Genomic DNA, 111,711 nt, shown 5'->3' on the forward strand with positions numbered 1-111,711 from the left:
GTTGGGTTATCAGTAGCCCGTCGTGCTGGGCGGGGCCGCCCCCGGGACCCCCCCGCCCCACCGGGGGGGTGTTGTAATCCCGCCCGCCCCGGGCCCCCCCCCCCCCCGCCGGCGTTTTGCGTCCACCCGGCCCAGCCGGCACGCCCCGGCTCGGCCGGCACGATCCAGCCCCTCCGGCGTTTGAGGAGCGGGGTCCGGGGCGGAGCCCCCAGCAGCGCGCCCGCACGGGCTAGCGGCGCCGCATGTCCGCGACCCGCGCCCGCTCCCCCGGCTGCACGTCCGGCAGGACACCCGCGCTGCGGAGCTGCGCCGTCGGCCCGCCCCGCCGCTGAACGGGCAGGGGGGACTCCCGGCGCGGCCGGCGGCCCGCCATGCCGTCGCCGGAGGCGGCACCGGACGGCACACCACCACCGGCCACGGTGATCTGCACGCCCTGGTCCGCCAGCGCCTGCAACTCCGCACCGGCCCGGTCGTCGTGCGGCGGCGGCTCGTCCGTCACCAGGCGGGTCATCACGTCCGTCGGCACCGTCTGGAACATGGTGTCCGTACCGAGCTTCGTGTGGTCCGCGAGGACGACGACCTCCGCCGCCGCCTGGACCAGCGCCCGGTCCACGCTCGCGCTCAGCATGTTGGACGTCGACAGGCCGCGCTCGGCCGTCAGGCCGCTGCCCGAGAGGAAGGCCCGGGAGACCCGGAGCCCCTGGAGGGACTGCTCGGCACCGCTGCCGACCAGCGCGTAGTTGGAGCCGCGCAGGGTGCCGCCGGTCATGACGACCTCCACCCGGTTGGCGTGCGCCAGCGCCTGGGCGACGAGCAGCGAGTTGGTCACGACGGTCAGGCCGGGCACCCGCGCGAGCCGGCGGGCCAGCTCCTGGGTCGTGGTGCCCGCTCCGACGACGACGGCTTCGCCCTCTTCCACGAGGGAGGCCGCGACATCGGCGATGGCGGTCTTCTCCGCCGTCGCGAGATGGGACTTTTGCGGGAAGCCGGATTCACGGGTGAAACCGCCCGGCAGCACCGCACCGCCGTGCCGGCGGTCGAGGAGTCCTTCTGCCTCCAGTGCCCGCACGTCCCGCCGTACGGTCACTTCGGAGGTCTGGACGACACGGGCGAGCTCCCGGAGCGAAACCGCTCCGTTGGCCCGCACCATTTCGAGGATCAATTGGCGACGTTCTGCAGCGAACACGAAACTGACAGTAACCCCAACGACCGTCTGCTTTCAGCTCCTTGCGCCGGAATACCGAAGTTGTCCATATGGCGGGGCGACTAGTGGTATACGCAGCCCGAGACTTGGGTGAACGTCCGGCCACACCAGTGCGCCCCGCCCTCAACTCCCTTGCGTTATGCGGCGATTGAAGGCGAATCAGGCTTCTCCGGCGGCCTTCCGCGTGTGCAGCTGGCGGGCCACCTCGGCGATCGATCCCGACAGCGAGGGGTACACCGTGAACGCGTTTGCGATCTGCTCGACCGTCAGGTTGTTGTCGACCGCGATCGAGATCGGGTGGATCAGCTCGCTGGCGCGCGGGGAGACGACGACGCCGCCCACCACGATCCCGGTGCCCGGACGGCAGAACAGCTTCACGAAGCCGTCCCGGATGCCCTGCATCTTGGCGCGCGGGTTGCGCAGCAGCGGGAGCTTCACCACGCGGGCGTCGATCTTGCCGGCGTCCACGTCCGCCTGCGTGTAGCCGACGGTGGCGATCTCGGGGTCGGTGAAGACGTTCGAGGAGACCGTCTTCAGGTTCAGCGGGGCCACCGCGTCGCCGAGGAAGTGGTACATCGCGATGCGGCCCTGCATCGCCGCCACCGACGCGAGCGCGAAGACGCCGGTCACGTCACCGGCCGCGTACACGCCCGGCGAGGAGGTGCGGGAGACCTTGTCGGTCCAGATGTGCCCGGACTCCTTGAGTCGGACCCCGGACTCCTCCAGGTTCATGTCCTTGGTGTTCGGGATCGCGCCGACGGCCATCAGGCAGTGCGTACCGGTCAGCACGCGGCCGTCCGAGAGCGTGACCTCCACGCGGTCGCCCACCCGCTTGGCGGACTCGGCGCGGGAACGCCCGACGACGTTCATGCCGCGGCGACGGAAGACGTCCTCCAGCACGGCGGCCGCGTCGGGGTCCTCGCCCGGCAGCACGCGGTCGCGGGAGGACACCAGGGTCACGCGGGAGCCGAGGGCCTGGTACGCGCCGGCGAACTCGGCGCCGGTGACGCCGGAGCCGACCACGATGAGCTCCTCGGGGAGCTCCTCCAGGTCGTAGACCTGGGTCCAGTTCAGGATGCGCTCCCCGTCGGGCATCGCGTCGGGGATCTCGCGCGGGGTGCCGCCGGTCGCGATCAGCACGGCGTCGGCGGTCAGGATCGTCTCGGTGCCGTCGGCGGCGGTGACGATGACGTCACGCGTGCCGTCGATGCCCTGCGGACCGCCGAGCTTGGCGCGGCCGCGCACCACGCGGGCGCCGGCCCGGGTGACGGAGGCGGTGATGTCGTGGGACTGGGCCAGCGCGAGGCGCTTGACGCGCCGGTTCACCTTGCCGAGGTCCACGCCGACGACCCGCGCGGCCTGCTCGATGGGCGGCGTGTCGTCCGCGACGACGATGCCGAGCTCTTCGTACGACGAGTCGAAGGTCGTCATGACCTCGGCGGTCGCGATGAGCGTCTTGGAGGGCACGCAGTCGGTCAGGACCGACGCCCCGCCCAGACCGTCGCAGTCGACGACGGTCACCTCCGCACCGAGCTGGGCCCCCACCAGGGCTGCCTCATACCCGCCGGGTCCGCCGCCGATGATCACGATCCGGGTCACGAAAAGTCCGCCTCACGTCTACCCGGCCGGCTGCCGCCCCGGCCGGTGTTCCGGGGGGTCTCCCCGGGGGATGCATTCCGTGCCCCATTGTCCCGCACGCATCAAGGTGCTTCGCGCCCGGTCCCTTCCCGGGCCGCCATCCGGGGTACCCCCGCCGGGACGGCGGCCGGAACGCGTCCACCGGTGCCCCTCCCGTACCCTCGGACTCATGTCGCTCTACGCCGCGTACGCCGGCAACCTCGACCCGCGGCTGATGACGCGCCGCGCCCCGCATTCGCCGCTGCGCGGCACGGGCTGGATCAACGACTGGCGGCTGACCTTCGGCGGCGAGCAGATGGGTTGGGAGGGCGCGCTCGCCACGATCGTGGAAGCGCCGCGCCATCAGGTCTTCGTCGCCCTGTACGACATCGCGCCGCTGGACGAGGACTCGATGGACCGGTGGGAGGGCGTCGGCCTCGACATCTACCGCCGCATGCGCATCCGCGTCCACACGCTGGACGGCGAGGAAGCGGCCTGGTGCTACGTCCTCAACGGCTACGAGGGCGGACTGCCCTCCGCCCGCTACCTGGGCGAGATCGCCGACGCGGCCGAGTCCGCGGGCGCCCCGCACGACTACGTGATGGAACTCCGCAAGCGCCCCTGCTGACGCCCCCGCCCACCCCTCCCCCCGCCTGACCAGGCCCTCGAGCCGGCCCGGGGACGATTCGGCGGAAACGACAAGGCAACGATCCGAACACCGTGAGCTGTGCCATCTACGCGCGTAGGCCGGAAGCGGCTACGCTCGTCAGCGTGAACGCATCTGTTACCGACCCCTTCGCCGACGCCTCCGCCGCCGCCGCCCGCCTGAGCGAGCTCACCGGCGTCGAATCCCACGATGTCGCCCTCGTCATGGGCTCCGGCTGGGCCCCCGCCGCCGAGGCCCTGGGCGCTCCCGAGGCCGAATTCCCGGTCACCGAGCTGCCCGGCTTCCCGCCCCCCGCCGTCGAGGGCCACGGCGGCAAGATCCGCTCGTACAAGATCGGCGACAAGCGTGCGCTGCTCTTCCTCGGCCGGACCCACTACTACGAGGGCCGCGGCGTCGCCGCCGTCGCCCACGGCGTCCGCACGGCCGTCGCGGCCGGCTGCAAGACCGTCGTCCTGACCAACGGCTGCGGCGGTCTGCGCGAGGGCATGAAGCCCGGCCAGCCGGTCCTGATCAGCGACCACCTGAACCTCACGGCCACCTCGCCGATCGTCGGCGCGAACTTCGTGGATCTCACCGACCTCTACTCGCCCCGCCTGCGCGCGATGTGCAAGGAGATCGACGAGACCCTCGAAGAGGGCGTCTACGTCCAGTTCCCCGGCCCGCACTACGAGACCCCGGCCGAGATCAACATGATCCGCGTGATGGGCGCCGACCTCGTCGGCATGTCCACCGTGCTGGAGGCCATCGCCGCCCGTGAGGCCGGCGCCGAGGTGCTCGGCATCTCCCTGGTCACCAACCTGGCGGCGGGCCTGTCCGGCGAGCCCCTGAACCACGAAGAGGTGCTCCAGGCCGGCCGCGACTCGGCCGCCCGCATGGGCACGCTCCTGACGCAGGTCCTCGCCCGCATCTGATCGACTGATCGACGTACGAGGCCGCGCAAGGTCACGAGAGGTAAGGCGGAAGCAGTGCAGGAACAGGACGACCTGATCACCCGGGCCCAGGCCTGGCTGGCGGAGGACCCCGACCCGGAGACCGCGGCCGAGCTCGCCGCGCTCATCGAGGCGGGCGACACGGCCGAGCTGGCGGACCGGTTCTCCGGCACCCTGCAGTTCGGCACGGCCGGGCTGCGCGGTGAGATCGGCGCGGGTCCGATGCGGATGAACCGATCGGTGGTCATCCGGGCGGCGGCGGGCCTCGCGGCCTACCTGAAGGCCCAGGGCCACGACGGCGGCCTCGTCGTCGTCGGCTACGACGCCCGCTACAAGTCCGAGGACTTCGCCCGCGACACCGCGGCCGTGATGACCGGCGCCGGGCTGCGTGCGGCCATCCTGCCCCGCCCGCTGCCGACGCCCGTCCTCGCGTACGCCATAAGGCACCTGGGCGCCGTCGCCGGCGTCGAAGTCACCGCGAGCCACAACCCGCCCCGGGACAACGGCTACAAGGTCTACCTCGGCGACGGCTCGCAGATCGTCTCCCCCGCGGACGCCGAGATCGCGGGCCACATCGCCCGCGTGACGACGCTCGACTCGGTCGACCGCCCCAAGGACGGCTGGCTGCAGCTCGACGAAGAGGTCCTGGAGGCCTACCTGGCCCGTACGGACGCCGTCCTGACCCCCGGCTCCCCCCGGGGCGTGCGGACCGTCTACACGGCCATGCACGGCGTCGGCAAGGAGGTCGTCCTCGCGGCCTTCGCCCGCGCCGGCTTCCCGGACCCGGTCCTCGTGGCCGAGCAGGCCGAGCCCGACCCGGCCTTCCCCACCGTCGCCTTCCCCAACCCGGAGGAGCCGGGCGCGATGGACCTGGCCTTCGCGAAGGCCGCCGAGGTCGACCCCGACATCGTCATCGCCAACGACCCGGACGCCGACCGCTGCGCGGTCGCCGTACCCGACAACGGCGGCTGGCGGATGCTGCGCGGCGACGAGGTCGGCGCGCTGCTGGCGGCGCACCTGGTCCACAAGGGCGCGCAGGGCACGTTCGCGGAATCGATCGTCTCCTCCTCCCTCCTCGGCCGGATCGCGGAGGCCGCGGGCCTGCCGTACGAGGAGACCCTCACCGGCTTCAAGTGGATCTCCCGCGTCGAGGGCCTGCGCTACGGCTACGAGGAGGCGCTCGGCTACTGCGTGGACCCCGAGGGCGTACGCGACAAGGACGGCATCACCGCCGCGCTGCTCGTCGCCGAACTGGCCTCGGAGCTCAAGGAGCAGGGCCGCACCCTGACCGACCTGCTGGACGACCTGGCGATGGCCCACGGCCTGCACGCCACCGACCAGCTCTCGGTCCGCGTCTCGGACCTGTCCGTCATCGCCTCGGCGATGGCGGCGCTGCGCGCCGAGCCCCCGACGTCCCTGGCGGGCCTGCGGGTCGTCTCGGCGGAGGACCTCGCCGTCGGCTCGGCGGCCCTCCCGCCGACGGACGGCCTGCGCTACTACCTCGACGGCGACTACAAGGCCCGCGTGATCGTCCGCCCGTCGGGCACCGAGCCGAAGCTCAAGTGCTACCTGGAGGTCGTCGTCCCGGTCGCCGAGGCCTCCGACCTCGCCCCGTCCCGCACGCGCGGCCAGGAAGTCCTGGACGCCATCAAGAAGGACCTGGCAGCAGCAGCGGGCATCTGACCCACCGCCCTGCCACACGTCGACGGCCCCCCGAGCCCTTGGTCTCGGGGGGCCGTCGACGTGAGCGGCGGGGGTACGCCCTGACGTCAGCCCGTACCGACCCCTGGCCCGGGGCCAGTACCCCAGCGCCAGTACCCCGGGGCCGGCACCCCGGGCCCCGCCCCCTCACTTCGCCGTGGCCACCGGTGAGGCCGACGGGCGGGCGATTTCGCCCAGGGTCGGGACCGACTCCGGGCGGGAGCGGACGGCGTCGGTGCATTCCCAGGTGCGTGGCGGGTCCGTGTCCGGGCCGCCCAGGGTGACCGGTCGGCCCGGGCCCGCCGAGATGGTCTCGTTGCCCGCCAGCGTGCACACCAGCTGGGACAGCGCCACCGGCGGGAGGTCCTCCGGCTTGCGGCTCAGCCGTACCGTGCCCGCCGGGTCTCCGGCCCTCGGGGCCTCGGCCATCAGCTGGTCCGGGACACCGGTCGTGAAGCCGGCGTCCCGTTCCTGCGCGGACAGCGGCTTCTCCAGCGCCTCCAGCAGCGCCTGCGCGACGAGTGCCACGGGGTCCTTCAGCCCCGCGCGCTTCTCGGGCACCGGGATGACCCGTTCCACGCCCACGAGCTGCGATCCGCAGACCAGTTCCACCGTGGCGCGGAAGCCCTGCACCCCGTTCTGACCGCTCGGCTGCGCCGGGGTGTCGCAGGACACCCGCGACGGCGCCGGGCCGACGTCCACCGGCACGGTCGTCGCCCGGATCCCGCACCCGGACAGCGCCGTGGCCGCGAGCAGGGTCGAAGCCACCACCGGCAGCGCCCGCACCCTACGCATCCTGCTCACCCGCCAGTACCTTCCCCACGTCCACGGGCAGCCGCAGCGTGAACAGCGCCCCTCCCCCGGCCACGTTGGCGGCGGTGATGTCGCCGCCGTGGATGTGCGCGTTCTCCATGGCGATGGACAGGCCGAGACCGCTGCCGTCCGACTTCGGACGGGACGCGCTCGCCTTGTAGAAGCGGTCGAAGACGTGCGGCAGGACCTCCTCCGGGATGCCCGGGCCGTTGTCCTGGACCGCGATGACCAGCCATTCCTCCTCGACCGACACCGACACCCGCACCGGCGAGCCGCCGTGCTTGAGCGCGTTGCCGATGAGGTTGGCCAGGATCACGTCGAGGCGGCGCGGGTCGAGGCGCGCCACGATGTCGCGTCCGGCGTCGAGTTCGACCGCGTCGAGCCAGGCGCGTGCGTCGATGCAGGCCGTGACCTGGTCGGCGACGTTGACGTCGTCCAGGACCAGCCGGGCCGTTCCCGCGTCGAAGCGGGTGACCTCCATCAGGTTCTCCACGAGGTCGTTGAGGCGGCGCGTCTCGCTGACGACCAGCGCCACCGCCGGCGCGATCATCGGGTCGAGGTCGTCGACCTCCTCCTCCAGCACCTCGGCGACGGCGGTCAACGCGGTCAGCGGCGTGCGCAGTTCGTGGGACATGTCCGCGACGAAGCGCCTGCTCGCCTCCTCCCGCGCGCTCATGTCGGCGACCTTCTTCTCCAGCGCCTCAGCCGTCTTGTTGAAGGTGCGGGAGAGGTCGGCGAGTTCGTCCGTGCCGCGCACGTCGAGGCGGTGGTCGAGTTCGCCCTCGCCGAGCCGCCTGGCCGCGTCGCCGAGCCGCTGTACGGGCTTGAGCACGGTCCGGGCCGCGGCCTGGGCGAGCAGCGCCGAGCCGAGCAGGGCGAGGCCGGTCGCGATGGTCAGCGACCAGCCGAGCGCGTTGAGGTCGTCCCGTTCCTGCGCGAGCGACTTGTACATGTAGCCGGTCGGCCCGCCGCCCACGATCCGCGTCCCGCCCACCAGGTACGGGTTGCCGTTCGGCTTCGTGCGCTGCCAGTACATGTGGTACTCGGAGTCGTTGGCCGAGGTGGTCTTCTGACGGTCGTTCACCGCGTGCTGGAGGGACTTCGGTACGTCGGCAAGCCCGAAGGAGTCGGAGCCGCCGGTGCCGATCACCTGACGGTGGTCCTTGGTCTCGTCGACCAGCAGCACGCTGTAGCCGGGGCTCTTGCCCGCCATGAGCTCGGCGGTGCGCTGGAGTTCCTCCGCCGTGGGGTCGGCGGGCAGGGCCGCGGCCCGGTCCTGCATCTCCCGCCGGAAGTCGCCGAGGGCGGCGTCCTGGGTACGGGTGAGGACCGCCTCGCGGTTGAGCCAGTACGCGATGCCGGAGGCGGAGACCGCGGCGGTCAGTGCTACGAGCGCGAAGACGATGAGGAGCCGCAGCCGCAGGCTGGTCCAGCGCCGGCCCGCGAGCAGCGCGCGGATCACTGCGGGGAGTCCAGGCGGTATCCGACGCCCCGGACCGTGCGGATCAGGGTGGGCGAGGACGGTACGTCCTCGACCTTGGCGCGCAGCCTCTGCACGCAGGCGTCGACGAGCCGCGAGTCGCCCAGGTAGTCGTGTTCCCAGACGAGGCGCAGCAGTTGCTGGCGCGACAGTGCCTGGCCGGGCCTGCGGCTCAGTTCGAGCAGCAGCCTCAGCTCGGTCGGGGTGAGTTGGAGGTCCTCGCCGTTCTTGGTGACCGTCATGGCGGCACGGTCGATGACGAGGGATCCGAAGCTCGCCGAGTCGCTGGACTCGCGCTCGCCGCGGCGCAGCACGGCCCGGATGCGGGCGTCGAGGACCCGCCCCTGGACGGGCTTGACCACGTAGTCGTCGGCACCGGACTCCAGCCCGACGACCACGTCGATGTCGTCGCTGCGCGCGGTGAGCAGGATGATCGGCAGCTGGTCGGTGCGGCGGATCCGCCGGCACACCTCGAAGCCGTCGATCCCGGGCAGCATGACGTCCAGCACGATCAGGTCCGGCCGCTGCTCGCGCAGCAGTTTCAGGCCGTCCTCGCCCGTCGCCGCGGTGGCCACACGGTGGCCCTGGCGTGACAGGGAGAGTTCGAGGGCCGTGCGGATGGCGTCGTCGTCCTCGATCAGCAACAGGAAAGGCACGGGCTCATTCTGTCCCATCGGTCGTCGGGAGTTCGACCGTCGGGGGGACACGATCCGCGCGGGGCCGCTGTGACAGTGCTGTGACAGTCGACGGACACCCCGGTTAAGTCGGCCGGGCAGGCTTCTGTCAACGCACCAAGCACAACGGTCCGAAGCAGACACACTCCACGACGGGGGGCGCGAGATGAACACGCTGCACAGCACCACGACCAGCGCGGTTGTCACGCGGCTGCACGATGTGAACCGCCGGGCGGGTGTCCGTTCGGTGGCGGTCGCCCGTCCTCGACCGGCGCACGTCGTAGCCATTGACGCTCAGAAGTACGAAGCGGTTCCCGCACAGCGCACCGCGTCGTCGACGTCCTCGACGTCGGAGGCCGAGTTCACGGCGTACGTGCAGGAGCGGCGTGCCGCCCTGTACGCGACGGCCTTCCACCTCACCGGTGACCGGCACGAGGCCGAGGACCTGCTGCAGAGCGCGCTGTTCTCGACGTACCGCGCCTGGGACCGGATCAGTGACAAGGCGGCGGTCGGCGGCTACCTGCGGCGGACCATGACGAACCTGCACATCAGTGCCTGGCGCCGGCGCAAGCTGAACGAGTACCCGACGGAGGAGCTGCCGGAGACGGCCTCGGACACGGACGCGATGCGCGGGACGGAGCTGCGCGCGGTGCTGTGGCAGGCGCTGACCCGGATCCCGGAGCCGCAGCGCACGATGCTGGTGCTGCGCTACTACGAGGGCCGTACGGACCCGGAGATCGCGGAGATCCTCGGGATCAGCGTCGGCACGGTGAAGTCCAGCATCTGGCGCTCGCTGCGGCGCCTGCGCGAGGACGAGGCGCTGAGCTTCGGTGCGGACGAGGCGGAGTCCTTCGGGGAGCTCGTCGCCTGAGAGACCAACGGCCGGGGGGCCGTCCTGCGGGGGTGGGGCGGCGGCCATGGGGGGAAAGCGCGGGATCGGTCGGACGGGGGTCCGACCGGTTCCGCGCTTTCATGTGTACGGGCCTAGGCGGCGATGGTGCTCGGTGAGCGGTGGCGGCCGGCGGCGGCGGCCGCGAGGCGGCCGAGTGCCTCGTCGGGGCCGCAGGCGTGGGCGCCGAGGGCGGTGTGCCGGGCCACGATGCCGCGCTCGGCGCGCATCAGTCGCCAGCCCCTGCGCAGCAGGAACGGCAGGGACTTGCGGCCCTCGCGCATGTCTCGGGCGAGACGGCGGCGGAAGGTGGTGGAGGGGCGGCCGCGCAGGCAGATCGCGTCGGCGAGGAGGCCGAGTTCCTGGCAGCGGGCGGCGATGTCGGCGGCGAAGATGCCCTCCGCTATGAACAGCGGGGTGCGGGAGATGTCGAGGGTCTCGGCGCCGGTGCGGGAGCTCGTCGCGATGTCGTAGACCGGGACATCGGTACGACCGGTGCGGCACAGCTCGGCCACGGCGGCGACGGCGACGTCCGCGTCCCACGACTGCGGGGAGTCCCAGTCGATGTCGGAGCTGCCCTCGACCAGCGGCAGGCTCGGGTCGTCGCCTTCCTTGTAGAAGTCGTCCAGGCGCAGCACGGGCAGACCCGACCGGGCGGCCAGCGAGGACTTGCCGGAGCCCGAGGGCCCGGTCAACAGGACGACGCGCGTAGGCAGGGGAGAAGAACAGCTCACGGGACACCAGTCTGAACCATTCCCCCGCGTAGGGGATCCCTCCGGTGGCCGGTTGGTAGCCAGGATCACACCTCCACTACGCTGCGTGCGCACGCGACTACGACCTTCAGGCGGGAATCCATGGCACGTCACGCAGCCCCTTCCGTACCGAACCGGCTCCGCAGCGCGGGCCTGACGGTCTCGATGGCCGGTGCGGCCCTGGCGATGGCCGCCGGCGGGGCGCAGGCCGGTGAGCTCGACATCCCGGCGGCGCTGGCCGGGGTCGCGAACCCCGTCTCGAACCTCAAGGTGAACCCGCTGGCCAATACCGGCGTGGACCCGCTCGACAACGGGGCCGCCACCCAGGTCGCGGACTTCCCCGAGGTCGGCACGAAGATGGTCACCGGCAGCCTGACGCGCGGGTCCTCGGTCGGCGAGCTGCCGACGGCCGCCGTGTCCTCCCTGCTCGGGCCCGTGCTGCCCAAGGCGTAGGGGGCACGGGAAGGCCCCGGCAGGCGGGGGAACGCTGCCGGGGCCGGTCTTCGAACCGGAACTCCTGGGAGGACGGTCCCAGGAGTTCCGGTGGTCCTAGTAGGACGAGCCGCCCGAACCCAGCGAACCCGTGGGGTGCCAGACGGTCTTGGTCTCCAGGAAGGCCGTCATGCGCGCCGTGCCCGGGTCCGCGTTCCAGTCGTCCACAGGCTGTGGACGCAGGACGCGCTTGAGGTTGTCCGCGGCGGCGATCTCCAGCTCCTTGGCCAGGGCCGTGTCGGCGCCCGCCAGGTCGATCGCGTTGACGTCCTGGTGGGAGGCCAGGTGCGGGCCCATCTCGGCGGCCTTGCCGGACAGGATGTTGACCACGCCGCCCGGCAGGTCGGAGGTGGCCAGGACCTCGCCCAGGGAGAGCGCGGGGAGCGGGGACTTCTCGCTCGCGATGACGACGGCCGTGTTGCCGGTGGCGATCACCGGGGCGATCACCGAGACCAGGCCCAGGAAGGACGAGGCCTGCGGGGCGACGACGGTGACGACGCCGGTCGGCTCGGGGGTGGAGAGGTTGAAGAACGGGCCCGCGACCGGGTTGGCCCCGCCCACGATCTGGCCGATCTTGTCGGTCCAGCCCGCGTACCAGACCCAGCGGTCGATGGCCGCGTCCACGACGGCGCCGGCCTTCGACTTGGACAGGCCCTCGGCCTCGCCGACCTCGCGGACGAACTGGTCGCGGCGGCCCTCCAGCATCTCGGCGATGCGGTAGAGGATCTGGCCGCGGTTGTACGCGGTCGCGCCCGACCAGCCGCCGAAGGCCTTGCGGGCGGCGACGACCGCGTCACGGGCGTCCTTGCGGGAGGACAGCGGGGCGTTGGCCAGCCAGTTGCCCTTGGAGTCCGTCACTTCGTACACCCGGCCGCTCTCGGAGCGGGGGAACTTGCCCCCGACGTACAGCTTGTAGGTCTTGAAGACGTTCAGACGGGTCGCAGAAGACTCAGACATCGAGGTAGCCCTCCAGGCCGTGGCGACCGCCCTCGCGGCCGAAGCCCGACTCCTTGTAACCGCCGAACGGCGAGGTCGGGTCGAACTTGTTGAACGTGTTGGCCCAGACGACGCCCGCGCGGAGCTTGCCGGCGACCGCGAGGATGCGGCTGCCCTTCTCCGTCCAGATGCCGGCGGACAGGCCGTACTGGCTGTTGTTGGCCTTGGCGACGGCTTCGTCGGGCGTGCGGAAGGTCAGTACGGACAGCACCGGGCCGAAGATCTCGTCGCGGGCGACGGTGTGCGCCTGGGTGACGTTCGTGAAGAGCGTCGGGGCGAACCAGTAGCCGGCGGACGGCAGCTCGCACGCCGGGGACCAGCGCTCGGCGCCCTCGGCCTCGCCGGTGTCCGCGAGCGCGGTGATCCGGGCGAGCTGCTCGGCGGAGTTGATCGCGCCGATGTCGGTGTTCTTGTCGAGCGGGTCGCCCAGGCGCAGGGTGCTCAGGCGGCGCTTGAGGGAGTCCAGCAGCTCGTCGTGGATCGACTCCTGGACGAGGAGGCGGGATCCGGCGCAGCAGACCTGGCCCTGGTTGAAGAAGATGCCGTTGACGATGCCTTCGACGGCCTGGTCGATGGGGGCGTCGTCGAAGACGATGTTGGCGCCCTTGCCGCCCAGTTCGAGGGTGACCTTCTTGTCGGTGCCGGCGACGTGGCGGGCGATCTTCTTGCCCACGGCCGTGGAGCCGGTGAAGGCGACCTTGTTGACGTCCGGGTGCTCGACGAGGGCCGCGCCCGCGTCGCCGTATCCGGTGAGGATGTTGACGACGCCCTTGGGCAGGCCGGCCTGGCGGCAGATGTCCGCGAAGAACAGGGCGGAGAGCGGGGTCGTCTCGGCCGGCTTCAGCACGACCGTGTTGCCGGTGGCGAGGGCCGGGGCGATCTTCCACGCGAGCATGAGGAGCGGGAAGTTCCACGGGATGACCTGCCCGGCCACGCCGAGCGGGCGCGGGTTCGGGCCGTAGCCGGCGTGGTCGAGCTTGTCCGCCCAGCCCGCGTAGTAGAAGAAGTGCGCGGCGACGAGCGGGAGGTCCGCGTCGCGGGTCTCCTTGATCGGCTTGCCGTTGTCGAGGGTCTCCAGGACGGCGAGCTCGCGGCTGCGCTCCTGGATGATCCGGGCGATGCGGAAGAGGTACTTGGCGCGCTCGGAGCCGGGCAGCGCGGACCACTTCTCGAAGGCCTTGCGGGCGGCCTTGACGGCGCGGTCGACGTCGGCGGCGCCGGCCTGGGCGACCTCGGAGAGGACTTCCTCGCTGCTCGGCGAGACCGTCTTGAAGACCTTGCCGTCGGCGGCGTCGGTGAACTCGCCGTCGATGAAGAGCCCGTAGGAGGGGGCGATGTCGACGACCGAGCGGGACTCGGGTGCCGGTGCGTAGTCGAAAACAGATGCCATGGTGATCAGTCCACCGTCACGTAGTCGGGACCGGAGTAACGGCCGGTGCTCAGCTTCTGGCGCTGCATCAGCAGGTCGTTGAGCAGGCTGGAGGCGCCGAAGCGGAACCAGTGGTTGGTCAGCCAGTCCTCGCCCGCGGTCTCGTTGACCAGGACGAGGAACTTGATCGCGTCCTTGGTGGTGCGGATGCCGCCGGCCGGCTTCACGCCGATCTGGATTCCGGTCTGCGCGCGGAAGTCGCGTACGGCTTCGAGCATGAGCAGGGTGTTGGCCGGGGTGGCGTTGACCCCCACCTTGCCGGTCGACGTCTTGATGAAGTCGGCGCCGGCGAGCATGCCGATCCAGGAGGCGCGGCGGATGTTGTCGTAGGTCGACAGCTCGCCGGTCTCGAAGATGACCTTCAGGCGTGCGGCGCTGCCGTCCTCGCGGACGCAGGCCTCCTTGACCGCCTTGATCAGCTCGTACGTCTCCAGGTAGCGACCGGCGAGGAAGGCGCCACGGTCGATGACCATGTCGATCTCGTCGGCGCCGGCGGCAACGGCGTCGCGGGTGTCCGCGAGCTTGACGGGCAGCGCGGCGCGGCCGGCCGGGAACGCGGTGGCGACGGAGGCGACCTTGACGTCGGCGCCGTTCAGGGCGGCCTTCGCGGTGGCCACCATGTCGGGATAGACGCAGACGGCGGCCGTCATCGGGGTCGTCCGGTCGGTCGGGTCGGGGTTGACGGCCTTGGCGGAGAGCGCCCGGACCTTGCCCGGGGTGTCCGCGCCTTCCAGCGTCGTCAGGTCGATCATCGAGATGGCCAGGTCGATGGCGTACGCCTTGGCCGTCGTCTTGATCGAACGGGTCCCGAGCGAGGCCGCGCGGGCCTCCAGGCCGACAGGGTCTACGCCGGGCAGCCCGTGCAGGAAGCGGCGCAGCGCACTGTCGGACGTCGTCACGTCGGCGAATGCGGAGAGGGTGGTGGGCATGGTCACCACATGAGCATATCTACGCGCGTAGCGACCTGTCACCCCCCGCCGCTGCACATCCGTTCGACCCCGGTCGCATCCGGGCGCGGCGACGATCTCGGTCGGGCCCCGCCTGCGGACCGCTGACCTCCGCTTTTCCTGTTACACAGCACGGACAGGAACCCCATCGTCCGGTCAAACAAGATCCGTAAATTTCTCTTCAGCAGCCCGCCACACCTGACCCGGTGAACTCGACCGAACAGACTCAACGCGGCATGCGACTCTCCTCCACTTCCTCAGCCACGCTTCAGGAGTCGTTATGCGTTCCGCCCTCGCCCTCCGCACCTCGATCGTCACCGCCGTCGCCGCCGGCATGCTCCTCGCGCCCGCCGCCGGCGCGGCGTTCGCCGCCACGAGCCAGGCGCCGAACTCGACGGTCGCCGCCGCCGGTGACAACAGCCGGTACGAGGGACAGCCGGTGTACATCGGCGAGGGCCTGGTCGCGGTGCTGCGCAACAAGGCCGAGGGCCCCGAGGCCTGGATCCGCGCCGTGGGCACGGACTGGAAGCCGGGCGACGAGTACATGACCCGCGTCCTGTCCCTGCTGAACCGCAAGCAGACCACCGCCACGGTCAACGGCCACCGGCTGGAGCTGCTGAGCGCCACGACGGCCAACCCCGTCCTGAAGGTCACCCACGGCGCCACCTCGAAGTCCTACCCGCTGCCCAAGGGTGAGGCCGTCCCCACCACCTCGTGCGTCTCGGACGTCAAGAAGGTCCAGGTGGGCGCCGGCATGACCGCCGACCTGACCATGTCCCCGAAGGGCCCGAAGGCCGTCATGCACGACGCCGACCCGGCCTCCGACTGGTCGAAGACGCTGGACCGCGCGCACCCCGAGGGCTCGGACGACTACTACCTGCGCATCGTGAACCCGAGCGGCGCCAAGCCGGTCTTCGAGTGGAAGACCCAGGGCGGCGTGGGCGTCCCGGTCGGCAAGACCTCCTTCCCCGCGCTCCCCAAGGGCTGCAAGCTGGACTACAAGGTCGTCGAGGAGGGGTCCCAGGCGCCCGCGCCGAAGCCGTCCACCACGGCCACGACCCCGGCCGCCACCCCGGCCGCCCCGAAGGCGCAGACCGCGGGTCAGACCAAGGTCGTCCCGCAGGGCCCGGTGGCCGCCGGCGCCGAGCTCCCCGTCGAGACCGTCGGGGACTCCGACGACACGGCCACGATGGCCGCCGGCGCCGGACTGCTCGCGATCTTCGCCGCGCTGGGTGCGACCCTGCTGCGCCGCCGCCGCAACCACGGCTGACCGAACCGCTTCCCTCTGCCCATACGGCGGGCCGCCCTACCGGCGGCCCGCCGTATCCGTTTCAGGAGTTCCCCATGGCCCGTCCCGCCCTCCGTGCCGTCCGCGGCCCGGTCCTCGCCGTCGCCGTCACCCTCGCCGCCCTGGCCGGCGCCACCGGCTGCGGAGCCCCGGAGCCCGCGAAGCCCGCTACCCCGGCGCCGTACGTCTCCCCGGCGTCCTCCCCCGCGGCGACGCCGGCGCCCGCCGCGACCGCATCCCCCCTGCCCGCCTCGGAGCCCGTCCGGGTGCGGATCCCCTCGGCCGGGGTGGACGCCTCCCCCGTGCTGAAGCTGGGGCTGGCCGGCGACGGCACGGTCGAGGTGCCCTCCGTGGCCGACGGGGACAAGATCGGCTGGTACACGAAGGGCGTCACGCCCGGGGAAACCGGTCCCGCCGTGCTGATCGGGCACTTCGACACCGCGCGCGGCCCCGCCGTGCTCAAGGACGTGTCCAAGGTCCACACCGGTGACGACATCACCGTCTCGCGCGCGGACGGCAGCACCGCCGTATTCCGGGTCCGCGCATTGGAGCAGGTCGACAAGAAGAACTTCCCCACCGCCAAGGTCTACGGCGACACCACCCGCCCCGAACTGCGCGTGATCACCTGCGGTGGCGAAATCACCGACGGCCACCGACCGGACAACATCATCTTGTACGCCGACCTCGTCGCATGAAGCGATGAGTGAATTCCCGCCTCCGGATCCGGTTTACACGGCCATGACAGGAATTGGATCGTCCGACCGTACGAGATCCGCAAATTCTTTCTCAGCAGCCCGCCTGAGCCTCACCCGGACGAAAACCCGACAGAGACGACGCGGCATGCGGCTCTCCTCCACTTACCCCATTCTGTTTCCAGGAGTCGTCATGCGTACCGCCGTTCGTTCCGCCATCGCCACCGCCGTCATCGCCGGTGCCCTCATCGCCCCCGCCGCGGGCGCCGCGTTCGCTGCCGCGTCCTCGGCCGCGCCGGCCACGGCCACGGCCACGACCGACTTCACCGACGGCCTCGAAGGCGCGGTCCAGGTGGACATCGCCCCGCGCGTGGCTGCCGTCCTGGGGTACTCGGCCGAGGGCCCGGAGGCCCGGATCCTGTCCATCGGGTCCGGGAAGCCGGACGAGTTCCCGACGCGCTGGATCACGACGCTGAACGTCGACAACCGCACCGATCAGGTCAACGACGTCCACTTGGCGCTGGTCGACGACGCGAAGGGCGGGGGCCACACCCTCACGGTGACCCTGAACGGCCAGACCAAGCGTTTCGCGGTCCCGAAGCGCACCTCCGCCCCCTGCGTCTCGGAGGTCAAGGAGGTCCAGGTGGGCGCGGGCGCGATCGCCGACCTGACGACGTCCTCGCAGGGCCCGAAGGCGGTCGTGCACGGCTCCGCCCCGGGCGACACCTGGTCGGAGACCCTGGACCGTACGCACCCGAAGGGCGGGGACGCCTTCTACCTGCGCATCGCGAACCCGAGCGGCGCCAAGCCGGTCTTCGAGTGGAAGACCCAGGGCGGCGAGGGCGTCCCGGTCGGCAAGACCTCCTTCCCCGCGCTCCCCAAGGGCTGCAAGCTCGACTACGAGGTCGTCGAGGAGGGGTCCGCGAACCCCACGCCGAAGCCGTCCGCCACCCCGGCCGCCCCGAAGGCGCAGACCACGGGTCAGACCAAGGTCGTCCCGCAGGGCCCGGTGGCCGCCGGCGCCGAGCTCCCCGTCGAGACCGTCGCGGACTCCGACGACACCGCCGCCGTGGCGGCCGGCGCGGGGCCGGCCGCGGTCCTCGCCGCCATCGGCGCGACCGTCCTGCGCCGTCGCCGCAACCACGGCTGACCTGGTACGACCTTTCAACACCCACCCTTCGGCGGGCCGTCCTCGTGGCGGCCCGCCGTTCCCGTTCCGGGAGCTCGCGCCGGCGCCGATCTCGTGGGCTGAGACGGCGTGGTGCAGAATCGACCGCATGAGCAGCCAGCAGCCCCCTGATGAACCGGTGTACGCGGACCGTGTCTACCGCTCCTCCATGTCCGTGGTCACCGGCGTGCTGCTGCTGGCGCTGGCCGTCTGGCTGTGCGTGGACGCGGTGGTCCGCGGCACGGGGAACACCCCTTGGATCGCGCTCGCCATCGGGCTGTTCGTCGTACCGCTGATCGTGGCGTTCACGGTCCGACCTGCCGTCTTCGCCAATGACGACCGGCTGCGCGTGCGGAACCCCTTCCGGGTCATCGAGCTGCCCTGGGCGTCCGTGGACGCGGTGCGCGCCGGGTATTCGGCGGAGGTGCTGGCCGAGGGGGCGAAGTTCCAGCTCTGGTCGGTGCCCGTGTCGCTGCGGGAGCGCAAGCGGGCGAACCGGCGTTCGTCCCGTGCCTCCGAGGACAAGACCGCCGACGCGGCCGGCGCCCCGCAGCGGGCGCGGGCCGACCGGGTCGTGGACGAGCTGCGGGAACTCGCGGAGCGCGGGGCCTCGCGGCCCGGCGCCCAGGGCTCCGTACGGGTGCAGTGGTCGTACGAGATCATCGCGCCGGCCGTGGCCGGGGCGGTGCTGCTGATCGTGCTGATCGCCCTCCGCTGAGCCCTCGCGGCGTGCCGCGGCACGAGCCGCGTTCGTGCCGGGCGTTCGTCCGCTCGGATTCTCATACGTTTTCTCATGCGTTCCTCAGCGAGCACGCCCCACCGGCGGAACCGCCCCCGCCGCATGGCGCGTCCTCGCAGGTGTGCAGCGCAATGAGGCCGGCGAAAGCACCGGCACCGCCCCCGCCGTCTCCCTTCGGCTCCGGCTCCTGGCCGCGGCCCTGCTGGCCGCGCACCTCCTGGTCGTCGGCTGGCTGACCCTCCGCCCCCTCGACGTGCCGTGGGCCGCGGCCGCCAATCTGAGCCCGTTGGAGGGGATCAGGGCGGCCTTCACGGCCGGGCCCCTCGAAGGTGCCCGGCGGCTCGGGGAGGGGCTTGCCCTGCTGGCCCCGCTCGGGGTGCTGTTGCCGCTGGTCAGCGGGCGGCTCGCGCCGTCGGCGCTGTCGGCGTGGTCCTCGCTGGTGCGTACCACCGCGGCGGGTGCGCTGGTCTCGGCGAGCATCGTGATGTTCCAGACCGCGGTCCCCGGGCAGGTCGTCGACGTGGACTCGGTGCTGCTGAACACGGTGGGCGTGGTGCTGGCGCACCTGGCCGTCGTACCGGCGCTGCGGGCGCGGGCGCGGGTGCGCCGCTCACGCGCCGCTTATCAGGGGGCGACCCCGAAAATTACCAGGGTCGGGCTCGGCCCCTGGACCGACGTCCTGTCGGCGGTTCCCCGGGAGTATTGAGACATCGCAATCGAGCGATCCCGACGAAGGAGAACCCATGAGCGCCATTGTCCGCCCCCGTGACGGCCGAATGATCGGTGGAGTGTGCGCGGGGCTGGCGCGCCGCTTCGGAATCAAGGCGAACACGATGCGCGTCATATTCGTCGTCTCGTGTCTGCTGCCCGGTCCGCAGTTCCTGATCTACCTGGCGCTCTGGCTGCTGCTGCCGAACGAGAAGCCCGCGTCCACCGCCTGGTAGCGGACGCGGGTGGACCCCGGAGGGGTCAGGCGGCGTGCTTGATCTTCTCCAGTTGCCCGTCCGCCACTTCCTGCGGCACCCGCACCTGCTTCTGGCCGGAGGCCACGTCGAGCGCCATCAGTCGCACGACGGTGTCGCCCTCGCGCACGACGACGAGGTGGACCTGGGCGGAGACGCCCTGGCCGGCGGCGGTCGTGGTCCAGCTGACGGTCTCGTCACCTGCGGTGCGGTAGTCGGCGGCGCGTACGTCGCGGTAGCCGGCCGTCTGCTTCTCGACGGTGGCGGAGAAGCCCGTGCCGCACGCGGCCACGGCGGCCTTGAGCCGGGCGATCAGCGCCTTGGCGTCGCTCTCGGTGTAGGAGCTGACGGAGGCGGAGACGGCGAGTCCGAGTTGTTTCTGGGATCCGATGCCGCGGTTGACGGTCTGGCGCGCGGCCGGGTCCGGCTTGTCGCCCATGATGTCGGCGAGCGGCTGGCAGGCCTTCTTGTCGGCCTGGGGCTGGCCGTCCGGGGCGTTCGGGTTCTTGCCCTGGGCGGAGATCTGGTAGCCGGGCAGGTCGCCCTGTTCCAGCGCGGACCGCTCCAGTTTGCTCCCGCCGGTCTTGGCGGGGGCGGAGCCCGCGGGGGCCGGGGCGGAGGCGGCGGGCGCGGCCGGGGACCCCTTCGGGTCCGGGGCCTTGCCGCCCGCGGGGGTGTTCGTACTGCTGCATCCCACGGCCGCGAACAGCAGGGCGGGGAGCAGCGCGACGGTCGTCGCTCGTGCCTTCATGCGCATGATCGGAACCTCATACCCCGTACCTGGGTGGGCAGTTGGCGATGATCGTGGCATACGACGCGACGTGGCGCCCACCCGCTCGAAGGGGTGTGCGCCACGGGTACGCGCGTACGAGGATCAGGCGCCGAGACCGCTGGTCGGCAGGCCGCCGAGCAGGCCGGTCACCGGGCCGAGCGCGGCCGCCGGGTCGCTGGACTGCTGACCTTCCTCGGCGCCCATGTGCTGCTGGCTGGTGAGGCCCTGGACGGCGGTGGTGGCGGTGCCCAGCGTGTCGGTGAGGCCGACGGCCGGCACGGCGGCCGACGCGGTGCCCGCGGCGACGGCGGCGAAGGCGGCGCCGAGGGCGGCGACACCGAGGGTCTTGGCAGCTGACTGCTTCATGAAGGATCGTCCTTGCGACGGGGAATTTGGGCGGCTCCGCAAACTAGTCACTTCAAACCCCGGCCCGCAAACATCCTTAAATACGAGAAAGCGCCCGGGAATTGCTCCTCCCGGGCGCTTTCGGTACGTCAAGTCGTGGCCTACGCCAGGACGGAACCGCTGGTGGAGGCGGTCTGCTGGAAGAGCCACTCGGACTTCAGCTCCGCATAGCCCGGCTTGATCACTTCGTTGATCATGGCCAGTCGTTCATCGAAAGGAATGAACGCGGACTTCATGGCATTGACGGTGAACCACTGGATGTCGTCCAGGGAGTACCCGAAGGCGTCGACCAGGTGCTCGAACTCGCGGCTCATGCTGGTGCCGCTCATCAGGCGGTTGTCGGTGTTGACCGTGAGCCTGAAGTGCAGCTTCCGCAGCAGACCGATCGGGTGCTCGCCGTACGAGGCGGCCGCGGCCGTCTGCAGGTTCGAGGTCGGGCACATCTCCAGGGGGATGCGCTTGTCCCGGACGTACGAGGCCAGCCGGCCCAGCGTCACGGAGCCGTCGTCGGCGACCTCGATGTCGTCGATGATCCGCACGCCGTGACCGAGGCGGTCGGCGCCGCACCACTGCAGGGCCTGCCAGATCGACGGCAGACCGAAGGCCTCGCCCGCGTGGATGGTGAAGTGGTTGTTCTCGCGCTTGAGGTACTCGAAGGCGTCGAGGTGGCGGGTGGGAGGGAACCCGGCCTCGGCACCCGCGATGTCGAAGCCGACGACGCCGTGGTCGCGGTAGCGGTTGGCCAGCTCCGCGATCTCCAGCGCGCGGGCGGCGTGGCGCATCGCGGTGAGCAGGGCGCCGACGCGGATGCGGTGGCCGTTGGCCTTGGCGCGGCGCTCGCCCTCGCGGAAGCCCTCGTTCACGGCCTCGACGACCTCTTCGAGGGTCAGCCCCTTCTCCAGGTGCTGCTCGGGGGCGTAGCGGATCTCGGCGTACACGACGCCGTCCTCGGCCAGGTCCTCGGCGCATTCCGCGGCGACCCGGTAGAGGGCCTCCTTGGTCTGCATGACCGCGCAGGTGTGCGCGAAGGTCTCCAGGTAGCGGGGCAGGGAGCCGGAGTCGGCGGCTTCGCGGAACCAGATGCCGAGCTTGTCGGCGTCGGTCTCCGGCAGGTTCTCGTAGCCGACCTCGCGGGCCAGCTCGATGATGGTCCCGGGGCGCAGGCCTCCGTCGAGGTGATCGTGCAGGAGCACCTTCGGGGAGCGGCGGATCTGGTCCGGGGTCGGCAGGGTGGGGGTCTCGCTCGTCATCTGGGCACTCTAGCTCCTACGCGCGTAGAGCGGGATGCCGACGGCGTCCGCCGATATGTAACAGTGACCGCGCGGACGGATGGCGTACACCTCGGGGTCTGAGACTGTTCCGCCATGGCACAGCATGCGCCGCCGGCGCGCGGGGCCCGTCTGGGACGGGTGGCCGGCGCGAACGGCTCGGTATCGACGGTCAGTGGTGTGGTGCTCCTGCTTCCGGGGGCGTCCAGATGGTTCCCCGGTCCGCTGCGCCCGCTCGCGCGGGCGCTGGCCCGGGCGGGTGCGGCGAACGGGCTGGTGGCGCACACCGTCGTACACGGTGGCCAGGCGTCCCGGGAGGACCAGGCCCGGTGGGCCGCGGACGAGGTGGGCCGACGGTACGGGGACGTACCGGTGTGCCTGGCCGGATACGACGCGGGAGGGCTGACGGCGCTGCGGGCGGCGGGGCACGAGGCCGTCAACTCCGTTCTGGCGATGGCCCCTTCGTTACACGAGGTGGCCGACGCCGAATCCCCTGAACCGGTGAAACAGCTGTCGGGGCGGCAGGTCCTGATCGTCCACGGCACCAACGACGCGCGCAGCGACCCGGAGTGTTCGTTCCGGCTGGCGGCGCGGGCGAAGAAGGCGAATCGTTCTACCTGCCGGTTCGAAGTCCACTCGGACGGGCACGGGCTGCGCGAGCACCAGGCGGAAGTGGTGGCGCTGGCCGTGGATTTCGTCCTGGGCTCCCTGGGCCCGGGCCGCTACTCCCGCCCGGTGACGGACGCCCTGGCCGCTCCCCCGCCGCTGGGTCTGCGGATGCCGCTGGCCTCCGGGTTCGGGCGGTCGCTGAGGGGGTGAGCGGGCCGGGTGCCCCGGGCGTACCGTGAGGAATGGACTCGGGGTGCTCACCTCTCCCGGAGGGCGATCGACCATGGGCGGATTGCTGCACAAGAACTTCGACGAGCCGGACGAGACCCGACCGTTCGAGGCCAAGACGGGCAGGCTGGACCTCTTCAACACCGAGGGCGGCGCCGTGGGACGCGCGGTCTTCGAGCCCGGCTGGCGGTGGTCGATGCACGTCAAGCCGATCGCGGGCACGGACAGCTGCCAGTCCGCCCACACCGGGTACGTGGTGAGCGGGCGCATGAAGATCGTCATGGACGACGGGGAGAGCGGCGAGATCGGCCCCGGTGACTTCATCCAGATCGCGCCCGGGCATGACGCGTGGGTGCTGGGTGACGAGCCCTGCGTCGCGCTGGACTGGACGGGTTACGTCGACTACGCGAGGCCGGCGTCCGGCTGACGCGTCCGCCGGGTCGGCGGCCCCTGACTCCCGCCCTGGCCTTGGCCCTGGCCGAGGAGCGTGACCGCGCGGTCCAGGGTGCGGGCGAGGCCGTCCGCCGTGGGGTCGGTGGCGAGGACGTACGCGTGGTGCAGCGCGCCGGTCGGGGCGCTGCGCACCACCGCGCCCGGCGGGATCTGCAGCTGCACCCGGACCACGCCCGGCACGCACCGGGCGGCGGCGAGGGCCCCGGCGGCGTCGAAGCCGAACACGGCGGCGCGGCCCCGGCGGACGGCCTCCATGCGGCCTAACCCCCCGATGAGGTGGCCGTGGTCGCGCCAGTCCGTCCGTACCCGCCGCTCCGCCCCCTCACGGTCGGTGGACACCGATGGAACCGGCGCGACCACCACGGTGTGCGCACCCTCCCCCAGCTACCGCTGGGAGGTGCCCCCGGGCGGGCGGCCGCCACCACGGCTGGTCGCGGGCTCAGCAGGACGGCAACGGGCCCCCGTCCCCCGTCGGGCGTCCATTGCTGCCGCATACCGCGCTCCCCCTCACGCCGTCCTGACACTGTGCCTCTTCGGCATATGCCGAACGTGTCGGGGCAGGGGTCGTCTTGCCGCCTTGCGGGAACACGAGGGGTTTACAGATCATCCCGTACAGGGATGAATAGGCATATGCGACCCGATGAAGCAGGAGCGACCGGGGAAGACGGAGAGGCCGGGCCACCCGGGGAGCTGAGCCCCGCCGCGCTGCGCCTGTACGCGTACGCGGTCGAGCGGCATTCCTTTGACGCGGGAGAGGCGACGGGGGCGCTGGGCGTGCGCGCGGCCACCGCGATCACCGAGCTGGCCGCCGCGCACCTGCTCCAGCGCGCCCCGGGCGCCGGCCCCGAGCGGTGGAGCGCGGTGGCTCCCCGGGCGGCAGCGGCGCGTGCGCTGGCCCCACTGGCCCTGCTCGTACGGGAGACCCACGACGAGATGGACCGACTGCGGGGGCGGTTGGAGGCGCTGGTACCGGCGTACGAGGCGGGGACCTCGCACCGGGACCTCAGCGCTTCGGGACGCCTGGAGCTGGTCACCGACCTGGGGGCGGTGCGGGGGCTGATCACGGAGCTGGTCGCGGCGTGCGACCGGGAGCTGCTGACCTCGCAGCCCGGTGGCGCCCGGCCGCTGGAGACCCTGGAGGAGGCGATCGGGCGGGACGAGTCGCTGCTGGCGCGCGGGGTCCGGATGCGGACGATCTACCAGCACACGGCGCGCTACTCGCGGCCCACGGCGGCGTACGTGGAACGGGTGACGGCGTTGGGCGCGCAGGTGCGGACGCTGGGCGACGGGCTGATGCGGATGCTGGTCTTCGACGGCCACACGGGCCTGATGGCGGTTCCGGAGCGGAGCGGGGCGGCGCTGGTGGTGCGGGAGCCGAACGTCGTCCACTTCATGACGGCGGCGTTCGAGCGGTCGTGGCTGGGAGCGGAACCGTTCCCGACGTCGGTGAGCCCGGATGCGGCCCGGTCCATCTCGGACGAGCTGCGGCAGACGATCGTACGGCTGCTGTCGGAGGGCCTGGAGGACAAGGTGATCGCGCGCCGGCTGGGCATGTCGGAGCGGACCTGCCAGCGGCACATCGCCGAGATCATGCGAGCGGTGGGCGCCAAGTCCCGCTTCCAGGCCGGCTACTTGCTGGGGCCGCCGGCCGCGCCCTCTGCCGTGCCGCCCGCCCCGGACGAGCCGGAGGCGCCGGAGGCGTGAGCCGGGCTGCGCCCGGACCCGGGGCCCCGCCCCGGACCCCGCGCCTCGGACGCCTAGGCAGGCGACTCCAGTTCCGGGATCAGCCGCCCCCGGCGGGAGAGCAGGAAGCGTTTGAACTCGGCCACCGGGGGTGTGTCCGGGTGGCCGTCGAGCCAGGCGACGCCGATCTCGCGGACCGCGCGCGGGGCGGTGACCGTCAGTTCGACCACGCCGGGGCGGGCCACGGCCGGCGGGGGCAGGAGGGCCACGCCCAGGCCCGCGGCGACCAGGCCGCGCAGGGTCTCGGCCTCCTCGCCCTCGAAGGCGACCCGGGGGGTGAAGCCGGCTTCCGCGCACAGGTCGTCGGTGATGCGGCGCAGGCCGTAGCCGGGTTCCAGGGTGACGAAGGTTTCCTCGGCGGCCTCGGCGAGGCGGATGCGCTTGCGGCCGGCGAGGCGGTGGTCGTCGGGGACGACGAGGCGCAGGCGCTGTTCGTCGAGGCGGCGGGCGACGAGGTCGGGGGCGTCGGGGACGGGTGAGGTGAGGCAGAGGTCGAGTTCGCCGGAGCGCAGCTTCTCCAGCATGGCCTCGCCGTAGTTCTGGACGAGGGAGAAGCGGATCCGCGGGTGGTCGGCGCGGAAGGCGCGGATGAGGCCGGGTACGGTCTCGGAGCCCAGGGTGTGCAGGAAGCCGAAGGCGACCTTGCCGTAGGCCGGGTCGGCGTCCTGCTGGACTGATTCGGCGGCGCGGGCGATGCCGTCGAGGGCCTGTTGGGCGGAGGCCAGGAAGGTGCGGCCGGCGGTGGTGAGGGCGACGGTGCGGCCCTTGCGGGCGAACAGCGTGACGCCCAGGTCCTGTTCGAGGCGGACCATCGCCCGCGAGAGGGTGGACTGCGGGACGCCCAGTTCGTGGGCCGCGCGCGTGACGTGCTCGTGCCGGGCGACGGCCGCGAAGTACGCGAGGCGCGGGGCCAGCAGTTGTGTCACGGACAAGTCTTCTTCGTAACGGTTCATCGACGTGCGCCGCCCTGAGCTGTGCTGATGCATGAGTGGATTGATTATCGCGATTCTGTGCATTGGACGCATGAAAGGGGGCGGGCCTACCGTCGAAGCATGTCTCCCGCTCATACCGGGGCATCCGTCACCACGGGTGCCTCCACCCCGTCGTCCCTCGCGCCTCCGGACCGGACACGCGAAGCCCTCTCCCCCGGCCGCCCCGGCTACCGCCGGATGAGCCTCGCGCTCTTCGCCGCCGGACTCGCGACCTTCGCCCTCCTCTACTCCACGCAGGCGCTGCTGCCCGCGATCTCCGCCGGTTTCGGCGTGACGGCGGGTCAGGCCAGCTGGACGGTGTCCGCGGCCACCGGTGCGCTCGCCCTGTTCGTCCTGCCGCTCAGCGCGTTGTCCGAGCGGTTCGGGCGGACCCGGATGATGACCTGCTCGATGATCGTGGCCGTGGGCGTGGCCCTGCTGATCCCGTTCGCGCCGAACCTGGAGTGGCTGATCGGGCTGCGTGCCGTCCAGGGCGCGGCGATCGCCGGGATCCCGGCCTCCGCGATGGCGTACCTCGCGGAGGAGGTCAAGCCGAAGGCGCTGGTCGCCGCGATCGGCCTGTTCGTGGCGGGCAATTCGATCGGCGGCATGAGCGGCCGCCTCGTCACCGGCTGGGCCGCGCAGCTGTGGGGCTGGCGGGCCGGGCTGGGGGCCGTCGCGCTGATGTCGCTGGCGTGCGCGGTGGCGTTCCTGGTGCTGCTGCCGCGGGCGCGGTTCTTCCGGCCGGCGTCGCTGAACCCGCGTGCGGTGGGTCGTACGGTCGCCGGTCACCTGCGGGATCCGCTGCTGCTGCGGCTGTACGGGATCGGCGCGCTGTTCATGACCGTCTTCGGCGCGGTGTACACCGTCATCGGCTACCGCCTGGTCGAGGAGCCGTTCTCCCTCGGGCAGGGCGTGATCGGTTCGATCTTCCTGATCTACCTGGTCGGTACGGTCTCCTCGGCGGCCGCCGGGCAGCTGGTGGCCCGGACGGGGCGGCGCGGCGCGCTGTACCTGGCGGTGACCACGACCGCGCTGGGGCTGCTGCTGTCGCTGTCGGATTCCCTGGCCGCGATCCTGGTCGGGCTGGTCCTGATCACGGCGGGCTTCTTCGCGGGCCACGCGGTGGCCTCCTCGTCGGTGAGCCGGACGGCGAAGACGGGCCGGGCGCAGGCCTCCGCCCTGTACCAGTCGGCGTACTACCTGGGCTCCAGCGCCGGCGGCACCCTGGGTGCGCTCGCCTACCACTCGGCGGGCTGGGCGGCGACGGTCGGCATCGCGCTGCTGGCGGTGCTCGGCGTCGTGTCGATCACCCTGTACGGGTCGCACGCGGCCCGCGCCGAGCGGCGCCTGCCGGGGGCCGCGGTCGCCGCGCGCTGAGGCACGTCGAGACACGTCGCGGCACGTCGAGACACGCCCGAACGGTCCTTGGGCCGTTCGGGCTGCCGTTGTCAGAGCCCTCCGGTAGTTTCCGAAGTACCGGATGCACCAGGGGGAAGACACCATGAGCGAGCTGGCGACGACACCGCAGGACCTCGATCTCGACACGGCGATGGACCGGTACCGGGTGGAGCTCACCGGCTACTGCTACCGCATGCTGGGCTCCTCCTTCGACGCCGAGGACGCCGTGCAGGACACGTACGTCCGCGCCTGGCGCAGCTACGAGAAGTTCGAGGGTCGGTCGTCGCTGCGGTCGTGGCTGTACCGGATCGCCACGAACGTGTGCCTGGACCTGCTGAACGCGGGGAACAAGCGGGCCCGCCCGATGGACCTGACCGCTCCGCAGCACCAGGCCTCCGCCGTGCTCAACGAGCGCTCCGAGGTGACCTGGCTGGAGCCGGTCCCGGACGGCCGGGTGCTGCCGCAGACCGCCGACCCGGCGGAGATGGCCCTGGCGAAGGAATCCGTGCGCCTGGCCTTCGTCGCGGCGCTGCAGCACCTGCCGGCGAAGCAGCGGGCGGTGCTGATCCTGCGCGAGGTGCTGGCCTGGAAGGCCGACGAGGTCGCCGTGCTGCTGGAGACCACGGTGGCGTCGGTGAACAGCGCGCTGCAGCGGGCCCGGGCCACGCTGGCCTCGCACGGGATCCGCGACAGCGATCCGGCGGACCCGCTGGACGCGGACCAGGCGAAGCTGCTGGAGCAGTACCTGTCCGCCTTCGAGGCCTACGACATCTCGCGGCTGACCACCCTGCTGCACGAGGACGCGGTGCTGTCGATGCCGCCGTTCGACCTGTGGCTGCAGGGCCACGCCGACATCGCGGCGTGGCACCTGAACCAGGGCATCGGCTGCAAGGGCTCCCGTCTGGTCCCGACGACGGCGAACGGCCTGCCGGCCTTCGGCCAGTACCGTCCGGCCGCCTCGGGCACGGGCCACGTGCCGTGGGCGCTCCAGGTGCTGGAGATCTCAGACGGCAAGATCGTCGGGCTCAACGCCTTCCTGGACACCGCCCGGTGGTTCCCGCTGTTCGGCCTCCCCGAGCAGCTCGACGAGGCCGACGAGGTCCAGTAGCGCGCGGTAGGCGGGCCCGACGCCGGTCACGGTGAGGGCCCGGCCGTGTCCGCGGGCGGTCAGCCGCAGCCGGGCCAGGACCTCCACCGCCGCCAGTCCCGGCGCGGTGACGGCGCCGGCGTCGCACTCCACCGTGCGCGCGCCGTCCTCGTACATCCGGGCCAGGCGCGCGCACAGGCGCGCGGCGTCGGGTGCGGTCGGGGTGGGTCCGGGCAGCACGAGTCGTCTCATCGTCACGAGAGGGTGACTCCCCGGGCCGCCGGAACTCATCGGCGCCGGGCCGGCCTCAAGGCGTCGGGAAGGCGGACGTGTCCAGCTTGAGGTCGAACGGTGCGGGGAGGTGGAAGGTCTCGCCGAATTTGCCTGCCTGAAGAATCCGGTAGTGCCCGTTGTTCGGCTCGCCGTACAGCGTGATGGTCGGCCCGCCGGACGCGAAGGCGTCGATGAGCAGATACAGCGGGATGGCGGCGGTCGCGTAGCCCGCCAGCTTGGCGACACGGTCGTTGACGGCGTTGGACTTCGAGGTGATCTCCACCACCAGTTCCGCAACGGCGGCCGGGACGTAGTTTCCTTCCTCCAGGGCAGCCTGGTCGGGTACGACCACCAGGTCCGGGATGTAAAGGCCCACGCGGGACGGGACCGCCACATTGAGCGTCTGGTACACCTCGCAGGCTTCGGGGAGCACCGGCAACAGGGCCCGTTGGACCTTGACCGCGATGTAGTTGTGGTGGTTGACGGGCGGTGGTGCCACGGTGATGATCCCCCCGATGATCTCCACCTTGCAGCCCTCCGGCCAGTCCGTCTCCTCCCAGAGGCGGACGAGCTCGTCCCAGTTGTCGCCGCTTGCGGGCTCCTGCTGGACGGTGAGTGCGCTCATCGTGTGCTCCTCAAGCTGATGGCACCGATCCCAGCATGCCGAACGGGACCGGCGGGGGTCCACCGGTCCCGTTCACCCGAAAGGGAAGCCGCAGGTCAGGCGATGCGGTCCAGGACGATCGGCGTGGCGGAGAACGTCGTGCCGGCCGGGGCGATGTCGTACGTGCCCTCCAGGGAGGCCAGGGCGTAGTCGAACTTCTCCGGGGTGTCCGTGTGCAGGGTCATCAGCGGCTGACCGGCCGTCACGGTGTCGCCCGGCTTCGCGTGGAGTTCGATGCCCGCGCCCGCCTGCACCGGGTCCTCCTTGCGCGCGCGGCCGGCGCCCAGGCGCCAGGCGCCGACGCCCACGCCGTAGGCGTCGAGGCGGGTCAGGACGCCCGACTCGGGGGCGGTGATCACGTGCTGCTCGCGGGCGACCGGCAGGGCCGCGTCCGGGTCGCCGCCCTGGGCCGCGATCATCCGGCGCCAGTGGTCCATCGCGGAGCCGTCGGCCAGGGCCTTCGCCGGGTCGGCGTCCTTGATGCCGGCGGCCTCCAGCATCTCCTTGGCCAGGGCGATGGTCAGCTCGACGACGTCCGCGGGGCCGCCACCGGCCAGGACCTCGACCGACTCGCGGACTTCGAGGGCGTTGCCGGCGGTCAGGCCGAGCGGGGTGGACATGTCGGTGAGCAGGGCGACCGTCTTGACGCCGGAGTCGGTGCCGAGGCCGACCATGGTGCGGGCGAGCTCGCGGGCGTCCTCGATGTTCTTCATGAAGGCGCCGGAGCCGACCTTCACGTCCAGGACGAGGGAGCCCGTGCCCTCGGCGATCTTCTTGGACATGATCGAGGAGGCGATCAGCGGGATGGCCTCGACGGTGCCGGTGACGTCGCGCAGGGCGTAGAGCTTCTTGTCCGCCGGGGCCAGGCCGTCGCCCGCCGCGCAGATGACCGCGCCGGTGGTGTCGAGGACGTGCATCATCTCCTCGTTGGACAGCAGCGCGCGCCAGCCGGGGATGGACTCCAGCTTGTCGAGGGTGCCGCCGGTGTGGCCGAGGCCGCGGCCCGACAACTGCGGGACGGCCGCGCCGCAGGCGGCGACGAGCGGGGCCAGCGGCAGGGTGATCTTGTCGCCGACGCCGCCGGTGGAGTGCTTGTCGGCGGTCGGGCGGGACAGCGCGTCGAAGTTCATGCGCTCGCCGGAGGCGATCATCGCGGCGGTCCAGCGGGCGATCTCGGTGCGGTTCATGCCGTTGAGCAGGATGGCCATCGCCAGCGCCGACATCTGCTCGTCGGCGACGATGCCGCGCGTGTACGCGTCGATGACCCAGTCGATCTGCTCGGGGCTCAGCTCGCCGCGGTCCCGCTTGGTACGGATGACGGAGATGACGTCCATGTGGTGCTTCCTTCTACGCGCATAGAGAGAGGGGGTTGCGGAAGTACGACGGCCCTCCGCCCAAGGGGGTGGAGGGCCGTCGGCACGGTTATCTCAAGTGATCGGGCCCGAAGGCCTGCGGCAGCATCTCCGCCAGCGGGAGGATCCCCTTCGGGGTTTCCACCAGCAGGTCCGGTCCGCCGAATTCGAAGAGCAGCTGGCGGCAGCGGCCGCACGGGACGAGGATCTCGCCCCGGCCGTCGACGCAGGTGAAGTGCGTCAGCCGGCCGCCGCCGGTCGCCTGGAGGGAGGAGACCAGTCCGCACTCGGCGCACAGGCCGAGGCCGTAGCTCGCGTTCTCGACGTTGCAGCCGACGACCGTCCTGCCGTCGTCGACCCGTGCGGCGACGCCGACCGGGAAGCCCGAGTAGGGGGCGTACGCCCGGGACATGGCGTCCCGGGCGGCCTCGCGCAGGGCCTCCCAGTCGACGGTGGGCACCGCCGTCACTTGCCCTCGCCCTTGCGGTACGGCATGCCGTCCGCCTTGGGCATGCGCAGGCGCTGCGAGGACAGGGCGAGGACCAGCAGCGTGGTCACGTACGGGGCCGCGTCCACGAACTGGCTGGGCACCTGGTCGGTCAGCGCGTACCAGGCGGACAGCCCACCGGCGCAGGCCAGCGCGATGGCGGCCTGGAAGTGCTTGCGCTTGTACAGCTGCCAGACGCAGACCAGCACCAGCACGATCGCGAGGAGCAGCAGCATCGCGTGGACGTTCGTGGCGCCACCGCGCAGCTTGAGGCCGTCGATGTAGCCGAACATGCCCGCGCCCAGCGCCATGCCGCCCGGCATCCAGTTACCGAAGATCATCGCGGCGAGACCGATGTAGCCGCGGCCGCCGGTCTGGCCCTCCTGGTAGATCGGGCTGGCGACGATCGACAGGAACGCGCCGCCGAGGCCGGCGAGGCCACCGGAGACGATCACGGCGATGTACTTGTACTTGTACACGTTGACGCCGAGGGACTCCGCGGCGGTCGGGTTCTCACCGCAGGAGCGCAGTCGCAGGCCGAAGGCGGTGCGCCACAGGACCCACCAGGTGCCCGGGATCAGCAGCAGGGCGACGACGGTCAGCAGCGACAGCTCGGTGACCAGGCCGCCGATGACGCCGGCGAGGTCCGAGACGAAGAACCAGTGCTTGGCCTGGAGGTCGGCCATCCAGTCGGACAACCCCGGCACCGTGATCTTGTAGATCGGCTCGACCTGCGGCGACTGCTTCGAGGAGCCGCCGGGCGCCTCGGCGAAGGTGAAGTTCGACAGGTACTGGGTGAAGCCCAGGGCCAGGATGTTGACCGCCACACCGGAGACGATGTGGTTGACGTTGAAGGTGACCGTGATGATCGCGTGCAGGAGGCCGCCGATGGCGCCGCCGACGATGCCGGCGATGACGCCCGTCCACGGGCCCCACTGGTAGCCGGCCCAGGCACCGAACCAGGTGCCGAGGATCATCATGCCTTCGAGGCCGATGTTGACGACGCCCGCTCGCTCGGCCCACAGACCGCCGAGGCCGGCGAGGCCGATCGGCACGGCGAGCGAGAGGGCGCCGGAGACCTGACCGACGGAGGTCAGGTCGTTCGCGCCGCTGATCAGGCGGACCACCGAGACCAGCGCGAGGGCGCCGGCGATGATCAGCATGATCCACGGGAGGGTGAGCTTCTTGCGGCCGGCCGACTTCTTGGGGGCGGCGGCCGTCGCGGAAACGGTGCTGGTGCTCACGCCGCGACCTCCTTCTCGGTCTTGATGGCGTGGCCCGCGGCCAGTTCCTCGCCGACCTTCTGCTGCTGGCGGCGGATGCCGTAACGGCGGATGAGCTCGTAGGAGACGACGACCGCGATCACGATCAGGCCCTTCATGATCGTGCCGATCTCCTTCGCGTAACCGGCCTGGTCGAGCGAGGCCGAGGCCTTGTCGATGAAGGCCATCAGGAACGCGGCGAAGAAGATGCCGACCGGGTTGTTGCGGCCGAGCAGCGCGATGGTGATGCCGGTGAAGCCGACACCGGTCGGGAAGGCCAGGTTGTACGTGTGGGTCTCGCCCAGGAGCTGCGGCATGCCCGCGAGGCCGGCGACCGCACCGGAGATGAGCATCGCCGTGATGATCATCTTCTTGGCGTCGACGCCGGAGGCCTGCGCGGCGGATTCGCTGGCGCCGGTGGCGCGCAGGTCGAAGCCGAAGCGGGTCCGGTTGAGCGTGAACCAGTAGACGATGCCGAGGGCGAAGGCCACGAAGGTGAAGCCGTAGATCTCCAGCCCCTCGCCGAGGTCCACGGCCGGGAACCAGCCGGACTGGGCGATGTCGCCGGTCGTCAGGTCGTTGGAGCCCGCCGGCTGGACGCCGAGGTTCTTCGTCAGCATCAGCCAGGCGATCAGGGCGGTCGCGATGGCGTTCAGCATGATCGTCGAGACGACCTCGCTCACGCCGCGCTTGGCCTTGAGGACACCGGCGATGCCGGACCAGAAGGCGCCGACGAGCATCGCCACGAGGATGATCAGCAGCAGGTGCAGCGGACCCGGCAGGGTCACGGCCGCGCCGACCACGGCGGACAGCATCGCCGCGAGGCGGTACTGGCCGTCGACGCCGATGTTGAAGAGGTTCATGCGGAAGCCGATGGCCACGGCCATGGCCGCCAGGTAGTACGTACCGGCCTGGTTCACGATGAGGACCTGGACGTCCTCGTAACCGGCGTTCTCCACCATGAGGCGCAGCGGCTCGATCGGGTCGATGCCCGTCGCGGCCAGCACGATCATGGTCAGGAGGAAGGCGCTGAGGAGCGCCGCCACGGGCCCGGCGATGCCGAGGATCAGCCGGTCCTTGTCGAATTTCTTCATCGGGCCTCGTCCTCCGGTGCGTCGGTACCGGCCTCGGTACCGGCGGCGGAGTGGTTGTCGGTTGCTTCCAGGTGGCCGGAGGCGGCACCCGTCATGGCGGTGCCGAGGGCCTCCGGGGTGACGGTCGCCGGATCGGCCTCCGCCACCAGGCGACCCCGGTAGATCACGCGCAGGGTGTCGGACAGACCGATGAGCTCGTCCAGGTCCGCGGAGATCAGCAGGACGGCCAGACCCTCGCGGCGGGCCTCGCGGATCGCGTCCCAGATCTGCGCCTGCGCGCCGACGTCCACACCGCGGGTGGGGTGGGCGGCGATGAGGAACTTCGGGTTGTGGCTCATCTCGCGGCCGACGATCAGCTTCTGCTGGTTGCCGCCGGAGAGCGAGGCCGCGGTCACGTCGATGCCGGGCGTGCGGACGTCGTACTCGACGACGATCCGCGCGGTGTCCTTGCGGGCGGCCTTGGTGTCGAGGATGCCGCGCTTGGAGTTGGGCGCCTCGGTGACGTGGCCGAGGATGCGGTTCTCCCACAGCGGGGCGTCCAGCAGCAGGCCGTGGCGGTGGCGGTCCTCGGGGATGTAGCCGATGCCGTCGACCCGGCGCTTGCGGGTCGGGGCGGTGGAGATGTCCGTCCCGTCCAGAGTGATCGTTCCGCCGTCGGGGATGCTCATGCCCATGAGGGCCTCGATGAGCTCCGTCTGGCCGTTGCCCTCGACGCCGGCGATGCCGAGCACCTCACCCTTGTGGATGGTGAAGTCGATGCCGGCGAGCACCTCGCGGACGATGCCGTCCGGGTCGGTGGCGGCCAGGCGCAGGCCGTCGACCTGGAGCATCGGCGTGGTGGTCACCGTGGACTCGCGGGTCTCGGGCGAGGGGAGCTCGGAGCCGACCATCAGCTCGGCGAGCTGCTTGGTGGTGGCGGTCTTCGGGTCGGCGGTGCCGACGGTGGTGCCGCGCCGGATGACGGTGATGTCGTCGGCGACCTTCAGGACCTCGCCCAGCTTGTGCGAGATGAAGATGACGGTCAGGCCCTCGGCCTTGAGCTCGCGCAGGTTGTCGAAGAGCGCGTCCACTTCCTGCGGCACGAGCACGGCGGTCGGCTCGTCGAGGATGAGGATCTTGGCGCCGCGGTAGAGGACCTTGAGGATCTCCACGCGCTGCCGGTCGGCCACACCGAGGTCCTCGACCAGGGCGTCGGGACGCACGCCGAGGCCGTACGCGTCCGAGATCTCCTTGATCTTCTTACGGGCCTTGGCACCGATGCCGTACAGCTTCTCGCCGCCGAGGACCACGTTCTCCAGGACGGTGAGGTTGTCGGCGAGCATGAAGTGCTGGTGCACCATGCCGATGCCGCGGGCGATGGCGTCGCCGGGGCTGGCGAAGGAGACCTGCTCCCCGTCGATCGCGATGGTGCCCTCGTCCGGCTTCTGCATGCCGTAGAGGATCTTCATCAGGGTCGACTTGCCGGCGCCGTTCTCGCCGATCAAGGCATGGACCGTGCCCTTGCGGACGGTGATCGCGATGTCCTTGTTGGCGACGACGCCGGGGAAGCGCTTGGTGATGCCGTGCAGTTCTACGGCGGGGGGCGGGCTGGACGCGTTGATGACGCACTCTCCTTGGCGCGGAAGGAGCGGAAGGCAGGAGGACAGGGCGGGGAGTGAAAGTATCGCGTCCACGATGCTTCTACGCGCGTAGCACTGTCAGAAGTGAAAACTTGCGGCCAACTGGCCACGAGCCCCACAGAACGCGGCTCGGGGCCCGGGAGCGGATGAGACCACTGCCCGGACCCCGGAGACCACGACTACATGTCAGGAACGACCTTACGGGGCGGTCTTGACGTTGATCTTCTTGGCGATGATGTCGGCCTTGGCCTTCTCCACCGCGGCGACGACGTCCGTCATCTCCTTGTACTTCGGGTTGGAGTCGGCCAGGCCGACGCCGTCCTTGTCCAGGCCGTAGCGGATCTCCCCGGTGGTCGGCTTGCCGTCCTTGACCGACTTGATCAGGTTGAAGACGGAGTCCGAGACGTCCTTGGTGACCGAGGTCAGGATGGCGTCCTTGTACTTCGCCAGACCGGCCTGGTTGTACTGGTCGGAGTCGACGCCGATGGCCCACTTGCCCTTGGCCGAAGCGGCCTCGATGGCACCGGAACCCGCGAGACCGGCGGCGGCGTAGACCACGTCGGCGCCCTGGTCGATCTGACCCTGCGCGGCGGCCTTGCCGAGGTCGGGCTTCGAGAAGCCGTCGAAGTTCGGGGGCTGGGTCAGGTACTGGACCAGGACCTTGGCGTTCGGGTTGGTGTCCTTGACGCCCTGCGCGAAGCCCGCCTCGAACTTCTTGATCAGCGGAACCTCGACACCGCCGATGAAGCCGACCGTGCCGGTCTTGGACGCCTTGGCGGCGGCGACGCCGGCCAGGTAGGAGCCCTGCTCCTCGTTGAAGACGAGGTTGGCGATGTTCGGGCCGGTCACCGAGGTGTCGTCGATGATGCCGAAGGTGGTCTTCGGGAACTTCGGCGCGACCTTCTTGATGGCCGGGGCGTAGGAGAAGCCGACGCCGATGACCGGGTTGTTGCCCTTGCGGGCCAGCTCGGTGAGGCGCTGGACCTTGTCGGCCTCGCCCTCGCCGTCGGTGGGCTCGGCCTCGGAGGTCTTGACCTGGAGGTCGGTCTTCGCCTTCTCCATGCCGGCGAAGGCGGCGTCGTTGAACGACTGGTCGCCGCGGCCGCCGATGTCGTACGCGATGGCGACGCTCTCGGCCTGCGACGTGCTGTCGGAGGAGGTGTCAGACGACTTCTTACCGCCACAGGCGGTGGCCGAGAGGGCCAGCGCCGCGGACGCGATGCCCACGGTGGCGATCCTGGTGATCCGGCGCAAGGGGAGGCTCCTTCAAAACCTGACCGAAGCGCCACGACCGGCGCTGGTTTCGCGGCGATCGTAACGCGCGTAGATGTCAGTTAAAGGCCCGTTCATGAGTCGTTATCGGATCGTCGCGAATCAGACAGTGACCGATCGGTAACGAGTCACACGCCCAACCCTTGTGTACCAAGGGCTGGACGCGTCCGCCGGGAGGCTCGCCGATGGGGTACGAATTTCGGTTCGGCCCGGCCGTGATCCGGGCCTCACCGACTACCTCGCGCGTCGCCCGTCGAGCAGGGCGGCGGCCGTGAAGAACTCGACGCCGACCGCGATCGCGGACTCGTCGACGTCGAAATCACCCCGGTGCAGGTCGTGCTTGGCGAGGTCACCGGGGGTACGGACACCCAGCCGGGCCATGGCGCCGGGGACGTGCTCCAGGTACCAGGAGAAGTCCTCCCCGCCCAGGCTCTGCTCGGTGTCCTCGACCGACCCGGCGCCGCGGCGGGCCGCCATCGCCTCCCGGAGCAGTTCGGTGACCACCGGGTCGTTGACCACCGGCGGCACCCCGCGCACGTGGTTGATCTCGAACTTCGCCCCGTGCATGGTGGCGACCTCGTCGATCGCCGCGTGGATCATGTCCGGGGCCTCGTGCCAGGCGGCGAGGTCGAGGCACCGGACGGTTCCGGACAGCTCGGCGTGCATCGGGATGACGTTGCAGGCGTGCCCGGCCTCGATCCGGCCCCAGGTGACGGACATGCCCGAGCGGGCGTCCATGCGGCGGGCCAGCAGCGCCGGCACGTCGACGGCCACGCGGGCGGCGGCCGTCACCAGGTCGGTGGTCAGGTGCGGGCGGGCGGTGTGCCCGCCCGGGCCGGAGAGCGAGACCTCCAGGCGGTCGCAGGCCGAGGTGATGGGCCCGGGCCGCAGCCCGATCTTCCCGGCGTCGACCCGGGGGTCGCAGTGCACGGCGATGATCTTGCCGACGCCGTCCAGCACCCCGGAGTCGATGGCGTCGGTGGCCCCGCCCGGGAGCACCTCCTCGGCGGGCTGGAACAGCAGGCGCACGGGGCGGGGCAGCAGACCCTGGCGGTCGAGCTCGGCGAGGACCAGGCCGGCGCCGAGGACGACGGAGGTGTGCACGTCGTGGCCGCAGGCGTGGGCGCGGTCCGGGAAGGTCGAGCGGTACGAGACGTGCGTCTTGGCATCCGGGATGGGCAGGGCGTCGATGTCCGCGCGCAGCGCCAGCATGGGACGTACGCCGCCCTCCCGTCGCCCGCCACCGCCCTCAAACGAGCTTCGCGCCCCGATTTCTTCGGTGCCGACGTCACAGATGAGCCCCGTGCCGGACTTCAGTACCCGTGGTCGCAGGCCGGCTTTCTCCAGTCGGGCCTTAATGGCGGCCGTGGTCCGGAATTCCTGGTGCCCGAGTTCGGGATGCATGTGCAAGTCCCGGCGGAAGGCGATCAGTTCGGCACGCAGGTGGTCCGGAAGCTTGCCGGGCAGCTCGGAGCGGTCGGACGCGGCGGGCTGGGCGGTCTGGGACTCGCGGGACATCAACTGGTTCACCTGTTGAAGCCTAGGCGCACTGATAGGTCAACTGGCCGGGTATCCACAAAAGTTCATGCCGTTAGGGGAAAGATTCCCGGCCTCTGGACGCATGACCGGGCGGGCTCGCGGGTACACTCGCACGCTCATCCGGCCGCGGGTGCCGTCTGAGCAGGAAGTCTGTGCACATCGCGGGCGGTGTCGGTGACTCCCGCGAGGAATCCGCGGGCCCGCGGCGAGGCGGCGGCGCTCAGCCACTCCGGGTCCACATCGCATACGGCCACGGTGACGCCGGTGCCGGCCAGGGCGTAAGGCAGCGTGTGCACGACCGTGGAGGGGAAGCTGACGACGGTCCGGCCGACGGGGCCGCGCCGGGCGATCAGCTCCAGCGGCAGGTCCGGCCGTACGATCTCCAGCCCGGTCGCCTCGCTCAGCGCGCGCAGCTTCTCCGCGGATTCCCTGCGGTGGGCGAAGTAGCGGGTGGCGCCGTGCTCGCGGGTCAGGACGCGCACCGCCTCCAGGTAGTGGTCCGCGTCCACCACTCCGGTCTCCACCAGGGAGGTGCCGACCAGGTCGGTGCCCTTGGTCAGGCGCGGCGGGCCGAACCGGTCGCGGGTCCAGGCGAAGTCGTTGAGCCGCAGGGTCATGCCGCCGTGCGGGGTGACGGGCATCGAGCTGAACACCTCGACGGTGCGGCCGCTGCCCGCGGGCGGGGTGAAGCGGCGCCGGGCGGTCGCCGAGACCGGCGCGTACGCCAGCTCGCGGACGCGGGCCGGCAGTCCGCCGCCGCCGACGCGGTGCCAGCGGACGAGGCGTTCGCCGCGGGCGGTCTGGGCGACGAACTCCATGGTGGCGGTGCCGTCGTCGACCACCACCAGCTCCTCGGCCCGTACGAGGGTGAGCAGCAGCTGCACGTAGCGCGAGAAGGGGTCGCCCACGACGACGGTGCGGGCGGCACGGACGTCGCGGGCCAGTGCCGCGAGCGCCTTGAACGGCGCGAGACGGCCGCCGCGCGCCTCCTGCCAGCGGACCTCGTGCCCCTCGTCCCGGGCCAGCGCCGCCATCCGGCGCAGCTGGCCGCGGGACATGGGGTCGGTCGGGGGCAGTACGACGATCCGCGTCGCTGCCGCGCGGGCCGTGCGTGGTTCGGTCCCGGCCGCGGCGGACCCTGCGCCGGCGCCGCTCTGCGGTGTGCCCTCGCTCCGCGACTGGCGCGGGACGCCGTCGAGCAGCGGTCGTCCGTCGGCCGGGGCGGCGCCCCGCGCGTGGGCCCACTCCAGCACGTTCAGCAGTTGGACCGGGCTCTCGACGAACGCCAGGGTGGAGGCGGAACGGGGCACGGCGTACTCCTCGTCAGGGGACGGAACCTCTTCGCGGCGGACCGGACGGACCGGACGGACCGGGGTCAGACGGTGGCCAGGTCTCCCTGGACGCGGCGGAGCTTCTTCATGGGGCCGAGCTCGGACTCGTAGACGCGCTTGACGCCGTCGCCGAGGGCGGTCTCGATGGTGCGGATGTCGCGGACCAGGCGGGTGAGGCCGCCGGGCTCCACGGAGGCGGCCTGGTCGGAGCCCCACATCGCGCGGTCGAGGGTGATGTGGCGCTCGATGAAGGTGGCGCCGAGGGCTACGGCGGCGAGAGTGGTCTGCAGGCCCGTCTCGTGGCCGGAGTAGCCGATCGGGACGTTGGGGTACTCCTCGCGCAGGGTGTTGATCACCCGCAGGTTGAGCTCCTCGGCCTTGGCCGGGTACGTGGAAGTGGCGTGGCAGAGCAGGATGTTGTCGCTGCCGAGCACCTCGACCGCGTGGCGGATCTGCTTCGGGGTGGACATGCCGGTGGAGAGGACGACGGTGCGGCCGGTGGCGCGCAGGGAGCGCAGCAGTTCGTCGTCGGTGAGGGAGGCGGAGGCCACCTTGTGGGCGGGGACGTCGAACTTCTCCAGGAAGGCGACGGCCTCGGTGTCCCACGGGGAGGCGAACCAGTCGATGCCGCGCTTGGCGCAGTGCTCGTCGATGGCGCGGTACTCGGTCTCGCCGAACTCGACCTTGTGGCGGTAGTCGATGTAGGTCATGCGGCCCCAGGGGGTGTCGCGCTCGATGTCCCACTGGTCGCGGGGGGTGCAGATCTCCGGGGTGCGCTTCTGGAACTTGACGGCGTCGCAGCCGGCTTCGGCGGCGGCGTCGATGAGGGCGAAGGCGTTGCCGAGGTCGCCGTTGTGGTTGATGCCGATCTCGCCGACGACGTAGACGGGGCGGCCGGGGCCGGCGGTGCGCGGGCCGAAGCTGCGGTGGCGGAGGTCGGCGAGGGTGGAGGTCATGGCAGGAGGCGTCCTTCGGTGCGGGGATGTCGTGAAGTGCGGGGGTGTGGGCCGCGGGGGTGTGGGCTGCGGGTCGGGTCGTGCCGCGTCCTCGTCGAAGAGGGGTGCGAGGAGGCGGGCGCGGGCCAGGTCGTGCGGGTCGTCGATCTCCAGGACCCGGGCCGGGTCGGTGGCGACGGGCAGGGTCCGGCCGAAGAAGCGGTGGCGGGCGGCGCGGAAGCCGGCGGCGTCCATCGCGTAAGCGGCGCCGGTCTCCAGCAGGTCCTGGGGGCGGTCCTGGCGGCGGGGGCGGTACGCCTCGTCGTGGTTGACGCCGGCCGCGGAGCCGTCGGCGTCCGCCCGCCACAGGAATCCGTGGAAGGGGGCGGCGGTCAGGGCCGAGTCGGCGGCTCCCGTGGCCACGGCGGCGGCGACGGACTCCACCTCGCCGGGGGTCAGGAAGGGACTGGTGCACTGGACGAGGAGGACCACGTCCACGGTGACGGAGTGCAGTTCCTCGAAGGATTCGAGGGCGTGCAGAACGGCGGCCTCGCTGCTCGCGGTGTCGCCGGAGATCGCGGTCGGGCGGGAGATGACGTCGGCGCCGGCCGTGCGGGCGGCGGCGGCGATCGTCTCGGAGTCGGTGGATACGACCACGTCGGTCACCGTGGGAGCGGAGCGGCAGGCGCGCACGGCGCGGGCCACGAGCGGCACCCCGCCCACGGGGGCGGTGTTCTTGCCGGGGACCCCCTTGGAGCCGCCGCGCGCCGGGATGACGGCGAGGACCCTCACAGTTCCCCCAGCCGGCGGATGACCGGGGCCACGCGCTGCACCCCGTGCCGGTACGCCCCGCGGGCGGCCTCGCGCAGGTACGAGCGGAGCCGGCGGCGCAGCCGGGACTCGCCCGCCGTCTCCCGGACGGCGCCGGGCAGCGGGGTGCCGTCGGGCCGCAGGTGCTGCCGCGCGAGGATCCCGGGCAGGTACCCGGGGGCGGTTTCGAGCGTGTAGTACGGGGCGGGGGCGGGCAGCACCGGCTCGGCGAGCAGCGCCGCGAGCCGGTCCCGCGCGGCGGCGTACGCGTCGTGCGGCGCGCCTCCGGCCTGGTCGACCGGGGGCCGGACGCCCTGGGCCGACAGCCAGTCCGGGTCGCCCTGCGGGAGCAGCCCGGCGTCGAGCTGGTCCCAGGAGGCCAGGCAGCCCGAGCCGAGGAAGTGGTGGTTGCCGAGGGCCTCGCGGATGCCGAGGTCGGTGAGGACGGCCGTCGGGACGCCCCGGTGCAGGGATTCGAGGGCGGCGGTGGAGGAGACGGTGACCAGCAGGTCGGTGCCGTCCAGGACCTCGCCCATGTTCCCGTAGACCAGACGGCAGTTGGCCGGCAGTCCGCCGGGGATCTTTTCCGCGAGCCGCTGGTAGGGCTGCTCCTCCAGGTGCGTGGTGTGTTCCCCGGGCTTGCTGCGCAGCTTGATCAGCACCTCGCGTTCGGGGTGCAGCCGCGCGTGCCCGGCGGCCCGTTCCAGCAGGTACGCGCGGTCGGCGCGGCTGTCGGGGACGGAGGGCTGCACGGCGAAGACCACCGTGTGGGCCCGGCTCCCGGCCCGCTCGTACGGGGCTCCGCCCAGGAACGGCAGCACGGTCTCGGTGACGGCGGCGGCGTCCGCGCCGACCCCCTCGTACACGGCGCGGAACCGCTCGGCGTCGTGGTGGGAGTTGGCCAGTACGAGGTCCGCCCCGTGCCGCAGCAGCAGCCCGTCGGCGAGCTTCTCGTACACGACGCCCACGTACCCGGTGACGAACACGGGCCGCCGCGCCGGGTCCGGCCACAGGGCGCGGGCCCCGTGCAGGACGGCCTGGACGGCCCCGCCGACGAGGGCGAGGACGACCACGTCGTACCGTTCGCGCCCGATCTCCGCGAGGAACTCGGCGCAGGTCACCTCGGACAGCCGGTCGGCCCGGACCCCCACCTCACCGAGCTGGCGCGCGGTGGGCGTGGCCCGGCCGCGCAGCAGGTATCCGGTGAGGTCGTGGTCGTCGGGTACGAGACGGCGGGCGGTGAGCGCGCCCCATTTCCATCGCGTATCGGAATCGGCGAGTACGGCGACGCGTTTGCGGATCGACACGCCGCAGAAGCTATTCCGCGAATTGAGTGATCGGCCCAACGAACGCACAACAGCGGGTTAACAACGCATCGACTGAATGCGAAACCGGACGGGTTAACACGTCTGCCGTGCGTCGTTCACATGGAATACGCGTCCGGGCCATGATGAATGCCGGGCGCCGCCCTAATGTCTCGGAGGTGCCCAAGCTCTCTGTTGTCGTGCCGTTCTACAACGTGCAGACGTACGCACCGGACGCCCTGAAAAGCCTCGCCCTCAACGCCCGGGACGATTTCGAGTTCGTCCTGGTGGACGACTGCTCCACGGACGGGACCCCCGCCCTGCTGGAGCGCGCGGCGCGCGAGCTGCCCGGTGCGGTGCACGTCGGACACGAGCGGAACGGCGGTCTGGCGACCGCGCGCAACACCGGGCTGGACGCCGCGCGCGGCGAATACCTCGCGTTCCTCGACGGGGACGACTGGCTGGCCCCCGGCCACCTGGCCCGGATGTTGGCCGCCATTGAGACTCTGAACTGCGACTTCATCCGCACGGACCATGTGAAGTGCACCGGCAGGGCGCGCAGTGTGCAGCGGGTCCCCTACGGGCCGCAGGGCGTGGTGGCCGATCCGCGGACCGCGATCCTGCCCGTGGACCGCGCCACCTCGGTGGACTACCCGTACGCCTGGGCCGGGATGTACCACCGGCGACTGCTGGACAGCGGCCTGCTGCGGTTCACCGACGGGCTGCGGACGGCGGAGGACCGACCGTGGATCTGGCGGCTGCACCGGGAGGCGGAGTCGTTCGCCGTGGTGGGGCTGCCGGGGATCTTCTACCGGCGCGGAGTTTCCACCTCGCTGACGCAGATCGGCGACGAACGACAGCTCGATTTCATCAAGGCATTCGACGAAGTCCTGTCCGACGTGCGGAAAGACCGGGAATCGGAGCTTTTTCTCCCGAAAGCCGTACGAACATATTGCGCCATTATCGCGCACCATTTCGGTTCCATCGGGAGGTTCGAACCGGCCGTGGCCAGGAAACTCCGTTCGATGAGCGCGGCCGCGCTCGGACGCATGCCCCAGGACGTACTGGACCGGGTCCTCGACTCGATGGACGCCGAACGCGCCGGCGTCCTGCGCCGCGTCCGCGGCGGCCGCCGCGTCCCGTCGGGGGCGACCGCCTGATGCCCACGCAGCTCTTCCTGACCTCCACCCTCTACGGCGCGGCCACGCTCGCCGCGGGAGTCGACGCCGGCTCCTTCCCTCCCGCCGGTCGGCGGATCCTGCTGACCAGCAACCACGCCGTCGCCGCCGAGGTCACCCCCGGGGTCGCCGACGCGCCGGGCTTCGCCGCCCTGCGTTCCCGCTTCGACGAGGTGCTCGACTGGAACGAGGTCATCGCACCGCAGCACCCGAGCACCTGGGCCCCGCGCCCGGAGGACGTACCGCTGTGGGAGCGGCAGCTGCGCGCCCTGTGGGGCCTGGGCGAGGACCGCGTCGAGCTGATCGTGGAGTCCCTCCAGGTGCCGCCCGCGCAGACCCTGTGCCGGCTCTTCCCCGGCGCGGCCGTCGACGTCTACGCCGACGGGCTGATGAGCTACGGGCCCACGCGCTTCCGGCTCGACCCGCAGCTCGGGATGCGCGTACGGCGCGTGCTCCACCTGGACCTCGTACCGGGGCTGGAGCCGCTGCTGCTGACGGAGTTCGGGGCCCGGGCGGAGCTGGTGCCGACGGAGGCCTTCCACAAGGTCCTGGGCGAACTGGCCGAACTGACCGAACCGGCGGAGTCGGCGGAGCCGGCTGTGGCGTCGGGAGCTGCGCCCGCCCTGCTCCTGGGCCAGTACCTCTCCGCGCTCGACCTGATGAGCCCGGACGAGGAGGAGGAGCTGCACGTCTCGATGGTCCGGGGCGCGCACGCGCTGGGCCACACCGAGCTGGTCTTCAAGCCGCATCCCAGCGCCCCGGCCGCCTACTCGCGCCGCGCGGAGGCGGAGGCCGAGCGGCTCGGCGCCCGGATCACCGTGGTCGACACCCCGGTCCTGGCCGAGACCCTCTACCGGCGGCTGCGCCCGGCGCTGGTCGTCGGCTGCTTCTCGACCGGGCTGCTGACCGCCGCCACGCTGTACGGGCTCCCGGTGGCCCGGACCGGGACGGACGCCATACTGGCCCGGCTGACCCCGTACCCGAACAGCAACCGCGTCCCGCTCGCGCTGGTGGACTCCCTGCTGCCCGACCTCGCGGACGCCGGCGCGGTGCGCTCCTGGACCTTCCCCGCGCCCGAGCGGGTGCGGGAGGAGACGACCGGGCTGCTCACGGCCGTCGGCTTCACGATGCAGCCGCAGGTGCTGGCCGGGCGCCGGGCCGACGCCGAGGCCTATCTGGCCCGGCACCTGACCCCGCGCACGTGGCGGTACTTCACCCGCCGCCGGCTGACCGGCCTGGGCCTTCCGGGCGGCATCCCCGCCCGGCTGGCGTTCCTGCCGCGGAGCCGGGCGGTGCGCCGCGTGGCCCGGCGGCTCAAGCGCGTACTGGGCTGACGACCTCCGCCCGGGCGGACTCGGCCGGGCGGACTCGGCCGGGCGGACCGGGCCTTGCGACCTCAGCCGGTCGCGAGCTTGGCCGCGAAGCCGAGGAACAGCACGCCCGCCGCCGAGGTGGCCCCGGCCGACAGCCGCTTGCGGCGGCGGAAGGCGTCCGAGAGCCGCGTCCCCCCGAATATCAGCAGCGTCAGGTACAGGAAGCTGCCGGTCTGCAGCAGACCGCCCAGCAGCAGGAACGACAGTGCCGGGTAGGCGTAGGACGGGTCCACGAACTGCACGAAGAAGGACATCAGGAAGAGGATGGCCTTCGGGTTGAGCAGGCTGATCAGCAGCGCCCGCCGGTAGGGCCGCTCGTGCTCGGCCGCCTCCGCGGGTGTCTCCTCGACCGCCTCGGCCCGCTCCGTACGCGTACGCCACAGCGCCCAGGCTCCGCGCATCATGCCCACGGCCAGCCACGCCAGGTACCCGGCGCCGAGGACCTTGACCACGGTGAACACCAGTGGGCTCGCCTTGAGCAGCGCCCCGGCGCCCAGGGCCGTCAGCAGCATCAGCACGGCGTCGCCGGTGAACACCCCGGCGGCGGCCTTGTAGCCGGTGCGCACGCCGCGGCGGGCGGCCACGGACAGCACGTAGAGCGAGTTCGGGCCCGGCAGCAGAATGATGAGCACCAGGCCGGCGAGATAGGTCGGAAGATCAGTCACACCCAGCATGTGCAGGAGTGTCCCATAGGGACACACCTGTCGGTCGAGTGTGTTTCACCACGTGGAATCCACCGGTTCGTACGTGCCCCAGACCTCCCTCAGGGCCCCGCACACCTCACCCACCGTGGCCCGCGCCCGCAGCGCCTCCTTCATCGGGTAGAGCACGTTCTCCGTCCCGGCCGCCGCCTCCCGCAGGGCGGCGAGCGCCGCCCGGACCGCCTCCCCGTCCCGCTCCGCCCTCAGCCGCGCCAGGGCCTCGCACTGCCGCGCCTCGATCGCCGGGTCCACGCGCAGCGGCTCGTACGGCTCCTCCCGCTCCAGCGCGAACCGGTTGACCCCGACGACCACGCGCTCCCCGCGCTCGGTCTCCTGCGCGATGCGGTAGGCGTTCTTCTCGATCTCGGCCTTCTGGAAGCCGTTCTCGATCGCGGCCACCGCCCCGCCCTGGTCCTCGACCCGGCGCATCAGCGCGAGCGCGGCCGCCTCCAGTTCGTCCGTCATCCGCTCCACCGCGTACGACCCGGCGAACGGGTCCACGGTGTGCGGCACGTCCGTCTCGTACGCGAGGACCTGCTGGGTGCGCAGCGCGAGGCGGGCGGACTTCTCGGTCGGCAGCGCGATGGCCTCGTCGAAGGAGTTGGTGTGCAGCGACTGGGTGCCGCCGAGGACCGCGGCCAGCGCCTGCACCGCGACCCGTACGAGGTTCAGCTCGGGCTGCTGCGCCGTCAGCTGGACGCCGGCCGTCTGGGTGTGGAAGCGCAGCATCAGCGACTTCGGGTCGCGGGCCCCGAACTCCTCGCGCATGACGCGCGCCCAGATCCGTCGGGCGGCGCGGAACTTCGCGACCTCCTCCAGGAGGGTGGTGCGGGCCACGAAGAAGAAGGAGAGCCGGGGCGCGAACTCGTCGACCGCCATCCCGGCGGCCAGGGCCGTACGGACGTACGCGATCCCGTCCGCGAGGGTGAAGGCCACTTCCTGCGCGGGCGAGGCCCCCGCTTCGGCCATGTGGTAGCCGGAGATGGAGATGGTGTTCCACTTGGGGATCTCGGCCCGGCAGTAGCGGAAGGTGTCGGCCGTCAACCGCAGCGAGGGGCCGGGCGGGAAGATGTACGTCCCCCGGGCGATGTACTCCTTGAGGACGTCGTTCTGGACCGTTCCCGTCAGCTGCGCGCCCGAGATGCCCTGTTCCTCCGCGACCAGTTGGTAGAGCAGCAGGAGCAGCGCGGCGGGCGCGTTGATGGTCATGGAGGTGGAGACGCGGTCGAGCGGGATCCCGTCGAACAGGACCCGCATGTCGTCGACGGAGTCGACGGCGACGCCGACCTTGCCCACCTCGCCGTGCGCGAGCGGGGCGTCGGAGTCGTGCCCCATCTGCGTCGGCAGGTCGAAGGCGACGGACAGCCCGGTGCCGCCGCCCGCGATGAGCTGCCGGTACCGGGCGTTCGACTCGGCGGCCGTGCCGAAGCCGGCGTACTGCCGCATCGTCCAGGGCCGGCCGGTGTACATGCTCGGGTAGACCCCGCGCGTGTAGGGGAAGCCGCCGGGCTCCCCGAGGGCCTGCGCGGGGTCCCACCCCGTCAGGTCGTCGGGACCGTAGACGGGTTCGATGGGGATTCCGCTCTCGGTGTGCGCCGTCACGTGCGACCTCCGTGGAACTACCGGGTCCAGGACTGGTACAACCGTCCCGCACATGTCCTCGAAAGGCTGCGGACGGCTCCTGGTCACAATGGCGCAACATCCCCGGGCCCAGTGCAACTCTCCACGCGCGCCAGGCATCACCTACATACACGACCGTAGAAACCGGGGGACCGCTCATGCACCGCCAGAGAGTCATAATCCGCACGCTCGGGATCGCCACCGCCGTCGCGCTCGCCGCGACCGCCTGCGGACCGCAGAAGTCGGAGTCGGCAGGCTCCTCTTCTTCGGCTTCGTCTTCGCCCACGGCGGGTGCGACCCCTGAAGCCTCTCCTTCCACGGACAACAAGCCGGGCGACGCCTCGCCGTCGGCTTCCGCCTCCGCCTCCGCCTCCGCCTCGCCGTCCGCCACGCCCGCGGTGAAGGCGATCATGGCCAACGGCGACGAGAGCGACCAGATCCGCGAGCTCCAGGCGCGGCTGAAGCAGCTCAAGCTGATGTCGGTCGCACCGACCGGTTTCTACGGGTCGAAGACGACCGCCGCGGTCAAGTCCTTCCAGTCGAAGAACGCCCTGACCGCCAGCGGTTCGGTCGACGACGCGACCTGGCAGAAGATCCAGAAGCTGACGAAGAAGCCCACCGAGGAAGAGCTGCGCCCGCCGACCACGAACGAGGTCGACGCTCCGGACCCGCGCTGCATGACGGGCCGCGTGATGTGCATCAGCAAGGAGAGCCGCACCCTCGCCTGGATGATCGACGGGAAGATCGTCTCCACCATGGACGTGCGCTTCGGCTCGGAGAACACTCCGACCCGCGAGGGCGAGTTCAAGGTGGACCGCAAGGAGAAGGACTGGGTGTCGACGATCTACCACACGCCGATGCCGTACGCGATGTTCTTCAGCGGCGGCCAGGCGGTGCACTACTCGGCGGACTTCGCGGCCCGCGGCTACGCCGGCGCCTCGCACGGCTGCGTGAACGTCCGGGACAAGGGCAAGCTGTCGGCGCTCTTCGCCCAGGTGCAGACCGGCGACAAGGTCGTCGTCTACTGGTGAGTCCGGGGCGTCCGGTCTGCCGGACGCCTGGATGACGCGGCCCTGCCGGGCGGATCCGGCCGGGCCGCTTTCGCGTGCGTGCCGGGCCGTTCGGGTCGGAAGTAGAGGGCGCGGGCGGGGCCGGGGGAACGTGCCCCGCCCGCGCCGGTTGCGCAGAGCCCAGGGGTACGGGGGGAACCCCGGCTCATGCGCGGCCGATGACCAGTCGGCTCGTTATGTACTGCGCCGCCGCTTCGAAAAGTGTTACAGCGGGCCGGGACGAGTTTCAGCCGATGCTGCTGGAGCCGCTGCCGGGGCGGGCCGGAACCAGGATCCGGGGCTTCACCGGGCCGTCCTGACCCGGGGAGTTCCCGCGCGGGCCGCCCGCGGTGACCCCGCTCAGCAGCGACTCGCAGTAGACCGGGATCCGGGAGGCCCCGCGGGCCAGCAGCGAGAGCCGGTCGCGGCGCTCGATGGTGAGGCGGCCCGCCCGGTACTCCTTGCACAGGTCCGCGGCCTTCAGGAGGACGTCGCCCTGCCCCTGGCCGTTCCGGTCCTTGTCCTTGTCCTTGGCGCCGCCCTCGGTGCCGGGGGTCTCCCGGCCTCCGGTCGTACCGCCGATCTCACCGTCGCGGGTGTCGGGGGTGTCGCGTCCCGGGCCTCCCGTGGCGGAGCCGCCCGGCGAATTTCCGCCAATCGTGGAGCCGCCCCAGGAGGTGAGCCCGTCGGGTGCCGGCGGCTGCGTACCGCCCGGGGGCGTCGCCGGGACCGCGCCGTCGCCCCGGTGCGGGGTGGGCCGGCCCTGCGGGGACTGGGTCGGGGCGCCGGTGCCGATGCCCTTCGCCGCGTCCTCGTCGACGCTGATGGAGGCGGCCGGTCCCGGTCCCGCCACGTCGTGCCGGTCCTGGCCCAGCAGTCCCGCGGCCGCCGCGGCGGCGAGTCCGCCGACCGTGACGCTCGCCAGGGCCGCCGCCAGGCCGAACCGTACGGCCCGGCCGCGCCGGACGCCCCGCGGGCGCTCGTACCGACCGACTTCGACGAGCGGTTCCGCGATGTCGGCCCGCGCGGCGACGGGGCCGATCGCGTCGGCCGTGGCCGCGGCGCGCGCGGCCCGGAAGGCGGCCATCGCCGCGGCTTCACCGGCGTGCGCGCCCACGGGGGCCTGCGGCCGGGCGAGGGAATCGAGTGCGGCCCGCAGCCGGGCGGCTTCGACCCGGGCGCGGAGGTCGGCGGACGGTCCCAGGGGTTCCAGGGGTTCACCGCGCAGCAGTTTTTCGGCCGCGGCTTCGTCGAGCCACCGCCTGTCGCGCTCGTCGGCCATCACATGTCCTTCTGCGTCCGCCAACGTGAATGCGTCACACCGGTTTGCTCCACGAGGCCCCCACTGTGGCCGCGTTGCGCGGGAACGGCGTCGAGATCCCTCCTGCCCCCGCCGTCCCGTGGCCGGCCACCGGCATTATGGCCGACCGTGATCCCGCTGTCGGCGTCGGGAGGGCCCCCGCCCTCGCCGTCCTGCGCGCCGAGCAGTTCGGCGAGCTTCTTCAGCCCCCGGTGCGCGGCGGTGCGCACGGCGCCGGGGCGCTTGCCCAGGGTCTCGGCGGCGCTCTTGGCGTCGAGTCCGACCACGACCCGCAGGACGACGGCCTCCGCCTGGTCCTGGGGGAGCTGGGCGATCAGGGCCATGGTCGAGCCGGTGGAGAGGGACTCCATGGCGGCGGAGGCGGTGTCGCACTCGGCGGCCCAGCCGGTCAGCTCGGTCTCGTCGCCGCCGATGGCGGGCCGACGGCCGCGCATGCGGATGTGGTCGAGGGCCCGGTTGCGCGCGATGCGGGCGGCCCAGCCGCGGAAGCGGTCGGCGTCGCCCGTGAAGGAGTCGAGGTCGCGGGCGATCTGCAGCCAGGCCTCGGACGTCACGTCCTCCGCGTCGCCGTCCCCGACGAGCGTGCGTACGTATCCGAGCAGGCGCGGGTGCACGGCGCGGTACACAGCACGAAACGCGTTCTCGTCGCCGCCCTGTGCCGCGAGCACCGCGGCGGTCAGCTCCGCGTCGTCCCCCAGCAAAGTCCCCAACCCGTTCAACGTCCTGTCCGTGTGGCGCAAATCAGCACGTTACGGCTTTCCGCACCCCTCGTCCACGTGTTGTACAACCTGCAACCATTCCTGTGCGGAGCGAGGTGTGACACAAAACGCACTCGGGGCGCTGACAGGAGTACGGGCTTGTCGCACGAGCCCGTGACGGATGGCGACCGGGGCCTCTCCTGTGGGGGGTGGCGGCCTCGGTCGTCCTCCACCTCTCCCCGCACGCGGGACGCGGGGCGGCCACGGCACCTCGCGGGCCACTCGCGCCACCCTCCTCTCCCGCGTCATCCTTTCGGCTCACTTCCTCGCGAAAAGCTCGAATGGGTACGACACTCCCGGCCCCGCGTCGATAGCGTGGCGGGTACACCCGCGTCGCGTCCCGAGGAGCCCCCCGCTGTCCAGCCACCTTCCGGCACAGGCCCGCGGCTGCTCCGATCCTTCCCACGACTCCGGACTGGCGCGGTTCAACGCCCTCTCCCCCGAAGCCGCCCGGGCCCTCCTGCTGCACTGCTGCGGAAGCCGGCGCTGGGCCCACCGGGTGGCCGCCCACCGACCGTATCCCGACGTCGGCGTCCTGCTCGCCGCCGCGGACGAGGCCTCGTACGACCTCTCTCAGGCGGACCTGACGGAGGCGCTGTCCGTCGAATGCCCGGCGCAGCTCGGGCACGGCTCCCCGTACGCGGCCCTGCTGGCGCTCGACGCGGCCAACGCGGAGTACGAGCGCAAGTTCGGGCACGCCTTCGTGATCAGCCTCGACGAGCACCCGCCGGAGGAGCAGGCGAACCAGTTGCTGGCCGCGATCCGGCACCGGATGGCGCACGAGGTGGACGAGGAGCGCTCCATCTCCGCCGACGAGCTGCGCCGCCTCGCGCAGACCCGGCTGGCCGAACTGACACGCCGACTGACCTCACCGGATGGGGTGGCTGCGGCCGAATTCGGGCTATTTGCTCCTGTGGGATAGCCCGTCCGTGCCTGTTTGATCACACCGGAGGACCCCGGGCGAGGGAACCGACAAAGCGTCGCTACGATGTCCGGGGCCGGTGGACCGTACCCGGCCGGGCCCGACCGACAAAGAAGCCGGCTGGCCCCCGCCCCGCTTCCGGAGGGTTTTCCGTGCCGGCTGGAACGTTGTACCGCGGCCGGGAAGGAATGTGGTCCTGGGTGGCTCATCGAGTCACCGGCGTCCTCATTTTCTTCTTCCTGTTCGTACACGTCCTCGACACCGCTCTCGTCCGCGTCTCCCCCGAGGCGTACGACGATGTCGTGGCTACCTACAAGACTCCGATCGTCGCGCTGCTGGAGTACGGCCTCGTCGCCGCAATCCTGTTCCACGCGCTCAACGGTCTTCGTGTCATCGCCGTGGACTTCTGGTCCAAGGGCCCGCGCTACCAGAAGCAGATGCTCTGGACCGTGGTGAGCGTCTGGATCGTGCTGATGGCCGGGGCCGTGTACCCCGTCCTGAGCCACGCCTACCTCGAACTGTTCGGGAAGTGACACGCATGAGCTCTGACACTTCTTTCGAAAAGGTCGGCTCGGTGGAGGGCATCTCCCTCTACGACGTCGACAACCCGGCCCCGTACATCGAGGCCCCGCGCAAGCGCACGGGCAAGACCCCGCGCTCGACCCGCGGCAACTTCGAGATGGCCGCGTGGCTCTTCATGCGCCTCTCCGGCATCGTGCTGGTCGTCCTGGTCATCGGCCACCTGCTGATCCAGCTGGTGCTCGACGGCGGCGTCTCCAAGATCGGCTTCGCCTTCGTGGCCGGTCGCTGGGCGTCCCCGTTCTGGCAGGTCTGGGACCTGCTGATGCTGTGGCTGGCGATGCTGCACGGCGCCAACGGTCTGCGTACCGTCATCAACGACTACGCGGAGCGCGCCAACACGCGGCTGTGGCTGAAGGGCCTGCTCTACACCGCCACGGTGTTCACCATCCTTCTGGGCACGCTGGTGATCTTCACCTTCGACCCGAACATCCGCTAGGCAACGGGGCTGAGGCGAAACAGATGAAGATCCACAAGTACGACACCGTGATCGTCGGCGCAGGTGGCGCCGGCATGCGCGCCGCCATCGAGGCGACGAAGCGCAGCCGCACCGCGGTGCTGACGAAGCTCTACCCCACCCGCTCCCACACGGGCGCCGCGCAGGGCGGCATGGCCGCCGCGCTGGCCAACGTGGAGGACGACAACTGGGAGTGGCACACCTTCGACACGGTCAAGGGTGGTGACTACCTGGTCGACCAGGACGCCGCCGAGATCCTGGCGAAGGAGGCCATCGACGCGGTCCTCGACCTCGAGAAGATGGGCCTGCCGTTCAACCGCACCCCGGACGGCACCATCGACCAGCGCCGCTTCGGCGGTCACTCCCGCAACCACGGCGAGGCGCCGGTCCGCCGGTCCTGCTACGCCGCGGACCGCACGGGCCACATGATCCTCCAGACGCTGTACCAGAACTGCGTCAAGGAGGGTGTGGAGTTCTTCAACGAGTTCTACGTCCTGGACCAGCTCCTGGTCGAGGAGGACGGCGTCAAGAAGTCGGCCGGTGTGGTCGCGTACGAGCTCGCCACCGGCGAGATCCACGTGTTCCAGGCCAAGTCCGTCATCTACGCCTCCGGCGGCACCGGCAAGTTCTTCAAGGTGACCTCCAACGCGCACACCCTCACGGGTGACGGCCAGGCGGCCTGCTACCGCCGCGGCCTGCCGCTGGAGGACATGGAGTTCTTCCAGTTCCACCCGACGGGCATCTGGCGCATGGGCATCCTGCTGACGGAGGGCGCCCGCGGTGAGGGCGGCATCCTCCGCAACAAGGACGGCGAGCGCTTCATGGAGAAGTACGCGCCGGTCATGAAGGACCTCGCGTCCCGTGACGTCGTCTCGCGCTCCATCTACACGGAGATCCGTGAGGGCCGCGGCTGCGGTCCCGCCGGTGACCACGTGTACCTGGACCTGACTCACCTCCCGCCGGAGCAGCTCGACGCGAAGCTCCCGGACATCACGGAGTTCGCGCGCACCTACCTGGGCATCGAGCCGTACACGGACCCGATCCCGATCCAGCCCACCGCGCACTACGCCATGGGCGGCATCCCGACCAACGTCGAGGGTGAGGTCCTGGCGGACAACACCACCGTCGTCCCGGGTCTGTACGCGGCCGGCGAGGTCGCGTGCGTGTCGGTGCACGGCGCGAACCGCCTGGGCACCAACTCGCTGCTGGACATCAACGTCTTCGGCAAGCGCTCGGGCATCGCGGCCGCGGCCTACGCCCACGCCAACGACTTCGTCGAGCTGCCGGAGAACCCGGCGCAGCAGGTCGTCGAGCAGGTCGAGCAGCTGCGCAACTCCACGGGCAGCGAGCGGGTCGCGGACCTGCGCCTGGAGCTCCAGGAGACGATGGACGCCTGCGTGATGGTGTTCCGTACGGAGCAGACCATCAAGACCGCGGTCGAGAAGATCGCGGAGCTGCGCGAGCGCTACAAGAACGTGTCCGTCCAGGACAAGGGCAAGCGCTTCAACACGGACCTGCTGGAGGCCATCGAGCTGGGCAACCTGCTCGACCTGGCCGAGGTCATGGCCGTGTCCGCCCTGGCGCGCAAGGAGTCCCGCGGCGGTCACTACCGCGAGGACTACCCGAACCGCGACGACGTCAACTTCATGCGCCACACCATGGCGTACCGCGAGGTCGGCGCCGACGGCAAGGACTCCGTCCGGCTGGACTACAAGCCCGTCGTCGTCACCCGCTACCAGCCGATGGAGCGTAAGTACTGATGGCCACCCCCACCCTGGACAAGGTCGAGGCCGAGGCCGCGGCCTCGCAGAACATCACGGTCACCTTCCGGATCCGCCGCTTCAACCCCGAGGTTTCGGACGAGGCGCAGTGGCAGGACTTCCAGATCGAGATCGACCCGAAGGAGCGCGTGCTCGACGGTCTCCACAAGATCAAGTGGGACCTCGACGGCACGCTGACCTTCCGTCGCTCGTGCGCGCACGGCATCTGCGGCTCCGACGCGATGCGGATCAACGGCAAGAACAGGCTCGCCTGCAAGACGCTGATCAAGGACATCAACCCGGAGAAGCCGATCACCGTCGAGGCCATCAAGGGCCTCACGGTGATGAAGGACCTCGTCGTCGACATGGAGCCCTTCTTCCAGGCGTACCGGGACGTCATGCCGTTCCTGGTCACCAAGGGCAACGAGCCGACGCGCGAGCGCCTGCAGTCCGCCGAGGACCGCGAGCGCTTCGACGACACCACCAAGTGCATCCTGTGCGCCGCGTGCACGTCCTCGTGCCCGGTGTTCTGGAACGACGGCCAGTACTTCGGCCCGGCGGCGATCGTCAACGCGCACCGCTTCATCTTCGACTCGCGTGACGAGGCGGGCGAGCAGCGGCTGGAGATCCTGAACGACAAGGACGGCGTGTGGCGCTGCCGCACGACCTTCAACTGCACCGACGCGTGCCCGCGTGGCATCGAGGTCACGAAGGCGATCCAGGAAGTCAAGCGCGCGCTGATCACGCGCCGCTTCTGACCTACTGACGCGCCGAGGCCCGTACCCCCTTCCGGGGTGCGGGCCTTTCGCGTTCCCCGGGGTGCTCCAGGGCACCGCCGCGTTCGCTTGAACTTGTTCAAAAAAGGGCCTACAGTCATCGTCGTCAGCAGTTGAACACGTTCAAAGGGGCTGGGGCTGTGGACCTCAACGTCGTCGCATACGTCATCTACCTGGGCATCAGCATCGGGCTCACCGTCTGGGTGGCCCGCACGCTCAGCCGCAACGGCCGCGTCTTCATCGGCGACGTCCTCGCCGGCAACGAGAAGCTCGCCGATGCCGTCAACCAGCTGCTCGTGGTCGGTTTCTACCTCGTGAACATCGGCTTCGTGACCCTGTTCCTGCGCTCGGACGTCGCCATCGAGACGACCCGCGAGCTCTTCGAGGCGCTGTCGTTCAAGCTCGGCATCGTCCTGCTGGTCCTCGGGGTCATGCACCTCGGCAACGTGTACGCGCTCAACAAGATGCGCCGCCGCGGGATCATGGAGCGCCAGCAGACCCCGCCGCTCGCCCCCCAGGGGTGGACCGCGCCGGCCGGGGCCTGACCGGTGGCCGCGCCCGGTGCGGTCCGTCACCTGACCGTGCTCTACGACGCCGACTGCCCGCTCTGCGTGCACATCCGGCACTGGCTGCTCGGACAGCAGTGGCTGGTGCCCCTCCGCCTCGTCCCCGCCGCGTCCGCCGCGGCGCGGCAGCGGTACCCGGAGCTCGACCACGCCTCCACGCTCCGCGAGATCACCGTCATCGGGGACTCGGGCCAGGTGTGGAGGGGCACGGACGCCTTCATCGTCTGCCTGTGGGCGCTGTCCGAGCACCGACCCCGGGCCAACTGGCTGGCCACGCCGGCCGGTCGCCCCTTCGCCCGGGCCGCCATGTACACGGCCTCGGCATGGCGGCAGGCGGTACGGACCGAGGGGGGCGGGGGCGCCGATGCGGAGTCGGAGGGACCGGCCTGTGACGACCACTGTCCCGTCCCCCGATAGGCTCATCCACCGTGACTGATCAGAAGGCTCCCAAGAGCGAGCAGACCCGCACGCTCATCCTCGAAACCGCGCTCCGGCTCTTCCAGGAGCGCGGCTTCGACAAGACGACGATGCGGGGTATCGCGAAGGAGGCCGGCGTCTCGGTCGGCAACGCCTATTACTACTTCGAATCGAAGGAACACCTGGTCCAGGGGTTCTACGACCGGATCGGCGCCGCACACCAGGCGGCGGTCCGGCCCATCCTGGACAACGAGACCGATCTGCAGAAGCGGCTCGCGGGCGTACTGACGACCTGGCTGGACATCGCGGCCCCGTACCACGAGTTCGCGTCGCAGTTCTTCAAGAACGCGGCGGACCCGGAGAGTCCGCTCAGCCCCTTCTCGCCGGAGTCCGAGCCCGCGCGGCAGGCCTGCATCGACATACACCGCGAGGTGTTGGCGGGGGCGAAGACCAAGGTGCCGGCCGAACTGGCCGACGTACTGCCGGAGCTGATGTGGCTCTCGCAGATGGGCCTGGTCCTCTACTGGGTCTTCGACCGTTCACCGGACAGCGAGAAGACCCGGCGGCTCGCCGACCGCGGCGCGCATCTGACCACGCGGGGCATCATCCTCGCCCGGTTCCGGGTGCTGCGGCCGCTGGTGCGGGAACTCCACGAGCTGTTCGCCGACTTCCTGCCCGGCATGGCCGAGACGGCGACGGCGAAGGCCCGCAAGAAGTCCTCGACCCCGGCTCGGGCCGCGAAGCCGGACCCGTCGGACGACTGACGTAGGGCGCCGAGCGTTCGGCGTCAGGCGTCCGACGGCAGGTGTCCGACGGCAGGTGTCCGGCCGGTCTACAGCCAGTTCAGCTCCCACAGGCGCCAGACCCCGGTGCCGTCGGAGAGGTTCTGGGCGCCGGCGACGGCGTCGCGGGACATCACGTAGTCCTTCTTCTGCCAGATCGGCACCATCGGGGACTGCTGGGCGACGAGCTTCTGCAGCTCGCGGAAGTCGCCCGCGGCGTCGCCCCGGTCCGAGTAGGACTGCGTACGGGTGATCAGCTCGTCCACGTGCTTGTCCGCGAAGCCGCTGTTCATGGAGGAGTCGGCGCCGACGAGCGGGGCGAGGAAGTTGTCCGCGTCCGGGAAGTCGGCGATCCAGCCGATGGTGTAGGCGTCGAACTCCCCCGCCGCGTAACCCTTCTGGAAGTCGGCCCACTTCTCGATGGGCTTGACCGTCACCTGGAAGAGGCCGGTGGCCTCCATCTGCCGCTTGATCTCCTCGGCCTCGGGGACGTTCGCGCCCTTCGCGTTGACCCCGAGGGTGAGATTGACGGGCGTGGCGATCCCGGCGTCCTTCAGGATCTTCTTCGAGGTCGCGCCGTTGGCCGCCGGGTACAGGTCGAAGAACGGTGTGCTGTGGCTCGCGATGCCCGCCGGGACGAGGGAGTACAGCGGCGTGACGGTGCCCGAGTAGACGTCGCTGGCCAGCTTCGGCCGGTCGAGGGCGGCGGCGACGGCCTGACGGACGGCGACCGGCGCCGCGGCCGAGCCGGGACGGACGTTGAAGACCACGGAACGGGTCTCGGTACCGCCGGAGGCCTCGTAACGGGTGTCCTTCATGCCCGGGTTGAGATCGGCGAGCACGGCCGGCGGCATCTCCCGGTGGGCCACCTCGATCTCGCGGTCGTTCCAGGCCTTGTCGAGCTGCGCGGAGCCCTCGTAGTACCGGACGGTGACGGCGGTCTGGGCCGGCTTGGCCTGGCCCGCATACGACTCGTTGGGCTCCAGCTCGGCCCTGGTGCCGGCCTTGTACTCGCCGAGCTTGTACGGGCCCGAGCCGTCGACCTTCCCGTCCTCGCGCAGCGCCTTCGCCGGGTACTTGTCCTTGTCGACGATCGAGGCGGCGCCCGTCGCGATCTTGAAGGGGAAGGTGGCGTCCCCGGTGGCGAGGTTGAAGGTGACGGTGCGGCCCTCGGCCTTGACCGAGTCCAGCGTGTTGAAGAGCGGGGCCGGGCCCTGGTCGGAGTTGATCGCCTTGATCCGGTCGAAGGAGTGCTTGACGTCCTCGGCCGTGATCTGGCGCCCGTTGGAGAACTTCAGGTCGGAACGCAGCTCGCACTGGTAGGTGGTGAGCTTCTGCCCGACGAACTGGCAGGAGGAGGCCGCGTCCGGCACGGGAGTGGCGGAGCCGGGCTTGATGGTGAGCAGCGACTGGTAGACGTTGCTGAACAGGGCCCAGGAACCGGCGTCGTACGCCCCGGCGGGGTCGAGGGAGGAGACGACGTCACTGGTGCCGACCCGGATGGAGCCCCGGTCCTTGCCCTCCCAGGGCACCAGCTGCCAGGCCCCCACCCCGACGACGCCGAGGACCACCCCGGCAATGACGACCTTCGACCCGACAGACGGCATCCCGCGAACCCCACCCCTGTACCGGAGACAGCACCCCACTGTCCGATTACCGGATACCGGCCATCCCATCACGGAATTTCGGCCACCGGAAGGCAGGTGTGTGATCGATCGGACGCGGGTCGTTACCGGTTGGGGTGGGTCAGGCCTGGTATGAGGCGAGTTCGACGACTGTGATGTCGGACGGCGCGCCGACCCGGACCGGCGGACCCCAGGCCCCCGCCCCGCGGGACACGTAGAGCTGGGTGTCCCCGTAGCGCTCCAGTCCGGCCACGGTGGGGTTGGCGAGCTCCGCCAGGTAGTTGCCGGGCCAGAGCTGGCCGCCGTGGGTGTGGCCGGAGAGCTGGAGGTCGACGCCGTGCCGGACGGCGTCGTGGATGACCACGGGTTGGTGGGCGAGGAGCACGGCGGTACGGGCCCGGTCGCGGTCGCCGAGGGCGGCGGCGAAGTCGGGGCCCTCTCCCTCGCTCTCGCCCGCGATGTCGTTCACGCCGGCGAGGTCGAAGTACGGCAGGGCGCGGCGGGCGTTCTCCAGCGGGGTGAGCCCGAGTTCGCGGACGTGGTCGACCCACTGGCGGGCGCCGGAGAAGTACTCGTGATTGCCGGTGACGAAGTACGCACCGTGCCGCGCGACCAGCCCGCGCAGCGGCTCGGCGGCGGGCCCGAGGTCGTGCACGTCGCCGTCGACGAGGTCGCCGACGACGGCGATCAGGTCGGGCTGGGTGCGGTTGACGGTGTCGACGATGCGCTGGGTGTGGGCGCGGCCGAGGATCGGCCCGAGGTGGACGTCGCTGACCACCGCGATCCGGAAGCCGTGCGCCGCGCGGGGCAGTTTGGCCAGGGGGACCCTGACCCGCTTGACGCTCGGTCCGCGCAGCACCCCGTACGCCCCGTTCGCGACCGTCCCGAGGGCCACGGCGGCGGCCGCCCCTCCGATCGTCCGGGCGACGAACCGCCGCCGGGTCTGCAGCCCGGCTCCGGGGTCGTCCCCGCCCGCCTGCCCGGCCGGCTCGTCGGCCGCGGCCCCGGCCACCGGCCGGCCCGCTGACGGACCGTCGGTGCCGGGGTGTTCCGCCGTGCGCGCGGCCGGGCCCGCCGGCGCTGCCGCCAGGGCCGGCTCGGGGTCCGGGGAAGGGCCCGGCACCTCCCCGGTGGGAGGCCGCTGGGCCAGTCGGCGGAGCAACAGCGCGCGGATCGGCTCCGCGACCAGCATCGTCAGGCTCAGGTACAGGAGCACCGCGAGCCACAGGAACCCCGGCCAGGCCACCGCCTGCTGGATCCGGAAGGGTGCCCCGCCGCGGCCGGTGGTCAGGGCGGCCACAGAGAGGAGGGGCAGGGCGATGAACAGGACCGTGCCGACACGCCGGGGCAGGCCGCCGGGGACGGTGGTGTCGCGCACCAGCCGGATCCAGAGCCAGCGGTGGACCAGTACCAGCAGGGCGAGGACCGCGAGGGCGATCAGCGCGAAGATCACGATCTTCATGCGGAGTGGTCCTCGCCCTCGTCCGTTCCCGTGCGTGACGCACGCCGCAGCGCGAGGACCGCGCGCAACCCGATCACACCGACGGCCGTCCCCAGGAGAAAGGACGTCACCGCGAGCGTCAGGTGCACCCAGAAGTAGGCCGTGGGGTCACCCGCCGCATCGAACGCCAACCCACTGCCGTTCTTCCACAGGTTCCGGACGAAAGACACCCAGATGAACCAGCTCCAGACGCCGAAGGCGAGCAGGAACCAGGAGGCGGTACGGCTGAGTTTCATGCCCTCAGTATCGGATTCGTCCCCAGGACGGACGCGCCGGGGTGGGCTGTCCCGGGGGAGCTTGCAGCGAATTGGCCGGTCCGTGATGACGATCAGCTCATCGGGATGTACTTTCACCTGCGTGTCCGCCAAAAAGACCGCTTTGACGGTCCTTGTCCCCGCGCTGCTCGTCCCCTCGATGCTCATGGCTCCCGCGCACGCCGCGCCGTCGCCGCCGGCCGACGGGAAGGGCGGGACCACCAAGGCGCCGCAGGCCGCGGCGCCGCCCGCGTCGATGTCCACGGTCGGCGGGACGCTGCTGGGCCAGCCGGGGATCCAGGTCAACCTGCTGCCCGGGGCGCCCGCGCTGCCCACGAGCCTCACGGGCAAGTCCTGGATCGTGGCGGACGCCGAGTCCGGCGAGGTCCTCGCGGCGAACAACGCGCACTGGCGACTCCCACCGGCCTCCACGATGAAGATGCTCTTCGCGGACACCCTGCTGCCGGGTCTGCCCAAGGACCAGGTCCACAAGGTCACCGACAAGGACATGGACGGCGTGGGCCCCGGCAGCAGTCTGGTCGGGGTGAAGGAGGACCACGAGTACAGCGTCCACGACCTGTGGCTCGGGGTGTTCCTGCGGTCGGGGAACGACGCCGTGCACGTGCTTTCGGCCATGAACGGCGGCATCGAGAAGACCGTCAGGGACATGCAGGCGCACGCCGAGGAACTGCAGGCGCTGGACACCCACGTCGTGTCCCCCGACGGCTACGACGCCCCCGACCAGGTGTCGAGCGCGTACGACCTCACGCTCATCGCCCGCTCCGGGCTGCAGAAGCAGGACTTCCGCGAGTACTGCGGCACGGCCGAGGCCAAGTTCCCCGGCAGGCAGGAGCCCGGGAAGCCGCGCGAGTACTTCGAGATCCAGAACACCAACCGCCTGATGACGGGCGCCGGCGGCATCTCCCCCTACAAGGGCATCGCCGGGGTGAAGAACGGCAACACCACGATGGCCGGCGCCACCTTCACCGGGGCCGCCCAGCAGGGCGCGCGCAAGCTGCTGGTCACGGTGATGAACCCGGGCTCCGGCGGGGCGAACTCGGTGTACGAGGAGACCGCCGCGCTCTTCGACTGGGGTTTCGCGGCGGCCGGGAAGGTCAAGCCGGTGGGTGAGTTGGTGCCGCCGAAGAGCGCGGACACCTCGCCGCACGGTTCTCCGGCCCAGTCGCACGATCACGACCCGTCGGCGGCCGGTGGGGACGCCTCGGGCGGCATCGGCACCGCGCTGGGCGTGGCGGGCGGCGTGGTCGCCCTCATGGCGGGCGGCGCCTTCGTCGTCAACCGGCGCTGGCCGCGGGGTCGTCGCGGGAGGGGCGAGGACCTGGTGTAGCGGCGGCGGCTTCGTCGCCGTCCCCATCGCCGCCCCCGTCGTCCCGGGTGGCGGTCCAGGCGGCGCAGTACAGCAGCAGCTTCGCCGTGAAGTTGATCCAGAGCAGCAGGGCGATCGGCGTGCCGAAGGCCCCGTACATGCTCTTCGAGGCGACTCCCTGCATATAGCCACTGAGCAGGAGTTTCAGCAGCTCGAAGCCGACCGCGCCGATCAGCGCCGCCTGGATCAGGCGACGGCGCGGCGGTTCGACCCCGGGCAGCAGCGTGAGGAGGTAGAGCAGCAGCAGGAAGGCGGCCACGACGCCCACCCCGAACGCGCCGGCCCGCAGCAGTCCGCCGCCCGCGCCGTGCCGCGGGATGCCGAGCCACTCGGCGGATTTGCCGACCGCGCTGGCCCCGAAGATCGAGGCCGCGGCGGAGGCCAGGCCCACGGCGCCGAGGCCGAGGAGGACGAGCCCGTCCTTGCCCTTGCGGACGATGGGGTTGCCCTGGTCCTCGTCGTCCTTGTCCCACACCGCGCGCAGGCAGTCCCGCATCGAGCCCACCCAGCCGATGCCGGTGAAGAGGAGGATCACGCCGGCGATGAGGCCGACCGTGGCCGCGTTGTCGACGAGCCCCTCGATGTCGAGCTGCCCGGAGATCCCCGGGACCTGTTCGGCGAGGTTCTTCTCCAGCTTGTCCAGCTGCTCCTGGCTGAGCAGGGCCGCGCCCACCGCGGCGGCCACGGTGATCAGGGGGAAGAGCGCGATGAAGCTGATGAAGGTGATGGCCGCGGCGAGTCTGGTCCAGTGAGCGCGGTCGAGCCGTTCGTACGAACGCCACGCGTGGGTCCGCATCAGATGGGCCACAAGCGGCCCGATCACCGGGAGTTTCGTCAGCCAGTCCATGACGTCACCGTAATTGGCCTGCCGGAAATAGTCGGGATTGCCGGTTTCGGGTACTACGGTCGTCGATTGTGACTTTTCGCCCGACGACTCATCCGTTCCACACCCTGGTCCTACGGAAGCTCCGATTCGGGGCCCGGCTCACCGTCCGGCTGGGCCGGCGGCCGCTCGGTCAGGAAGGACGTACGGTCGCCCGGGCCGCTTCGGCGGGCGCGCCCGGCTGCGCCGGGACCCCCGTCGGGCCCGTGCCGAAAGGGTATTCACGCAGCTTGCGCCAGACCCCGTCCGAGCCCTGCTCGTAGAGCGCGAAACCCTCGCAGAGCCACTCGGCCTCGTAGTCGGCGAGCGTCCCGAACGCGAGGTCCATCGCCTCCTCGGAGATCCCGTGGGCGACGGTGACGTGCGGGTGGTACGGGAAGGCCAGCTCGCGGTCGAGCGGGCCCTCCGGATTGCGGACCTCGCTCTGGAGACGGGTGCAGCCCGCGCCGCCCTCCACGACCTGGACGAAGACGACCGGCGAGAGGGGCCGGAAGGTTCCCGTCCCGGCCAGCCGCATCCGGAAGCCCCGGAAGGCCTCCGCGACCTCGGCCAGGTGGGCCCGGATCGCGGGCAGCCGATCGGCCTCCACCTCGGTGGGCGGCACGAGGGTGACATGCGTGGGGATACCGTGCGCGGCGGCGTCCCCGAAGCCGGCGCGCAGCTCCTGGAGGCGGCTGCCGTACGGCTCCGGGACCGCGATCGAAACGCCGAGCGTTACGGTCCCCACGTATGTCTCCTTCGTCGTCGATTGCGTCCTGTCGCCCCAGTGTGGGGCAGCACCCCCTGAACCGCCAGGGCCGTCTTTCGCAAGCGCGTGCGCCGGCGCCCGTCAGTGCTTGGCGGGCAGGAAACCGATCCGGTCGTAGGCCTGCGCGAGGGTCTCGGCGGCTACCGCCCGGGCCTTCTCCGCACCCTTGGCCAGGATGGAGTCCAGCGTCTCCGGGTCGTCCAGGTACTCCTGGGTCCGCTGCTTGAACGGGGTGACGAAGTCGACCATCACGCCGGCCAGGTCCGTCTTCAGCGCGCCGTAGCCCTTGCCCTCGTACTTCGCCTCCAGCTCGGCGATGGTCTCGCCCGTGAGGGTGGAGTAGATCGTGAGCAGGTTGCTGACACCGGGCTTCTTCTCGGTGTCGTAGCGGATCTCGGTCTCGGTGTCGGTGACCGCGCTCTTGACCTTCTTCTCGGTGGCCTTGGGCTCGTCGAGGAGGTTGATCAGACCCTTGGGGGAGGACGCCGACTTCGACATCTTGATCGACGGGTCCTGGAGGTCGTAGATCTTCGCGGTCTCCTTGACGATGTGCGCGGCAGGGAGGGTGAAGGTCTTGCCGAAGCGCTGGTTGAAGCGCTCCGCGAGGTCGCGGGTCAGCTCGACGTGCTGGCGCTGGTCCTCGCCCACGGGGACGGAGTGCGCCTGGTAGAGCAGGATGTCGGCGACCTGGAGGATCGGGTAGGTGAACAGGCCGACGCTGGCGCTGCCGACCCCGCCCTTGGCGGACTTGTCCTTGAACTGGGTCATCCGGCTGGCCTCGCCGAAACCGGTGATGCAGTTCATGACCCAGGCGAGCTGCGCGTGCTCGGGCACGTGGCTCTGGACGAAGAGCGTGCAGCGCTCGGGGTCCAGGCCGGCGGCGAGGAGCTGCGCGGCGGAGAGGCGCGTGTTCGCGCGCAGGGCCGCCGGGTCCTGCGGCATGGTGATCGCGTGCAGGTCGACGACCATGTAGAAGGCGTCGTGCGTCTCCTGCAGGGCGACGTACTGGCGGATGGCTCCGAGGTAGTTCCCGAGGTGGAACGAACCGGAGGTGGGCTGGATGCCGGAGAGCGCGCGAGGACGATCAGAAGCCATGGCTTCATTCTCTCAGGTGCGGGGGCGGGCTCGGGCCCGCCGGTGTCCGGAACCTTGTGCGCCCGCCGGGCGCGGGGCTCGCGGCCCGGCCGGGTGCCGGAGCCGGTACCAGTACCGGCTCGTAGCGCGGTGGCCGGATCCCGCCCCTGCCGTGCCGGGCGGGGCCGGGCGGCCCGGTCCGCTGCACGGGGCTTCCTGGGGCTCCGCCCCAGACCCCGCGCCTCAATCGCCGGCGTGGCTGTATTTCGGCTGAGCGCCGCATTCAAGTACCGGGCAAATCCAGCCCCGCCGGCGTTTGAGGCGCGGGCGCGGAGCGCCGTGTTCGGGGTCGCACCCGACAGCTCGGGGGAGCCAAAACCAGCCTCGCCGGCGATTGAGGCGCGGGGGTACGGGGGCGGAGCCCCCGCAGCGGCGCGGCGGTCAGGACAGGGGGAGGCCCGGGGCCGGGAACGCGGCCATGAGGTCGGCGACCTCGGATCGGACCGCCCCGAGCTGGGCCTCGTCCGCCTTCGTGGCGGCGTCCACGGCCCGGGAGATCCAGTCCGCGACCACCGGCATGTGCTCGACGCCGAGGCCGCGGGACGTCAGCGACGGCGTGCCGATCCGGATCCCCGAGGGGTCGAACGGCTTGCGCGTGTCGAAGGGGACGGTGTTGTAGTTCACCACGATGCCCGCGCGGTCCAGCGCCTTCGCCGCGATCTTCCCCGGGACCTCCCGCGAGGTCAGGTCCATCAGGATCAGGTGGTTGTCCGTGCCACCGGAGACCAGGTCGAAGCCCCGCTCCAGCAGCGCCTCGGCCAGCGCCTTCGCGTTGGCGACGACCGCGTGGGCGTACGCCGTGAAGGACGGCTGCGCCGCCTCGTGGAGGGCGACCGCGATGCCGGCCGTCGTCTGGTTGTGAGGGCCGCCCTGCAGACCCGGGAAGACCGCCTTGTCGATGGCCTTCGCGTGCTCCTCCCGGCACATCAGCATCGCGCCGCGCGGACCGCGCAGGGTCTTGTGCGTGGTCGTGGAGATCACGTCGACGTGCCCCGCCGGGGACGGGTGCGCGCCGCCCGCGATCAGGCCCGCGATGTGCGCGACGTCGGCGACCAGGATCGAGCCCGCCTCCTCGGCGATCGACGCGAAGGCCTCGAAGTCGATCGTGCGCGGGAGCGCGGTGCCGCCGCAGAAGAGGATCTTCGGTCGCTCGGCGAGGGCCAGCTCGCGCACCGCGTCGTAGTCGATGCGCCCGTCGTCCGCGCGGACGCCGTACTGCACGCCGCGGAACCACGAGCCCGTCGCCGAGACGCCCCAGCCGTGCGTCAGGTGCCCGCCCATCGGCAGGGCCATGCCCATCACCGTGTCGCCGGGCTTCGCGAAGGCCAGGTACACGGCCAGGTTCGCCGGGGAGCCGGAATACGGCTGCACGTTCGCGTGGTCCACCCCGAACAGGCCCTTGGCCCGCTCGACGGCGAGGGCCTCGACGCGGTCGATGTTCTGCTGGCCCTCGTAGTAGCGGCGGCCCGGGTAACCCTCGCTGTACTTGTTCTGCAGGACGGTGCCGGAGGCTTCGAGGACGGCCGCCGAGACGTAGTTCTCGCTCGGGATCAGGCGCAGCGTCTCGGCCTGCAGGGTCTCCTCCGCCGCGACGAAGGACGCCAGCTCGGGGTCGGTCGCGAGAAGGGCGGGATGACGGTGGTTCGCGCTCATGGCGGCTCCTCCGGGGTCGATTTCGTGTCTCGTCCCCGCGAGGCCCAGGCGAGCGGCCCTGATAGCGGTCGTGCGCGCACGACTCCCCCGGAGTTTTTTCTCCGTACGCCAGTCGCCGTGCGTACCGCCCACCTTAGCGGGCGCGCCACGAGAAAGGTTTCTCCGCCCGGTATACGAGCGAGGATGCAGAGTGACGCCACCCTCGTCACAGGCCTGACGGACGATCGGAGACCCCGTGTCGACAACTGCTGATGCCATCCGTTCCGCCGACGCGCACAGCGCGCACAACTACCATCCGCTGCCCGTGGTCGTCGCCTCCGCGGAAGGCGCGTGGATGACCGACGTGGAGGGCCGCCGCTACCTCGACATGCTCGCCGGCTATTCGGCGCTCAACTTCGGGCACGGCCACCGCCGGTTGCTCGACGCCGCCCACGCGCAGCTGGAGCGGGTCACGCTCACCTCGCGCGCCTTCCACCACGACAGGTTCGCCGAGTTCTGTACCGAGCTCGCCGCGCTGTGCGGCAAGGACATGGTGCTGCCGATGAACACGGGCGCGGAGGCCGTGGAGACGGCCGTGAAGACCGCGCGCAAGTGGGGTTACGAGGTCAAGGGCGTCCCGGACGGGCACGCCAAGATCGTGGTCGCGGCCGACAACTTCCACGGCCGGACCACCACCATCGTCTCCTTCTCCACGGACCACGACGCCCGCGACCACTTCGGCCCGTACACCCCCGGCTTCGAGATCGTCCCGTACGGGGACCTGACCGCGCTCGCGCACGCCGTCACCGAGAACACGGTCGCCGTGCTGCTGGAGCCGATCCAGGGCGAGGCGGGGGTGCTGGTGCCGCCCGCCGGTTACCTCCGGGGCGTACGGGACCTGACGCGCGAGCGGAACGTCCTGTTCATGGCGGACGAGATCCAGTCGGGCCTCGGCCGGACCGGGAAGACCTTCGCGTGCGAGCACGAGGACGTCGTGCCGGACGTGTACGTCCTGGGCAAGGCGCTCGGCGGCGGTGTGGTGCCGGTGTCGGCCGTCGTCGCCGACCGGGACGTGCTCGGGGTGTTCAAGCCGGGCGAGCACGGCTCCACCTTCGGCGGGAATCCGCTCGCCTGCGCCGTCGCCCTGGAGGTGATCGCGATGCTGCGCACCGGCGAGTACCAGCAGCGCGCCGCCGAGCTGGGCGACCACCTGCACCGGGAGCTGAACCTGCTGGTCGGCGGGGGCGCGGTGACGGCCGTGCGCGGGCGCGGGCTGTGGGCGGGCGTCGACATCGACCCCTCGCGCGGGACGGGCCGGGACATCTCCGAGAAGCTGATGGAGCTCGGGGTGCTGGTGAAGGACACCCACGGGTCGACGATCCGCATCGCACCGCCGCTGGTGATCGGCAAGGAGGACCTGGACTGGGGCCTCGACCAGCTCAGGGCGGTGCTGTCCGCGTAGCCGCCCGGCCCGGCCGGGCCCGCGCCTAGAGGATCACGTGGGGCAGGAAGCGGGCGTACTCGTCCGTGACCGGCCCCGCGGATTCGCGGATGCCGAGCCCCGCCGCCTCGTCCTCGACGACCCACGCGCCGAGCACCACCCGGTTGCCGTCGAAGTCCGGCAGCGGGGCCAGGCCCTGGAAGCAGTACCGCTCGCCCTCCTCCGGGGTGAAGGGCTCCCCGTCGCCGCCCGCCTGGTGCAGGGTGACGCCGGCGCCCTCACGACCCAGCAGCGGCTTCGCGACGTAACCGGTGGTGTCGGCGAGCTCGCGCGGACCGTCGAGGTAGGCGGGCAGCAGGTTCGGGTGCTCCGGGAAGAGCTCCCAGAGGATCGCCAGCAGCGCCTTGTTGGAGAGCAGCATCTTCCACAGCGGCTCGATCCAGCAGGTGGTGCCGCTGCCGCCGCCGAGGTCGTAGGTGCCGAGGACCTGCGGGCCGAACTCGTCCGTGGCCAGCCACTCCCACGGGTAGAGCTTGAAGCAGCCGCGTATGAAGCGGAGCTTGTCGTCCACGAACCGGCCGGTGAGGCTGTCCCAGCCGATCTGCTCGACGGACAGGGCGTGGGTCTCGATGCCTGCCTGCTCCGCGGTCTCCTGGAGGTAGGCGACCGTCATCAGGTCCTCGCCGAGCTCATCGGTCTCGGAGTGCGCGAAGTGCAGCACGCCGGGCGGCAGCAGCTCGGCCTGCCGGCGCCAGGCGTCGACGAGGCGCTCGTGGAGGGAGTTCCACTGGTCGGCGCCGGGGAAGCGCTCCTCCATCCAGAACCACTGCGGGCTCGCCGCCTCCACGAGGGAGGTCGGGGTGTCCGCGTTGTACTCCAGCATCTTCGCGGGGCTGCCGGAGCCGTCGTAGCGCAGGTCGAAGCGGCCGTAGAGGGACGGCTGTTCGGCGCGGCGCCGCCAGGATTCGGCGATGAGCGCGGCGAGCTTCGGGTCGGTGATGCCGAGGTCGGCGAAGCGGTCGTGGTCGACGATGTGCGCGGCCGCCGCCAGGCACATGGCGTGCAGCTCCTCGACGACGTTCTCCAGGGCCTCCACTTCGGGGAGGGAGAAGGAGTAGTACGCGCTCTCGTCCCAGTAGGGGCGCAGGGAGTCGTCGGGGTAGCGGGTCAGGGGGTAGATCAGCCCCTGTTCCTCGACGGTCTTCTGCCAGTCGGGGCGTGGCTCGATGGTGTGCCGCTTCATGTGCCTGGTTCCGTGTTCCTCAGCCGCCGCTGGAGCCGGAGCTGCTGTGTCCGCCGATGCCGCCGCGGGTGACGGCGGACTTGTCGAAGCTGCCGCCGGAGACCTTGCCGGAGGAGACGTAGCCGCCGTAGTAGTACGAGCCGCGGCCGCCGCTCTTGCACTCCTTGCCGTTCAGGTGCTCCAGCGTGGAGCGGGACGCGCAGCGCTTGTCCGGCTCGTTGCTGCTGCCGCAGGCCACGAGGCTCGCCGCGAGCAGGCCCATACCGCCGAGGGCGACCGCGCCGGAGCGCATGCGGCGCCGGTTGGTGTTGCTGCTGTCCATGTCTGCTACTCCCCCTGGGACCCTGCGTACGTCGGGACAGCGTAGAGCGGTGCCCCCGGGGGATGGAATCCGGCCGTCGCAGAAACTGTGACCTAGAGTCAGTTCGTGCTGATTGGGATGGTTTGTGCGCTGGGTGCGGCGGTCTGTTTCGGTACGGCGTCCGTTCTGCAGGCGATGGCGGCGCGGGCCGCGGAGCCCGGGACGGGCTCCGGGGTGGATCCGGCGCTGCTGCTGCGGGCGGCCCGCCAGTGGCGGTACCTGGCCGGCCTCGGCCTGGACGCGGCCGGGTTCGTGCTCCAGATCATCGCGCTGCGCCACGTCCCGATCTACACGGTGGGGGCCGCGCTGGCGGCGAGCCTCGCCGTGACGGCGGTGGCCGCCTCGCGCCTGCTGAAGGTGCGGCTCTCGCGGACGGAGTGGGCCGCGGTGGGGGTGGTGTGCTCGGGGCTGCTGATGCTGGGGCTGGCCTCCGGGGAGGAGGGCTCCGGGGAGGGCTCCCCGGCCCTCAAGCTGGCGCTGCTGGGGGTGTCGGTGATGGTGCTCGCCGTGGGCGCGGCGGCTGGCCGGCTCCCGGACGGGCCGCGCGCCCTGGTCCTGGGTCTGGCCTCGGGGACGGGCTTCGGGGTGGTGGAGGTGTCGGTGCGGCTCATCGACTCCTTCTCCCTGCGGGAGCTGCTGAACCCGGCGCTGTACGCCCTCCTGCTGGGCGGCGGCGCGGCGTTCCTCCTCCTCACCTCGGCGCTGGCGCGGGGCTCCGTGACGGCGGCGACGGCGGGGATGGTGCTGGGCGAGACGATCGGCCCGGCGGTGGTGGGCGTGGCCTGGCTCGGCGACCGCACCCGCGAGGGGCTGACGTGGCTCGCGGTCGCCGGCTTCGCGGTGGCCCTGGCGGGCTCCCTGGCCTTGGCCCGCTTCGGCGAACCCCCGGCCCCGACGGACCCGGCCCCGGCGTGAACCGGGGTGCCGTGCCGCTGCGCGGGGCCGGAGCCTGCCGGGGAGGCACAGCCGCACCGCTGCGCGGGGCTTTCCCCCACCCCGCCCCTTCCCGAACCGGGGCTCCGCCCCGGACCCCGCGCCTCGAACGCCGGCGGGGCTGGTTCGGCCGATGCCGTCCGCCGGGCGCGGCTGGGTTGCCGCGCAGCGGCATCTCCAGCCCCGCCGGCGTTTGAGGCGCGGGGGTTCGGGGGCAGTGCCCCCGACGGCGGCGCCGCACACTCCCTACGGCAGCACCGCGGACAGCGCGGCCAGCGCCGGGCCCCACGCGCTGTCCGACGGAGTCCCGTAGCCGACGACCACCGCCGGCCGCGGCGGAAGGACCGCCTCCGGGTGACGGTGGCGGGACAGGCCGTCCAGCGCCAGGTCGTGCCAGGCCGCCGACTGGATCACCGAGCGTTCCGTCGTCCCCTCCGGGAGGTCCAGCACGGCGTGCAGTCCCGCCGCGATCCCGGACACCCCGACCCGGTCGGCCACCGCCGCCACCAGCTCGTCCCGGCGCCGCCGGTACCGCAGCCGCATCCCGCGCACGTGCCGGTCGTACGCCCCCGAGGTGATGAACTCCGCGAGCGTGAGCTGCTCCAGCGCGCTGGAGGTCCAGTCGGTCACGCCCTTGACGGCCAGGACCTCGTCCACCAGTCCCGGCGGGACCACCAGCCACCCGATCCGCAGCCCCGGCGCGAGGGACTTGCTGGCCGTGCCCAGGTAGACGACCCGGTCCGGGTCCAGTCCCTGGAGCGCCCCCACCGGCTGGCGGTCGTAACGGAACTCGCCGTCGTAGTCGTCCTCCAGGATCAGCCCGCCCGTGGTCCGGGCCCAGTCCACGGCCGCCGCCCGCCGGGCCGGGGTCAGTGCGACGCCGGTCGGGAACTGGTGCGCGGGAGTCAGCAGTACCGCGCCCACCCCGGGCCCGCCCGCGCCGAGTTCACCCGTACGGGCGCCCTCCGCGTCCACGCCCAGCGGACGCGTCCGCAGGCCCGCCTTCACCAGCAGGTCCCGGTGGATGTCCAGCCCGTACCCCTCCACCGCCACCTCCCGCACCCGCCGCGCCCGCAACGCCGCCGCCAGCAGGCTCAGCCCGTGCACGAACCCGGCGCACAGCACGATCCGTTCGGGGTCCGCGTACACCCCGCGCGCCCGCGCCAGGTACCCGGCGAGCGCCTCCCGCAGTTCGATCCGGCCGCGCGCCTCGACCGCGTAACCGAAGGCCTCGTTCGGCGCGTTGGTCAGCGCGCGCCGGGCCGCCGAGAGCCAGGCCGCGCGCGGGAAGCCGCTCAGGTCCGGGGAGCCGGGCTGGAGGTCGTACGAGGGCCCGCCGCGCAGGGGGCGCCGGGCCCGGCCGGCGCCGGCGGTCGCGGTCCGGCGCGGTCGGGCCCGTTCGGCGACCCTGGTCCCGGAGCCCTGGCGGGCCGTCAGCCAGCCCTCGGCGACGAGCTCGGCGTACGCCTCCGCGACCGTGTTCCGCGCGATGCCCAGGTCTACGGCGAGCGACCGCGAGGACGGCAGCCGCGTCCCGGCCGCCAGCCGCCCGCTGCGCGCGGCCTCGCGCAGCGCCTCGGCGAGCCCGGCCCGCAGGCCGCGCCCGGCGGAGAGGTCCAGATGCAGGTCGGCACCGAAAGTGGCCCACGAATCCGTCATGGATATGGACCATATCCCTGGGCCGCCCGACCCCTAGGGTCGATCACATGACCGAGACACAGAACGCACACGAGCACACCCCGCGCATGCAGATGGCCAAGGTCGCCCCCGAGGTCTACAAAGCCGTCCTGGCCCTGGAGATCGCCGCCAAGAAGGGCCTCGACCCGGCCCTGGTCGAACTCGTGAAGATCCGAGCCTCGCAGATCAACCACTGTGCCTTCTGCATCGACATGCACACCAAGGACGCCATCGCGGCGGGCGAGAGCATCGAACGCATCGTGCTGCTGCCCGCGTGGGAGGAGTCGCGGCACTTCTACACCGAGAAGGAGCTCGCCGCGATCGAGCTCACCGAGGCCGTCACCGTGCTGACCGACGGCTTCGTGCCCGACGAGGTGTACGAGAAGGCCGCCGAGCGGTTCGAGGAGAAGGAGCTGGCCCAGCTGATCGCCGTCATCGCGACGATCAACGTCTGGAACCGCATCGGCGTCACCACGCGCCTGACGCCGGGCCACTACAAGCCCGGCATGTACAAGGCCTGACCCGGCGATCCAGTGCCGTACGGGGGTCCGCACCGGGACCCGGCCGTGAACGCACGGAACGCCCCGGCGGGCAGACCCGCCGGGGCGTTCCGGTGAAGCGATCCGGGATCAGATCAGGCCGAGCTCGCGCACCGCGTCGCGCTCCTCGACGAGTTCCGCGACGGAGGCGTCGATGCGCTCGCGGGAGAACTCGTTGATGTCCAGGCCCTGGACGATCTCGTACTTGCCGTCCTTGGTGGTGACGGGGAAGGAGGAGATGATGCCCTCCGGGACGCCGTAGGAGCCGTCCGACGGGATGCCCATCGAGGTCCAGTCGCCCGCGGCGGTGCCGTTGACCCAGGTGTGCACGTGGTCGATGGCGGCGTTGGCGGCCGAGGCGGCCGAGGAGGCGCCACGGGCCTCGATGATCGCGGCGCCGCGCTTGGCGACGGTCGGGATGAAGGTGTCGGCCAGCCACACCTGGTCGTTCACGACCTCGGCGGCGTTCTTGCCGGCGATCTCCGCGTGGAAGATGTCGGGGTACTGGGTCGCCGAGTGGTTGCCCCAGATGGTGAGGCGCTTGATGTCGGTGACGTCGGAGCCGGTCTTCTGGGCCAGCTGCGTGATCGCGCGGTTGTGGTCCAGGCGGGTCATCGCGGTGAAGCGCTCGGCCGGGACGTCCGGGGCGGCGGCCTGCGCGATGAGCGCGTTGGTGTTGGCCGGGTTGCCCACGACCAGGACCTTGATGTCGTCCGCGGCGTTCGCGTTGATCGCGGCGCCCTGCGGCTTGAAGATGCCGCCGTTCGCGGAGAGCAGGTCACCGCGCTCCATGCCCTTGGTGCGCGGGCGGGCGCCCACGAGGAGGGCGACGTTGGCGCCGGCGAAGCCCTGGTTCGGGTCGTCGAAGATGTCGATGCCCTTGAGGAGCGGGAAGGCGCAGTCGTCGAGCTCCATGGCGGTGCCCTCGGCGGCCTTCATGCCCTGGGGGATCTCCAGGAGGCGGAGCTTGACCGGCACGTCCGCGCCGAGCAGGTGGCCGGACGCGATGCGGAAGAGCAGCGCGTAGCCGATCTGGCCGGCGGCGCCGGTGACGGTGACATTCACGGGAGTGCGGGTCATGGCCTTCTCCGTTAGACAGCTGGCGGTTGGGGCGTCCCGCCCCATGTGCTGGAGGACGCCGCTTCCCAGTGAATCTTGATGTGAAGAGACATCCGCGGTCAGGCTATCCGACCTTGGAGCGGCTCGATCCCCCGGTCCCTGTGGTGCATGGCACACGGACCGGAGGGTTCGAAGGCGGGAGGGTGGTTTCCGCCCTGCATCTCGACCCTTTCGGGCTATGGCCGGGCCTCCCTTTCGGGGGTCTCAGCGCACGGTGAAGCGGACCGCGTCCTCCAGGAACGGGAGCTCCAGCACCGGCTTGGGTTCTATGACCAGCGCGAGCAGCGTGATCGCCACTCCCAAGAGCCCGTACGTGACCATGTCCGTGAAGCGGGAGCGCACCGCGAGCATCCCCACCGAGGGCAGCAGCCGTCGCAGGGCCGAGGCGGCGATGAGGGCGATGCCGATCACCAGGGTGCCGACGCGCGGGTGCCCCAGCGCCGTGGCCAGCAGCCCGACCGCGGTCGCGGTGAGCACGCTGAGCATCGGCCACTGCCGGGCGGGCGTGGACACGGCACCGGGCACGGCGCGGCCGCTGCCCTCGGGACGGGCGGTGTCCAGGGTGACGGAGGGGAAGCGCCGGGAGCCGGGCGGCCGTTCCGCGCCCGGCTGCTCCGCGTCGGGTTCAGCCTGCACTGGTGCTCCGTTCCGCCGCCTCGACGACATTGACCAGCAGCTGGGCGCGGGTCATGGGGCCGACGCCGCCCGGGTTCGGGGAGATCCAGGCCGCCACCTCGGCGACGCCCGGGTGCACGTCGCCGACGATCTTCCCGTTCTCGTCGCGGCTGACGCCCACGTCGAGCACGGCCGCGCCCGGCTTCACGTCCTCGGGCTTGACCAGGTGCGGGACACCGGCGGCCGCGACGACGATGTCGGCCTGGCGCAGCAGCCCGGACAGGTCGCGCGTACCGGTGTGGCAGAGCGTCACGGTGGCGTTCTCGGACTTGCGGGTCAGCAACAGGCCGATGGAGCGCCCGACGGTGATGCCGCGGCCGAGGACCACGACGTGGGCGCCGTTGATCTCGACGTCGTGGTGGCGCAGCAGCTCGACGATGCCGTACGGGGTGCAGGGCAGCGGACCCGGCTCGTTCAGCACCAGCCGGCCCAGCGACATGGGGTGCAGGCCGTCGGCGTCCTTGAGCGGGTCCATCAGCTCCAGGACCCGGTTGGTGTCGATGCCCTTGGGGAGGGGGAGTTGGACGATGTAACCCGTGCACTCCGGGTTGTCGTTGAGCTCCCGCACGACCGCCTCGATGTCCTCCTGGGAGGCCGTCTCGGGCAGTTCGCGCTGGATGGAGGCGATGCCCACCTCGGCGCAGTCCTTGTGCTTGCCGTTGACGTACCAGCGGCTGCCCGGATCGTCGCCGACCAGCAGGGTGCCGAGGCCGGGGGTGGTGCCCCGGGCCCTCAGGGCCGCCACTCGGGCGGTCAGTTCGGACTTGATCGCGGCCGCTGTGGCCTTGCCATCGAGAATCTGGGCGGTCATGCACCCATCCTCCCGGATGGAGTGCCCCCGGTTCCAGTCACGGTGCCGGACGGGCGTTCGCCGCTGCACGCGGTTCATTGCACTTGCACAACAAGTGACGGGGCTGATTGCAACCAACTGGACAAGTACTTGCGTGTCCCACGACGATGCAAGGAAAGAGTGCCGCGGGCAGGGCCGGGGGGCGGACCGCAAGACGCAAGTTCCTCCGTGCGTTTGCCGTGCGTCCCCGCACTTCCACGGAGGAACACCCCAGATGAGCTTCGGCGACCCGAACAACCCGTACGGACAGCAGCCCCCGCAGGGCCAGCCCGGCTACGGCTACCCGCAGCAGGCACCGCAGGGCGTCCCGCCGCAGGGCGGCTACGCCTACCCGCAGCAGCAGGCTCCCATGGGCTACCCGGCCGGCCCCGGCGGCTACCCGGGCATGCCGATGCAGATGCCGGGTCTGCTGAAGACCTCGCGCGTGCTGCTCTTCATCATCGGTGGCCTGCAGATCCTCGGCGGCCTCGTCATGGGCATCGGCGGCGCCGCGGTGTCCGGCTCCACCTCGAGCACCGGCGGTGACGTCGTCGGCGGCTTCCTCGTCATCTTCGCCCTGGTCTTCTTCGCGTTCGGCGGCCTGGCCATCTTCCTCGGCGCGAAGTTCGCCAACGGCGGCAACGGGATCCGCATCACCACGATCATCTTCGGCGCGCTGTCCATCCTGGGCAGCCTCGGCAACTTCGCCAACACGGGCAGCAGCACCCCGGGTGGCGCCGCGGGTGGCGTCGTGGGTCTCGCCATCGGCGGCATCATCCTCGCCTCGGTGGTCACCGCCGACGGCGCCGCCTGGTTCAAGCGCCCGCGCTACTGAGCCCCGTGGGCACGTCCCACGCATACGGCGAAGGCCGCGACCCGCAGTGCGGGTCGCGGCCTTCGCCGTATGCGGGACTGCTCAGTGGAAGAAGTGGCGGGTGCCGGTGAAGTACATCGTCACGCCGGCCTTCTGCGCGGCCTCGACGACCTGCTCGTCACGGACCGAACCGCCCGGCTGCACCACGGCCTTGATGCCCGCGGCCGTCAGGATCTCCAGCCCGTCCGGGAAGGGGAAGAACGCGTCGGAGGCGGCGTACGAGCCCTGCGCGCGCTCGGCGCCCGCCCGCTCGACGGCGAGCTTCGCCGAGTCGACGCGGTTGACCTGGCCCATGCCGACGCCGACCGAGGCGCCGTCCTTGGCGAGCAGGATCGCGTTGGACTTGACGGCCCGGCAGGCCTTCCACGCGAAGGCCAGCTCGGCGAGCTCCTCGGCGGACAGGGCGTCACCGGTGGCGAGGGTCCAGTTGGCCGGGTCGTCGCCCTCGGCCTGGAAGAGGTCGCTCTGCTGGAGCAGCGCGCCGCCGGAGATCGGCTTCAGGTCGCCCGGCTGGTGCGGGGTGCCGTCCACCTTGAGCACGCGGATGTTCTTCTTCTTCGCCAGGATCTCGACCGCGCCGTCCTCGTAGGCGGGGGCGGCGATGACCTCGGTGAAGATCTCGGCGACCTGCTCGGCGAGCTCGACCGTCACCGGGCGGTTGACGGCGATGACGCCGCCGAAGGCCGACAGCGGGTCGCAGGCGTGCGCCTTGCGGTGGGCCGCGGCGACGTCCGTCGCGTCCACGGCGATGCCGCACGGGTTGGCGTGCTTGATGATCGCGACGCAGGGCTCTTCGTGGTCGTAGGCGGCGCGGCGGGCCGCCTCGGTGTCCACGTAGTTGTTGAAGGACATCTCCTTGCCGTGCAGCTGCTCGGCGTTGGCGAGACCGCCCGGCTGACCGTCCGTGTAGAGGGCGGCCGCCTGGTGCGGGTTCTCGCCGTAGCGGAGGGTCGACTTGCGCTCCCAGGCGCCCGCGAGGAACTCGGGCAGGTCGGCGCCCTCCTCCGGCGCGTACGCGTTCGTGAACCAGGAGGCCACGGCGACGTCGTAGGCGGCGGTGTGCTGGAAGGCCTCGGCCGCGAGCCGCTTGCGGGCGGTGAGGTCGAAACCGCCGCCCTGGGCGGCCGCGATGACGTCGGCGTAGCGGGCCGGGCTGGTGACGACCGCGACCGACGGGTGGTTCTTGGCGGCGGCGCGGACCATCGACGGACCGCCGATGTCGATCTGCTCCACGCACTCGTCCGGGGTGGCACCCGACTGGACGGTGGCCAGGAAGGGGTAGAGGTTGACGACCACCAGGTCGAAGGGCTCCACGCCCAGCTCGGCGAGCTGGTTGCGGTGGTCCTCCAGGCGCAGGTCCGCGAGGATGCCGGCGTGCACGCGCGGGTGCAGGGTCTTGACGCGGCCGTCCAGGCACTCGGGGAAGCCGGTGAGCTCCTCGACCTTGGTGACGGGCACCCCGGCGGCGGCGATCTTCGAGGCGGTGGAGCCGGTGGAGACGAGCGCGACGCCGGCCTCGTGCAGGCCGCGGGCCAGCTCTTCCAGTCCCGTCTTGTCGTAGACGCTGATGAGCGCACGCCTGATCGGCCGCTGGTTCGTGGTCGGGTCGTTGCTCGCTGCGGTGTCTGCGGCGGTCACTGGATCGTTACCTTTCGTCCCTCAATGCGGTAGCCGTGCCGGGCCAGGCGCCCCACGACGTCGACGAGCAGCTGGCGCTCGACTTCCTTGATGCGCTCATGGAGAGCGGCTTCGTCGTCCTCGTCCCGCACCTCGACCACACCTTGGGCGATGATCGGACCGGTGTCCACGCCGCTGTCCACGAAGTGGACCGTGCAGCCGGTGACCTTCGCGCCGTAGGCGAGCGCGTCCCGTACGCCGTGCGCACCGGGGAAGGCGGGGAGGAGGGCGGGGTGGGTGTTGATGAACCGGCCGCCGAAGCGGTCGATGAACGTCTTGCCCACGATCTTCATGAACCCGGCGGACACGACGAGGTCCGGGGCGTACGCGTCGGTCGCCCCGGTGAGGGCGGCGTCCCACTCCTCGCGGCTCCCGTAGGCCTTGACCGGGCACACGAAGGTGGGGATCCCGGCCTTGTCGGCCCGCTCCAGGCCCGCGATGTTCTCTCGGTCGGCCCCCACGGCGACGACTTCGGCACCGAAGCCCTCGGATCCGCCGGGGTGGGCGTCGATGGCGTCGAGCAGGGCCTGGAGGTTGGTGCCGGAACCGGAGACCAGCACGACCAGGCGGGAGGCGGCCATGGGAGGCCCTTTCTCGCGTAATTGCGGTGTTCGTCTTGTGCGGTCATACGAAACTTCGGGGTACCGATATACGGGGAACCATACGAAGCCACCGACCGCCTGCAACGATACCGGCACACCGGACGGCCCCCGAGGGACGGGGGGACGGCCGGGCGGTAGCGTCAGGCGTACACGCCTCGACGTCGCCCTGACGTCCTTGACACAGGGGAAGAAACGCACCCGATGCCGGACCGCCGCCAGCCCGACTCCTCCACCCCCTCCACCCCTTCCTCCCCCGACTCCCCCTCCACGGACGACAACCCGTTCGCGGCGCCGCCGGAGGGTCGGCCGGACCAGCCCTGGCAGCCGCGCGCCGGCGGCGACGGCGGGCCGGGCCGGGGGTCCGGGGAGGACCCGGGGAACACGGACGGCCAGGGAGGCCCGGCCCGCTGGGACCCGACGGACCCGATCCAGCGGCGGGCGCGGTACGCGCTGCTGGCCGGCATGTGGGGCTTCTTCTTCGGGATCTTCGGCATCCCGTCGGTCGGACTCCTGCTGGGCGCGCTGGCCCTCTACTGGGGCATCAGCGCCCTGCGCGGCCGCCCGGCCCAGCCGGCCGGCCCGGACCGGCCCGAGCGGCCCGGCGGTCTGGCGGCCCTGGGCCCGGCGGCCCGCCCGCAGCGCACGGCGGCGGTGAGCGGCCTGGTCACGGCCTCACTGGCGATCCTGCTGTCGATGAGCTCGTACGCGGTGCAGCTGGCGTACAAGGACTTCTACGTCTGCCGCGACGACGCCCTCACCCAGTCCGCGGAACTCCAGTGCAACACCCTCCTCCCGAACAACGTGGTGGGCGACATCCTGAAGGTCCGCCAGTAGCCTCGCGGCGCGCCCCACGACTCCCATCCCGCCGGGCAACCCCCCGCCAACGGCAAACTCGGCCTCGCCGGGGCGACCTCGGCCCCGCCGGCGTTTGAGGCGCGGGGGCCCGGGGGCAGAGCCCCCGGCAACGGCGCCGCACCCGCCCGTCCAGCGCCACCAAACTCAGCCCCGCCGGCGTTTGAGGCACGGGGGCCCGGGGGCAGAGCCCCGGCAACGGCGCCGCACCCGCCCATCCAGCGCCACCAAACTCAGCCCCGCCGGCGTTTGAGGCACGGGGGCCCGGGGGCAGAGCCCCCGGCAACGGCGCTACGCCGACGGCTTCCGCCGGGCCAGCACCCGCGCCCCCACCACCGGCGGCGCCAACGGCGGCTCCGGCACGACCACCGGCAAGGGCGCAGCCACCGGCACCGTGAGCTCCGGCCCGACGGCGGACACCACGGTCAACGCCCGAGCCGGAACGACAGCGGCAGCGGCAGCGGCCGGGGCCGGGGCAGGCGCCACGACCGGAGCCTCAGCGGGCGGCACCGGCGCAACGACAGGCGCAGAGGCCGGGGCAGGGGCAGCGGCAGCCGCCGGCGCCGAGATGTCCGGGATCAAACCACCGGCGGCCGCCCTCAACGCCTCCCACCGAAGCTCCCGCACCCCGCTGTCGTGCCACCCGCCGTCCCCGTCCGCATCCCCCTCCACGGCGCCGCGCGCGAGCGCAACCGGCCGGTTGCGCCACGCGTGCACCGCCACGGCGACCACCACCCCCGGCAGGGTCCACGCCAAGGCGGCCGCCCCCACCGCCCACCACACCGGCCCGAACTCCGCGAGCTGCCGCGACCCCATCGGCCCCGACGCGGCAGCGGCCAGCCCGGCCATCACCAGCCCGCACACCACCGCGCCCAGCGCCGCCGTCAGCGCCGTCTCCCCGTACGAGACCTCGCGCGCCCGGCGTACCGCGAACCACCCCACCGCAAGCCCCGCCGCCACCGGCACCCCGACCGCCGCCCAGGTCAGCGGGGTCCCGGGCCCTTCGGGCGGAAGCGCGGCCAGCAGCGGGAACCTCGGCAGCGAGGGCGACCCGGCGAAGCCGAGCGGGGTGGCGGTCGCGCCCGCGCCGAGCGCGAACCCGGGCCCGAGCCCGTAGGCCGCCCCCCAGACCATCGCGTTCGGGATCAGCGCCAGCGCCAGCAACAGCACGGCGAACCGCCCCGACCACACCCCGGTCAGCGCCAGGAACGACCCCTGCGCCTCGGCCCCGTGCCACGCGAGCGAGGCGCCGACCAGCAGTGCCCCGCCACCCAGCAGCACCAACGCCCCACCCGCCCCCGCACGGAGCGCGAGCGCGTACCGGGGGCGCGCGACCGCCCTCCGTACGCCCTCCGGCAGCCGGTTCGGCAGCGGTCCGTCCGGACGCCCCCGGGCGGCCCACACCCCGCCGGCCGCCGCGAGCACGGCGACCAGCGGCACATGCCACGCCGCGCTGAGCGGGTCGGCCGGCATCGGCCCCCCGGCGGCGTACACCGTGGCGAGGGCGCCGACCGCGAGGTAGCCGCAGAGCACGGCCGAGAAGACGGCGCCGGCGGGCAGCACCTCCTCGCCGCCGTCCTCACCGCCCTCCTCGCCACCGTCCTCGGACCCGCTCCCCAGCCGGGCGGCACGCCGCATCAGCAGCACGGGCAGCGCGACGAGCAGCAGCGGGGTCACCCCGACGGGGGCGGGCACGCCGGACAGGGTGTCGTACCGCACCAACTCCGTACCGTGCGCCAGCAGCCACAGTCCCGCGGCGAGGTGGAGGGCGCCGCCGGGGCCGCTGTCGGGGTAGGGGGAGCTGATCCACAGGACGATGACGAGCACGGCGAGGAAGCCGAGCCCCAGCCCGGCCGCCACGGCGCCGCCCATCACGCATGCGGCGGCGGCCGGCGAACGGCGCCGCCGGCCGGCTCGCGGGGCCGCCTGCAACGGGGTCCCGCGTTCGGTCACTTGGGTCACCCCGCCATGGTGCCTTCGACACGCGCTATGAGTGCGTAACGGGCGAATGTCCGTGGTGTCGCCCAATATACGTTTATGTACTTTTTCGCCCAGACCGGTCAGATCGCGGGGAGTGCGGCATGACACAAAGCGTCGATACGACCTCCGCATCCGACGCGGAGCGGAGCCTCCCGTCCCCGAAGGAGCGCCGCAGACTGCGCGAAGCGGCGGAGCTGACGCACGATGAGGTCGCGGCGGCGGTGGGCGTCACCCCGACCACGGTCCGCTCCTGGGAAACCGGCCGCACGGCCCCGCGCGGCCGCAAACTGGAGCTGTACGCGCGCTTTCTGACCCGCCTCCAGACCCCGGCCGAGGCCACTTCCGCGCGCGCGTCAGGCGCGCCGGACGCTGACGCCGGGTCATCCGACACCCCCACACCCGCATTGCACCCCTCCCCCGAGGCCGCGCGCCCCTTCACCGGCGCCGGGACCCACCCGGAGGCCACGGCCGACCGAACCGCCGCCCACCCGAACGGGCCGGCACCGACGCCGACACCGGCCGAGGCACCGTCACCCGACCCCACCCGGCATGCCCCCGCGGCCCCGACCGGGGCGGAGGCAACCGGGGCGGAGACACCGACACCGACACCGGCACCGCAGGCAGCCGGCGCACCTGCGGGGACCCAGGCGCCCGGTGCCGTCGGCACCCCCGAGCCGCCCCCGGCAGAAGCGCCACAGGGCGACGCGGCAGCAGCTCCCGGGTCCGGGCCCGCCGGAGCCTCCGAGGCGTCTCCCGCCGAGGCTCCGCAGGAAACCGCCGAGCCCGATCACCCGCCCGCAGCAGCCGAGGCACCGTCACCCGACCCCGCCGGGACGCCACCGGCAGCCGCCGAGACCGAACCGCCGAGCGACCCGCCGAGCGACCCGCACCCCGTGGGGCAACGGATGCCCGTCGACGACTTCGACGCCCTGCACGCCCACGCCGCGGCCGCCCTCACCCGGCAGGCGTACCTGCTCACCGGCCGCCGGGGCCTCGCCCTGGAGGCCGTCGACCGCGCCTTCCAGCAGGCCTGGGACCGCTGGCCCGAGGTCGCGACCGATCCGGACCCGGTGGGCTGGGTGCGCGCGGCCGCGTACGAGTACGCGCTCTCGCCCTGGCACCGGTTCCGCCGCGCCCACCGCCACCCCGACAAGCCCCCCGCCGAGCCCGCCGACCGGATCCTCCTCGACGCCATGCTCGCGCTGCCCACCAACCACCGCCGCACCGTGCTGCTCTACGACGGCGTGGGACTCGACCTGCCCGACACCGCCGCCGAGACGGAGTCCAGTACCCCCACCGCCGGCAACCGACTGCTGCACGCGCACGCAACGCTCGCCGCGCGGATCCCCGCGCTGGCCGCCGCGGCACCCGAGAAGCAGTCCGCGCTGCTGCGCGACCGGTTCACCGCGCTGCAGCCGGCCGTGGTGCTCGAACCGCGCCCCGCCGCCGCGGCACGGAAACACGCCGAGCGGCGCGCCCGGCGGCGGACGCGCGCCGTGATCGGCCTGGCCGCGGTGATCACCGTGGCCACCGCGTACACGACCGCGACCGCGCCGACCAAGTACGAGCCGCCGAACGCCCCCGGGGCGAACGTCTCGGGCGTGCCCCCGCACAGCGGGCCCCAGCAGCTCACGGAGGAGAGCAAGGCCCTCCACGACAAGCTGCGCGCCGACCCGGCGGCCGGTCCGGCCAGGATCGCCCCGAAGATCGAATGAGGGGCGACTGACGGACGGCCGAGCGGCGACCGAACGGCGCACGGAAAAGGGCGTGGCCCGCACCTCCCGAGGGGTGCGGGCCACGCCCTTGCGTCCGTGAACGGACTGCTTGCCGCCTACTGCTTACTGCTTACTGCTTACTGAGCGGCGTTCAGGATCTCGCGCGCCAGCTTCGCGGTCTCGGTCGGCGTCTTGCCGACCTTCACGCCCGCGGCCTCCAGGGCCTCCTTCTTGGCCTGTGCGGTGCCAGAAGAACCGGAGACGATGGCGCCGGCGTGGCCCATGGTCTTGCCCTCGGGGGCGGTGAAGCCCGCGACGTAGCCGACGACCGGCTTGGTGACGTTCTTCGCGATGAAGTCCGCCGCACGCTCCTCGGCGTCGCCGCCGATCTCGCCGATCATGACGATGAGCTCGGTCTCCGGGTCGGCCTCGAAGGCCTCCAGGGCGTCGATGTGCGTGGTGCCGATGACCGGGTCGCCACCGATGCCGACGGCGGAGGTGAAGCCGATGTCGCGCAGCTCGTACATCATCTGGTAGGTCAGCGTGCCGGACTTGGACACGAGACCGATCTTGCCGGGCTTGGTGATGTCGCCCGGGATGATGCCGGCGTTGGACTGGCCGGGGGTGATCAGACCCGGGCAGTTCGGGCCGATGATGCGGGTCTTGTTGCCCTTGGCGGTCGCGTACGCCCAGAAGGCGGCGGAGTCGTGCACCGCGATGCCCTCGGTGATGACGACGGCCAGCGGGATCTCGGCGTCGATCGCCTCGACGACGGCGGCCTTCGCGAAGGCCGGCGGGACGAAGAGGACGGAGACGTTGGCGCCCGTCTTCTCCATCGCCTCGGCGACGGAGCCGAAGACCGGGACCTCGGTGCCGTCGAAGTCGACGGTGGTGCCGGCCTTGCGTGGGTTCACGCCGCCGACGATGTTGGTGCCGTCAGCCAGCATCAACTTGGTGTGCTTCATGCCCGTGGCACCGGTCATGCCCTGGACGATGACCTTGCTGTCCTTGTTGAGGAAGATAGCCATGTGAGTCTGTGACCTCTGCCCTTACTTCGCAGCCGCGAGCTCGGCGGCCTTGTCGGCCGCGCCGTCCATGGTGTCCACGCGCTGAACCAGCGGGTGGTTGGCGTCCGAGAGGATCTTGCGACCCAGCTCGGCGTTGTTGCCGTCGAGACGGACGACGAGCGGCTTGGTGACCGCCTCGCCCTTCTCCTCCAGCAGGGCCAGCGCCTGGACGATGCCGTTGGCGACCTCGTCGCACGCGGTGATGCCACCGAAGACGTTGACGAAGACGGACTTGACGTCCGGGTCGCCGAGGATGATCTCGAGACCGTTGGCCATGACGGCGGCGGAGGCGCCACCGCCGATGTCCAGGAAGTTGGCGGGCTTGACGCCGCCGTGGTTCTCACCGGCGTAGGCGACCACGTCGAGGGTGCTCATGACGAGACCCGCGCCGTTGCCGATGATGCCGACCTCACCGTCGAGCTTGACGTAGTTGAGGTTCTTCGCCTTGGCGGCGGCCTCGAGCGGGTTCGCGGCCGCGTGGTCCACGAACTCCTCGTGGCCCGGCTGGCGGAACTCGGCGTTCTCGTCGAGCGAGACCTTGCCGTCGAGGGCGATGACGTCGCCGGAGGCGACCTTCGCGAGCGGGTTGACCTCGACGAGGAGCGCGTCCTCGGCGATGAAGGTCTTCCACAGGGTCACGAGGACCTCGGCGACCTTCTCGGCGACCTCGGCCGGGAACTGCGCCAGGGCGACGATCTCGCGGGCCTTCTCGATGGTCACGCCCTCGTTGGCGTTCACCGGGACCTTGGCGAGCTTCTCGGGGGTCTCCTCGGCGACCTGCTCGATGTCCATGCCACCCGCGACCGAGGCCATGGCCAGGAAGGTGCGGTTGGTGCGGTCCAGCAGGTACGAGACGTAGTACTCCTCGAGGATCTCGGGAGCGGTCTCGGCGATCATCACCTTGTGGACCGTGTGGCCCTTGATGTCCATGCCCAGGATGTCCGTCGCGCGGGCGACGGCCTCGTCCGGGGTGGCGGCGAGCTTCACGCCACCGGCCTTGCCGCGGCCGCCGACCTTCACCTGCGCCTTGACGACCGACTTGCCGCCCAGCCGCTCGGTGGCCTCGCGAGCCGCCTCAGGCGTGTCGATGACTTCACCGGCCAGCACCGGTACACCGTGCTTGGCGAAGAGGTCCCTCGCCTGGTACTCGAACAGGTCCACGCGCGTCCGTCCCTTGTCTTCAAAGATTCGCAGTGATTCGCGGTTTGTCTGCTATCTGCGTGGGCGTGCCGCGGAGGGCAACGTGACGGCGCTGTCACTAGGAAGGCGCACACGGTGACCGTGGACGCGGCATGTCCGTCCCGCAGGTTATCCCCGTGGGACGTAGGTCCCTAAATCGCAGATCACACCTGAGCGGTGATTCCTCTCACAGATCGCCTCACGGTTGAACTGGAAGTTCGTGCGATCTACCGATTCACAGGGTGGCGCGGTCCGGGCTCGTCATGGCACGGGCAGGGGCCTCTTCTCCAGCGCCGCGGCCATGACATCGGGGAACAGGTCCGGGGTGCAGGCGAAGGCGGGGGCGCCGAGCGCGGCCAGGGCGGCGGCGTGCTCGTGGTCGTAGGCCGGGGCGCCTTCGTCGGACAGCGCGAGGAGGGTGACGAACTCGACCCCCGCCGCCTTCATCGCGGCGACCCGCTTCAGCATCTCGTTGCGTATGCCGCCCTCGTAGAGATCGCTGATCAGGACGACGACGGTGTCGGCGGGACGGGTGATCTTCGACTGGCAGTAGGCCAGGGCCCGGTTGATGTCGGTGCCGCCGCCCAGCTGGGTGCCGAAGAGGACGTCCACGGGGTCGTCGAGCTGATCGGTCAGGTCCACCACGGCCGTGTCGAAGACGACGAGCCGCGTCGCGATCGACCGCATGGAGGCCAGCACCGCCCCGAAGACGGAGGCGTAGACGACGGAGGCCGCCATGGAACCCGACTGGTCGATGCAGAGGATCACCTCCTTCTTCACCGATTGCGCCGCCCGGCCGTAGCCGACGAGCCGCTCGGGGACCACGGTCCGGTACTCGGGCAGGTAGTTCTTCAGATTCGCCCGGATGGTCCGGTCCCAGTCGATGTCGTGGTGCCGGGGCCGGCTGATGCGGGCGGACCGGTCGAGGGCTCCGGTCAGCGTGGCCCGCGTGCGCGCCGCGAGCTTCTTCTCCAACTGCTCGACCACCTTGCGGACCACGGCCCGCGCCGTCTCCTTCGTGGTCTCGGGCATCGCCTTGTTCAGCGAGAGCAGGGTGCCGACCAGGTGTACGTCCGGCTCCACGGCCTCCAGCATCTCCGGCTCCAACAGCAGGGCGGACAGGCCGAGCCGCTCGATCGCGTCGCGCTGCATGACCTGGACCACCGAACCGGGGAAGTACGTACGGATGTCCCCGAGCCAGCGGGCCACGTTCGGCGCGGACCCCCCGAGCCCGGCCGACCGCTCCCCGGGCCCCTTCCGCCCCGTACCCGTCCCTCCCCCGTACAGCGCACCGAGCGCGGCGTCCATCGCCGCGTCCCGCCCGGCCGGCACGCACCCGGTCCCGTCCCCCTCTCCCCCACCGAGCACCATCCGCCACCGCCGCAACCTCTCGCCCCCGGCGGTCTCGGCGGCCCCACCGACCGCCACGCTCTCAGTACTGCTCATCCGTCCGTCCCCCCTGCATTCGTCATCAACCAAAATCCGGCCGCAAATCCAGCCCCGCCGGCGTTTGAGGCGCGGGGGTCCGGGGGCAGCGCCCCCGGCAACGGCGCCGCACCCGGCCTCAAGCCACCGCACCGGCCAGCAGCATCCGCACCACCTCGACCACCGCATCCGCCCGGACGGGGTCCAGCTCGGGCCGGAAGCCCTCGGGAGCCGCACCCGCAACCAACGCCGAACCCGGCCGCCCGCCAGGGCCCCGACGGACCAGCTCGCCCAACGTCCGCTTCACCCCCGACTCGTACGCCCCGAACGTCCGCCTCAGCAGCGGCAGTACGTCGGTGAACGCGCGCTCCGGGACCCCCACCAGCCAGCTGTCGATCAGGCCCAGCAGCCGCTCGTCGTGGACGAGCAGGGTGCCGCCGCCCGAGCTCCCGCCCGCGAAGCCCTCGATCCAGCCCGCCGCGTCGGCCGGGTCGGCCGCCGGTGACAGGGCGAGCCCCATCAGCCGGGCCGTCTCCTCGGCCGGCAGCCGCCCTTCGTCGAGCAGCAGCCGGGCCGCCCGGCCGCGGATCACCCCGGGCACGGCGTCCCTCGCGGCGAGCTTCCGCAGCACCGCGGACCAGCGCTCGCGCAGCCCCTCCTCGGCGTCCGCCAGCAGCCCGACCGCGCCGTGCACCCCGTCCACATGGCCCCGCAGCTCCGCCGCCGCGTCCGCGTCCAGACCGGCCGCGCACGCCGACGGGAGGGCCACGCATATGCGTTCCGCGAGGCCGGTCGCCACCGTGGCGAGGGCCGCCGCGTCGGTGCCCCGGACGTCCCCGTACCTCAGTGAGCGGGCCAGTGCGGGCAGGGCCTTGGCGAGCCGTGCCACATCGGTGTCCAGCGCGGCCCGGTCCGCCAGGGCCCGCAGCACGGCGGGCAGCGCCTCGGAGAGCCCGGCCAGCAGGCACTGCTCCGCGAGCGCCGTGACCTTCCCGAGCTCCTCCGCCGCGGCCGCCTCCGCCTCGACCTTGGCGGTGGCCGCGGCCAGGACGGTGGTGCCCCATATGCCGGCCTCGGCGACCCGCACCGACAACTCCGGCTCCCAGCGCAGCCGCCAGGTCTCCCGGAAGGTGCCGGTGCTGCTCCGGGAGGCGACCGGTCTGCCCCATGCGATCCCGAGCAGCCGCAGCCGGTGCAGCAGCAGCGACTTCGCGGTGTCGGTGTCCTTGCGGAGGTCCAGTTCCAGCTCGCGGTCGGTCGCCTCGGCCTTGAGCCGCAGGGAGCGCTGTTGCCGGGTCAGGTCACGCTGGAGCGGTACGACGGGAGCCCCGTCGGGGACCTCGCCGAGCACGTCACCGACCACGAGCCGGTCCTCGATGAGTGCGAGCGGCACGTCGGAGCCGTCGCACATCACCGCCCGGACGGCCTCCAGCGTCTCCGTCAGCCCGGGCAGCGGCCTCCCCCGCATCGCGGCCAGCGTCTGCGCCAGCCGGACCGCCTCGATCACGTGCGCCGAGGAGACCTGCCGGTCCTCCTCCCGGAGCAGGCCGGCGACCTTGGTCAGCCACCGCTCCACGGGCCGGTCCCGGGCCGCGAAGAGGTGTGCGTACCAGCCGGGCGAGGTGATGCCCGCTCCGTACCCGCCGGCCCGGGCGAGCCTGCGATGGGTCCAGGGCACCCACGTCGTCTCCACCTTGACCTTGGGCAGTCCCGCGAGCAGCGCCTTGTCCGCGGCGACGGTGGTCTTCGCCCGCAGCGCCGGGACGTGCCAGGCCCCGCACACCACCGCGTACCCGTCGCCGAACTCCCGGCGGGCGGCCCTCATCCGCTGACGCATGTGGGCCTCGCGCACGAGGTCCCGGGCGTCGACTCCGTCGCCGTCGGCCCCGCGCAGGGCGTCCATGGCCTCGCCGAGGGCCTCGAACGCGCCCAGGGCGTCGGCCGCACCGGCTCCCCGGTGTTCGACGACGTCCTCCCACCAGCGCTCGGGGTCGTCGTACCCGGCGGTCTCGGCCAGTACGGCGAGGGGGTCCATCCGTGCGGCCGGCTCGCATTCCCCCGCCGTCCGCTCTTCCTCCTCCCCTCGGGCGAGCGAGTGCGCGGCCGGCAGGTCCATGAACCGCACCGGTACGCCGGCCTCCTGCGCCCAACGGATGGCGACCCACTCCGGGGAGAACTCGGCCAGCGGCCAGAACGCCGCCCGGCCGGGGTCGTCGGCGACGTGCGCGAGCAGCGCCACGGGCGGCTTCATGCCCGCGTCGGCGGCGAGCGCGAGCAGTGCGTCCCCCTCGGGCGGGCCCTCGATCAGGACGGCCGCCGGCCGGGCCGTCTCCAGGGCGGCCCGCACCGCGCGGGCCGATCCGGGCCCGTGGTGCCGCACCCCCAGGAGCAGGGGGCCCTTCGGGCTCGGACTCATACCGTCACCTCCCGGCAGGCGCGGTAGAAGTCCTTCCAGCCGTCACGCTCGCGGACCACCGCCTCCAGGTACTCCTGCCAGACGACCTTGTCGGCGGCCGGGTCGCGGACGACCGCGCCGAGGATCCCGGCGGCCACGTCGGAGGGGCGCAGCACGCCGTCCCCGAAGTGGGCTGCGAGGGCCAGGCCGCCCGTGACGACGGAGATGGCCTCGGCGGTGGACAGGGTGCCGCTGGGGGACTTCACCTTGGTACGGCCGTCGTCGGTGACGCCGTCGCGCAGCTCGCGGAAGACGGTGACGACGCGGCGGATCTCTTCGAGGCCCTCGGGCGCGGCCGGCAGGTCGAGGGCGCGGCCCATCTGGTCGACGCGGCGGGCGACGATGTCGACCTCGGCGTCGGCCGTGGCGGGCAGCGGCAGGACCACGGTGTTGAAGCGGCGGCGCAGCGCGCTGGAGAGCTCGTTGACTCCCCGGTCGCGGTCGTTCGCGGTGGCGATGAGGTTGAACCCGCGCACGGCCTGCACCTCTTCGCCGAGCTCCGGTATCGGGAGCGTCTTCTCGGACAGGACGGTGATGAGGGTGTCCTGGACGTCGGCGGGGATGCGGGTGAGCTCCTCGACGCGGGCGGTCATGCCCTCGGCCATGGCCCGCATGACGGGGCTGGGGACGAGTGCTTCGCGGCTGGGGCCGTGGGCCAGGAGGCGGGCGTAGTTCCAGCCGTACCGGATGGCCTCCTCGGGGGTGCCGGCGGTGCCCTGGACGAGGAGGGTGGAATCGCCGCTGACGGCGGCCGCGAGGTGTTCGGACACCCAGGTCTTGGCGGTGCCGGGGACTCCGAGCAGGAGCAGGGCGCGGTCGGTCGCGAGGGTGGTGACGGCGACTTCGACGATCCGGCGGGGCCCCACGTACTTGGGCGTGATGACCGTGCCGTCATCGAGCGTGCCGCCTTGCAGGTAGGTGGCGACGGCCCACGGGGAGAGCTTCCAGCGGGCCGGGCGGGGGCGGTCGTCGACCGCTGCCAGGGCTTTCAGTTCGTGTGCGAAGGCGTCTTCTGCGTGCGGTCGCAGTGCCTCGGATCCGCGGGTGTCCTCGTGCTCGGTCATGGTCCCCCTCCAATGCTCGGCAGCCGCTCCCGACTGCTGTGTCCAAGGTGCACCACGCCACTGACAACGGACCCCATTCGAGGCGTTGTTGCAGGTCAGGGCGATTGTCAGTGGGGGTCTCTACGGTTGTTCCCATGACTGAGCAGGGGGTCCGCTGGACGGCGGAACAGGTACTGGCTCTGGCTCCTGACGATGCCTCACGCAAGGCGGGAAGCAGACTCGGCGGGGCGGGGCCGTGGTCGCAGATCGGAGGTTCCGCTTCCGGTTCTGTGTGGGGGTTGTGCAAGGGCAGCGGGAGCAAGCCGTACCAGACGGTCGTGGACCTGACGGGACCTGCGTACAAGTGCTCTTGTCCGAGCCGGAAGTTCCCGTGCAAGCACGCGCTGGGGCTGCTGCTGCTCTGGTCGGCCGAGGGGGCGGGCGAGCCCGGGGAGGCTCCCGAGTGGGCCGCCCGGTGGCTGGCGGACCGGGCGGAGAAGGCCGCGCGCCCCGCCGCCGGTGCGGGCGGTCCGGTGGACGTGGAGGCGGCGCGGAAGCGGGCCGAGCGACGGGCGGCCCGGATCGGCGCGGGCGTCACCGAGCTGGAACAGCGGCTGGCCGATCTCCTGCGCAGCGGTCTCGCGGGCCAGGAGCAGGCCGGTTACGGGGCCTGGGAGGAGACGGCGGCCCGGATGGTGGACGCCCAGGCACCCGGACTGGCGGGCCGGGTGCGGGAGTTGGGGACGATACCCAGTTGCGGCCCCGGCTGGCCCGCCCGGATGCTGGAGGAGGCGGCGCTGCTGCACCTGCTGGACCGGGCCTGGCTCGGGGTGGCGGTACTGCCCGATCAGCTGGCCGCGACGGTGCGCAGCCGAGTGGGACTGCCGGCCTCCGGGGAGGGGGAGGCCGTACGGGACCGCTGGCTGGTGCTGGCCCAGTACGACTCGGTGTCACCGGACGGCCGGCTCACCACCCGCCGGACATGGCTGCGCGGGACGGGGAGCGGGCGGCCCGCCCTGGTGCTGGACTTCGGACCGCCCGGGCGGCCACCGGGTCCGACCCTGCCGGTGGGGCTGGTGCTGGACGCGGAGATCCGCTTCCGGCCGGGGTCGGCCGGGCTGCGGGGGGATCTCGGGGAGAGGTTCGCGGCGGCCGTGCCGTGCACGGAGGTTCCGGCCGGCGTGAGCACGGGGGCGGCACTGGAGGCGTACGGGGCGGCACTGCGGGACGACCCGTGGCTGGAGTCCTGGCCGGTGGTGCTCGGTCCGGTGGTCCCGATACCTGGAGAGCTGGGCTGGCAACTGGCGGATGCGGAGGGAACCTCCGCCCTGCCGGTGCCCCTCACGGGGGCGGGCAGCCGCTCGCGCGGGGGCCTGTGGCAGCTGGCCGCACTGTCGGGCGGGGGTCCGGTGACGGTGTTCGGCGAATGCGGCCATCGGGGCTTCACCCCGCTGACGGCCTGGCAGCCGGGCTCACCGGAGCCGGTCGCCCTGGCCTGAGCGGGCCGGAAGGACAACACACATCACTGGGGGCCTGGGGGGTTCTGTGTCCTCTTACGACGACTACGGGAAGTACGCGGCGGCGCGGGGGCGTCGGCGCGAGGTGACGAGGAGCCGGGGGGCTTGCATGAACGACAACCACGCCAGCTGAGCACGGCCGACCGAGTCGGCCGGATCCGACGGGGGCAGGGCCGCTCCGGTCCCGCGGAGGGGGCGGGACCGGAGCGCAGGACACGCAGCGGGAAGCAGGACGAGGGAAGAGGGAGAGGAGCGATGGACAAGGTCGACGAGGGGTACGGGGAGTGGGAGGAACTGGTCGGGGCCGCCTTGCTGGGCACCGACCGGCGCCGGGGCGGGGGCCCGACCGGCTCGCCGGAGGCCCTGCTGGACGCGGCGGCCGTGCACGCCGTACGCCGCCGGGCCGGGCTGCGGCCGGCCGAGGCGGGCCCGCGCCCGGAGCCCGCACCGCGGGATCCGCGCCCGGCACCGCCGGAGGCGGCCCGACGGCGGCTCGCGCAGCTGCTGGCGGGCCGTTCGGGCGCGGTCGGCGGCGGCGGGCGGCGGGGGGCCGCCCCGGATCTGACGGAGCTGCTGCCCCAGTGGCTGGCCGCCGCCCGGCGGCACGGCTACCGCTCACCGGCCGCGCTGCTGCCCGCGCTTCTGGACGCGGCCCGGGCCCGTACGGACCTGCGGCCGCACGCCCTGGCGCTGGCCGGGGTGCGGGGGCTGTGGCTGGCCCGGCTGAATCCCGACTGGCGGTTCGCCCTGCGGGGCGGGACCGGTGGCGCCGGGGAGCTGCCGGGGCCGTCGGACCCGGCCGGGGTGGAACGGCTCTGGCAGGAGGGGCTGTTCGCGGAGCGGGTGGCGCTGCTGGGCGCCGTACGGGAGGCCGACGCGGCGGCCGCGCGCCACCTGCTGGAGACGACCTGGAGCACGGAGCGGGCCGAGGACCGGCTGATGTTCCTCGACTCGCTGAGGGTGGGGCTGTCGGACGGGGACGAGCCGTTCCTGGAGGCGGCGCTCGGCGACCGCAGCCGCAATGTCCGCGCGACCGCCGCCGAGCTGCTGTCGGCGCTGCCGCACTCGGCGCTGGCGGGGCGGATGGCGGAGCGCGCCCTGGCCTGCGTCGGCCCCGAGGGGGTGACCCCGCCGGCCGAGTGCGACGCGGGAATGCTCCGTGACGGGGTGGTCAAGCGGCCGCCCGCCGGCCGCGGGGAGCGGGCGTGGTGGCTCGGCCAGCTGGTGGAGGCGGCGCCGCTGTCCTGCTGGCGGGAGCGGTTCGGGGGCCTCGGCCCTGCGGAGACAGTGGCGCTGCCGATCGCCGAGGGCGAGGGCTGGACGGAGGAACTGCACGCGGCGTGGTGCCGGGCGGCGGTGCGCCAGCGCGATGCGGAGTGGTCGCGGGCCCTGCTCGGCGCGCCGTCCGCGCCGCCGGCCGCCGGCCCGGGCACGGCCTCGCTGGCCGAGCGGGCCAAGCTGTTGTCGGTCCTGACGGACGGGGAGCGGGCGGACTGGGTCGCGGAGTTCATACGCGCCCACGGGCTCTCCGAGGCGTTCCAGCTGCTCGGGGTGTGCGTGGTGCCGTGGGCGGGGGCCCTGGGGCGGGCGGTCGTGGACGCGCTGGACACAGCCCGGGAAGCGGGCAGCTACCCGTGGAGCTTCAGCGGGGTGATGGGGCTCGCCGAGCGCTGCCTCGATCCTGCGGAGGCCTTGCGGCTGGAAGCGCTGACCGCGGCCGTGGCGGAGCCGGAGGATGCGGTGCCGGGGGCTGCCGCGTATTGGGCCGAGGCGTTCCAGCGGCTGGTGGCCACGCTTCGGCTGCGCGACGCCATGCTCGCGGAGCTGGCCCCGGCCGCCTGATCCCTCCCGGGGTGGGTGGGCCGCGGGTCGCCGCTGCCGGGTGGGCGGGTGCGGGTCGCCGCTGCGCGGAGCTGCTCCCCGCCCTTCCACCGTTCCCCGGGCTCCGCCCGGACCCTCCCCCAGCTACCGCTGGGAGGTACCCCCGCCCCCAAACGCCGGACTGGCTGGAAATCCAGCCTCGCCTGCGTCTGAGGCGCGGCGGTTCGGGGGCGGAGCACCCGGACCAACGGCGGCCGGGCCGGAGGCTACTGGCGGACGTTCGCGCGGACCCAGTCCACGATGGCGGTGGTAGTCGCGCCCGGGGTGAAGATCTCGGCCACGCCCTTGTCCTTCAGCGGAGGGATGTCCGCCTCCGGGATGATGCCGCCACCGAAGACCTTGATGTCCTCCGCGTCGCGCTCCTTGAGCAGTTCGAGAACGCGGGCGAACAGCGTGTTGTGGGCGCCGGAGAGGATCGAGAGGCCGATCGCGTCGGCGTCCTCCTGGATCGCGGTGTCCACGATCTGCTCGGGGGTCTGGTGCAGGCCCGTGTAGATGACCTCCATGCCCGCGTCCCGCAGCGCCCGCGCGATCACCTTGGCCCCGCGGTCGTGGCCGTCGAGACCCGGCTTGGCCACCACCACACGGATCGGACCGGTCACACCCATCGCACTGCCTCCCGAGTGAACGAACGTTAAGTACAGCATCGCGCACGCCACCGTTTCACGGTCAACCACGAGGGGGAAATCACACGTGGGACGGCATTGCGCCACCGTGCCGCCAGCCGCACGGCACGGTGGCGCTTCCGGCCGCGGTCCCAGAGGCTCAGGGGAGGCCAGGGGAGGCCGCGATGGGGCTGTCCATACCCGTGTCGATACCCACGTCCGGCGCCGCGCTGCGGGCCGGCGCGCTCGAGGTGGTCGTGCTCGGCGGGCACCTTCTCCTCTATCCCACCGGAGTCTGCCAGGAGAGGACCGCCCCCGACCCGGCTTCGGTGCGGCCGCCCGTACTGCTCCTCCACGGCTTCACCGACAACCGCTCCGTCTTCGTCCTGCTGCGCCGCGCCCTCGGGGCCGGCGGGCTGCGGCACGTGGAGGCGTACAACTACTCGCCCTTCACCCGCGACCTGCGCGTCACGGCCCGCCACCTCGCCCGGCGCGTGGAGGAGCTGTGCGCGCGCACCGGGCACGACCGGGTGGAGATCGTGGGGCACAGCCTGGGCGGGTTGGTCGGCCGGTACTACGTCCAGCGCCTCGGCGGTGACGCCCGCGTCCGTACCCTCGTCACGCTCGGCACCCCGCACTCCGGCACGGCGGTCGCCCCCTTCATGGACGCGCACCCGCTGGTGCGGCAGGTGCGGCCCGACTCCGAGGTGCTGACCGAACTGGCCCTGCCCGCGCCCGGCTGCGCCACTCGGTGCGTCGCGTTCTGGAGCGAGTTCGACGCGCTGATGGCCCCCGTCGGGACGGCCAGGATCGACCATCCCGATCTGCGCGTGGAGAACGTGGAGGTCACCGGCATCGGGCACCTCGCGCTGCCCGCGCACCCCACCGTGATCGCCGCGGTCCGGCGGGCCCTCGACGGCCCCGGCCCGATGGCCGTCGAGGGCTCCGGAGCCGCTTCGGTCGCATAGCCACCGGACGACCTGGAGTCGAACGAATTTCGAACTCAAGGCCAAGGGTGCGTCTTTCGGCGACCGAAAGGCGGCCGAATGCCCGGTTCCGGCGAAGCGAAAACCCTCCGAAGATTGTCGATGCCAGTAACCGCCGGGTACAGTCACGCCACTGCTCTCCTCCGGTGGACCTCGTTCCACCGGCCACCCAGGCCCCCACTGCCGAGGCGAAAGAGAAGTTGGTGAACGACCGCCCCTCGTCGGGCCAGTACCCGGATTACGGGTACGACGGCCTCGGCACCACCACTTTCGCTGGTGACCAGGCCTACGTCTCCTATGAAACGCAGGGACAAGGGGTCAACTACGCGGCATACGGCTCCTACGAGACCGGCGCGTACGACACCACGGCGTGGACCTCGCAGAACGCCCAGGACGGCTATCTGTCCACCATCCCCTCGCAGACCGCGCCCGCGGACACGACGGGTCAGTGGGATTCGAGCGCCTGGAGCACTCCGAGCACGGACTACTCCGGTTACCAGTCGGCGCCTTCCTTCGGCTACGACACCTCGGCCGAGCAGACCGGACACTGGGCGATGCCGGGCTACGGCACCGAGACCGGCGCCTACGACGCCACCGCCTGGAACACGGCCGGCACGGTCGGCGCTGACGTCACCGACGTCACGGACCACTCCGCCTATGCCGGGCAGCAGCCCGCGCAGCAGGAGTACGCGTACGAGGCGACCACCGTCGGCTATGCCTACGAGGCGCCCGTCGTCCCCCTCGCCGCGGAGGCCGACCCCTACGACGAGACCTCCGTCTTCGAGCCCGTCACCCACGCGGTGGCCGACGAAGTCGCGCTCGACGAAGCGACCGAGGCACCGGAGGCGCTCGACGGGCTGGGCGACCTCGCGGCGTACGAGGCGTACGAGATTCCCGACGTGCACCAGGTGCACGACCTCCCCACCCAGGCCATGCCGGTGACCCCCGGGGCGCGTTCCGCGCGCCGCAGCGTCCCCAAGGGCAAGGGCGGTTCCGGCACCAACGCCAAGGCGGGCAACGGCCGTCGCCGCACCCCGGCGAAGCGTTCCGCCCTGCTGACCGTGGCCGTTCCCTCCGCCTGCGTGATGGGCGTCGCGGGCATCGCGGCCGCCTCCGTCGGCGGGCTCACCGGCGCCGAGAAGTCCTCGGACGACACCACGACGATGGCCGCGCCCGACCCGGCCTCCGTGAAGCCGGTCGCGGCGAACACCAAGCTCGACACCCAGCTGACGGCCCTCAGCGCCGACGCGGGCGACTTCGCGGACCGCGCGAGCCGCACGCAGGAGCGCATCGACCTGCGCCTGCGTCAGGAAGAGGAAAAGAAGAAGAAGGCGGAGGAGGCGGCGGCCAAGGAGGCGGCCCGCCCCAAGTTCGCCATCCCCGTCGCCCAGCACGGCCTGAGCGCCATGTTCGGCCAGGCCGGCGGCATGTGGATGTCCGTGCACACCGGCATCGACTTCCCGGTCTCCTACGGAACCCCGGTCATGGCCGCCACCGACGGCACCGTGCGCACCCAGTGGAACAGCGCCTACGGCAACATGGCCATAGTGACCTCGCCCGATGGCACCGAGACCTGGTACTGCCACCTCAGCAGCACCAAGATCCGGTCCGGGCAGGTCAAGGCCGGCGACGTCATCGCGTACTCCGGCAACTCCGGCAACTCCACCGGCCCGCACCTCCACTTCGAGGTACGGCCCGGCGGCGGCAGCGCGATCGACCCCCTGCCGTGGCTCCGCAGCCACGGCCTGGACCCCCGCTGAGCCAGGGCCACCCCGAGCCTCTGGGACCCTGGACCCTGGGGCCGTAGGACCCCAGGGCCTTACGGCCGCTAGAGCTTCTGCACCGGCGCGTAGCGCAGCAGCAGGCGCTTCGGCTTGTCGTCCCCGAAGTCGATGGTGGCCTGCGCGTCCGAACCGGCGCCCTTGACCTCCATGACGGTGCCGAGCCCGAACTGGTCGTGCGTGACCCGGTCGCCGACCGCCAGTGCGATGACCGGCTTGTCCGCCGCCCGGCGCGTCGCGAAGCCCGACGGACCCGACTTCGTGCGCGACGAGGACAGGAACGACTCCGGCGAGGTGCCGAACGAGGCCTTGCCGCCGCCCATGCTCCGCATCGGCCCGGCCGGCTTCTGTGCGGCGCCCGTGCGCTTCCACTGCAGGTACTGCGCCGGGATCTCCTCCAGGAACCGGGACGGAGGGTTGTACGAGGGCGTGCCCCACGCGCTGCGCATGCTCGACCGGGTCAGGTACAGCCGCTCGCGGGCGCGCGTGATGCCGACGTAGGCGAGCCGGCGCTCCTCCTCCAGCTCCTTGGTCTGGCCCAGCGCGCGCATGTGCGGGAAGACCCCGTCCTCCATGCCGGTCAGGAAGACCACCGGGAACTCCAGGCCCTTGGCCGTGTGCAGGGTCATCAGCGTGATGACGCCCGTGCCGTCGGTGTCCTCGTCGGGGATCTGGTCGGAGTCGGCGACGAGCGCGACCTGTTCCAGGAACTCGGCGAGGGTGCCGGGGCCGGGTGCCGGGGCGCCGGTCTCGGCCGCCTCGGTGGCCGCCGCCTCCCTGGCCTGCTCGAATTCGAGCGCCACGGCTGCGAGTTCCTGGAGGTTCTCGATGCGCGTCTCGTCCTGCGGGTCGGTGGAGGCCTGGAGCTCGGCGAGGTATCCGGTGCGCTCCAGCACCGCCTCCAGCACCACGGCGGGGCCGGCGCCGGAGTCGACGATGGTGCGCAGTTCCTCCATCAGGACGTTGAACCGCTTGACCGCGTTCGTCGAGCGCGCGGCCATGCCGAAGGCCTCGTCCACGCGCCGCAGCGCCTGCGGGAAGGTGATCTTCTCGCGCATCGCGAGCGCGTCGATCATCGCCTCGGCGCGCTCGCCGATGCCGCGCTTGGGCACGTTCAGGATGCGGCGCAGCGGGACGTTGTCCTCGGGGTTCGCGAGGACGCGCAGGTACGCGAGGACGTCGCGGACCTCCTTGCGCTCGTAGAACCGGACGCCGCCGACGACCTTGTAGGGCAGTCCGACGCGGATGAAGATCTCCTCGAACACGCGCGACTGGGCGTTGGTCCGGTAGAAGATCGCGACGTCGCCCGCCTTGGCGTCCCCGGCGTCCGTCAGCCGGTCGATCTCGTCGGCGACGAACTGGGCCTCGTCGTGCTCGGTGTCCGCGACGTAGCCGGTGATGACGGCGCCGGTGCCGGCCTGGGTCCACAGGTTCTTCGCGCGGCGGTTCTCGTTGCGCTCGATGACGGCGTTGGCGGCGGAGAGGATCGTCTGCGTGGAGCGGTAGTTCTGCTCCAGCAGGATCGTCGTCGCGTCCTTGTAGTCCTCTTCGAACTGGAGGATGTTGCGGATGGTCGCGCCGCGGAAGGCGTAGATCGACTGGTCGGCGTCACCCACCACGCAGAGCTCGGCCGGGGGCAGGTCCGGGTAGCCGGTGCCGACCAGCTCGCGCACGAGCGTGTACTGCGCGTGGTTGGTGTCCTGGTACTCGTCGACCAGGACGTGGCGGAAGCGGCGCCGGTAGTGCTCGGCGACGTCCGGGAACGCCTGGAGCAGGTGGACCGTGGTCATGATGATGTCGTCGAAGTCGAGGGCGTTGGCCTCGCGCAACCGGCCCTGGTACATCGCGTACGCCTGGGCCAAGGTCTTCTCGAAGCCGTCCGCGGCCTGGTCGGCGAAGGCCTCTTCGTCGATCAGCTCGTTCTTCAGGTTGGAGATCTTGGCGTTGAAGGCCTTCGGCGGGAACTTCTTCGGGTCCAGGTCCAGGTCGCGGCAGACGAGCGCCATCAGGCGCTTCGAGTCGGCGGCGTCGTAGATCGAGAACGACGAGGTGAAGCCGAGTCGCTTGGACTCGCGGCGCAGGATGCGGACGCACGCGCTGTGGAAGGTGGAGACCCACATGGCGTTGGCGCGCGGGCCGACCAGGCCCTCGACGCGCTCCTTCATCTCACCGGCGGCCTTGTTGGTGAAGGTGATCGCCAGGATCTGGCCGGGGTGGACGCCCCGCGCGGACAGCAGGTGCCCGATGCGGTGCGTGAGGACGCGGGTCTTGCCGGAGCCGGCGCCGGCGACGATGAGCAGCGGGGAGCCCGCGTGGACGACGGCGGCCGCCTGCTGCTCGTTCAGCCCGTCCAGGAGCGTCGCCGGGTCGATGACGGGCCTGGGGGCGCCGTCCCGGTAGTACGCGTCCCCGCTCATGGGCATGTCGAACCTGCCCCCGAAGAGGTCGTCCGCGCCCGACTCGGGGGCGGCGTGGTCCTCGGGCGGCGGCGGGACCTCGTCGGAGGGGGTGAGGTCGGCCAGGAAGCTGTCGTCAAAGAGGCTGCTCATCGCATTCCGAGTCTAGGGGGCGGGACCGACAGCCGAGCACGAGTTCCAGGAGACCGGGGAAGCACCGGTCAAGGTCGTCCCGGCGCAGCGCCAGGTAGAGCTTGCGGCCGCGGGGCCGCTGGCAGATCACTCCGCTCTCGCGCAGCGTCTTGAGGTGGTGGGTGACGCTCGACCGGGGCAGGTCCGGGACGACCTCGCCGCAGAACGCCTCCTCCCCGGAGGCCAGCTTGCGGACGATCTCCAGTCGGACGGGATGACCGAGTGCCGCCAGGACCTCGACCAGGTCGATGCGGTCGGTGGCGGGGTGGGTCGGCTCGGCAGGCATGCAGCAACTGTACGCAGATCTCGTACGGACATTGCCAGACCGTTCGAAGATCTCGTACTGTCATGACCGTACGAGATATTCGTACGGTCATTCCGACGTGAGGACACCCATGCCCGCCACCGCGCCCGCCACCGCCTCCCTCGACGACGCCGCCCTCGACGACGCCGCCCTCGCCGCCTCCCTCGACGGTGCCTTCACGAGCCGCCACGCCGAGGTCAACGGCACCCGGCTCCACTACGTGGAAGGCGGCGGCGGCGAGCCGCTCGTCCTCCTCGGCGGCTGGCCGCAGACCTGGTGGCAGTGGAACAAGGTGCTGCCCGCGCTGGCCCGCCGCCACCGGGTGATCGCCGTCGACCTGCGCGGCATGGGCGGCTCCGCCAAGCCGGCGACGGGGTACGACAAGAAGACGATGGCCGCCGACGTCCGCGCCCTCCTCGACCACCTCTCCATCGACTCCGCGCACCTCGCCGGCCACGACATCGGCGCGATGGTGGCCTACGCCTTCGCCGCGAACCACCCCGAGGCCACGCGACGCATCGCACTGCTCGACGTCTCGCACCCCGACGAGAGCTGGGCGCGGATGCCGCTGCTGCCCCGGTCCGACCTGTTCCATCTGTGGTGGTTCGCCTTCAACCAGGTGGAGGGCCTGCCCGAGCAGCTCCTGGAGGGCCGCTTCCACCTCCTGCTGGACCGGCTGTTCTCGGGCATGGCCGTCGACCAGGCCGCGATCGACGCCCGCTCGCGCGCGGTGTACGCCCGGGCGTACGACTCCCCGGACGCGATCCGCGCCGGGAACGCCTGGTACCGCGCCTTCGGCCAGGACATCGCCGACCTCGCCGGCTACGCCCCCGTGACCGCGCCGCTGCTCGCCCTCGGCGGCGAACACAGCAATTACGAGCAGCTGGTCGCCGCGGTCCCGGCACTCGGCACCGACACCCGGGTCGTCCGCGTCGACGGCGGCGGCCATTACCTGCCGGAGGAGCGGCCGGAGTTCGTGGCCGCCGAACTGACCCGTTTCTTCGGCTGACCGACCCGCCCGAAGCAGTCCCCGCCCTATTCGCCCGCCTGACCGAATTCCGCGAAAAGCCACCCCGTACGCTCGACGCCATGGACGTACTCATCAATGCCTTCGTCGGTCTTCACATCATCGGAATAGCCTCGCTCCTCGGAGGCTTCCTCACCCAGATGAAGGCGATGGGCGCGGGCACCGCCCGCTTCGTGCCGGCGATGCTGCACGGCGCGCTCACCATGCTCGTCACCGGCGTACTGCTGGTCGGCTTCCGCGAAATGGACGGGGGTTCCCTGAACCACGTCAAGATCGGCGTGAAGCTGGCGGTCCTCTTCGTGGTCCTCGCCCTCGTCTACGTCAAGCGCGACGAGGAACGCATCGAGAAGGCACTGTTCGGCGCGGTCGGCGGACTGACCGTGCTCAACATCTTTATCGCCGTTCTCTGGCACTGACGAGAAACGATCCACCACATCCGATCAGTTCGGGTCATCTCGTCATCCGCCCGTTACTTTCAGGTTTAGCGTCCTCCCCCAAGACCCAGCCGACAGGGGAAGGACGTGAGGCCCTCGTGGCCAGTCATCGAAAGCCCAGGCAGCGCCCGCTCTCCGGCGGAACGGTACGGACGACCGCCGCCACCCTGGCCCTCGCGGGCGCTGCCACCGCCACCGCCTTCGAAGGCACCTCCCAGGCCGACCCCCAGCCCACCCCCTCCCAGGTCAAGGCCGAGGTGGACCGGCTGTACGAGGAGGCCGAGGCGGCGACCGAGCGGTACAACGGGGCGAAGGAGAGGGCCGACGAGGCCGAGCGGGCACTGACCGGCCTGCGCGAGGAGACCGCCCGCAAGACCGACCAGCTCAACGCCGCGCGCAGCGCGCTGGGTTCGCTCGCCGCCGGCCAGTACCGCAGCGGCTCCCTCGGCACCGCCGTGCAGCTCGCGCTGGCCGCCGACCCGCAGGAGTACCTGTCCCAGGCCTCCTTCATCAGCCGCGCCCAGGAGCGCAACGCCGCCGGGATCAGCACCGTGCGCCGCCGCCTCGAAGAGGTGGGCAAGCTCCGCGAGAAGGCCGCCGGTCAGGTCGCCGACCTCCGCGCCCGGCAGGACGAACTCGCCGCGCGCAAGACGGAGATCGAGGGCAAGCTCGACACGGCCAAACAGCTGCTCGCCCGCCTCACCGCCGAGCAGCGGGCCGCGTACGAGGCCCAGTCGGCCGGCGCGTCCCCCGCCGGGCCGCACACCGCGACCCCGCCCCCGCCCTCCGACGGTTCGCGCGCGGCCCGCGCCGTGGCCTTCGCGTACGGGGCGATCGGGAAGCCGTACGTGTGGGGCGCGACGGGCCCGGGCTCCTTCGACTGCTCGGGCCTGACCCAGGCGGCCTGGCGCTCGGCCGGGGTCTCCCTCCCCCGCACCACCTACACCCAGATCAATGCCGGACAGCGGGTCTCGCGCGACCAACTGGCCCCCGGCGACCTGGTGTTCTTCTACTCCGGGGTGACCCACGTCGGGCTCTACATCGGCAACGGCCAGATGATCCACGCCCCGCGCCCCGGTTCCACGGTCCGCATCGCCCCGGTCGACTCGATGCCGTGGGCGGGCGCCTCCCGCCCCGCGTAGCCCCGCAGCCCCCGCAAGCCCGCGCGGCCCGCCCGGGGAAGCCGCTAGGGAGCCTTGACCACGCCGCTCAGCCAGCCGAAGGTCTGCGGCAACTGCTTGGACCACGCTTCGAGGTTGTGGCCGCCGACCACCTTCTCCGCGTGCACCACCGTCGGCGCCTTCGCCAGCCCCTTGAGGTCCATGCCGGACAGGTAGCCGTCCTGTTCGGCCCCCGACAGCCACAGCGAGACCGCCGGCGGCTTGGGCGCCGCCTGGAGCACGGCCTTGAGGTTGTGCGTGCGGCGCAGCTCCGGGTCCTGGGCGACCAGCGAGGAGGGCTCCTGGCCCGGGTCGTTGTAGCCGGAGAGGGAGACGGCCGCGCTGTAGCGGTCGGGGTGGGCGATCGCGAGCTTGGCCGCGCAGTAGGCGCCCGCCGAGTACCCGGCCACGCCCCAGTGCCTGGGGTCCTCCGAGGTCCGGAAGTTGTCGACGACCATCTTGCGGACGTCGACGCTGAACCAGCTGTCGGCGTTGACCTTGCCGGGGATGTTGGCGCAGCCGGTGTCGCCGTTGCCGACGAGCATGGCGCGCGGCGAGACGAGGATGAACGGCTGCACCTTGCCGCTCTTCATGAGCGGTTCGAGCACCTCGTGGGCGTGGAGCCCCTGGAACCAGGACTTGCCCGTACCGGGGATGCCGGGGATCAGCTCGACCACGGGGAACTTCTTGTCCTTGAAGGCCGGCTCGTCGTACTGCGGCGGCAGCCACACCATGACGTCGCCCTTGACGCCGGATATCTTCCCGTCGAGTTCGGTCTTCTTGACCCGCCCGCCGAGGCCCTCCACCGGCTGGAAGTCCTGGTGCACCTTCGGGGCCTGCTTGACCTCCTCGGCCTTCTTCCCGCCGAGCCCGTCCGGGCCGAGGTCGGGGGCGGCCTGGACGTACTTGCCGGTGCCGAACAGGTCGCCCCAGGAGGCGTAGAAGTTCTCCGCCCGGTTCACCGCGACGAACACCACGGCGACGGCGGTGACCTGGGCGAACACCACCATCAGCGCACGGGTCGCCACCCGCACGGCGGCGGGGCCGCGCACCTTGCTCCACAAGGCCAGCGGAAGGACGACGGCGATCGCGGTGAGCACGATCGCCGTCACGAAGAAGGGGGTCCCCGTCAGGCTCATCACGCCACCCAAGAGGGCGGCGCGAGGCGGTCCGGTTGCCCTCGCCGACTGCGTCGTGGATCACACCCCGGGGCCCGGCCCCGGGGTGTCACCGACGGTTCACCCGCAGGTCAGGCGTCAGACGAGGCGGCGCGCGGTGGCCCAGCGGGTCAGTTCGTGACGGTTGGACAGCTGGAGCTTCCTGAGCACCGCCGAGACGTGCGATTCGACCGTCTTCACCGAGATGAACAGCTGCTTGGCGATCTCCTTGTACGCGTACCCGCGCGCGATCAGCCGCAGCACCTCGCGCTCGCGCTGCGTCAGACGGTCCAGGTCCTCGTCGATCGGCGGGGCGTCCGTCGAGGCGAAGGCGTCGAGCACGAAGCCCGCCAGCCGCGGCGAGAACACCGCGTCCCCGTCCTGCACGCGGAAGACCGAGCTCACCAGTTCGGTGCCGGTGATGGTCTTGGTGACGTACCCGCGGGCGCCGCCGCGGATGACCCCGATGACGTCCTCGGCCGCGTCGGACACCGACAGCGCCAGGAAGCGCACCGGGTTCTCCGCCGCCGCCATCAGCGGGGCGCAGCGCCGCAGCACCTCGACCCCGCCGCCGCCGGGCAGGTGCACGTCGAGCAGGACCACCTCGGGGCGGGTGGCGGTGATGACGGTGACGGCCTGGTCGACGTCGGCCGCCTCGCCGACGACCTCGACCCCCGTCCGGTCGGTCTCGCCGATCTCCGCCTGTACGCCCGCGCGGAACATCCGGTGGTCGTCGACGAGTACCACCCGGACCCTGCGGGTCTCCTTCTCAGCGCTGTCCTCGGTCATGCCGCCTTCGCCGCCCTCTCCATCTCCAGCTCGACTTCCGTGCCGCCGTCGGGCGCGGACCGCAGCCGTGCGGTCCCGCCGTTGCGCTGCATCCGGCCGATGATCGATTCTCGTACGCCCATGCGGTCGTCCGGTACCGCGTCCATGTCGAAGCCCGGCCCCCGGTCCCGTACGGACACGAACACGGTCTGCCCCTCCACTTCGGCGTACACCTGTACCGGGCCGCCCTCGCCACCGTACTTGGCGGCGTTGACCATCGCCTCGCGCGCGGCCTGGATCTGTGCGCCGAGCTTCTCGTCGAGCGGGCAGTCGCCGACGACGACGACCTCGATGGGCACCCCGTGGTGGTCCTCCACCTCGGCGGCGGTCTTCTTCACGGCCTCCGCGAGGGTGGCCGGCTCCTCCGCCTCGTCCTTTCCGGTGCCCTCGGGCTTGTACAGCCAGTTCCGCAGCTCCCGCTCCTGGGCCCGGGCGAGACGGCGCACTTCGCCGACGTCCTCCGCGTTGCGCTGGATCAGGGTGAGGGTGTGCAGCACGGAGTCGTGGACGTGGGCGGCGACCTCGGCGCGTTCCTGGGCGCGGATGCGCATCAGGCGTTCCTCGGAGAGGTCCTGGGTCATGCGGATCAGCCAGGGCCCGGCGAGCAGGGCGACGCCGATGAGGACGGCGAGGGTGGCGGTGAGCACGTTGCCGAGCTGCGCGGCGGAGCCCCGTACGACGATGAAGACGGTCAGGCCCACGCCGACGAGGGCGACTCCGGCGAGGGCCCGGGCGACCTGGAACAGCCGGCCGCGACGCCCGGAGGCATCGCCCCAGTGGTCGCGCCGCGCGTTGTCGGCCTGCCGCCAGACGAGGACCACGCCCGCGCCGACGAGCAACGTCGGCCACACGTAGCGGCCGGAGGAGCCGCCGACCTGGAGCTTCGCGATGAAGATCCACACGCCGACGAAGAGGGCTATCAGCGCGAGGACCTGCCCCTTGTCGGGCCGGCGGAGGTGACGGCTGCCGTCGGTGAGGGTCTCGAAGAAGGACCGGTTCGCGGAGCGGCCGCCGACGCCGAGTGGTACGACGACCCAGAACGCGCCGTACAGCAGCACGCCGAGGCCGTCCCCGAACATGAACAGGCCGAGGAAGGCGAGGCGGACCCAGATCACGGGCAGGCCCAGGTGCCCGGCGAGACCGCGTGCGACTCCGCCGAGCATCCGGCCGTCGGCGCTGCGGTAGAGCTTGCGCGGCGGCGCCTCGTCGGTGTCGGGCACGGGGTGGGGAGCGGCGGCTACGGGCATGTCACCAAGGGTCACACGCGCGCGGGCGGCCGGGCATCAGGGCATCCCCCCATTCCGACCGGGGGGATATCAGGGTTGCGCCAGGGTTGGGCCGGATGCCCGGGGCGGTCCGGGCCCGTCACCATGGACGCATGACCGAAGTACACGACGCCCCTCCGGCCGGTGCCGGGGCTCCTCAGCCTCCCGACGCCCGGCCGCCCCTCCGTCGCAGCCGGCGCGACAAGGTCCTCGCGGGCGTGTGCGGCGGCCTGGGCCGGTACTTCGACCTGGATCCGGTGGTCTTCCGGATCGTCCTGGGCGTCCTCACCGTCACCGGGGGCGTCGGCCTGATCTTCTACGGCTTCGCGTGGCTGATGCTCCCGCAGGAGGGCGAGGAGGAGAGCGAGGCGAAGAAGCTGCTGACCGGCCGGGTCGAGGGCACCACGCTGGCGGCGCTGTTCGCGGCCCTGGTGGGCTGTGCGCTGTTCCTGTCGATGCTGGACAACGGCGGGCTCGCGGTCTTCTCGATCCTCGTGATCCTCGCACTGGGCGGTGCCTCGTACTGGTCGCAGCGGCGCCGGGCCCAGGCGCCGGAGGCCGAGACCCCTGCCGCGCACTCCCCGGCCCCGCCCGAGACGCAGGCCCCGCCGGTCCCCGGCAGCCCGTCGTGGTGGCGGGACCCGCTGGTCAAGGACGGCACCACCGGTCCCGTCGGGTCCACCGGGTACCTGTGGGGTCCCGCGGACGCCGAGGAGGCGGAGCCGGGCGGCGGCACGGTTCCGCGGTCGCCCGAGAAGCCCGCCCCGGAACCGGCCCGCCCGAGCGGCGGGATCGGCGGGCGGATCTTCGTACTGGCCCTGCTGGCGGGCATCGTCGGTGCCGCCTCCGTGTGGCGGGGCAGCACGCTGGGCCACGCCCTGGAGATCGGGCTCGCCGCGGCGCTGGCCGTCTTCGGCCTGGGCCTGGCGGTCAGCTCGGTCAAGGGCCGCACGGGCTTCGGCACCGTCCTGCTGGGTCTGGTGACGGCCGGGCTGCTGGCGGGCGCGTCGGCGCTGCCGCCCGAGATCGGCACCGACTTCGAGCAGGTGGAGTGGCGGCCCGCGTCCGTGGCCGACGTACGACCCGTGTACGAGGCGGGCACCGGGCTCGCCACCCTGGACCTGAGCCGGTTGGACGTCCCGAAGGGCACCACCGTCTCGGTCCGCGCGTCCCTCGACGCGGGGCGGCTGAAGGTGATCGTGCCCCGGGAGGTCACCGCGCGGACCGACGTGTCGGTCAAGCTCGGCGACATCCACATGCCCGGGGAGACGAGCCAGGACGTACGCATCAAGAGCGGCGGCGAAACCCAGACGCAGACGCTCGCACCCACCGCCGGCGCCCAGGCCGGCGGGACGATCGATCTGCACCTGCACGCGGGTGTCGGACAGGTGGAGGTGGCCCGTGCCGCGTCATGAGTTCCAGCCCGGACGGCTCCTCGCGGGGATCGTGCTGCTGACCGCGGGAGTGATGTACCTGCTCGACGCGGCGGGCGAGGCCGACGTGCCGTGGTTCCTGGTCGTCCCCATGGCCTTCGGCGGGCTCTGCCTCGCCGCCCTCGTGGGGATGGTGACCTACGCCGTGCGCAGGGACCGGCGCGACCGGATCACGGAGTCCAGCGACAGGTAGGGCGCCCCGGCGAGGATCAGCGGGGTCCAGGCCATCAGGTAGATCAGGTCGTTGCCGTAGTAGTACGGGGTCACCGCCCACGACACCGTCAGCCACAGGCTGAGCGAGATCAGCGCTCCGCCGGCGGCGGCGATCCTGGTCAGCAGGCCGGCCAGCACCCCGAGGCCGACGAGCAGCTCCCCCACGGCGATGGCCACGGCGAAGGCGACGGGGGCGTTCAGCGCCATGTCCACCATGGCGGGGATCGCGGCGGTGTCGCGCACCCCGTGCATCAGGTCGCCGATGGATCCCGTGCCGGTGGCGGACAGGAAGGCGGAGTCGGTCAGCTTGTCGAGCCCCGCGTAGACGAAGGTCACCCCGAGGAAGATCCGCAGGGGCAGCAGGGCGTGGCGGGAGGCGAGGGGGGCGAAACGCAGCCCCTCCGCTCTGGACGGGGCGTCAATTCCGGTTGTGGTCACCCGTCATGTCTACCCCGATCATTCGGCCACGTCGATGACGCAGCGGTTGGATTCCACTCCTGCGGCCGTGATGACCTGGATGTCGATCCGGCCCGGCTCCACTTCGGCGGGCACCGGTACGGTCAGCACCGCGTCGGAGGGATTGGTGAACCCGCCCGCCACGGGAACCAGCGGCACGTGCACGTGGATCGCGCCGATCCGCACCACGAGCCGGGCCAGCATCTCCGGCGTCTGCGCTCCGGGCGGCACGAATCCCACCCCCCGGATCTCGATGTCGTCCCCGGGGCGGACCGCCGCGTCCAGGTCCCCGGGCTCGCGTCTGCGGACCACCGACAGGACGAGGGGGCGGCTGCCCTCCGCGTACTTCGCCGCCAGGTACACCGCGGCCGACAGCGCCACCAGCAGCGCCAGCGCCCACGGCAGTTGCGGGAGCCGTTCGGGGAAGCGGGCCAGGGACACCGCCGCGTAGGCCAGCACGACCGTGGAGACCAGCACGTACTGCGCGTCCGGGAAGCTCCCGCGGCCCGCGTCGTCCGTCAGCAGGTCCACCCCGCGCGGCCGGTCCGCGGGGAGCTTCTGCAGCCGTTGGCCCATGATCCGTACGGACACCACCCGGCGCACCAGCACCGCCACCGCCGAGGTCAGCGACACCACCGCCAGCAGCGGCAGCGCCCGGTCCAGCGCGAGCCCCGCATAGAGTGCCTGGCGCTCCGGGCCCGGCGAGGAGGCCGCGAGCCGGAGCGCGGGCAACAGGGTCGCGAAGGCCGTCAGCACGACCCAGGCGCTCGCCGCCGCCTTCGAGGTGGACAGCCGGTTGTCCTCGCCGACCAGCGGGGCCAGCAGCCCGCCGCGCACCGACTGGGCGCGTGCCGCGACCGTGAGCAGCCCGGCGAGCACCAGGGCGGCCAGGAGTCCGGCGGTGCGGGCGGTGGACCAGCCGGTGCCGAGCGCGGTGCCGACCTGGACCACCAGCAGGACCCCGGCGGCGATCCACACGGCGAGGACGGCCCGCCGGGAGAACAGGTACAGCCAGGAGTTCCCGGCCTCCCGGCCCCGGTCCGCCGCGGCGCGGGCCGACAGGGTCAGCTCGTCGGAGACCCACTGGCGGGAGGCTCCGAGGGAGTGCGCCACGGCGGCCGGCACCCCGTGGCCGGAGGCGAACTCGTCGCGCTTCTCCAGGAACGCGGCGACCGCGCGGCGGTGACCCTCACGTGCGCACTCGTCGCAGGCACAGGCGGCCGTGTGGGCAACCCCGCGGGACATCTCGGACATCTCTTGGACAGCCACGTGCGTGCCGCCTCTCTGAACTACGGTGCAATGCCAGCGAATTGTGCACCACTGGGGCAGTGTTCCGGATTGCGCACGATGTCAGAGCAGGTGATTAACGGTTCATGATGTTGACGCCACCGCTTCCCTGAGGGGTTGGTAGCTCACCCAGGCGGCCAGATCGGACCCGAACCGCTCGCGCGTCGCGACCGCCGCGCGGTGGTCGACGGGCACCGGCTTCCCGGCGGCCCGGGCGGTCAGCTGCACCTGCGCCGCCCGCTCCGCCTCGATGAACCACCAGACCGCCGCGTCCACCGAGTCCCCGACCGTCAGCAGCCCCCGGTTGCGCAGGATCAGCGCCTTGTACGGGCCCAGGGCCTGCGCGATCCGGCCCGGCTCCTCCACCCCGGTGAACTCGTCCAGCAGCGCGTGGTCCTCGTAGAAGGCACAGGCCTCCTCGGTGATCGGGGCCAGCAGTTCGCCCAGCGCCGCGAGAGCGCGGCCGTACGGGGCCCGCACGCGCACCACGGCCACGGCGCCGGGGCGCGCGCGGTGGACGGCGGCGTGCACGGCGAAGGCAAGCTCGTTGACCCGGCGCCCGCCCTGGAGGACCCGCCCGTCCCCGTCGACCAGCAGCAGGTCGTCGGCGGTGAGGCCGGCGAAGGCCCGCCCGAAGGGATTCACCCAGTAGCAGTCGTCGAACTCCGGGTCCCGGGCGGTGATCTGCCCGCCGATCCCGCCCCCGTGGCCTAGCCGCGCCAGCAGCCGCAGCGCCTCGGCGAGCCGTTCCTTGCGGTGCGCGCGCTCCTCGTCGGCCGTGGCGAACCGGGGCGGCATCTCGTAGGCGAGCCGCTCCAGGGGCACGGGTACGGGCTGGTCCTGCATGGGCGCTCCTTCGACGGCTCGACTCGCGGCGCAAGGTACCCGCGGCGGGCGAAGGAGACCAGAGCCGCGGCCCGGCCGGGAAACGACGGCGCCGCCGCTCAGCCGGGCTGAACGGCGGCGCCGTCGTACGGGGCGGGGGCCCCTACTCCCACTCGATGGTGCCCGGGGGCTTGCTCGTGCAGTCGAGGACCACGCGGTTGACCTCCGGCACCTCGTTGGTGATGCGGGTGGAGATCCGGGCGAGCACCTCGTACGGCATGCGCGTCCAGTCCGCGGTCATCGCATCCTCGGAGGAGACGGGGCGCAGGACGATCGGGTGACCGTAGGTACGGCCGTCGCCCTGCACGCCGACGCTGCGGACATCGGCCAGCAGCACGACCGGACACTGCCAGATCTCGCGGTCCAGGCCGGCCGCGGTCAGCTCGTGGCGGGCGATGGCGTCGGCCTCGCGCAGCAGGTCCAGGCGCTCCTTGGTGACCTCGCCGACGATGCGGATGCCGAGGCCGGGGCCGGGGAAGGGCTGGCGCTGGACGATCTCGTCGGGCAGGCCGAGCTCCTGGCCGACCATCCGGACCTCGTCCTTGAACAGCTGGCGCAGCGGCTCGACGAGCTCGAACTCGATGTCGTCGGGGAGGCCGCCCACGTTGTGGTGGGACTTGATGTTCGCGGTGCCGGTGCCGCCGCCGGACTCGACGACGTCCGGGTACAGGGTGCCCTGGACCAGGAAGGCCACCGCCGGGCCGTCCTCCTGGAGGATCTCCAGCTGGGCCTGCTCGAAGACGCGGATGAACTCGCGGCCGATGATCTTGCGCTTGGTCTCCGGGTCGGAGACGCCGGCGAGCGCGTTCAGGAAGCGCTCCTGCGCGTCGACGACCTTCAGCTGCACGCCCGTGGCGGCGACGAAGTCCTTCTCGACCTGCTCGGTCTCACCCTTGCGCATCAGACCGTGGTCGACGTAGACGCAGGTCAGCTGCGAGCCGATGGCCTTCTGGACGAGGGCCGCGGCGACCGCGGAGTCCACGCCGCCGGAGAGGCCGCAGATGGCGCGCTTGTCGCCGACCTGCGCCTTGATGGCCGCGATCTGCTCCTCGACGATGTTGCCGGTGGTCCAGCTGGGCTCCAGGCCGGCGCCGCGGTAGAGGAAGTGCTCCAGGACCTGCTGGCCGTGCGTGGAGTGCATCACCTCGGGGTGGTACTGCACGCCGTACAGCTTCTTCTCGTCGTTCTCGAAGGCCGCGACGGGGACGACGTTCGTGGACGCGGTGACGGTGAAGCCCTCGGGGGCGGCGGAGCAGGCGTCGCCGTGGGACATCCACACCGACTGGTTCTCCGGGGTGCCCTCGAAGAGGGTGGAGCCTGCCTTGGAGACGGCCAGCGGGGTGCGGCCGTACTCGCGGGCGCCCGTGTTGTCGACCTTCCCGCCCAGGGTGGTCGCCATCAGCTGGAAGCCGTAGCACATGCCGAAGACGGGGATCCCGGCCTCGAAGATCGCGCGGTCGAGCTGCGGCGCGCCCTCTTCGTACACGGAGGACGGGCCGCCGGAGAGGATGATCGCCTTGGGGTTCTTGGCCAGCATCTCGTCGACGGGCATCGAACTCGGCACGATCTCGCTGTAGACCCGTGCCTCGCGGACGCGGCGGGCGATGAGCTGGGCGTACTGGGCGCCGAAGTCGACGACGAGAACCGTGTCCGGGGCGCTGTCGTGGGCGGCGGAGGGTGCTTCTGGCACGGGGCGGCCTTCCGGCGGAAGAGGTGGTTGTATTTGTCGATTCTAACGGGGGACGTAACCTCCTCTTCGTCTCACCATCCGAGTCAGAGGCCACGGCAGCGCCCCATGGCCGGCCCGGCGGCACGGCAGGCACCGACGGTGAGCACGTCCGACTGCCGGTAAGCCGGCTTTCAGGGCAGGAGCCCGGAGGCAGTGCGGTCGGTCACTCGTTCGTGTGGGCCGTCGGGCTTTCGGAGAAAACTACGGGCTGCAGCCCTACGTTGGCGGCATGGGGAGAGTGGGGGAGGCCGGGTACGCCCGGTACACCTACCGACTGCGCGTGTCGCCCACCGCCTTGTCGGCTCTGCTGATGGAGTGGGACCGGTGTCGCTGGGTGTGGAACCAGTGCGTGGCCGAATCGCGGGCCGCGCACAGGGCCGGGAAGAAGTGCGGACCGGCAGCGCTGGACAAGTTGCTGACCGGCTGGCGCGGCAAGCACGAGTGGCTGCGCCAGGGTGGCAGTGTGCCGCAACAACAGACCATCCGGGACTTCGCCAAGGCGCGCGCCAAGGCAGTGAAGGACATCAAGGCCCGGTTGCCGGTGCGACAGCGCGCAGGGATGCCCCTCTTCAAAAAAGAGACCGAGCGGACCCGACGCTCAACTACACCCGGAACGGCTTCCGGGTGAGGAATGGACGCCTGCACCTGGCGGGCGGTGTAGAGCTTCCGGTGGTGTGGTCGCGCCGGCTGCCCTGATCGCCCTCCAGTGTCCGCATCTACCGTGACGGCCTCGGCCACTGGTACGCGT

At 71.8% G+C, this 111,711-nt stretch carries 104 protein-coding genes, 2 pseudogenes and 1 riboswitch (1 of these 107 only partly in view); of the genes and pseudogenes, 44 read left to right on the forward strand and 62 right to left on the reverse strand.

Going from position 1 to position 111,711, the window contains the following annotated elements:
- Positions 1–229: 229 nt before the first annotated feature.
- Complete coding sequence (locus ACFYYJ_RS22535) at positions 230–1,186, reverse strand: DeoR/GlpR family DNA-binding transcription regulator (protein WP_385127455.1); 957 nt, start codon at positions 1,184–1,186, stop codon at positions 230–232.
- Positions 1,187–1,363: 177 nt separating this feature from the next.
- On the reverse strand, positions 1,364–2,803 hold the full coding sequence (locus ACFYYJ_RS22540) for an NAD(P)H-quinone dehydrogenase (protein ID WP_389134868.1): 1,440 nt from the start codon (positions 2,801–2,803) through the stop codon (positions 1,364–1,366).
- Positions 2,804–3,011: 208 nt separating this feature from the next.
- Here ACFYYJ_RS22540 and ACFYYJ_RS22545 point away from each other — a divergent pair, with 208 nt between their 5' ends.
- The 3 genes from ACFYYJ_RS22545 (at position 3,012) to ACFYYJ_RS22555 (ending at position 6,100) form a co-directional block, all read left to right on the forward strand.
- Positions 3,012–3,449 (forward strand): gamma-glutamylcyclotransferase, encoded by a 438-nt coding sequence (locus ACFYYJ_RS22545; protein ID WP_053786320.1) that lies wholly within the window; start codon positions 3,012–3,014, stop codon positions 3,447–3,449.
- Between the two features lie 143 nt (positions 3,450–3,592).
- Positions 3,593–4,399 (forward strand): purine-nucleoside phosphorylase, encoded by an 807-nt coding sequence (locus ACFYYJ_RS22550; RefSeq protein WP_384581782.1) that lies wholly within the window; start codon positions 3,593–3,595, stop codon positions 4,397–4,399.
- A 54-nt stretch (positions 4,400–4,453) separates the two neighbouring features.
- On the forward strand, positions 4,454–6,100 hold the full coding sequence (locus ACFYYJ_RS22555; RefSeq protein ID WP_389134872.1) for a phospho-sugar mutase: 1,647 nt from the start codon (positions 4,454–4,456) through the stop codon (positions 6,098–6,100).
- Positions 6,101–6,265: 165 nt separating this feature from the next.
- Here ACFYYJ_RS22555 and ACFYYJ_RS22560 read toward each other — a convergent pair whose 3' ends face one another.
- Genes ACFYYJ_RS22560 through afsQ1 form a run of 3 tightly spaced genes read right to left on the reverse strand, consistent with a single transcriptional unit; the run spans position 6,266 to position 9,067 of the window.
- On the reverse strand, positions 6,266–6,913 hold the full coding sequence (locus ACFYYJ_RS22560) for a hypothetical protein (RefSeq protein ID WP_389135204.1): 648 nt from the start codon (positions 6,911–6,913) through the stop codon (positions 6,266–6,268).
- Entirely contained in the window at positions 6,906–8,393 is a 1,488-nt protein-coding gene (locus tag ACFYYJ_RS22565; protein ID WP_385127461.1) for an ATP-binding protein, read from the reverse strand. Before ACFYYJ_RS22565 ends, ACFYYJ_RS22560 begins: the two co-directional genes overlap by 8 nt.
- Positions 8,390–9,067, reverse strand: coding sequence for a two-component system response regulator AfsQ1 (gene afsQ1 / locus ACFYYJ_RS22570; RefSeq protein ID WP_063754818.1), 678 nt, complete (start codon positions 9,065–9,067; stop codon positions 8,390–8,392). The genes ACFYYJ_RS22565 and afsQ1 overlap by 4 nt, the downstream gene beginning before the upstream one ends.
- Positions 9,068–9,251: 184 nt before the next feature.
- On the opposite strand from afsQ1, the gene ACFYYJ_RS22575 reads away from it, so the two are divergent.
- Positions 9,252–9,956 carry a SigE family RNA polymerase sigma factor gene (locus tag ACFYYJ_RS22575; protein WP_389134874.1) on the forward strand — a complete coding sequence of 235 codons (705 nt, stop codon included), beginning with the start codon at positions 9,252–9,254 and terminating at the stop codon, positions 9,954–9,956.
- A gap of 113 nt (positions 9,957–10,069) precedes the next feature.
- Here the strand turns inward: ACFYYJ_RS22575 and ACFYYJ_RS22580 are convergent, their stop codons facing one another.
- Positions 10,070–10,774: a uridine kinase gene (locus tag ACFYYJ_RS22580; protein WP_385127555.1), complete on the reverse strand. Its 705-nt coding sequence runs from the start codon at positions 10,772–10,774 to the stop codon at positions 10,070–10,072.
- A gap of 54 nt (positions 10,775–10,828) precedes the next feature.
- Between ACFYYJ_RS22580 and ACFYYJ_RS22585 the strand changes: the two genes are divergently transcribed.
- The gene (locus tag ACFYYJ_RS22585; RefSeq protein ID WP_385127465.1) at positions 10,829–11,179 is read left to right on the forward strand and encodes a hypothetical protein; all 351 of its coding nucleotides are present in this window, start codon (positions 10,829–10,831) and stop codon (positions 11,177–11,179) included.
- A 96-nt stretch (positions 11,180–11,275) separates the two neighbouring features.
- Here ACFYYJ_RS22585 and ACFYYJ_RS22590 read toward each other — a convergent pair whose 3' ends face one another.
- Genes ACFYYJ_RS22590 through deoC form a run of 3 tightly spaced genes read right to left on the reverse strand, consistent with a single transcriptional unit; the run spans position 11,276 to position 14,572 of the window.
- Complete coding sequence (locus ACFYYJ_RS22590; protein WP_385127467.1) at positions 11,276–12,175, reverse strand: aldehyde dehydrogenase family protein; 900 nt, start codon at positions 12,173–12,175, stop codon at positions 11,276–11,278.
- The gene (locus ACFYYJ_RS22595) at positions 12,168–13,604 is read right to left on the reverse strand and encodes an aldehyde dehydrogenase family protein (RefSeq protein WP_385366096.1); all 1,437 of its coding nucleotides are present in this window, start codon (positions 13,602–13,604) and stop codon (positions 12,168–12,170) included. The genes ACFYYJ_RS22590 and ACFYYJ_RS22595 overlap by 8 nt, the downstream gene beginning before the upstream one ends.
- Before the next feature lie 5 nt (positions 13,605–13,609).
- A complete protein-coding gene (gene deoC, locus ACFYYJ_RS22600) occupies positions 13,610–14,572 on the reverse strand; it encodes a deoxyribose-phosphate aldolase (RefSeq protein ID WP_384744722.1) in 963 nt (320 codons plus the stop codon).
- Positions 14,573–14,870: 298 nt separating this feature from the next.
- Here deoC and ACFYYJ_RS22605 point away from each other — a divergent pair, with 298 nt between their 5' ends.
- The 6 genes from ACFYYJ_RS22605 to ACFYYJ_RS22630 all read left to right on the forward strand — a co-directional run bounded on the left by ACFYYJ_RS22605 (position 14,871) and on the right by ACFYYJ_RS22630 (position 19,421).
- Positions 14,871–15,860: a hypothetical protein gene (locus ACFYYJ_RS22605; protein WP_389134878.1), complete on the forward strand. Its 990-nt coding sequence runs from the start codon at positions 14,871–14,873 to the stop codon at positions 15,858–15,860.
- Between the two features lie 74 nt (positions 15,861–15,934).
- Positions 15,935–16,573, forward strand: a complete 639-nt coding sequence (locus ACFYYJ_RS22610) for a class F sortase (RefSeq protein ID WP_389134880.1) — start codon at positions 15,935–15,937, stop codon at positions 16,571–16,573.
- Positions 16,574–16,763: 190 nt separating this feature from the next.
- Positions 16,764–17,720 (forward strand): hypothetical protein, encoded by a 957-nt coding sequence (locus tag ACFYYJ_RS22615; protein ID WP_389134882.1) that lies wholly within the window; start codon positions 16,764–16,766, stop codon positions 17,718–17,720.
- Between the two features lie 127 nt (positions 17,721–17,847).
- Positions 17,848–18,456: a PH domain-containing protein gene (locus ACFYYJ_RS22620; protein ID WP_385127476.1), complete on the forward strand. Its 609-nt coding sequence runs from the start codon at positions 17,848–17,850 to the stop codon at positions 18,454–18,456.
- Positions 18,457–18,598: 142 nt separating this feature from the next.
- Positions 18,599–19,183 carry a VanZ family protein gene (locus tag ACFYYJ_RS22625; protein WP_389134885.1) on the forward strand — a complete coding sequence of 195 codons (585 nt, stop codon included), beginning with the start codon at positions 18,599–18,601 and terminating at the stop codon, positions 19,181–19,183.
- Positions 19,184–19,220: 37 nt separating this feature from the next.
- Positions 19,221–19,421 (forward strand): PspC domain-containing protein, encoded by a 201-nt coding sequence (locus tag ACFYYJ_RS22630; RefSeq protein WP_385127480.1) that lies wholly within the window; start codon positions 19,221–19,223, stop codon positions 19,419–19,421.
- A gap of 25 nt (positions 19,422–19,446) precedes the next feature.
- Here the strand turns inward: ACFYYJ_RS22630 and ACFYYJ_RS22635 are convergent, their stop codons facing one another.
- The 3 genes from ACFYYJ_RS22635 to ACFYYJ_RS22645 form a co-directional block, all read right to left on the reverse strand.
- A complete protein-coding gene (locus ACFYYJ_RS22635; protein ID WP_389134888.1) occupies positions 19,447–20,190 on the reverse strand; it encodes a hypothetical protein in 744 nt (247 codons plus the stop codon).
- A 123-nt stretch (positions 20,191–20,313) separates the two neighbouring features.
- Positions 20,314–20,577 carry a hypothetical protein gene (locus tag ACFYYJ_RS22640; RefSeq protein WP_376657552.1) on the reverse strand — a complete coding sequence of 88 codons (264 nt, stop codon included), beginning with the start codon at positions 20,575–20,577 and terminating at the stop codon, positions 20,314–20,316.
- 140 nt (positions 20,578–20,717) lie between these two features.
- Positions 20,718–21,866, reverse strand: coding sequence for an adenosine deaminase (locus tag ACFYYJ_RS22645; RefSeq protein WP_385127484.1), 1,149 nt, complete (start codon positions 21,864–21,866; stop codon positions 20,718–20,720).
- A 114-nt stretch (positions 21,867–21,980) separates the two neighbouring features.
- On the opposite strand from ACFYYJ_RS22645, the gene ACFYYJ_RS22650 reads away from it, so the two are divergent.
- Together ACFYYJ_RS22650 and ACFYYJ_RS22655 are read left to right on the forward strand one after the other, a co-directional pair.
- Positions 21,981–22,703: an alpha/beta hydrolase gene (locus ACFYYJ_RS22650; protein ID WP_389134891.1), complete on the forward strand. Its 723-nt coding sequence runs from the start codon at positions 21,981–21,983 to the stop codon at positions 22,701–22,703.
- A gap of 73 nt (positions 22,704–22,776) precedes the next feature.
- Positions 22,777–23,148: a cupin domain-containing protein gene (locus tag ACFYYJ_RS22655; RefSeq protein ID WP_384744677.1), complete on the forward strand. Its 372-nt coding sequence runs from the start codon at positions 22,777–22,779 to the stop codon at positions 23,146–23,148.
- Here ACFYYJ_RS22655 and ACFYYJ_RS22660 read toward each other — a convergent pair.
- The gene (locus tag ACFYYJ_RS22660) at positions 23,124–23,513 is read right to left on the reverse strand and encodes a hypothetical protein (RefSeq protein ID WP_389134894.1); all 390 of its coding nucleotides are present in this window, start codon (positions 23,511–23,513) and stop codon (positions 23,124–23,126) included. The genes ACFYYJ_RS22655 and ACFYYJ_RS22660 overlap by 25 nt on opposite strands.
- 291 nt (positions 23,514–23,804) lie before the next feature.
- Between ACFYYJ_RS22660 and ACFYYJ_RS22665 the strand changes: the two genes are divergently transcribed.
- Positions 23,805–24,878: a LuxR C-terminal-related transcriptional regulator gene (locus ACFYYJ_RS22665; RefSeq protein WP_385363961.1), complete on the forward strand. Its 1,074-nt coding sequence runs from the start codon at positions 23,805–23,807 to the stop codon at positions 24,876–24,878.
- A 53-nt stretch (positions 24,879–24,931) separates the two neighbouring features.
- Here the strand turns inward: ACFYYJ_RS22665 and ACFYYJ_RS22670 are convergent, their stop codons facing one another.
- A complete protein-coding gene (locus ACFYYJ_RS22670; protein WP_385127492.1) occupies positions 24,932–25,870 on the reverse strand; it encodes a LysR family transcriptional regulator in 939 nt (312 codons plus the stop codon).
- Positions 25,871–25,969: 99 nt separating this feature from the next.
- Between ACFYYJ_RS22670 and ACFYYJ_RS22675 the strand changes: the two genes are divergently transcribed.
- Both ACFYYJ_RS22675 and ACFYYJ_RS22680 read left to right on the forward strand, forming a co-directional pair.
- Positions 25,970–27,268, forward strand: coding sequence for an MFS transporter (locus ACFYYJ_RS22675; RefSeq protein WP_385127494.1), 1,299 nt, complete (start codon positions 25,970–25,972; stop codon positions 27,266–27,268).
- A 124-nt stretch (positions 27,269–27,392) separates the two neighbouring features.
- Entirely contained in the window at positions 27,393–28,397 is a 1,005-nt protein-coding gene (locus ACFYYJ_RS22680; protein WP_389134898.1) for a sigma-70 family RNA polymerase sigma factor, read from the forward strand.
- Here ACFYYJ_RS22680 and ACFYYJ_RS22685 read toward each other — a convergent pair.
- From ACFYYJ_RS22685 to ACFYYJ_RS22745, 13 genes and pseudogenes are all read right to left on the reverse strand, one after another.
- Complete coding sequence (locus ACFYYJ_RS22685) at positions 28,293–28,628, reverse strand: STAS domain-containing protein (RefSeq protein WP_389135208.1); 336 nt, start codon at positions 28,626–28,628, stop codon at positions 28,293–28,295. The two genes, ACFYYJ_RS22680 and ACFYYJ_RS22685, sit on opposite strands and share 105 nt — an antisense overlap.
- Positions 28,629–28,683: 55 nt before the next feature.
- On the reverse strand, positions 28,684–29,274 hold the full coding sequence (locus tag ACFYYJ_RS22690; protein WP_385127500.1) for a Uma2 family endonuclease: 591 nt from the start codon (positions 29,272–29,274) through the stop codon (positions 28,684–28,686).
- A gap of 95 nt (positions 29,275–29,369) precedes the next feature.
- Positions 29,370–30,647: a thymidine phosphorylase gene (locus tag ACFYYJ_RS22695; RefSeq protein ID WP_389134902.1), complete on the reverse strand. Its 1,278-nt coding sequence runs from the start codon at positions 30,645–30,647 to the stop codon at positions 29,370–29,372.
- An 88-nt stretch (positions 30,648–30,735) separates the two neighbouring features.
- Positions 30,736–31,125, reverse strand: coding sequence for a cytidine deaminase (locus ACFYYJ_RS22700; protein WP_385127557.1), 390 nt, complete (start codon positions 31,123–31,125; stop codon positions 30,736–30,738).
- A 5-nt stretch (positions 31,126–31,130) separates the two neighbouring features.
- Positions 31,131–32,396 carry an ABC transporter permease gene (locus ACFYYJ_RS22705; RefSeq protein WP_385363958.1) on the reverse strand — a complete coding sequence of 422 codons (1,266 nt, stop codon included), beginning with the start codon at positions 32,394–32,396 and terminating at the stop codon, positions 31,131–31,133.
- Complete coding sequence (locus ACFYYJ_RS22710; RefSeq protein ID WP_384744660.1) at positions 32,393–33,508, reverse strand: ABC transporter permease; 1,116 nt, start codon at positions 33,506–33,508, stop codon at positions 32,393–32,395. The genes ACFYYJ_RS22705 and ACFYYJ_RS22710 overlap by 4 nt, the downstream gene beginning before the upstream one ends.
- Positions 33,505–35,109 (reverse strand): ABC transporter ATP-binding protein, encoded by a 1,605-nt coding sequence (locus tag ACFYYJ_RS22715; RefSeq protein WP_384744719.1) that lies wholly within the window; start codon positions 35,107–35,109, stop codon positions 33,505–33,507. Before ACFYYJ_RS22715 ends, ACFYYJ_RS22710 begins: the two co-directional genes overlap by 4 nt.
- Positions 35,110–35,325: 216 nt before the next feature.
- Positions 35,326–36,381 carry a BMP family protein gene (locus ACFYYJ_RS22720; RefSeq protein WP_385127506.1) on the reverse strand — a complete coding sequence of 352 codons (1,056 nt, stop codon included), beginning with the start codon at positions 36,379–36,381 and terminating at the stop codon, positions 35,326–35,328.
- A 252-nt stretch (positions 36,382–36,633) separates the two neighbouring features.
- Complete coding sequence (locus tag ACFYYJ_RS22725) at positions 36,634–37,917, reverse strand: amidohydrolase (RefSeq protein ID WP_385127560.1); 1,284 nt, start codon at positions 37,915–37,917, stop codon at positions 36,634–36,636.
- 137 nt (positions 37,918–38,054) lie between these two features.
- Complete coding sequence (locus ACFYYJ_RS22730) at positions 38,055–39,248, reverse strand: hypothetical protein (protein ID WP_385363957.1); 1,194 nt, start codon at positions 39,246–39,248, stop codon at positions 38,055–38,057.
- 65 nt (positions 39,249–39,313) lie between these two features.
- Positions 39,314–40,225, reverse strand: a complete 912-nt coding sequence (locus tag ACFYYJ_RS22735; RefSeq protein ID WP_385363962.1) for an N-acetylneuraminate synthase family protein — start codon at positions 40,223–40,225, stop codon at positions 39,314–39,316.
- A 402-nt stretch (positions 40,226–40,627) separates the two neighbouring features.
- Positions 40,628–40,996: pseudogene (locus ACFYYJ_RS22740) on the reverse strand (cytidylyltransferase domain-containing protein); the annotation flags it as partial.
- A complete protein-coding gene (locus ACFYYJ_RS22745) occupies positions 40,993–42,321 on the reverse strand; it encodes a DUF6716 putative glycosyltransferase (protein ID WP_385127510.1) in 1,329 nt (442 codons plus the stop codon). The pseudogene ACFYYJ_RS22740 and the gene ACFYYJ_RS22745, both read right to left, overlap by 4 nt.
- A 176-nt stretch (positions 42,322–42,497) precedes the next feature.
- On the opposite strand from ACFYYJ_RS22745, the gene ACFYYJ_RS22750 reads away from it, so the two are divergent.
- Positions 42,498–43,478, forward strand: coding sequence for a glycosyltransferase family 2 protein (locus tag ACFYYJ_RS22750; RefSeq protein ID WP_389134907.1), 981 nt, complete (start codon positions 42,498–42,500; stop codon positions 43,476–43,478).
- Complete coding sequence (locus ACFYYJ_RS22755; RefSeq protein ID WP_389134908.1) at positions 43,478–44,830, forward strand: polysialyltransferase family glycosyltransferase; 1,353 nt, start codon at positions 43,478–43,480, stop codon at positions 44,828–44,830. The genes ACFYYJ_RS22750 and ACFYYJ_RS22755 overlap by 1 nt, the downstream gene beginning before the upstream one ends.
- Positions 44,831–44,892: 62 nt before the next feature.
- On the opposite strand, the gene leuE is transcribed toward ACFYYJ_RS22755, so the two are convergent.
- Both leuE and ACFYYJ_RS22765 read right to left on the reverse strand, forming a co-directional pair.
- A complete protein-coding gene (gene leuE / locus ACFYYJ_RS22760; protein WP_385127515.1) occupies positions 44,893–45,543 on the reverse strand; it encodes a leucine efflux protein LeuE in 651 nt (216 codons plus the stop codon).
- Between the two features lie 45 nt (positions 45,544–45,588).
- Positions 45,589–47,172 (reverse strand): methylmalonyl-CoA mutase, encoded by a 1,584-nt coding sequence (locus tag ACFYYJ_RS22765; protein ID WP_385127517.1) that lies wholly within the window; start codon positions 47,170–47,172, stop codon positions 45,589–45,591.
- Between the two features lie 176 nt (positions 47,173–47,348).
- Between ACFYYJ_RS22765 and ACFYYJ_RS22770 the strand changes: the two genes are divergently transcribed.
- Positions 47,349–48,221, forward strand: a complete 873-nt coding sequence (locus ACFYYJ_RS22770) for a L,D-transpeptidase family protein (RefSeq protein ID WP_385127518.1) — start codon at positions 47,349–47,351, stop codon at positions 48,219–48,221.
- A gap of 265 nt (positions 48,222–48,486) precedes the next feature.
- Here the strand turns inward: ACFYYJ_RS22770 and ACFYYJ_RS22775 are convergent, their stop codons facing one another.
- Entirely contained in the window at positions 48,487–49,521 is a 1,035-nt protein-coding gene (locus tag ACFYYJ_RS22775) for a hypothetical protein (RefSeq protein ID WP_389134911.1), read from the reverse strand.
- Complete coding sequence (locus tag ACFYYJ_RS22780; protein ID WP_385127563.1) at positions 49,521–50,261, reverse strand: RNA polymerase sigma factor; 741 nt, start codon at positions 50,259–50,261, stop codon at positions 49,521–49,523. Before ACFYYJ_RS22780 ends, ACFYYJ_RS22775 begins: the two co-directional genes overlap by 1 nt.
- 517 nt (positions 50,262–50,778) lie before the next feature.
- Between ACFYYJ_RS22780 and ACFYYJ_RS22785 the strand changes: the two genes are divergently transcribed.
- From ACFYYJ_RS22785 to ACFYYJ_RS22820, 8 genes are all read left to right on the forward strand, one after another.
- The gene (locus ACFYYJ_RS22785; RefSeq protein ID WP_385127565.1) at positions 50,779–51,240 is read left to right on the forward strand and encodes a 2-oxo-4-hydroxy-4-carboxy-5-ureidoimidazoline decarboxylase; all 462 of its coding nucleotides are present in this window, start codon (positions 50,779–50,781) and stop codon (positions 51,238–51,240) included.
- Between the two features lie 152 nt (positions 51,241–51,392).
- Positions 51,393–51,773 carry a succinate dehydrogenase, cytochrome b556 subunit gene (gene sdhC, locus ACFYYJ_RS22790; RefSeq protein WP_376661267.1) on the forward strand — a complete coding sequence of 127 codons (381 nt, stop codon included), beginning with the start codon at positions 51,393–51,395 and terminating at the stop codon, positions 51,771–51,773.
- Between the two features lie 5 nt (positions 51,774–51,778).
- Complete coding sequence (locus ACFYYJ_RS22795; protein ID WP_385127520.1) at positions 51,779–52,258, forward strand: succinate dehydrogenase hydrophobic membrane anchor subunit; 480 nt, start codon at positions 51,779–51,781, stop codon at positions 52,256–52,258.
- Between the two features lie 23 nt (positions 52,259–52,281).
- Complete coding sequence (gene sdhA, locus ACFYYJ_RS22800; RefSeq protein ID WP_385127522.1) at positions 52,282–54,036, forward strand: succinate dehydrogenase flavoprotein subunit; 1,755 nt, start codon at positions 52,282–52,284, stop codon at positions 54,034–54,036.
- Complete coding sequence (locus ACFYYJ_RS22805) at positions 54,036–54,794, forward strand: succinate dehydrogenase iron-sulfur subunit (RefSeq protein WP_385127524.1); 759 nt, start codon at positions 54,036–54,038, stop codon at positions 54,792–54,794. The genes sdhA and ACFYYJ_RS22805 overlap by 1 nt, the downstream gene beginning before the upstream one ends.
- Before the next feature lie 158 nt (positions 54,795–54,952).
- Positions 54,953–55,357: a hypothetical protein gene (locus ACFYYJ_RS22810; RefSeq protein WP_385127530.1), complete on the forward strand. Its 405-nt coding sequence runs from the start codon at positions 54,953–54,955 to the stop codon at positions 55,355–55,357.
- A gap of 3 nt (positions 55,358–55,360) precedes the next feature.
- Positions 55,361–55,795, forward strand: coding sequence for a thiol-disulfide oxidoreductase DCC family protein (locus ACFYYJ_RS22815; protein WP_385127532.1), 435 nt, complete (start codon positions 55,361–55,363; stop codon positions 55,793–55,795).
- Positions 55,796–55,806: 11 nt separating this feature from the next.
- Positions 55,807–56,559: a TetR/AcrR family transcriptional regulator gene (locus tag ACFYYJ_RS22820; protein WP_389134914.1), complete on the forward strand. Its 753-nt coding sequence runs from the start codon at positions 55,807–55,809 to the stop codon at positions 56,557–56,559.
- Positions 56,560–56,627: 68 nt separating this feature from the next.
- Here the strand turns inward: ACFYYJ_RS22820 and ACFYYJ_RS22825 are convergent, their stop codons facing one another.
- The 3 genes from ACFYYJ_RS22825 to ACFYYJ_RS22835 form a co-directional block, all read right to left on the reverse strand.
- On the reverse strand, positions 56,628–58,184 hold the full coding sequence (locus ACFYYJ_RS22825) for an ABC transporter substrate-binding protein (protein WP_389134917.1): 1,557 nt from the start codon (positions 58,182–58,184) through the stop codon (positions 56,628–56,630).
- A 139-nt stretch (positions 58,185–58,323) separates the two neighbouring features.
- The gene (locus ACFYYJ_RS22830) at positions 58,324–59,664 is read right to left on the reverse strand and encodes a metallophosphoesterase (protein ID WP_389134920.1); all 1,341 of its coding nucleotides are present in this window, start codon (positions 59,662–59,664) and stop codon (positions 58,324–58,326) included.
- Positions 59,661–59,939 (reverse strand): SCO4848 family membrane protein, encoded by a 279-nt coding sequence (locus ACFYYJ_RS22835; RefSeq protein ID WP_385127540.1) that lies wholly within the window; start codon positions 59,937–59,939, stop codon positions 59,661–59,663. The genes ACFYYJ_RS22830 and ACFYYJ_RS22835 overlap by 4 nt, the downstream gene beginning before the upstream one ends.
- 121 nt (positions 59,940–60,060) lie before the next feature.
- On the opposite strand from ACFYYJ_RS22835, the gene ACFYYJ_RS22840 reads away from it, so the two are divergent.
- On the forward strand, positions 60,061–61,305 hold the full coding sequence (locus ACFYYJ_RS22840; protein ID WP_389134924.1) for a D-alanyl-D-alanine carboxypeptidase family protein: 1,245 nt from the start codon (positions 60,061–60,063) through the stop codon (positions 61,303–61,305).
- Here ACFYYJ_RS22840 and ACFYYJ_RS22845 read toward each other — a convergent pair.
- The 4 genes from ACFYYJ_RS22845 to glyA form a co-directional block, all read right to left on the reverse strand.
- Positions 61,253–62,191 carry a YihY/virulence factor BrkB family protein gene (locus tag ACFYYJ_RS22845; protein ID WP_389134927.1) on the reverse strand — a complete coding sequence of 313 codons (939 nt, stop codon included), beginning with the start codon at positions 62,189–62,191 and terminating at the stop codon, positions 61,253–61,255. The two genes, ACFYYJ_RS22840 and ACFYYJ_RS22845, sit on opposite strands and share 53 nt — an antisense overlap.
- A gap of 169 nt (positions 62,192–62,360) precedes the next feature.
- Positions 62,361–62,954, reverse strand: a complete 594-nt coding sequence (locus ACFYYJ_RS22850; RefSeq protein WP_385127545.1) for a 2'-5' RNA ligase family protein — start codon at positions 62,952–62,954, stop codon at positions 62,361–62,363.
- A gap of 102 nt (positions 62,955–63,056) precedes the next feature.
- Positions 63,057–64,070 carry a tryptophan--tRNA ligase gene (gene trpS, locus ACFYYJ_RS22855; protein ID WP_385127547.1) on the reverse strand — a complete coding sequence of 338 codons (1,014 nt, stop codon included), beginning with the start codon at positions 64,068–64,070 and terminating at the stop codon, positions 63,057–63,059.
- Positions 64,071–64,490: 420 nt separating this feature from the next.
- A complete protein-coding gene (glyA, locus tag ACFYYJ_RS22860; protein ID WP_385127549.1) occupies positions 64,491–65,762 on the reverse strand; it encodes a serine hydroxymethyltransferase in 1,272 nt (423 codons plus the stop codon).
- Positions 65,763–65,797: 35 nt separating this feature from the next.
- Positions 65,798–65,888: riboswitch (ZMP/ZTP riboswitch) on the reverse strand.
- Between the two features lie 109 nt (positions 65,889–65,997).
- Here glyA and rocD point away from each other — a divergent pair.
- Positions 65,998–67,203, forward strand: a complete 1,206-nt coding sequence (gene rocD, locus ACFYYJ_RS22865) for an ornithine--oxo-acid transaminase (protein WP_385127550.1) — start codon at positions 65,998–66,000, stop codon at positions 67,201–67,203.
- Between the two features lie 25 nt (positions 67,204–67,228).
- Here rocD and ACFYYJ_RS22870 read toward each other — a convergent pair whose 3' ends face one another.
- Both ACFYYJ_RS22870 and ACFYYJ_RS22875 read right to left on the reverse strand, forming a co-directional pair.
- The gene (locus ACFYYJ_RS22870) at positions 67,229–68,425 is read right to left on the reverse strand and encodes a glutathionylspermidine synthase family protein (protein ID WP_389134932.1); all 1,197 of its coding nucleotides are present in this window, start codon (positions 68,423–68,425) and stop codon (positions 67,229–67,231) included.
- Between the two features lie 19 nt (positions 68,426–68,444).
- A complete protein-coding gene (locus ACFYYJ_RS22875; protein WP_385127552.1) occupies positions 68,445–68,747 on the reverse strand; it encodes a hypothetical protein in 303 nt (100 codons plus the stop codon).
- A 117-nt stretch (positions 68,748–68,864) separates the two neighbouring features.
- On the opposite strand from ACFYYJ_RS22875, the gene ACFYYJ_RS22880 reads away from it, so the two are divergent.
- Entirely contained in the window at positions 68,865–69,701 is an 837-nt protein-coding gene (locus ACFYYJ_RS22880; protein ID WP_389135215.1) for a hypothetical protein, read from the forward strand.
- A 264-nt stretch (positions 69,702–69,965) separates the two neighbouring features.
- Here ACFYYJ_RS22880 and ACFYYJ_RS22885 read toward each other — a convergent pair whose 3' ends face one another.
- A complete protein-coding gene (locus ACFYYJ_RS22885; protein WP_385363769.1) occupies positions 69,966–71,378 on the reverse strand; it encodes a PLP-dependent aminotransferase family protein in 1,413 nt (470 codons plus the stop codon).
- A 47-nt stretch (positions 71,379–71,425) separates the two neighbouring features.
- Here ACFYYJ_RS22885 and ACFYYJ_RS22890 point away from each other — a divergent pair, with 47 nt between their 5' ends.
- Positions 71,426–71,917, forward strand: coding sequence for a carboxymuconolactone decarboxylase family protein (locus ACFYYJ_RS22890; protein WP_389134935.1), 492 nt, complete (start codon positions 71,426–71,428; stop codon positions 71,915–71,917).
- Between the two features lie 108 nt (positions 71,918–72,025).
- Here ACFYYJ_RS22890 and ACFYYJ_RS22895 read toward each other — a convergent pair whose 3' ends face one another.
- The 3 genes from ACFYYJ_RS22895 to ACFYYJ_RS22905 form a co-directional block, all read right to left on the reverse strand.
- Positions 72,026–73,015 (reverse strand): malate dehydrogenase, encoded by a 990-nt coding sequence (locus ACFYYJ_RS22895; RefSeq protein WP_385134200.1) that lies wholly within the window; start codon positions 73,013–73,015, stop codon positions 72,026–72,028.
- A gap of 243 nt (positions 73,016–73,258) precedes the next feature.
- Positions 73,259–73,690, reverse strand: a complete 432-nt coding sequence (locus ACFYYJ_RS22900; protein ID WP_389134937.1) for a DUF3017 domain-containing protein — start codon at positions 73,688–73,690, stop codon at positions 73,259–73,261.
- Entirely contained in the window at positions 73,680–74,540 is an 861-nt protein-coding gene (locus tag ACFYYJ_RS22905) for a bifunctional methylenetetrahydrofolate dehydrogenase/methenyltetrahydrofolate cyclohydrolase (RefSeq protein WP_389134939.1), read from the reverse strand. The genes ACFYYJ_RS22900 and ACFYYJ_RS22905 overlap by 11 nt, the downstream gene beginning before the upstream one ends.
- A gap of 253 nt (positions 74,541–74,793) precedes the next feature.
- Here ACFYYJ_RS22905 and ACFYYJ_RS22910 point away from each other — a divergent pair, with 253 nt between their 5' ends.
- Positions 74,794–75,393, forward strand: a complete 600-nt coding sequence (locus ACFYYJ_RS22910; RefSeq protein ID WP_389134942.1) for a hypothetical protein — start codon at positions 74,794–74,796, stop codon at positions 75,391–75,393.
- Between the two features lie 81 nt (positions 75,394–75,474).
- Here ACFYYJ_RS22910 and purH read toward each other — a convergent pair whose 3' ends face one another.
- Together purH and purN are read right to left on the reverse strand one after the other, a co-directional pair.
- Complete coding sequence (gene purH / locus ACFYYJ_RS22915) at positions 75,475–77,070, reverse strand: bifunctional phosphoribosylaminoimidazolecarboxamide formyltransferase/IMP cyclohydrolase (RefSeq protein WP_385366904.1); 1,596 nt, start codon at positions 77,068–77,070, stop codon at positions 75,475–75,477.
- On the reverse strand, positions 77,067–77,690 hold the full coding sequence (gene purN / locus ACFYYJ_RS22920; RefSeq protein ID WP_385128629.1) for a phosphoribosylglycinamide formyltransferase: 624 nt from the start codon (positions 77,688–77,690) through the stop codon (positions 77,067–77,069). Before purN ends, purH begins: the two co-directional genes overlap by 4 nt.
- Positions 77,691–77,912: 222 nt before the next feature.
- Between purN and ACFYYJ_RS22925 the strand changes: the two genes are divergently transcribed.
- Positions 77,913–78,545 (forward strand): hypothetical protein, encoded by a 633-nt coding sequence (locus ACFYYJ_RS22925; protein ID WP_385128630.1) that lies wholly within the window; start codon positions 77,913–77,915, stop codon positions 78,543–78,545.
- A 309-nt stretch (positions 78,546–78,854) separates the two neighbouring features.
- Here the strand turns inward: ACFYYJ_RS22925 and ACFYYJ_RS22930 are convergent, their stop codons facing one another.
- Positions 78,855–80,525 carry a DUF6350 family protein gene (locus tag ACFYYJ_RS22930; RefSeq protein WP_389134945.1) on the reverse strand — a complete coding sequence of 557 codons (1,671 nt, stop codon included), beginning with the start codon at positions 80,523–80,525 and terminating at the stop codon, positions 78,855–78,857.
- Positions 80,526–80,644: 119 nt separating this feature from the next.
- Here ACFYYJ_RS22930 and ACFYYJ_RS22935 point away from each other — a divergent pair, with 119 nt between their 5' ends.
- Positions 80,645–82,258, forward strand: coding sequence for a helix-turn-helix domain-containing protein (locus tag ACFYYJ_RS22935; RefSeq protein ID WP_389134948.1), 1,614 nt, complete (start codon positions 80,645–80,647; stop codon positions 82,256–82,258).
- A gap of 137 nt (positions 82,259–82,395) precedes the next feature.
- On the opposite strand, the gene sucD is transcribed toward ACFYYJ_RS22935, so the two are convergent.
- The 5 genes from sucD to ACFYYJ_RS22960 all read right to left on the reverse strand — a co-directional run bounded on the left by sucD (position 82,396) and on the right by ACFYYJ_RS22960 (position 89,448).
- A complete protein-coding gene (sucD, locus tag ACFYYJ_RS22940) occupies positions 82,396–83,286 on the reverse strand; it encodes a succinate--CoA ligase subunit alpha (RefSeq protein WP_030710487.1) in 891 nt (296 codons plus the stop codon).
- Between the two features lie 21 nt (positions 83,287–83,307).
- Complete coding sequence (sucC, locus tag ACFYYJ_RS22945) at positions 83,308–84,486, reverse strand: ADP-forming succinate--CoA ligase subunit beta (protein WP_362598192.1); 1,179 nt, start codon at positions 84,484–84,486, stop codon at positions 83,308–83,310.
- Between the two features lie 279 nt (positions 84,487–84,765).
- Positions 84,766–85,950, reverse strand: coding sequence for a VWA domain-containing protein (locus tag ACFYYJ_RS22950; RefSeq protein ID WP_385128633.1), 1,185 nt, complete (start codon positions 85,948–85,950; stop codon positions 84,766–84,768).
- 118 nt (positions 85,951–86,068) lie between these two features.
- A complete protein-coding gene (locus ACFYYJ_RS22955) occupies positions 86,069–88,345 on the reverse strand; it encodes a DUF5682 family protein (protein ID WP_389134952.1) in 2,277 nt (758 codons plus the stop codon).
- Positions 88,342–89,448: an AAA family ATPase gene (locus ACFYYJ_RS22960; protein ID WP_385128635.1), complete on the reverse strand. Its 1,107-nt coding sequence runs from the start codon at positions 89,446–89,448 to the stop codon at positions 88,342–88,344. Before ACFYYJ_RS22960 ends, ACFYYJ_RS22955 begins: the two co-directional genes overlap by 4 nt.
- Positions 89,449–89,582: 134 nt before the next feature.
- Here ACFYYJ_RS22960 and ACFYYJ_RS22965 point away from each other — a divergent pair, with 134 nt between their 5' ends.
- Positions 89,583–90,926, forward strand: coding sequence for an SWIM zinc finger family protein (locus ACFYYJ_RS22965; RefSeq protein ID WP_389134955.1), 1,344 nt, complete (start codon positions 89,583–89,585; stop codon positions 90,924–90,926).
- Between the two features lie 273 nt (positions 90,927–91,199).
- The gene (locus ACFYYJ_RS22970) at positions 91,200–92,786 is read left to right on the forward strand and encodes a DUF5691 domain-containing protein (RefSeq protein WP_389134958.1); all 1,587 of its coding nucleotides are present in this window, start codon (positions 91,200–91,202) and stop codon (positions 92,784–92,786) included.
- Positions 92,787–93,031: 245 nt separating this feature from the next.
- Here the strand turns inward: ACFYYJ_RS22970 and ACFYYJ_RS22975 are convergent, their stop codons facing one another.
- On the reverse strand, positions 93,032–93,433 hold the full coding sequence (locus ACFYYJ_RS22975; RefSeq protein ID WP_384584705.1) for a cobalamin B12-binding domain-containing protein: 402 nt from the start codon (positions 93,431–93,433) through the stop codon (positions 93,032–93,034).
- Positions 93,434–93,615: 182 nt separating this feature from the next.
- Between ACFYYJ_RS22975 and ACFYYJ_RS22980 the strand changes: the two genes are divergently transcribed.
- On the forward strand, positions 93,616–94,398 hold the full coding sequence (locus tag ACFYYJ_RS22980) for an esterase/lipase family protein (protein ID WP_385128638.1): 783 nt from the start codon (positions 93,616–93,618) through the stop codon (positions 94,396–94,398).
- A 221-nt stretch (positions 94,399–94,619) separates the two neighbouring features.
- Positions 94,620–96,176 carry a M23 family metallopeptidase gene (locus tag ACFYYJ_RS22985; RefSeq protein WP_389134961.1) on the forward strand — a complete coding sequence of 519 codons (1,557 nt, stop codon included), beginning with the start codon at positions 94,620–94,622 and terminating at the stop codon, positions 96,174–96,176.
- A 68-nt stretch (positions 96,177–96,244) separates the two neighbouring features.
- Here ACFYYJ_RS22985 and pcrA read toward each other — a convergent pair whose 3' ends face one another.
- Together pcrA and ACFYYJ_RS22995 are read right to left on the reverse strand one after the other, a co-directional pair.
- Positions 96,245–98,746, reverse strand: coding sequence for a DNA helicase PcrA (gene pcrA / locus ACFYYJ_RS22990; protein ID WP_389134963.1), 2,502 nt, complete (start codon positions 98,744–98,746; stop codon positions 96,245–96,247).
- Complete coding sequence (locus tag ACFYYJ_RS22995; RefSeq protein ID WP_385364791.1) at positions 98,730–99,071, reverse strand: ArsR/SmtB family transcription factor; 342 nt, start codon at positions 99,069–99,071, stop codon at positions 98,730–98,732. The genes pcrA and ACFYYJ_RS22995 overlap by 17 nt, the downstream gene beginning before the upstream one ends.
- A gap of 109 nt (positions 99,072–99,180) precedes the next feature.
- On the opposite strand from ACFYYJ_RS22995, the gene ACFYYJ_RS23000 reads away from it, so the two are divergent.
- The 3 genes from ACFYYJ_RS23000 to ACFYYJ_RS23010 all read left to right on the forward strand — a co-directional run bounded on the left by ACFYYJ_RS23000 (position 99,181) and on the right by ACFYYJ_RS23010 (position 101,692).
- Positions 99,181–100,098 carry an alpha/beta fold hydrolase gene (locus ACFYYJ_RS23000; RefSeq protein WP_389134966.1) on the forward strand — a complete coding sequence of 306 codons (918 nt, stop codon included), beginning with the start codon at positions 99,181–99,183 and terminating at the stop codon, positions 100,096–100,098.
- A gap of 80 nt (positions 100,099–100,178) precedes the next feature.
- Positions 100,179–100,532, forward strand: a complete 354-nt coding sequence (locus ACFYYJ_RS23005; protein WP_385128643.1) for a hypothetical protein — start codon at positions 100,179–100,181, stop codon at positions 100,530–100,532.
- A gap of 116 nt (positions 100,533–100,648) precedes the next feature.
- On the forward strand, positions 100,649–101,692 hold the full coding sequence (locus ACFYYJ_RS23010) for an NlpC/P60 family protein (protein ID WP_385128644.1): 1,044 nt from the start codon (positions 100,649–100,651) through the stop codon (positions 101,690–101,692).
- A 44-nt stretch (positions 101,693–101,736) separates the two neighbouring features.
- Here the strand turns inward: ACFYYJ_RS23010 and ACFYYJ_RS23015 are convergent, their stop codons facing one another.
- From ACFYYJ_RS23015 to ACFYYJ_RS23025, 3 genes are all read right to left on the reverse strand, one after another.
- A complete protein-coding gene (locus ACFYYJ_RS23015; RefSeq protein ID WP_389134969.1) occupies positions 101,737–102,849 on the reverse strand; it encodes an alpha/beta hydrolase in 1,113 nt (370 codons plus the stop codon).
- Between the two features lie 117 nt (positions 102,850–102,966).
- Positions 102,967–103,656, reverse strand: a complete 690-nt coding sequence (locus ACFYYJ_RS23020; protein ID WP_385128646.1) for a LuxR C-terminal-related transcriptional regulator — start codon at positions 103,654–103,656, stop codon at positions 102,967–102,969.
- On the reverse strand, positions 103,653–104,942 hold the full coding sequence (locus tag ACFYYJ_RS23025) for a PspC domain-containing protein (RefSeq protein ID WP_385128647.1): 1,290 nt from the start codon (positions 104,940–104,942) through the stop codon (positions 103,653–103,655). The genes ACFYYJ_RS23020 and ACFYYJ_RS23025 overlap by 4 nt, the downstream gene beginning before the upstream one ends.
- Before the next feature lie 131 nt (positions 104,943–105,073).
- Between ACFYYJ_RS23025 and ACFYYJ_RS23030 the strand changes: the two genes are divergently transcribed.
- Together ACFYYJ_RS23030 and ACFYYJ_RS23035 are read left to right on the forward strand one after the other, a co-directional pair.
- A complete protein-coding gene (locus ACFYYJ_RS23030; protein WP_385364796.1) occupies positions 105,074–106,375 on the forward strand; it encodes a PspC domain-containing protein in 1,302 nt (433 codons plus the stop codon).
- The gene (locus ACFYYJ_RS23035) at positions 106,362–106,586 is read left to right on the forward strand and encodes a hypothetical protein (protein WP_384584671.1); all 225 of its coding nucleotides are present in this window, start codon (positions 106,362–106,364) and stop codon (positions 106,584–106,586) included. The genes ACFYYJ_RS23030 and ACFYYJ_RS23035 overlap by 14 nt, the downstream gene beginning before the upstream one ends.
- On the opposite strand, the gene ACFYYJ_RS23040 is transcribed toward ACFYYJ_RS23035, so the two are convergent.
- The 4 genes from ACFYYJ_RS23040 to guaA all read right to left on the reverse strand — a co-directional run bounded on the left by ACFYYJ_RS23040 (position 106,532) and on the right by guaA (position 110,924).
- A complete protein-coding gene (locus ACFYYJ_RS23040) occupies positions 106,532–107,044 on the reverse strand; it encodes a DoxX family protein (RefSeq protein WP_385364798.1) in 513 nt (170 codons plus the stop codon). The genes ACFYYJ_RS23035 and ACFYYJ_RS23040 overlap by 55 nt on opposite strands.
- 18 nt (positions 107,045–107,062) lie before the next feature.
- Positions 107,063–108,316 carry a hypothetical protein gene (locus tag ACFYYJ_RS23045; RefSeq protein WP_385364801.1) on the reverse strand — a complete coding sequence of 418 codons (1,254 nt, stop codon included), beginning with the start codon at positions 108,314–108,316 and terminating at the stop codon, positions 107,063–107,065.
- Positions 108,317–108,433: 117 nt separating this feature from the next.
- On the reverse strand, positions 108,434–109,195 hold the full coding sequence (locus ACFYYJ_RS23050) for a class II aldolase/adducin family protein (protein ID WP_389134974.1): 762 nt from the start codon (positions 109,193–109,195) through the stop codon (positions 108,434–108,436).
- Between the two features lie 142 nt (positions 109,196–109,337).
- Complete coding sequence (gene guaA, locus ACFYYJ_RS23055; protein ID WP_385367139.1) at positions 109,338–110,924, reverse strand: glutamine-hydrolyzing GMP synthase; 1,587 nt, start codon at positions 110,922–110,924, stop codon at positions 109,338–109,340.
- 268 nt (positions 110,925–111,192) lie between these two features.
- Here guaA and ACFYYJ_RS23060 point away from each other — a divergent pair.
- A pseudogene (locus ACFYYJ_RS23060) lies at positions 111,193–111,711 on the forward strand (RNA-guided endonuclease InsQ/TnpB family protein); it runs 674 nt beyond the window's last position.

Source organism: Streptomyces sp. NPDC002467 (assembly GCF_042889825.1).
In the GTDB taxonomy this organism is placed as follows: Bacteria; Actinomycetota; Actinomycetes; order Streptomycetales; family Streptomycetaceae; genus Streptomyces.

What these genes read in the sequence shown, in the direction of transcription:
- ACFYYJ_RS22545 (WP_053786320.1), top strand. Translation starts at nt 3,012, where the DNA reads ATGTCGCTCTACGCCGCGTACGCCGGCAACCTCGACCCGCGGCTGATG.
- ACFYYJ_RS22560 (WP_389135204.1), bottom strand. Translation starts at nt 6,913, where the DNA reads ATGCGTAGGGTGCGGGCGCTGCCGGTGGTGGCTTCGACCCTGCTCGCG.
- ACFYYJ_RS22575 (WP_389134874.1), top strand. Translation starts at nt 9,252, where the DNA reads ATGAACACGCTGCACAGCACCACGACCAGCGCGGTTGTCACGCGGCTG.
- ACFYYJ_RS22585 (WP_385127465.1), top strand. Translation starts at nt 10,829, where the DNA reads ATGGCACGTCACGCAGCCCCTTCCGTACCGAACCGGCTCCGCAGCGCG.
- ACFYYJ_RS22590 (WP_385127467.1), bottom strand. Translation starts at nt 12,175, where the DNA reads ATGTCTGAGTCTTCTGCGACCCGTCTGAACGTCTTCAAGACCTACAAG.
- ACFYYJ_RS22595 (WP_385366096.1), bottom strand. Translation starts at nt 13,604, where the DNA reads ATGGCATCTGTTTTCGACTACGCACCGGCACCCGAGTCCCGCTCGGTC.
- deoC (WP_384744722.1), bottom strand. Translation starts at nt 14,572, where the DNA reads ATGCCCACCACCCTCTCCGCATTCGCCGACGTGACGACGTCCGACAGT.
- ACFYYJ_RS22605 (WP_389134878.1), top strand. Translation starts at nt 14,871, where the DNA reads ATGCGTTCCGCCCTCGCCCTCCGCACCTCGATCGTCACCGCCGTCGCC.
- ACFYYJ_RS22610 (WP_389134880.1), top strand. Translation starts at nt 15,935, where the DNA reads ATGGCCCGTCCCGCCCTCCGTGCCGTCCGCGGCCCGGTCCTCGCCGTC.
- ACFYYJ_RS22615 (WP_389134882.1), top strand. Translation starts at nt 16,764, where the DNA reads ATGCGTACCGCCGTTCGTTCCGCCATCGCCACCGCCGTCATCGCCGGT.
- ACFYYJ_RS22620 (WP_385127476.1), top strand. Translation starts at nt 17,848, where the DNA reads ATGAGCAGCCAGCAGCCCCCTGATGAACCGGTGTACGCGGACCGTGTC.
- ACFYYJ_RS22630 (WP_385127480.1), top strand. Translation starts at nt 19,221, where the DNA reads ATGAGCGCCATTGTCCGCCCCCGTGACGGCCGAATGATCGGTGGAGTG.
- ACFYYJ_RS22635 (WP_389134888.1), bottom strand. Translation starts at nt 20,190, where the DNA reads ATGAAGGCACGAGCGACGACCGTCGCGCTGCTCCCCGCCCTGCTGTTC.
- ACFYYJ_RS22640 (WP_376657552.1), bottom strand. Translation starts at nt 20,577, where the DNA reads ATGAAGCAGTCAGCTGCCAAGACCCTCGGTGTCGCCGCCCTCGGCGCC.
- ACFYYJ_RS22645 (WP_385127484.1), bottom strand. Translation starts at nt 21,866, where the DNA reads ATGACGAGCGAGACCCCCACCCTGCCGACCCCGGACCAGATCCGCCGC.
- ACFYYJ_RS22650 (WP_389134891.1), top strand. Translation starts at nt 21,981, where the DNA reads ATGGCACAGCATGCGCCGCCGGCGCGCGGGGCCCGTCTGGGACGGGTG.
- ACFYYJ_RS22655 (WP_384744677.1), top strand. Translation starts at nt 22,777, where the DNA reads ATGGGCGGATTGCTGCACAAGAACTTCGACGAGCCGGACGAGACCCGA.
- ACFYYJ_RS22665 (WP_385363961.1), top strand. Translation starts at nt 23,805, where the DNA reads ATGCGACCCGATGAAGCAGGAGCGACCGGGGAAGACGGAGAGGCCGGG.
- ACFYYJ_RS22670 (WP_385127492.1), bottom strand. Translation starts at nt 25,870, where the DNA reads ATGAACCGTTACGAAGAAGACTTGTCCGTGACACAACTGCTGGCCCCG.
- ACFYYJ_RS22675 (WP_385127494.1), top strand. Translation starts at nt 25,970, where the DNA reads ATGTCTCCCGCTCATACCGGGGCATCCGTCACCACGGGTGCCTCCACC.
- ACFYYJ_RS22680 (WP_389134898.1), top strand. Translation starts at nt 27,393, where the DNA reads ATGAGCGAGCTGGCGACGACACCGCAGGACCTCGATCTCGACACGGCG.
- ACFYYJ_RS22685 (WP_389135208.1), bottom strand. Translation starts at nt 28,628, where the DNA reads ATGAGACGACTCGTGCTGCCCGGACCCACCCCGACCGCACCCGACGCC.
- ACFYYJ_RS22690 (WP_385127500.1), bottom strand. Translation starts at nt 29,274, where the DNA reads ATGAGCGCACTCACCGTCCAGCAGGAGCCCGCAAGCGGCGACAACTGG.
- ACFYYJ_RS22695 (WP_389134902.1), bottom strand. Translation starts at nt 30,647, where the DNA reads ATGGACGTCATCTCCGTCATCCGTACCAAGCGGGACCGCGGCGAGCTG.
- ACFYYJ_RS22710 (WP_384744660.1), bottom strand. Translation starts at nt 33,508, where the DNA reads ATGAAGAAATTCGACAAGGACCGGCTGATCCTCGGCATCGCCGGGCCC.
- ACFYYJ_RS22725 (WP_385127560.1), bottom strand. Translation starts at nt 37,917, where the DNA reads ATGTCCCGCGAGTCCCAGACCGCCCAGCCCGCCGCGTCCGACCGCTCC.
- ACFYYJ_RS22735 (WP_385363962.1), bottom strand. Translation starts at nt 40,225, where the DNA reads ATGACCTCCACCCTCGCCGACCTCCGCCACCGCAGCTTCGGCCCGCGC.
- ACFYYJ_RS22755 (WP_389134908.1), top strand. Translation starts at nt 43,478, where the DNA reads ATGCCCACGCAGCTCTTCCTGACCTCCACCCTCTACGGCGCGGCCACG.
- leuE (WP_385127515.1), bottom strand. Translation starts at nt 45,543, where the DNA reads ATGCTGGGTGTGACTGATCTTCCGACCTATCTCGCCGGCCTGGTGCTC.
- ACFYYJ_RS22770 (WP_385127518.1), top strand. Translation starts at nt 47,349, where the DNA reads ATGCACCGCCAGAGAGTCATAATCCGCACGCTCGGGATCGCCACCGCC.
- ACFYYJ_RS22775 (WP_389134911.1), bottom strand. Translation starts at nt 49,521, where the DNA reads ATGGCCGACGAGCGCGACAGGCGGTGGCTCGACGAAGCCGCGGCCGAA.
- ACFYYJ_RS22795 (WP_385127520.1), top strand. Translation starts at nt 51,779, where the DNA reads ATGAGCTCTGACACTTCTTTCGAAAAGGTCGGCTCGGTGGAGGGCATC.
- sdhA (WP_385127522.1), top strand. Translation starts at nt 52,282, where the DNA reads ATGAAGATCCACAAGTACGACACCGTGATCGTCGGCGCAGGTGGCGCC.
- ACFYYJ_RS22805 (WP_385127524.1), top strand. Translation starts at nt 54,036, where the DNA reads ATGGCCACCCCCACCCTGGACAAGGTCGAGGCCGAGGCCGCGGCCTCG.
- ACFYYJ_RS22825 (WP_389134917.1), bottom strand. Translation starts at nt 58,184, where the DNA reads ATGCCGTCTGTCGGGTCGAAGGTCGTCATTGCCGGGGTGGTCCTCGGC.
- ACFYYJ_RS22830 (WP_389134920.1), bottom strand. Translation starts at nt 59,664, where the DNA reads ATGAAGATCGTGATCTTCGCGCTGATCGCCCTCGCGGTCCTCGCCCTG.
- ACFYYJ_RS22835 (WP_385127540.1), bottom strand. Translation starts at nt 59,939, where the DNA reads ATGAAACTCAGCCGTACCGCCTCCTGGTTCCTGCTCGCCTTCGGCGTC.
- ACFYYJ_RS22845 (WP_389134927.1), bottom strand. Translation starts at nt 62,191, where the DNA reads ATGGACTGGCTGACGAAACTCCCGGTGATCGGGCCGCTTGTGGCCCAT.
- trpS (WP_385127547.1), bottom strand. Translation starts at nt 64,070, where the DNA reads ATGGCTTCTGATCGTCCTCGCGCGCTCTCCGGCATCCAGCCCACCTCC.
- glyA (WP_385127549.1), bottom strand. Translation starts at nt 65,762, where the DNA reads ATGAGCGCGAACCACCGTCATCCCGCCCTTCTCGCGACCGACCCCGAG.
- ACFYYJ_RS22870 (WP_389134932.1), bottom strand. Translation starts at nt 68,425, where the DNA reads ATGAAGCGGCACACCATCGAGCCACGCCCCGACTGGCAGAAGACCGTC.
- ACFYYJ_RS22875 (WP_385127552.1), bottom strand. Translation starts at nt 68,747, where the DNA reads ATGGACAGCAGCAACACCAACCGGCGCCGCATGCGCTCCGGCGCGGTC.
- ACFYYJ_RS22880 (WP_389135215.1), top strand. Translation starts at nt 68,865, where the DNA reads ATGGTTTGTGCGCTGGGTGCGGCGGTCTGTTTCGGTACGGCGTCCGTT.
- ACFYYJ_RS22885 (WP_385363769.1), bottom strand. Translation starts at nt 71,378, where the DNA reads ATGACGGATTCGTGGGCCACTTTCGGTGCCGACCTGCATCTGGACCTC.
- ACFYYJ_RS22890 (WP_389134935.1), top strand. Translation starts at nt 71,426, where the DNA reads ATGACCGAGACACAGAACGCACACGAGCACACCCCGCGCATGCAGATG.
- ACFYYJ_RS22895 (WP_385134200.1), bottom strand. Translation starts at nt 73,015, where the DNA reads ATGACCCGCACTCCCGTGAATGTCACCGTCACCGGCGCCGCCGGCCAG.
- ACFYYJ_RS22905 (WP_389134939.1), bottom strand. Translation starts at nt 74,540, where the DNA reads ATGACCGCCCAGATTCTCGATGGCAAGGCCACAGCGGCCGCGATCAAG.
- ACFYYJ_RS22910 (WP_389134942.1), top strand. Translation starts at nt 74,794, where the DNA reads ATGAGCTTCGGCGACCCGAACAACCCGTACGGACAGCAGCCCCCGCAG.
- purN (WP_385128629.1), bottom strand. Translation starts at nt 77,690, where the DNA reads ATGGCCGCCTCCCGCCTGGTCGTGCTGGTCTCCGGTTCCGGCACCAAC.
- ACFYYJ_RS22925 (WP_385128630.1), top strand. Translation starts at nt 77,913, where the DNA reads ATGCCGGACCGCCGCCAGCCCGACTCCTCCACCCCCTCCACCCCTTCC.
- ACFYYJ_RS22935 (WP_389134948.1), top strand. Translation starts at nt 80,645, where the DNA reads ATGACACAAAGCGTCGATACGACCTCCGCATCCGACGCGGAGCGGAGC.
- sucD (WP_030710487.1), bottom strand. Translation starts at nt 83,286, where the DNA reads ATGGCTATCTTCCTCAACAAGGACAGCAAGGTCATCGTCCAGGGCATG.
- ACFYYJ_RS22950 (WP_385128633.1), bottom strand. Translation starts at nt 85,950, where the DNA reads ATGAGCAGTACTGAGAGCGTGGCGGTCGGTGGGGCCGCCGAGACCGCC.
- ACFYYJ_RS22955 (WP_389134952.1), bottom strand. Translation starts at nt 88,345, where the DNA reads ATGAGTCCGAGCCCGAAGGGCCCCCTGCTCCTGGGGGTGCGGCACCAC.
- ACFYYJ_RS22960 (WP_385128635.1), bottom strand. Translation starts at nt 89,448, where the DNA reads ATGACCGAGCACGAGGACACCCGCGGATCCGAGGCACTGCGACCGCAC.
- ACFYYJ_RS22965 (WP_389134955.1), top strand. Translation starts at nt 89,583, where the DNA reads ATGACTGAGCAGGGGGTCCGCTGGACGGCGGAACAGGTACTGGCTCTG.
- ACFYYJ_RS22970 (WP_389134958.1), top strand. Translation starts at nt 91,200, where the DNA reads ATGGACAAGGTCGACGAGGGGTACGGGGAGTGGGAGGAACTGGTCGGG.
- ACFYYJ_RS22975 (WP_384584705.1), bottom strand. Translation starts at nt 93,433, where the DNA reads ATGGGTGTGACCGGTCCGATCCGTGTGGTGGTGGCCAAGCCGGGTCTC.
- ACFYYJ_RS22980 (WP_385128638.1), top strand. Translation starts at nt 93,616, where the DNA reads ATGGGGCTGTCCATACCCGTGTCGATACCCACGTCCGGCGCCGCGCTG.
- pcrA (WP_389134963.1), bottom strand. Translation starts at nt 98,746, where the DNA reads ATGAGCAGCCTCTTTGACGACAGCTTCCTGGCCGACCTCACCCCCTCC.
- ACFYYJ_RS22995 (WP_385364791.1), bottom strand. Translation starts at nt 99,071, where the DNA reads ATGCCTGCCGAGCCGACCCACCCCGCCACCGACCGCATCGACCTGGTC.
- ACFYYJ_RS23000 (WP_389134966.1), top strand. Translation starts at nt 99,181, where the DNA reads ATGCCCGCCACCGCGCCCGCCACCGCCTCCCTCGACGACGCCGCCCTC.
- ACFYYJ_RS23005 (WP_385128643.1), top strand. Translation starts at nt 100,179, where the DNA reads ATGGACGTACTCATCAATGCCTTCGTCGGTCTTCACATCATCGGAATA.
- ACFYYJ_RS23015 (WP_389134969.1), bottom strand. Translation starts at nt 102,849, where the DNA reads ATGAGCCTGACGGGGACCCCCTTCTTCGTGACGGCGATCGTGCTCACC.
- ACFYYJ_RS23020 (WP_385128646.1), bottom strand. Translation starts at nt 103,656, where the DNA reads ATGACCGAGGACAGCGCTGAGAAGGAGACCCGCAGGGTCCGGGTGGTA.
- ACFYYJ_RS23025 (WP_385128647.1), bottom strand. Translation starts at nt 104,942, where the DNA reads ATGCCCGTAGCCGCCGCTCCCCACCCCGTGCCCGACACCGACGAGGCG.
- ACFYYJ_RS23030 (WP_385364796.1), top strand. Translation starts at nt 105,074, where the DNA reads ATGACCGAAGTACACGACGCCCCTCCGGCCGGTGCCGGGGCTCCTCAG.
- ACFYYJ_RS23045 (WP_385364801.1), bottom strand. Translation starts at nt 108,316, where the DNA reads ATGTCCGAGATGTCCCGCGGGGTTGCCCACACGGCCGCCTGTGCCTGC.
- ACFYYJ_RS23050 (WP_389134974.1), bottom strand. Translation starts at nt 109,195, where the DNA reads ATGCAGGACCAGCCCGTACCCGTGCCCCTGGAGCGGCTCGCCTACGAG.